Origin of the sequence: Alkalicoccus chagannorensis DSM 18086, from assembly GCF_000429725.1 — a bacterium.
Lineage (GTDB): Bacteria > Bacillota > Bacilli > Bacillales > Salisediminibacteriaceae > Alkalicoccus > Alkalicoccus chagannorensis.
Window position 1 is genome coordinate 1 of record NZ_AUCK01000017.1, and the last position, 90,900, is coordinate 90,900.

The 90,900-nt window shown below is 52.1% G+C and carries 82 protein-coding genes, 10 tRNA genes, 1 rRNA gene and 1 riboswitch; of the genes, 28 read left to right on the forward strand and 65 right to left on the reverse strand.

Annotation, left to right across the window (positions count from 1 at the left end; genetic code table 11):
- From G477_RS0110260 to acpS, 25 genes are all read right to left on the reverse strand, one after another.
- A 16S ribosomal RNA gene (locus G477_RS0110260) occupies nt 1–184 on the reverse strand; the annotation flags it as partial.
- 159 nt (nt 185–343) lie between these two features.
- Nucleotides 344–420: transfer RNA gene (locus G477_RS0110265), tRNA-Ile, on the reverse strand.
- Between the two features lie 18 nt (nt 421–438).
- Nucleotides 439–512, reverse strand: a tRNA-Gly gene (locus G477_RS0110270).
- Between the two features lie 35 nt (nt 513–547).
- Nucleotides 548–624: transfer RNA gene (locus G477_RS0110275), tRNA-Pro, on the reverse strand.
- A 25-nt stretch (nt 625–649) separates the two neighbouring features.
- Nucleotides 650–736 (reverse strand) — tRNA-Leu (locus G477_RS0110280).
- Between the two features lie 20 nt (nt 737–756).
- Nucleotides 757–841, reverse strand: a tRNA-Leu gene (locus G477_RS0110285).
- Nucleotides 842–872: 31 nt separating this feature from the next.
- A tRNA-Asp gene (locus tag G477_RS0110290) sits at nt 873–948 on the reverse strand.
- 7 nt (nt 949–955) lie between these two features.
- Nucleotides 956–1,031: transfer RNA gene (locus G477_RS0110295), tRNA-Val, on the reverse strand.
- 73 nt (nt 1,032–1,104) lie between these two features.
- A tRNA-Glu gene (locus G477_RS0110300) sits at nt 1,105–1,179 on the reverse strand.
- A 10-nt stretch (nt 1,180–1,189) separates the two neighbouring features.
- A tRNA-Ser gene (locus tag G477_RS0110305) sits at nt 1,190–1,280 on the reverse strand.
- 4 nt (nt 1,281–1,284) lie between these two features.
- Nucleotides 1,285–1,359, reverse strand: a tRNA-Asn gene (locus G477_RS0110310).
- Nucleotides 1,360–1,498: 139 nt separating this feature from the next.
- Nucleotides 1,499–1,984, reverse strand: a complete 486-nt coding sequence (locus tag G477_RS0110315; RefSeq protein WP_026697878.1) for a SprT family protein — start codon at nt 1,982–1,984, stop codon at nt 1,499–1,501.
- 177 nt (nt 1,985–2,161) lie between these two features.
- Nucleotides 2,162–4,309, reverse strand: coding sequence for a Tex family protein (locus G477_RS0110320; RefSeq protein ID WP_035211816.1), 2,148 nt, complete (start codon nt 4,307–4,309; stop codon nt 2,162–2,164).
- Nucleotides 4,310–4,940: 631 nt separating this feature from the next.
- Nucleotides 4,941–5,546 carry a SpoIIE family protein phosphatase gene (locus G477_RS20550; RefSeq protein ID WP_051287922.1) on the reverse strand — a complete coding sequence of 202 codons (606 nt, stop codon included), beginning with the start codon at nt 5,544–5,546 and terminating at the stop codon, nt 4,941–4,943.
- A 2-nt stretch (nt 5,547–5,548) separates the two neighbouring features.
- Complete coding sequence (sigB, locus tag G477_RS0110330; RefSeq protein WP_415783277.1) at nt 5,549–6,292, reverse strand: RNA polymerase sigma factor SigB; 744 nt, start codon at nt 6,290–6,292, stop codon at nt 5,549–5,551.
- 16 nt (nt 6,293–6,308) lie between these two features.
- A complete protein-coding gene (gene rsbW / locus G477_RS0110335) occupies nt 6,309–6,797 on the reverse strand; it encodes an anti-sigma B factor RsbW (RefSeq protein ID WP_026697881.1) in 489 nt (162 codons plus the stop codon).
- A gap of 2 nt (nt 6,798–6,799) precedes the next feature.
- The gene (locus G477_RS0110340) at nt 6,800–7,126 is read right to left on the reverse strand and encodes an STAS domain-containing protein (protein WP_026697882.1); all 327 of its coding nucleotides are present in this window, start codon (nt 7,124–7,126) and stop codon (nt 6,800–6,802) included.
- 60 nt (nt 7,127–7,186) lie between these two features.
- Entirely contained in the window at nt 7,187–8,191 is a 1,005-nt protein-coding gene (locus G477_RS0110345; RefSeq protein ID WP_156897333.1) for a SpoIIE family protein phosphatase, read from the reverse strand.
- Nucleotides 8,192–8,214: 23 nt separating this feature from the next.
- Nucleotides 8,215–8,616: an anti-sigma regulatory factor gene (locus tag G477_RS0110350; protein ID WP_026697884.1), complete on the reverse strand. Its 402-nt coding sequence runs from the start codon at nt 8,614–8,616 to the stop codon at nt 8,215–8,217.
- Nucleotides 8,617–8,619: 3 nt separating this feature from the next.
- Entirely contained in the window at nt 8,620–8,976 is a 357-nt protein-coding gene (locus G477_RS0110355) for an STAS domain-containing protein (protein ID WP_026697885.1), read from the reverse strand.
- Complete coding sequence (locus G477_RS0110360; RefSeq protein WP_026697886.1) at nt 8,973–9,809, reverse strand: RsbT co-antagonist protein RsbRA; 837 nt, start codon at nt 9,807–9,809, stop codon at nt 8,973–8,975. The genes G477_RS0110355 and G477_RS0110360 overlap by 4 nt, the downstream gene beginning before the upstream one ends.
- Before the next feature lie 208 nt (nt 9,810–10,017).
- Entirely contained in the window at nt 10,018–10,368 is a 351-nt protein-coding gene (locus G477_RS0110365) for a type II toxin-antitoxin system PemK/MazF family toxin (RefSeq protein WP_026697887.1), read from the reverse strand.
- Nucleotides 10,369–10,372: 4 nt separating this feature from the next.
- Complete coding sequence (locus G477_RS0110370) at nt 10,373–10,648, reverse strand: hypothetical protein (protein ID WP_026697888.1); 276 nt, start codon at nt 10,646–10,648, stop codon at nt 10,373–10,375.
- 281 nt (nt 10,649–10,929) lie between these two features.
- Nucleotides 10,930–12,102 carry an alanine racemase gene (gene alr, locus G477_RS0110375; protein ID WP_415783276.1) on the reverse strand — a complete coding sequence of 391 codons (1,173 nt, stop codon included), beginning with the start codon at nt 12,100–12,102 and terminating at the stop codon, nt 10,930–10,932.
- Nucleotides 12,102–12,452, reverse strand: coding sequence for a holo-ACP synthase (gene acpS, locus G477_RS0110380; RefSeq protein ID WP_026697890.1), 351 nt, complete (start codon nt 12,450–12,452; stop codon nt 12,102–12,104). Before acpS ends, alr begins: the two co-directional genes overlap by 1 nt.
- Before the next feature lie 129 nt (nt 12,453–12,581).
- On the opposite strand from acpS, the gene G477_RS0110385 reads away from it, so the two are divergent.
- Nucleotides 12,582–13,343 carry a rhomboid family intramembrane serine protease gene (locus G477_RS0110385; protein WP_026697891.1) on the forward strand — a complete coding sequence of 254 codons (762 nt, stop codon included), beginning with the start codon at nt 12,582–12,584 and terminating at the stop codon, nt 13,341–13,343.
- A 216-nt stretch (nt 13,344–13,559) separates the two neighbouring features.
- On the opposite strand, the gene G477_RS0110395 is transcribed toward G477_RS0110385, so the two are convergent.
- From G477_RS0110395 to G477_RS0110440, 5 genes are all read right to left on the reverse strand, one after another.
- Nucleotides 13,560–15,194, reverse strand: a complete 1,635-nt coding sequence (locus tag G477_RS0110395; RefSeq protein WP_026697892.1) for an ABC transporter permease — start codon at nt 15,192–15,194, stop codon at nt 13,560–13,562.
- A 283-nt stretch (nt 15,195–15,477) separates the two neighbouring features.
- The gene (locus G477_RS19355) at nt 15,478–16,719 is read right to left on the reverse strand and encodes an extracellular solute-binding protein (protein WP_084406215.1); all 1,242 of its coding nucleotides are present in this window, start codon (nt 16,717–16,719) and stop codon (nt 15,478–15,480) included.
- A gap of 280 nt (nt 16,720–16,999) precedes the next feature.
- Nucleotides 17,000–18,058 (reverse strand): ABC transporter ATP-binding protein, encoded by a 1,059-nt coding sequence (locus G477_RS0110410; RefSeq protein WP_026697893.1) that lies wholly within the window; start codon nt 18,056–18,058, stop codon nt 17,000–17,002.
- Nucleotides 18,059–19,537: 1,479 nt separating this feature from the next.
- Nucleotides 19,538–20,434: an arginase gene (gene rocF, locus G477_RS0110430; protein WP_026697897.1), complete on the reverse strand. Its 897-nt coding sequence runs from the start codon at nt 20,432–20,434 to the stop codon at nt 19,538–19,540.
- Between the two features lie 489 nt (nt 20,435–20,923).
- Nucleotides 20,924–21,829 carry a proline dehydrogenase family protein gene (locus G477_RS0110440; protein ID WP_026697898.1) on the reverse strand — a complete coding sequence of 302 codons (906 nt, stop codon included), beginning with the start codon at nt 21,827–21,829 and terminating at the stop codon, nt 20,924–20,926.
- A 232-nt stretch (nt 21,830–22,061) separates the two neighbouring features.
- On the opposite strand from G477_RS0110440, the gene G477_RS0110445 reads away from it, so the two are divergent.
- Nucleotides 22,062–23,408: a sigma-54 interaction domain-containing protein gene (locus G477_RS0110445; protein ID WP_026697899.1), complete on the forward strand. Its 1,347-nt coding sequence runs from the start codon at nt 22,062–22,064 to the stop codon at nt 23,406–23,408.
- Between the two features lie 165 nt (nt 23,409–23,573).
- Here the strand turns inward: G477_RS0110445 and G477_RS0110450 are convergent, their stop codons facing one another.
- From G477_RS0110450 to G477_RS0110465, 3 genes are all read right to left on the reverse strand, one after another.
- Nucleotides 23,574–24,875 (reverse strand): hypothetical protein, encoded by a 1,302-nt coding sequence (locus G477_RS0110450; RefSeq protein ID WP_026697900.1) that lies wholly within the window; start codon nt 24,873–24,875, stop codon nt 23,574–23,576.
- On the reverse strand, nt 24,872–25,414 hold the full coding sequence (gene sigX, locus G477_RS0110455; RefSeq protein WP_026697901.1) for an RNA polymerase sigma factor SigX: 543 nt from the start codon (nt 25,412–25,414) through the stop codon (nt 24,872–24,874). Before sigX ends, G477_RS0110450 begins: the two co-directional genes overlap by 4 nt.
- A gap of 461 nt (nt 25,415–25,875) precedes the next feature.
- Nucleotides 25,876–26,439, reverse strand: a complete 564-nt coding sequence (locus G477_RS0110465; RefSeq protein ID WP_026697903.1) for a GbsR/MarR family transcriptional regulator — start codon at nt 26,437–26,439, stop codon at nt 25,876–25,878.
- A gap of 294 nt (nt 26,440–26,733) precedes the next feature.
- Here G477_RS0110465 and G477_RS0110470 point away from each other — a divergent pair, with 294 nt between their 5' ends.
- The 3 genes from G477_RS0110470 (at nt 26,734) to G477_RS0110480 (ending at nt 29,925) form a co-directional block, all read left to right on the forward strand.
- Nucleotides 26,734–27,930 carry a quaternary amine ABC transporter ATP-binding protein gene (locus G477_RS0110470; RefSeq protein WP_026697904.1) on the forward strand — a complete coding sequence of 399 codons (1,197 nt, stop codon included), beginning with the start codon at nt 26,734–26,736 and terminating at the stop codon, nt 27,928–27,930.
- 37 nt (nt 27,931–27,967) lie between these two features.
- Complete coding sequence (locus tag G477_RS0110475; protein ID WP_245575484.1) at nt 27,968–28,813, forward strand: ABC transporter permease; 846 nt, start codon at nt 27,968–27,970, stop codon at nt 28,811–28,813.
- Between the two features lie 74 nt (nt 28,814–28,887).
- Nucleotides 28,888–29,925 carry a glycine betaine ABC transporter substrate-binding protein gene (locus G477_RS0110480; RefSeq protein ID WP_026697906.1) on the forward strand — a complete coding sequence of 346 codons (1,038 nt, stop codon included), beginning with the start codon at nt 28,888–28,890 and terminating at the stop codon, nt 29,923–29,925.
- 473 nt (nt 29,926–30,398) lie between these two features.
- Here the strand turns inward: G477_RS0110480 and G477_RS19360 are convergent, their stop codons facing one another.
- Nucleotides 30,399–31,100 carry a hypothetical protein gene (locus G477_RS19360; protein WP_205622337.1) on the reverse strand — a complete coding sequence of 234 codons (702 nt, stop codon included), beginning with the start codon at nt 31,098–31,100 and terminating at the stop codon, nt 30,399–30,401.
- A gap of 130 nt (nt 31,101–31,230) precedes the next feature.
- Between G477_RS19360 and G477_RS20555 the strand changes: the two genes are divergently transcribed.
- The gene (locus G477_RS20555; RefSeq protein WP_026697907.1) at nt 31,231–32,070 is read left to right on the forward strand and encodes a GerMN domain-containing protein; all 840 of its coding nucleotides are present in this window, start codon (nt 31,231–31,233) and stop codon (nt 32,068–32,070) included.
- Nucleotides 32,071–32,281: 211 nt separating this feature from the next.
- A complete protein-coding gene (locus G477_RS0110495) occupies nt 32,282–32,836 on the forward strand; it encodes a flavin reductase family protein (protein ID WP_026697908.1) in 555 nt (184 codons plus the stop codon).
- Nucleotide 32,837: 1 nt separating this feature from the next.
- On the opposite strand, the gene G477_RS0110500 is transcribed toward G477_RS0110495, so the two are convergent.
- Nucleotides 32,838–33,428 carry a hypothetical protein gene (locus G477_RS0110500; RefSeq protein ID WP_026697909.1) on the reverse strand — a complete coding sequence of 197 codons (591 nt, stop codon included), beginning with the start codon at nt 33,426–33,428 and terminating at the stop codon, nt 32,838–32,840.
- A gap of 348 nt (nt 33,429–33,776) precedes the next feature.
- Between G477_RS0110500 and G477_RS0110505 the strand changes: the two genes are divergently transcribed.
- The gene (locus G477_RS0110505) at nt 33,777–34,610 is read left to right on the forward strand and encodes a hypothetical protein (protein ID WP_026697910.1); all 834 of its coding nucleotides are present in this window, start codon (nt 33,777–33,779) and stop codon (nt 34,608–34,610) included.
- Between the two features lie 104 nt (nt 34,611–34,714).
- Here the strand turns inward: G477_RS0110505 and csaA are convergent, their stop codons facing one another.
- On the reverse strand, nt 34,715–35,047 hold the full coding sequence (gene csaA, locus G477_RS0110510; RefSeq protein WP_026697911.1) for a chaperone CsaA: 333 nt from the start codon (nt 35,045–35,047) through the stop codon (nt 34,715–34,717).
- Nucleotides 35,048–35,846: 799 nt separating this feature from the next.
- Here csaA and G477_RS0110520 point away from each other — a divergent pair.
- Entirely contained in the window at nt 35,847–37,670 is a 1,824-nt protein-coding gene (locus G477_RS0110520; protein WP_026697913.1) for a BCCT family transporter, read from the forward strand.
- Nucleotides 37,671–37,848: 178 nt separating this feature from the next.
- On the opposite strand, the gene G477_RS0110525 is transcribed toward G477_RS0110520, so the two are convergent.
- A complete protein-coding gene (locus G477_RS0110525) occupies nt 37,849–39,219 on the reverse strand; it encodes a sucrose-specific PTS transporter subunit IIBC (RefSeq protein ID WP_026697914.1) in 1,371 nt (456 codons plus the stop codon).
- A gap of 120 nt (nt 39,220–39,339) precedes the next feature.
- A complete protein-coding gene (locus G477_RS0110530; RefSeq protein WP_026697915.1) occupies nt 39,340–40,329 on the reverse strand; it encodes a LacI family DNA-binding transcriptional regulator in 990 nt (329 codons plus the stop codon).
- A 179-nt stretch (nt 40,330–40,508) separates the two neighbouring features.
- Here G477_RS0110530 and G477_RS0110535 point away from each other — a divergent pair, with 179 nt between their 5' ends.
- Together G477_RS0110535 and G477_RS0110540 are read left to right on the forward strand one after the other, a co-directional pair.
- Nucleotides 40,509–41,861: a methyl-accepting chemotaxis protein gene (locus tag G477_RS0110535; protein ID WP_026697916.1), complete on the forward strand. Its 1,353-nt coding sequence runs from the start codon at nt 40,509–40,511 to the stop codon at nt 41,859–41,861.
- A gap of 112 nt (nt 41,862–41,973) precedes the next feature.
- Nucleotides 41,974–42,408, forward strand: a complete 435-nt coding sequence (locus tag G477_RS0110540) for an ATP-binding protein (protein WP_026697917.1) — start codon at nt 41,974–41,976, stop codon at nt 42,406–42,408.
- A gap of 380 nt (nt 42,409–42,788) precedes the next feature.
- Here G477_RS0110540 and G477_RS0110545 read toward each other — a convergent pair whose 3' ends face one another.
- A complete protein-coding gene (locus tag G477_RS0110545; protein ID WP_026697918.1) occupies nt 42,789–43,244 on the reverse strand; it encodes a hypothetical protein in 456 nt (151 codons plus the stop codon).
- A gap of 120 nt (nt 43,245–43,364) precedes the next feature.
- Nucleotides 43,365–44,165: an HAD family hydrolase gene (locus G477_RS0110550; protein ID WP_026697919.1), complete on the reverse strand. Its 801-nt coding sequence runs from the start codon at nt 44,163–44,165 to the stop codon at nt 43,365–43,367.
- A 511-nt stretch (nt 44,166–44,676) separates the two neighbouring features.
- Between G477_RS0110550 and G477_RS0110555 the strand changes: the two genes are divergently transcribed.
- The 3 genes from G477_RS0110555 (at nt 44,677) to G477_RS0110565 (ending at nt 47,295) form a co-directional block, all read left to right on the forward strand.
- Nucleotides 44,677–46,140, forward strand: a complete 1,464-nt coding sequence (locus G477_RS0110555; protein ID WP_026697920.1) for a SulP family inorganic anion transporter — start codon at nt 44,677–44,679, stop codon at nt 46,138–46,140.
- Between the two features lie 10 nt (nt 46,141–46,150).
- Nucleotides 46,151–46,576: a universal stress protein gene (locus G477_RS0110560; RefSeq protein ID WP_026697921.1), complete on the forward strand. Its 426-nt coding sequence runs from the start codon at nt 46,151–46,153 to the stop codon at nt 46,574–46,576.
- A gap of 86 nt (nt 46,577–46,662) precedes the next feature.
- Nucleotides 46,663–47,295 (forward strand): class I SAM-dependent methyltransferase, encoded by a 633-nt coding sequence (locus G477_RS0110565; RefSeq protein WP_026697922.1) that lies wholly within the window; start codon nt 46,663–46,665, stop codon nt 47,293–47,295.
- Between the two features lie 405 nt (nt 47,296–47,700).
- Here the strand turns inward: G477_RS0110565 and G477_RS0110575 are convergent, their stop codons facing one another.
- Nucleotides 47,701–49,107, reverse strand: a complete 1,407-nt coding sequence (locus tag G477_RS0110575) for an MATE family efflux transporter (protein ID WP_026697924.1) — start codon at nt 49,105–49,107, stop codon at nt 47,701–47,703.
- Nucleotides 49,108–49,111: 4 nt separating this feature from the next.
- On the reverse strand, nt 49,112–49,546 hold the full coding sequence (locus G477_RS0110580) for a MarR family winged helix-turn-helix transcriptional regulator (protein ID WP_026697925.1): 435 nt from the start codon (nt 49,544–49,546) through the stop codon (nt 49,112–49,114).
- Between the two features lie 125 nt (nt 49,547–49,671).
- Between G477_RS0110580 and G477_RS0110585 the strand changes: the two genes are divergently transcribed.
- Nucleotides 49,672–50,622, forward strand: a complete 951-nt coding sequence (locus G477_RS0110585; protein WP_026697926.1) for a D-2-hydroxyacid dehydrogenase — start codon at nt 49,672–49,674, stop codon at nt 50,620–50,622.
- A gap of 283 nt (nt 50,623–50,905) precedes the next feature.
- Here the strand turns inward: G477_RS0110585 and G477_RS0110590 are convergent, their stop codons facing one another.
- The gene (locus G477_RS0110590) at nt 50,906–52,360 is read right to left on the reverse strand and encodes a catalase (RefSeq protein WP_026697927.1); all 1,455 of its coding nucleotides are present in this window, start codon (nt 52,358–52,360) and stop codon (nt 50,906–50,908) included.
- Nucleotides 52,361–52,628: 268 nt separating this feature from the next.
- Here G477_RS0110590 and G477_RS0110595 point away from each other — a divergent pair, with 268 nt between their 5' ends.
- Complete coding sequence (locus tag G477_RS0110595) at nt 52,629–53,024, forward strand: hypothetical protein (RefSeq protein ID WP_026697928.1); 396 nt, start codon at nt 52,629–52,631, stop codon at nt 53,022–53,024.
- A 191-nt stretch (nt 53,025–53,215) separates the two neighbouring features.
- On the opposite strand, the gene ytvA is transcribed toward G477_RS0110595, so the two are convergent.
- From ytvA to G477_RS0110620, 5 genes are all read right to left on the reverse strand, one after another.
- Nucleotides 53,216–53,989 carry a YtvA family blue-light photoreceptor gene (gene ytvA, locus G477_RS0110600; protein WP_026697929.1) on the reverse strand — a complete coding sequence of 258 codons (774 nt, stop codon included), beginning with the start codon at nt 53,987–53,989 and terminating at the stop codon, nt 53,216–53,218.
- Between the two features lie 77 nt (nt 53,990–54,066).
- Nucleotides 54,067–55,221, reverse strand: coding sequence for an ROK family transcriptional regulator (locus G477_RS0110605; RefSeq protein WP_026697930.1), 1,155 nt, complete (start codon nt 55,219–55,221; stop codon nt 54,067–54,069).
- 12 nt (nt 55,222–55,233) lie between these two features.
- Nucleotides 55,234–56,730, reverse strand: coding sequence for a UDP-glucose--hexose-1-phosphate uridylyltransferase (locus tag G477_RS0110610; protein WP_035211820.1), 1,497 nt, complete (start codon nt 56,728–56,730; stop codon nt 55,234–55,236).
- Nucleotides 56,727–57,731, reverse strand: coding sequence for a UDP-glucose 4-epimerase GalE (galE, locus tag G477_RS0110615; RefSeq protein ID WP_026697932.1), 1,005 nt, complete (start codon nt 57,729–57,731; stop codon nt 56,727–56,729). Before galE ends, G477_RS0110610 begins: the two co-directional genes overlap by 4 nt.
- A 20-nt stretch (nt 57,732–57,751) precedes the next feature.
- Nucleotides 57,752–58,915 carry a galactokinase gene (locus G477_RS0110620; RefSeq protein ID WP_026697933.1) on the reverse strand — a complete coding sequence of 388 codons (1,164 nt, stop codon included), beginning with the start codon at nt 58,913–58,915 and terminating at the stop codon, nt 57,752–57,754.
- Between the two features lie 335 nt (nt 58,916–59,250).
- On the opposite strand from G477_RS0110620, the gene G477_RS0110625 reads away from it, so the two are divergent.
- The 3 genes from G477_RS0110625 to G477_RS0110635 are packed head-to-tail and all read left to right on the forward strand — an operon-like array spanning nt 59,251 to nt 62,809.
- Nucleotides 59,251–60,009: a DeoR/GlpR family DNA-binding transcription regulator gene (locus tag G477_RS0110625; protein WP_035211822.1), complete on the forward strand. Its 759-nt coding sequence runs from the start codon at nt 59,251–59,253 to the stop codon at nt 60,007–60,009.
- A complete protein-coding gene (gene pfkB, locus G477_RS0110630) occupies nt 60,006–60,932 on the forward strand; it encodes a 1-phosphofructokinase (RefSeq protein ID WP_026697935.1) in 927 nt (308 codons plus the stop codon). The genes G477_RS0110625 and pfkB overlap by 4 nt, the downstream gene beginning before the upstream one ends.
- On the forward strand, nt 60,929–62,809 hold the full coding sequence (locus tag G477_RS0110635) for a PTS fructose transporter subunit IIABC (RefSeq protein WP_026697936.1): 1,881 nt from the start codon (nt 60,929–60,931) through the stop codon (nt 62,807–62,809). Before pfkB ends, G477_RS0110635 begins: the two co-directional genes overlap by 4 nt.
- 504 nt (nt 62,810–63,313) lie before the next feature.
- On the opposite strand, the gene G477_RS0110640 is transcribed toward G477_RS0110635, so the two are convergent.
- A complete protein-coding gene (locus G477_RS0110640) occupies nt 63,314–64,363 on the reverse strand; it encodes an acyl-CoA dehydrogenase family protein (protein ID WP_035211824.1) in 1,050 nt (349 codons plus the stop codon).
- A gap of 30 nt (nt 64,364–64,393) precedes the next feature.
- On the reverse strand, nt 64,394–64,918 hold the full coding sequence (locus tag G477_RS0110645) for a DUF4242 domain-containing protein (protein WP_026697938.1): 525 nt from the start codon (nt 64,916–64,918) through the stop codon (nt 64,394–64,396).
- A 153-nt stretch (nt 64,919–65,071) separates the two neighbouring features.
- Here G477_RS0110645 and G477_RS0110650 point away from each other — a divergent pair, with 153 nt between their 5' ends.
- On the forward strand, nt 65,072–65,518 hold the full coding sequence (locus tag G477_RS0110650; RefSeq protein WP_026697939.1) for a winged helix-turn-helix transcriptional regulator: 447 nt from the start codon (nt 65,072–65,074) through the stop codon (nt 65,516–65,518).
- Between the two features lie 437 nt (nt 65,519–65,955).
- Here G477_RS0110650 and G477_RS0110660 read toward each other — a convergent pair whose 3' ends face one another.
- The 3 genes from G477_RS0110660 to G477_RS0110670 are packed head-to-tail and all read right to left on the reverse strand — an operon-like array spanning nt 65,956 to nt 68,493.
- A complete protein-coding gene (locus G477_RS0110660; protein WP_026697941.1) occupies nt 65,956–66,720 on the reverse strand; it encodes an ABC transporter permease in 765 nt (254 codons plus the stop codon).
- On the reverse strand, nt 66,720–67,694 hold the full coding sequence (locus tag G477_RS0110665; RefSeq protein ID WP_026697942.1) for an ABC transporter substrate-binding protein: 975 nt from the start codon (nt 67,692–67,694) through the stop codon (nt 66,720–66,722). Before G477_RS0110665 ends, G477_RS0110660 begins: the two co-directional genes overlap by 1 nt.
- A gap of 16 nt (nt 67,695–67,710) precedes the next feature.
- Nucleotides 67,711–68,493 (reverse strand): ABC transporter ATP-binding protein, encoded by a 783-nt coding sequence (locus G477_RS0110670; protein ID WP_026697943.1) that lies wholly within the window; start codon nt 68,491–68,493, stop codon nt 67,711–67,713.
- 346 nt (nt 68,494–68,839) lie between these two features.
- Between G477_RS0110670 and G477_RS20560 the strand changes: the two genes are divergently transcribed.
- On the forward strand, nt 68,840–69,643 hold the full coding sequence (locus G477_RS20560; RefSeq protein ID WP_051287926.1) for a coiled-coil domain-containing protein: 804 nt from the start codon (nt 68,840–68,842) through the stop codon (nt 69,641–69,643).
- Between the two features lie 811 nt (nt 69,644–70,454).
- On the opposite strand, the gene G477_RS0110685 is transcribed toward G477_RS20560, so the two are convergent.
- From G477_RS0110685 to G477_RS0110710, 6 genes are all read right to left on the reverse strand, one after another.
- The gene (locus tag G477_RS0110685) at nt 70,455–71,423 is read right to left on the reverse strand and encodes a sugar phosphate isomerase/epimerase family protein (RefSeq protein ID WP_026697944.1); all 969 of its coding nucleotides are present in this window, start codon (nt 71,421–71,423) and stop codon (nt 70,455–70,457) included.
- Between the two features lie 20 nt (nt 71,424–71,443).
- Nucleotides 71,444–72,481 (reverse strand): Gfo/Idh/MocA family protein, encoded by a 1,038-nt coding sequence (locus G477_RS0110690; protein ID WP_026697945.1) that lies wholly within the window; start codon nt 72,479–72,481, stop codon nt 71,444–71,446.
- A 12-nt stretch (nt 72,482–72,493) separates the two neighbouring features.
- Entirely contained in the window at nt 72,494–73,522 is a 1,029-nt protein-coding gene (locus G477_RS0110695; RefSeq protein WP_026697946.1) for a Gfo/Idh/MocA family protein, read from the reverse strand.
- Nucleotides 73,523–73,565: 43 nt separating this feature from the next.
- Entirely contained in the window at nt 73,566–74,294 is a 729-nt protein-coding gene (locus tag G477_RS0110700; RefSeq protein ID WP_205622338.1) for a ThuA domain-containing protein, read from the reverse strand.
- A gap of 15 nt (nt 74,295–74,309) precedes the next feature.
- Nucleotides 74,310–75,329 carry a LacI family DNA-binding transcriptional regulator gene (locus G477_RS0110705; RefSeq protein ID WP_026697948.1) on the reverse strand — a complete coding sequence of 340 codons (1,020 nt, stop codon included), beginning with the start codon at nt 75,327–75,329 and terminating at the stop codon, nt 74,310–74,312.
- A 420-nt stretch (nt 75,330–75,749) separates the two neighbouring features.
- On the reverse strand, nt 75,750–76,976 hold the full coding sequence (locus G477_RS0110710) for an MFS transporter (RefSeq protein WP_245575479.1): 1,227 nt from the start codon (nt 76,974–76,976) through the stop codon (nt 75,750–75,752).
- 292 nt (nt 76,977–77,268) lie between these two features.
- Between G477_RS0110710 and G477_RS19375 the strand changes: the two genes are divergently transcribed.
- Nucleotides 77,269–77,784 carry a GNAT family N-acetyltransferase gene (locus G477_RS19375; protein WP_051287930.1) on the forward strand — a complete coding sequence of 172 codons (516 nt, stop codon included), beginning with the start codon at nt 77,269–77,271 and terminating at the stop codon, nt 77,782–77,784.
- A gap of 499 nt (nt 77,785–78,283) precedes the next feature.
- Here the strand turns inward: G477_RS19375 and arsA are convergent, their stop codons facing one another.
- Together arsA and arsD are read right to left on the reverse strand one after the other, a co-directional pair.
- Nucleotides 78,284–80,026, reverse strand: a complete 1,743-nt coding sequence (gene arsA / locus G477_RS0110725) for an arsenical pump-driving ATPase (protein ID WP_051287932.1) — start codon at nt 80,024–80,026, stop codon at nt 78,284–78,286.
- Between the two features lie 18 nt (nt 80,027–80,044).
- The gene (gene arsD, locus G477_RS0110730; protein ID WP_026697952.1) at nt 80,045–80,395 is read right to left on the reverse strand and encodes an arsenite efflux transporter metallochaperone ArsD; all 351 of its coding nucleotides are present in this window, start codon (nt 80,393–80,395) and stop codon (nt 80,045–80,047) included.
- A gap of 176 nt (nt 80,396–80,571) precedes the next feature.
- Here arsD and G477_RS0110735 point away from each other — a divergent pair, with 176 nt between their 5' ends.
- Entirely contained in the window at nt 80,572–82,011 is a 1,440-nt protein-coding gene (locus G477_RS0110735) for an N-acetylmuramoyl-L-alanine amidase (protein WP_026697953.1), read from the forward strand.
- Nucleotides 82,012–82,283: 272 nt separating this feature from the next.
- Here the strand turns inward: G477_RS0110735 and G477_RS21610 are convergent, their stop codons facing one another.
- On the reverse strand, nt 82,284–82,418 hold the full coding sequence (locus tag G477_RS21610; protein ID WP_281171132.1) for a hypothetical protein: 135 nt from the start codon (nt 82,416–82,418) through the stop codon (nt 82,284–82,286).
- 108 nt (nt 82,419–82,526) lie between these two features.
- Here G477_RS21610 and G477_RS19380 point away from each other — a divergent pair, with 108 nt between their 5' ends.
- A complete protein-coding gene (locus G477_RS19380; protein ID WP_051287934.1) occupies nt 82,527–84,032 on the forward strand; it encodes a UDP-N-acetylmuramoyl-L-alanyl-D-glutamate--2,6-diaminopimelate ligase in 1,506 nt (501 codons plus the stop codon).
- Nucleotides 84,033–84,309: 277 nt separating this feature from the next.
- Here G477_RS19380 and mgtE read toward each other — a convergent pair whose 3' ends face one another.
- Together mgtE and G477_RS0110755 are read right to left on the reverse strand one after the other, a co-directional pair.
- Nucleotides 84,310–85,680, reverse strand: coding sequence for a magnesium transporter (gene mgtE / locus G477_RS0110750; protein ID WP_026697955.1), 1,371 nt, complete (start codon nt 85,678–85,680; stop codon nt 84,310–84,312).
- Between the two features lie 200 nt (nt 85,681–85,880).
- A riboswitch (M-box (ykoK) riboswitch) is annotated at nt 85,881–86,046 on the reverse strand.
- 49 nt (nt 86,047–86,095) lie between these two features.
- The gene (locus G477_RS0110755; protein WP_026697956.1) at nt 86,096–86,908 is read right to left on the reverse strand and encodes an undecaprenyl-diphosphate phosphatase; all 813 of its coding nucleotides are present in this window, start codon (nt 86,906–86,908) and stop codon (nt 86,096–86,098) included.
- A gap of 95 nt (nt 86,909–87,003) precedes the next feature.
- Between G477_RS0110755 and G477_RS0110760 the strand changes: the two genes are divergently transcribed.
- Nucleotides 87,004–87,390 carry a fluoride efflux transporter FluC gene (locus G477_RS0110760; protein ID WP_035211830.1) on the forward strand — a complete coding sequence of 129 codons (387 nt, stop codon included), beginning with the start codon at nt 87,004–87,006 and terminating at the stop codon, nt 87,388–87,390.
- Nucleotides 87,387–87,758 (forward strand): fluoride efflux transporter CrcB, encoded by a 372-nt coding sequence (crcB, locus tag G477_RS0110765; protein ID WP_026697958.1) that lies wholly within the window; start codon nt 87,387–87,389, stop codon nt 87,756–87,758. The genes G477_RS0110760 and crcB overlap by 4 nt, the downstream gene beginning before the upstream one ends.
- Before the next feature lie 101 nt (nt 87,759–87,859).
- Here the strand turns inward: crcB and murB are convergent, their stop codons facing one another.
- A complete protein-coding gene (gene murB, locus G477_RS0110770) occupies nt 87,860–88,777 on the reverse strand; it encodes a UDP-N-acetylmuramate dehydrogenase (protein WP_026697959.1) in 918 nt (305 codons plus the stop codon).
- Between the two features lie 179 nt (nt 88,778–88,956).
- Here murB and G477_RS19385 point away from each other — a divergent pair, with 179 nt between their 5' ends.
- Nucleotides 88,957–89,520 (forward strand): L-2-amino-thiazoline-4-carboxylic acid hydrolase, encoded by a 564-nt coding sequence (locus tag G477_RS19385; RefSeq protein WP_245575483.1) that lies wholly within the window; start codon nt 88,957–88,959, stop codon nt 89,518–89,520.
- Between the two features lie 1,141 nt (nt 89,521–90,661).
- On the forward strand, nt 90,662–90,900 hold a 239-nt coding region (locus G477_RS0110785), incomplete at its 3' end, for a hypothetical protein (RefSeq protein ID WP_026697744.1).

Here is a 90,900-nt window from a genome sequence, read left to right on the forward strand (position 1 = left end):
ATTAGCCCCGGTTTCCCGGGGTTATTCCGATCTGGAAGGCAGGTTGCCCACGTGTTACTCACCCGTCCGCCGCTCATTCCACAGGCTTCCCTCCGAAGAGTTCCGCCTGCTTCCTGCGCACGACTTGCATGTATTAGGCACGCCGCCAGCGTTCGTCCTGAGCCAGGATCAAACTCTCCACTAAAATGTGAAGATCGTTGATCTTCCAGCACCGGCATGATAACCGGTCTTTCAAGACGGAATCTGGCTAAAGATTCCTGTAAAAATTGACAGAGAATGATTCATTCTCTTGTTCCTTCTCATCATCTTTTGTTTAGTTTTCAAAGAGCTGTACTGAACCCTATGGTGGGCCTGAGTGGACTCGAACCACCGACCTCACGCTTATCAGGCGTGCGCTCTTACCAACTGAGCTACAGGCCCCGGTTTCAGGCATAAAAATGGAGCGGGTGATGGGAATCGAACCCACGACATCAGCTTGGAAGGCTGAGGTTTTACCACTAAACTACACCCGCTTAGTAAAAACTTATTTTATTTATCAGAGCTGAAATGGTCGGGAAGACAGGATTTGAACCTGCGACCCCTTGGTCCCAAACCAAGTGCTCTACCAAGCTGAGCTACTTCCCGTTTCACTCATCAATGAAAATAAGTATGGTGCGGTTGAGAGGAGTCGAACCTCCACGGGGTGAACCCCCACTAGGCCCTCAACCTAGCGCGTCTGCCATTCCGCCACAACCGCTTGAGCAGTAATAAAATGTATGGTGCGGGTGGAGGGACTTGAACCCCCACGCCCGAAGGCACTAGATCCTAAATCTAGCGCGTCTGCCAATTCCGCCACACCCGCATACGTTTTATTAAGGATATTAAATTGAAAATGGCGGTCCCGACGGGAATCGAACCCGCGATCTCCTGCGTGACAGGCAGGCATGTTAACCGCTACACCACGGGACCTTGTAAATGGTGGAGGATGACAGGCTCGAACTGCCGACCCCCTGCTTGTAAGGCAGGTGCTCTCCCAACTGAGCTAATCCTCCGCTCTTTATGGAGACACAATAACTCATTTTACAATGAAGCTGCTGTTGTGTCAATTGATTTTTTAATGAAAAATGGTGACCCGTACGGGATTCGAACCCGTGTTACCGCCGTGAAAGGGCGGTGTCTTAACCACTTGACCAACGGGCCGGGTATGTACTGGCGGAGAAGGAGGGATTTGAACCCTCGCGCCGCTTGCGCGACCTACACCCTTAGCAGGGGCGCCTCTTCAGCCACTTGAGTACTTCTCCGTGATGGCTCCACCGGTAGGATTCGAACCTACGACCCATCGGTTAACAGCCGATTGCTCTACCACTGAGCTACGGTGGAATATGTTTGCCGCTCAACTGCGACAAAAACTATCTTAACACTCGGTAAATGCTATGTCAATATTGTTTCGAAAAACTTTTTCTGTCGTACTGCGCCATGTCGGTGCCGTTTCGGCGACTTTTATAATGTATCACAGCAGTCAAAAGGGAGTCAATGTTTTCTCGATATTTTTTTCTGCTATTTTTTTCAATGATCCGCTGCATCTGCCGCACATATACTTTTTCGTATTCATCCTTCTCCGTCGCTCGTATTCCTGTCCGCAGGAGAGACACATGTAATAGTGCCGGACAGAGGAAGCAGTCCTTACGCCGGGAACAGAGCGGCAGTGTCTTGCTCCGCCTACTTTCTGCAGAAGCTCCCGGAATTCAGGATCCCTGTGCTGATACCCCCGCCCCTCCAGGTGCAGATGGTAATGGCAGAGTTCATGCTTAATGATCGAGATGAGCTCTTTTCTCCCGTAGTGCTCATAGTGCTTCGGGTTAATCTCGATGTCATGGGAATGAAGAGCATACCTGCCGCCGGTCGTACGGAGGCGACGATTAAAGTAGGCAGTATGCCTGAATGTTTTATTAAAATAACGTTCGGATAGATCTTCAGTCAGCTCCTGCAGCTGCTCGTTGTTCATACGTTCATCCACTCCATCTATAGACTTTCTATATCATAGCACGTCCTGCTCGTGAGAGAAACCCGAGAAACGAGCGTCCGCCTTCCCGCCGCAGGAAGCCAAGATGGGCGGCGGACGCCCGTGGACATAAGCAGGCCGCTCACAGCATCTGCAGGAGCGGCCCATGATAGCACGATATTATCGGGACGGGTTTTTCATCGTCAGTGCAATTCGTCCTTTCGCTGTATCTACCTCTTCAATCCAGACCGTTACTAAATCACCGACGGAGACCACGTCCATCGGGTGCTTGATAAAACGATCAGCAAGCTTGGAAATGTGGACAAGCCCATCCTGCTTCACTCCGATATCGACGAACGCACCGAAATCGACGACATTTCGAACCGTCCCTTCCATTTCCATCCCGCTTTCGAGATCTTCCATAGACAATACATCTTTTTTCAGCAGCGGTTTAGGAACATCGTCGCGGGGATCCCGGGCAGGGCGCTTCAGTGCATCGAGAATGTCCTCCATCGTCGGACGCCCGGTACCGTAACGTTCGGCGAGTATTCCCGGTTTCTCTTTGTTGAGGACCTCCCGTGCTTGTTGAGTACCCGTATCATTCTCCGATAACCCGGCGTCCAGAAGCAGCGACCGGACGGTGTCATAACTTTCCGGGTGGATAGCCGTTTCATCCAGGGGTTCTTCGCCACCGGGAACTCGCAGAAATCCGATGCTTTGTTCATACGTTTTTGCGCCGAGTCTCGGCACCTCTTTCAATGCTTTCCTGCTGGTGTACGCTCCGCTCTCTTCCCGCTGTTTGACTATATTCGCTGCCGTTGTTTTGGTCAGTCCAGCCACATACTGCAGCAGCGCAGAAGAGGCTGTATTAACATTCACGCCGACCTGATTCACTACCGTTTCAACGACGAAGGTGAGACTGGACGCGAGCCGCGTCTGGCTGACATCATGCTGATACTGACCGACTCCGACGGATTGAGGGTCGATCTTCACCAGCTCCGCCAGCGGATCCTGCAGCCTCCGCGCTATGGAAATGGCACTTCGTTCTTCCACTTGTAGATCCGGGAACTCTTTCTTTGCTTCTGGAGAAGCTGAGTACACGCTCGCCCCGGCTTCATTTACGATCAGATAATAGATGTCTTTGTCCATCTCTCCAATGACATCGGCAATAAACTGTTCGCTCTCTCTGGAAGCGGTGCCGTTTCCGATGGCGATCATCGTGATCTGATACTCTTTGATCAGCGTCTTCACGGTGTCAGCTGCTTTTTTCACTTCGTTTCTCGGCGGGGTGGGATAGATTACCCCTGTGTAAAGGTTCTTTCCCGTTTCGTTCACTACGGCTAGTTTACAGCCGGTCCGGTAGGCAGGGTCAACACCAAGCACGACATGGCCCTTCAACGGCGGCTGGAGGAGAAGCTGGCGCAGGTTTTTTGCAAAGAGATCGATGGCCTGCGTTTCGGCCTTTTCGGTCAATGCGCTCCGAATCTCCCTCTCTACTGCCGGCTGGATCAATCGCTTCCAGCTGTCTTCGGCCGCTTCGGCTGTCTGTGCCGCGGCTGCTCTATTCCCATCCGGCACCCAGTGCTTTTGAATAAATGCCAGAATTTCTTCATCCGGCGCCTGAAGCTTTACGCGGAGAATATCTTCTTTTTCGCCCCGATTGACGGCTAGCACCCGGTGAGGAACAAACGAGGAAACCGATTCCTGATAGTCATAGTACATGGCGAACACTTCTTTTTCGTCTTCAGCCTTCGGTTTTTTCACGGAAATCAAAGAACCTTTGTGGAATGACTTCTCTCTGGCAAACGAACGGATGTCCGGATCATCAGCCATTCTTTCCGCGAGAATATCTCTCGCCCCCTGGAGGGCTTCTTCCACGGTTGCTACTTCCTCCTGGAGAAACCTCTCTGCTTCTGCTTCAGGGTCTCCGGTTCCGGTGACCATTAGTTCAGCCAACGGTTCCAGTCCGCGCTCTTTTGCCTTGACCGCCCTAGTACGCCTTTTCTGCTTGTACGGCCTGTATAGATCCTCGACCTCCTGCAGCTTTACGGCCTGCTTCACCGCACGTGCGAGCTCCTCCGTTAATTTATCCTGCTCCTCGATCAGCCGAAGTACTTCCTCTTTCCGTTTTTCCAGCTGCTGCTGATACTGCCACTGCTCGAGGACGGCGCGGATCTGCTCTTCATCGAGACCGCCCGTCTGTTCTTTGCGGTACCTTGCAATAAACGGGACGGTGTTACCTTCTTCTGATAAAGAAATAACCGTCTTAATGTTTTCTGTTTTCAGTCCTGTTTGTGATTGGATATGTTGAATATGTACATTGTCCATGCTGATCCTCCCCTTCCTGTTTTAGTATACGTTCTTCTATCGACACTGCAAATAGGAGAAACCTAACCCGTCAGCATCTGCCTTCTTTTCCGCAGGCGTCTTTTCGTCGGAACAGTGTGCGCAGCAGGTGTTTGAAGGAGAGAACAAGTTTTTCGTTCTTCCGTCCAGCGTGCGGAGCCGCCGCCTTTCCTCATGACATCTTCTTCCTTACGAACCTGAAAGAGAGCCTTCCTGCATAGAAGAAGTCTTTCCCTTTCCATGTCGAAAAGAAGCCGGAGATCCGCTGGCTTTCTGCCTATATTCAGGTTCTCATTCCCTTGTTGGGGTGAATAGACTCAAACCTGCTAAAACGCTTGTCAAATGGCATCGATGTCTCTCCCTGAAAAAACGGACCCTTTCCAGGAGCGAAGCTCGGCGACGCCAGAGGGCTCGATCGCAGTCCTCAGGCAAGCATCCGCCTGATACGGAAGAAAAGATGCCACGGAAATGAACCCCTACCCCAACATGTAGTATAAACCTATTTTCACAGGAGGCATCAGCTCCGAGCACATAAAAAAACCTGCCAGAATATCCCTTCCGACAGGCTCTACCTCTGCTTTTTCACTTCTTCCACGTTACTCCCGCCGTCGATTTACATGGGTGTTTTTCCGATCATCACCGAAGCATCGTCATCCAGATACTGAAAATCTTCGACGAGTCGGTTCATCATGTTCTCCGGCGTTTCCTCATAATGAAAATAAGGATAGGTGAGCGGATTTGCAGGAAATCCGTCCGAATACATAGAAAAGACCATGTCTGCTTCCATCGTCCATCGTTCCACCCGGGGTTTAATCCGGCGGCCGGAAAGGTATCCACGGTTCGGAACCGGGTGTATCACTTCACCATTTTTTTGATAAACATGACAGTTGATATTCCCCACGTTCACATACTCACACTTCCGCTCTTGTGGATAAATACGTAGAATAGACAACACTACTCCACGTGTGCCTCCCATTTGGCTGTTGCATGCCTGCACGATATCGTCCAGTTCATCATCAACTCGGGATGCTACAGCGGAAGTCGCGGTTTTGGCCGCTTCCATGGCAGCCTCGCCGCTGCCAAGTCCATCAACCAGTGCGCAGGTTATCACTCCACGGTGGTTCGTGGCAAAGTAGTCGTCTCCTGTGCACCAGTTGCCGGATTTGGCGGTCTGAAAAATACTGATGTCAGAACCGCCTAAATGAAGGTGCTCAATCAATATTAAAATGCCTCCGTCGGTTCGATCCGTATGGACTCCCGTAACTTCTGCAGGGCACGGCGCTGCAGGCGGGATACATGCATTTGGGAAATACCGAGCTGTTCACCGGTTTCTTTCTGGCTCATGTTATCAAAATAGGTAAGCTGAAGAATCTGCTTTTCTCGTTCGGTCAAAACGGTAAAGGCTTTTTCGAGAAGAAGCTGCTGGTCCGTTTTCTCATAGCCGCCTTCATCCTGTCCAACAAGATCCAGCAGGGTGACGGCACTGCCTTCGTCATCTGCTTCTATCGAGCGGTCAACCGAGAGCGCCTGATAACTTTTACCCATTTCCATCGTTTCCAGTACTTCTTCTTCGGTTACTCCCAGGTGATCCGAAATCTCCTGAACACTCGGGGAACGCTGCAGGGATGTAGTCAGATCTTCGACAGCCCCTTTAATTTTCGGGCCAAGCTCTTTGATCCTCCGTGGAACGTGAACACTCCACGTTTTGTCACGGATAAAGCGCTTGATCTCCCCGACAATGGTCGGGACCGCAAAGGATTCGAAACTTCTCCCATAAGAAGGGTCAAAGCGTCGCAGCGCTGCCAGAAGACCGATCATACCGACCTGGATTAAATCCTCATCATGGCGCTGGCCGCGTGAGAATTTCCGGGCCAACGCATGAACCAGACTCTCGTATTCCTGGACGAGCTCGGTCTGCAGCATGTCGTCGTTCGTTTCCTGGAATTCTGCAATCTTATCCAGCATGGCCTGCTTGGACTCGTTATTGTTGTGGTGATTCTTTTGAGGCTCCTTCTGCATGGGCTTTCACCTCATCTCTCTGCAGGAACTTCGTCATGGTAATAATGACCCCTGCTTCTCCTCTGATATCGACTTCATCCATGAGCGTTTCGATTAGAAAAAGCCCGAGCCCCCCTTCCTTGAGCTCCTCAATCGGCTGATCTTTTGAGACCGGCCCTTTGTTTTTCAGGGTTTCTACGTCTACTGCACCACCTCGGTCAGCCACCATCAGCTCCATCCGGTTCTGGTGAACAGTAAACTCCACGTGCATAGTGTTTTCCTTGGAATCCTGGGCGTATGCGTGATTGACTACGTTCGTGCAGGCTTCTGCTACAGCAATTTTGATATCTTCAATATCATCATAGGAATATCCCAGGCGGTTGGCTACGCCTGATGCGGCCAGACGTACGACGCCGACGTACTCCGGCTTCGCCGGAACTCTCATGTCGATTACTTCGGCATTATTGCTCATAGTTATGCTTCCTCCCTCTTGGCCGCGTCAATGTCAATCACTTCATGGAGCCCAGTGATTTCAAAAAGACGTCGAACACGGTCGTTTAATCCAGTGAGAGTCATGCTGCCTTCTGACTTTTCGGAAGCCTTGAGCGCTCCAATAAAGATGCCGAGCCCGGTACTGTCAATATAATCTACTCCGGACAAATCAATAACGAGATCATGTTCCCCTTCTGCAAGCGGCTGGATGGTCTCTTTCAATTTGGTTGCCGTATATACGTCAACTTCCCCTTCGACAAAAGCTACGTTCTTTCCTTTTTTTTCCTGAACATCAATGTCTAGGTTCATGGTTATCCTCCTCAACGAATAGCACTCTATCCAATATGTTTTTCCCCGGTCGGGAAAAGGTTAAACCTTCCTGCGTAAAATCATCAATGTAAAATCATCACGCAGCTGAAACTCCTGCGCCTTCTCGAGCTGTTGATAAATTTCATCCACAATCTCCTGAGCAGGCAGGTCCAGCCGTTCGCGGATCATGTTCGTAATCTGATCCCGTTCAATGAACTCCCCGTCTACCCGGCTTTCCGTCACACCATCAGACAGGAACACGACCATATCTCCGTCTTCAAGCGGAAAATCGTATTCTTTGTAGGTCATACGCGGAGATACACCGAGGACGAGTCCGCGGCCTTCGAGGTCTGTGAACGTGTCACCGGCGGACTGATAGAAAAATCCGGGCTCGTGTCCCGCACTGGCAAAATAAAAATGACTGTTTTTTGGATGATATACACCGTACATCATCGTAATAAACATGTCATCGTCAATATTACGCTCGACAACCCGGTTCAGACTTTCCAGGACATAGCCCGGCTGCATCTGCTTATCTGTCAGTGTGTCCATCGCGTACTTGATCATGGACATCGACATCGCAGCAGGGACGCCTTTTCCAATCACGTCCGCTACCGCAATCGCCAGGTTCCCTTCATCATCGAGATCGTAGTGATAATAATCTCCACTCATTTTCCCCGCTGGTACACTGACGACGCCGAAATCAACCTCATCAAGATTGATTCCCGCGTCCGGCAGCAGGGTGCGCTGCATCTGGGCAGCGACATTCAATTCTGATTCCAGCTCCTGCTGGCGGTCCCGCAGGCTCTGGTGTTCTCGGTAGGCAAGCCCGTAGCCGATCATGACTTCCAGAAGAAGGTCAAAAGAATCGGTCACTTCTTCCGGAAGTTCATCTGCTATATCCTGAAACACAGAAAGATGGAGACTGACTGTCTCTTCCGGGGACATGTCCTGCTCCATCATCTGCTTGCTGAACTGCTGAGCATGGTAGAGTGCATGTTCGCTTTTGTTCTGCAGGTAGCTGGTCAGCATATTTTTATACAACTGGTACATAGACACTTGCATATCATCCAAAAGCTTTCACCTCTTCACCGCAGCCATTTGATCGCCGTAATAATCGTCCCTTCGTCCATTTCAGAATCAATGATGAACTCATCCATGAGCCGTTTCACACCGGGAAGACCAGCACCGAGTCCACCGGAAGTGGTGAAGCCGTCCTCCATGACGCGGCGGACATCTTTGATTCCCGGCCCTTCATCGGAAGCGATGATTTTCATCCCACGCTTTCCGGAGTCCGCTACTTCCTCAATTTTGATCTGCCCCTGATTGGCATAGAGATAAATATTACGGGCAAGCTCAGATATGGCTGTCGTAATACGGGCCTGGTCAACAGAGCCAAAGCCAATTTCTCTAGCCAGCTTTCGTCCAGCCTGCCGGGCCGCTACAATACCCCATTCACTATTAATATCGACATGGGTTTGAACTTGCATAATTCACCCCTCCAATTCGAGCTGGAGTCGTTCCAACCCTTGTTCAAGGTCCAATGCAGTAGGGACTTCATCAAGTGCAATGCCCATGTCAATAAGCGTGATTGCCACTGCCGGCTGTATACCGGTCAAAACGACTTTCGCGCCCATAAGGTTGGACATGTCTACAACATCACCCAGTACTTTAGCAATAAACGAGTCGATCATTTCAACAGAGGTTAAATCGATGACGACCCCGCGGGATCCTTCTTCATGGATTTTCGCGAGTACATCTTCCTGAAATTGGAGAGCCGTCTGATCATCCAGCTCCACCTGGACGGAAATTAATAGATAGTCATGCAGCTTTAAAATTGGAATTCTCACGCCTGACCCTCCTGCTCATCCAGATCTGTGATTTCCCGCTTGGTCATTTCAAGCGCTGTTTCCACGCCCTTTTTCAGGGTGCTCTTTGTCGGAAAACGACCTAGATCGATACCGAGATTGACGATCGTTTGTGCAATCTCCGGCCGGATGCCGACGAGAATGCAGGTAGCTCCGACCAGACGCACCGCTTCAGAAGCCTGAATAATATGGTGGGCCACCATCGTATCGACTACAGGCACGCCGGTAATATCAATCAGCACCACTTGAGATCGGTGCTCAATCACACCATCCAGGAGGTTCTCCATGATCAGCTTCGCTCTTTCGGTGTCGATTGTTCCGACCAGCGGCATTACGCTGATTTTATCGAAGACTGGAATAAGCGGCGCCGAAAGCTCTTTCAAAGCCATTTTCTGAAGGAAAACTGTGTTCTCCCACGATCCGGAATATTGATCCACCAGGAGATTGACGACATCGTCCACCCAGTTTTCGATTTCCTGAAAGAACTCCAGTTTATCTTCGGGCACATCCGAATTTGCTGCGACAACGCTGACAGAAGCTTTACGGAACTCCTGCAGACCACGGGTGATAAAATTCAGCGGCCACCCCATTTGTATGAGCCGTTCAACAAACTGGTTGAGCTCCTCATCACTGACAGCGTCCTGCTGCAGGGTCGTAAGCAGCTTATGGACAAACTCCCTGCTCGTATTATCAAACATGGAGTCTGTGACGTTCTTCAGTCCGTCTTCTTTACGGAATGCTTCTATTTGATTGAGCCAGGAATCGATGATCTGTTCCTGGTGATTCATTACATCTTCCCGTGCTTTCGCCTTCATGCCAATTACAGCCTCCACTCTTCAAGACAAAGTTATATGTCCATTATTTCACTGATACCCGCTATTTGCAAACGTTCCATCCCGCAGAACTCTGGAGGAATCTATAATTTCCTTGTTCCTGAGTATCCGATTCAGCCTCCGCAGCTGCCATAGACACAAAAAAGACCGAACCTTCCTCGTGAAGTCCGGTCTTTCTCTCAGGATGATATTAAAAGTCAACAAGGCCGATACTAATATTCAGTGCTTCATTCACTTCTACCATCATACGTTCATCCAGCTGCGTGATCTTATCTGTCAGCCGTTGTTTATCAATTGTTCGTATTTGTTCAAGCAGTATGACAGAGTCCCGGTCAAAACCGTATCGCTCCGCATCTATCTCTACATGTGTCGGCAGTTTCGCTTTCTGAATCTGGGCAGTGATCGCTGCTACGATAACGGTCGGGCTGAACCGGTTGCCGATATCATTCTGAATGACGAGCACCGGACGGATACCGCCCTGCTCTGAACCGACTACAGGCGAGAGATCTGCAAAATACACATCTCCCCGCTTTACAATCAAGCCGCTACACCCCGCTTACAAGGCGATCCAGGGTGGTTTCAGCCTCCTCTTCAGCCAAGAAGGATTCCGTCGCAATATTCAGGTTGATTTTCGCCATGTCCATGTATCCCTGCTGCATCTTTCTGCGGATCTGCTCTTTCTTTTGTTCCTGCACGTACTCCATTGTAGCCTTTTGGATCAGGTCATCTCGTTTCATCAGGCCATCTCCTCCAATCAGTTCGTCCAGCTCGTTAACCAGCTGTCCGGGAAGGTTTACAGTAATGCTCTTGCTCGCATCCATTCATCGGCACCCCCATACGTCCGTTCAGCAGATTCAATTCCAACATAATCATATCATTTGACACCCGAAGTTGCCAAACCCTTTTTTGAGATTTTTTCCGAAATCTCGACGAAACGTCCGGCGTTTTCACACAATTCACACGTTTGTGCTGGTGCAGAGGCGCCGAAGCCGGAATCAAACCGCTGTTTTTTAAAAAAATCTATGACCGCAGGCGCGCTATGCCAGCGATCAGGCAGGCGCGCTGCCTTCGTTAAGCATCCATTCGTCATGCCGGAGGTGCGTCAAAAAGTGAAACGGCTCCTCACTTCCACCTGTTCTCCGTTTATCAAAATCACTCTCGGTACCCGGGAAGAGATGATGCAAGGTACTTCATAGCTGATCGTATCCACTCTTCCAGCCACTTCATCCATCGTGATCTCTTCTCCGCCCTGCCTGCCGATCAGCACGACTTCTTCTCCCGTCTCGACCGGCTCCTCCACTTCAATCATCATTTGATCCATACAGATCCGACCGATGATCCGCGCTCGTCTGCCGTTGATGAGCACATCGCCGTCCTGATGGGCCCGGATCCAGCCATCTGCATAGCCGATCGGCACGGTGGCAGTCCACATGTCCCGCTCTGCTTTGTACGACCTGCCATAGCTGACGGTTTCGCCGCGCTGCAGATGCTTGCAGTGGGTAACGCGGCTTTTCAGCGTAAAAGCTCTCTTTAAGGGAAAAGGCAGATCCGATTGAATCTCTGCAGATGGATTTAGGCCGTACATCGAAATACCAAAACGCACCGTGTTCAGTGCCGCTTCGTCCACCCGCATGGCAGCTGCACTGTTCGCCGCATGGATCGAGTCCAGCGTGCCCGTCGTTTCTTCCAGCGTTTTCCTCTGGAACGTGAATTGTTCCAGCTGTTCTCTCGTGAAGCTGAGGTCTTTTTCGTCGCTTGCGGCAAAGTGCGTGAACGCACCAGTGACCCGGACACTGTCGTGTGCTGCTGCTTTCCTTCCGAAAGAACGGATTTCTCCGACTTGTTTGAGGCCGAGGCGGTTCATTCCAGAATCGAGCTTGACGTGTACGTCCACGATGCCATCCAAGGCGAGCGCGTCCAGCCAGGCTTCTGCGTAGGCAGTCAACGTGATGTCGTAAGCGGCAGCCGCTGCTGCATCTTCCGGCCGTGAATACCCCATCACGAGAATCGGTGCGGTCATCCCTGCCTGACGGAGCTCCAGTGCTTCGTCCAGCATGGCCACAGCCAGCTGATCTGCTCCGGCACGAAGGGCAGCCTTCGCTGTGTGCACGGCTCCATGTCCGTATCCGTCCGCCTTCACTACGGCCATGATTCCCGTTTTTTCAGGGAGGTGGCTGCGGAGGGCTGCGACATTCTCCTCTACTGCATCCATGTCAATGTCCGCCCACGTATCCCGGTAAAAGGAGGGGCCTGCTTTCATTGTTGTCATTTTCATCACTCCTCCTCTTCGATCAGCACATGGGCACAGGCATACTCCCTGCTGTGGGAAATGGAAAGATGAACGTTCCCCGTCTCTCCACGGACCCGCATCACCGGCCTGCCTGAAGGATCGTTTTGAATGTCAATATCCTGAAAAGAGAGCTTCTGTCCGATCCCGCACCCTTTTGCTTTTGCGTAGGCTTCTTTTGCCGCAAAACGCCCGGCTGCATAGACTGCCTTCTGGTCTCCGCTTTTTTTCTCCAGCAGCCGACGCTCTTCTTCCGTGAACAGCCGCCGTGCGAGACGTGGCATCGCCTGCCTGATCCGGCTGATTTCTACAATATCGATCCCTGTCCCTACTATCATCTTCCTGCACCTCTCCTGCGTGCGCCGCTGTGATTGTCTATGATAAAATTAATACATCTTCGCACTCTATTATAGAGGAAACTATAGTGGAGTTCACGAAGGAATCCTATGTAGAAATGGGGCTCGTCGATGTTTCTCCGCAATGAAAGCTTTGGTGAATATATACGTTCCTACAAAGTAATCACAGCCATCATTATTGTTAATTTGTTCTTCTTCATCTGGGTGGATCTGTTCACGTTTCTCGGCGGTGCTGAAATCCGCGGGCTCGGCATCGGTTCGAACATCCATATTGCCATGGGGGAATGGTGGCGGTTCATCACGCCGATTTTTCTGCACGGCGGACTCACCCATGTGCTCTTCAATTCCTTTGCGCTCTTTTTATTCGGGCCGGCGTTAGAACAAATGCTCGGAAGGACCCGGTTTATTGCTGCGTACCTCGGCACAGGGATTTTCGCTAATGTCGTCTATTTCTATTTCGGCTCCCCTGACCCGCACCTCGGTGCTTCCGGTGCTGTATTCGGCCTTTTTGGTATCTATCTTTATATGGTCGCACTGCGCAAAGACTTGATATCGAATGTGAACTCCCAGATGATCACCGTCATTATTGTCATAGGTGTCATCATGACGTTTATCAATCCGCAAGTCAACATCATCGCCCACATTTTCGGTCTTTTGTCAGGGGCCCTGATCGCTCCATTGATGCTTGCAGGAGTGCGGTACAGTGATCAATTTACAGAAAGGCATGTCCACGACCCGGATGAAATCGGCTTTGACCCGGACCGTTGGCGCAAAAAAGCGAGGCTGAAACAGCGGATCTGGTTTTACGCTGCAGCCGGACTGGTCGCGATGATTGCCTTCTTCGCTTTCGTCGACTTTTTCCTTCTGCCGTAGTCAGACACAGGGTCTTGTTAGAACAGACACGTCCGTGCTTCTCAACGACACAAGCCGATATCGGAACGGCGTGTGCAGCAGGCTTTCTACCCGTGAAGCGCGCACCACTTCCCTCGATGAGAACGTACACATGCTTATCACAGAAGAAAAAAGGAGCACTCCACTGAAGGGAGTGCTCCTTTTTTTCGTAACAGCAGATATCGACCGTCAGCTTTCTCAGTAACGTTTCAGCAGGTAGTGCAGCGGCAGAATGGAGACGAGCACAATCAAAAGGGCTCCTGGCGCCGCCTGATGGTATAACGCTTCGGAAGCTTCTACATACACGCGGACAGCAAGCGTATCAAACCCGGGCGGGCGCAGCATCAAGGTTGCCGGCAGTTCTTTGATCGAACTGACAAACACCAGGGCCCCGCCGGCAAGGATGCCGGGCATGATGGAAGGCAGCGTCACCTTAAGCATCACCTTCCACGCCGGGTAGCCGAGGCTGCGCGCGGCTTCATCCATGCGCGGAGAGACAAGGCTTAAAGAGGCCTCGCCTGCCTGCATCGCCTGTGGAAGGAAGCGCACAATAAACGCGATTGCAATCATGTACATCGTGTTATACAGCATCGGCAGGTGATTATTGAAGATAAACACCATTCCGAGAGCAACGATCACCCCGGGCAGCGCGTACCCTGTATAGCTCAGTTTATCCACGGTAGATGAAATCACCGAAGGATGGCGCGATTTCAAATAAATGAGCGGCAGAGCCAAGACCATACAGAACAAAGCCGCCATACCGGAAACTTGAATGCTGTTCCACGCATAGGCGAAGAAGTCAGCATCAATTACGCCGACACCGGCACCGATTGCTGTCCAGTAGACGAGAACATAAATCGGGAGAGCCACTGCCATACCGAAGATAGCAGCTACATACAACGTGACGAGCGGCTTCCAGCGCCCGAGCTTCAGAATCTCCGGCGGGCGGTAGGAATTCGACGTCTGATAAAATTTATTCTTTCGCCGTGTATACGATTCGATCCACAGAACAAAGACGGTAATCACAATCAGAACGAGACTCAACACAGAAGCTGCAGGAATATCAAACCCTGCGCGCTGGTAGTAAATCGCGGCCGTGAATGTCACATACCGCATCATGGCAATCGCGCCGAAATCCGACAGCACGTAGAGCGAAATGAGAATGGCACCGGCGCCAATAGCAGGCCGCATGAGCGGGAGGTTGACCTTGCGGAAGATCTGCCCCGTCGTCATACCTTGGGAGCGGGCCACTTCTTCATAGTTCCGGTTCATCTTCCGAAGCGACGCACAGGAGATCAAAAAGACGTAAGGGTACGTGAACATCGTCATCACAAAGAACACACCCCAGAACGAGTACACATCCAGCGGATAGCCTCCCATGAAACCGTCCAATCCCATCTCCCAGAAATCACGCATCCAGCCGCTCGGACCGAAAACGATGATGTAGGTGACTGCACCTACATATGGCGGAATGACGAGCGGAATGGCCAGCAGCCACTGCCACATTTTCCTGCCGGGGACATCGGTCCTTGTAACGAACCAGGCGAGCGAGACCCCGATGACAATCGCAGCTGCTGTCACGGCGACTGTTAATGAGACCGTATTCCAAAGCAGCCCGGGGATCCGTCCGCCGAGCAGCCTCATCCAGCTGTCTACACCCGCCTGCAGGGACTGGACGATCACGTAAAGGAGCGGGACGGACATCAGTACACCCGTCAGGAGTCCAATAATCAAGAGTACCGGTCCCGGAGGGTTCCCGCGCCAAATATCACGCCATAGTCGCATCGTGCTGTATTTGAACTTTTGGATGCTGGATTCTTCTGGTGAAGACATACACACGATTCCTCCGACTTAGAATTGACTGCACGTTTCATTCAATCATATTTTGCTGCACAGCGCTACTGAAACAATATGTAAGGGTGCGTCCCGAAGCAAAGCAAGCAAGGGACCAAACGATCCAACTGCCTTTGACCGGAGACACGCACGCAGTCGCTGCGAAGCAGAGGTCCATCTCCTCGCCGACAGGGAGCTCCAAATGCCTGCTGCGCCCGGGCACGTAACAGGAAAAAGTCTGCGGTTCAGCACCGGCAGACTCTTCCTGCAGCATTCGTTTGTCTTAACGGAGCTCTAAATCGAGTCCGGCATCCTCAATCAGCTGACGTGTGTCTTCGAAGTAGTTTCCGAGCTCACGGATCGGCATATCCTGTACTTCCAGTTCCTCAAACGGGACGGCTTCTTCAAACGGCGGTTCCAGTTCCGGATTGATCGGTACTTCGAGTGATTCACCGACGAAAGCGAGCTGATTCTCTTCCTGGAGTACCCAGTTCAGAAACGCCTTTGCGTTCTCCTCGTTAGGACCGCCTGCAACATTCCCGACACCAGCAGCGTTCACAATGGCTCCCATTTCATCTTCGCCCTGGTCGGCATAAACGAAACCGACATTGTTGTCCTCCGGTTCTTCGAGCTGCTGATGGAAGTAGTAGTTATTCACAAGACCAAAAGCATGCTCACCTGCTCCTACGGCGCGACGGATATCTCCGTGACCTTCGAAGACGCCTGCCGCTTGATCACGAATCGATTCAATCCATTCCTGCGTACGCTCGTCGCCCCACTCGTAGCGGAGAGCTGATACGTTCCCGATCATCCCGCCGTTGCCTCCACGGGTAATCGCATAGCCGTTCTCTACATCTGCATACGATTCGTCAAACAGGTCTTCCATGCTGGAAGGAACATCTTCCTCTTCGATCATGTCCTGATTATAAATGAATCCCCGTGCCCGTGTGGAAAGAGCGAACCAGGCATCATTTTCTGCGCGGAACTGCTCCTCAATGGTGTCGATATTCTCCAGGCTGTCGTTCGCCTCAAGAAAACCTTCATCATTGAGATACTCGAGGGCCCCTACATCATTGGAGATGTAGACATCCGCCTGCACGTTCCCGGCTTCCTCCTGAATCTGCAGAGCTTCTGCTTCATGGAGCGCCTGCACTTCTACGCCTGTTTCCTCTTCAAATTTATCCAGCAGGTCGTTGACGAAGATTTCATTTCGCGCGGAGTAAACAACAAGCTCGCCATCGAGATCTGCAAATGCTTCAGAACCCTCTTCCCCGTTGTTATCCTCATTCTCTTCTCCATTACCATTATTGGCATCATCATCGTTGTTCTCGTTGTCATTCTCATTCAGTTCTTCGCTGTCCTCGCTGGAGTCAGCACCGCCGTTCTCGTTATTATTCTCATTGACGGCATTGCCGCCGGCTTGATTGTTCTCTGCTTCCTGCGCGTTTTCTATGTCATTCCCGCAAGCGGTAAGAAATACTGCTGTAAGTACGGACGCTGTCAGCGCCTTATTCCGGATCTTCATGATTAGTCAAGCACTCCTTTTTTATCAATGAATTAAATGAAAATGATTATCATTTCTACTGATACTCAGGTTATCGCAAATGAGAATCAATGTCAACTGCGTTCATAAAAGAAAGATTTCTTTTCCCGAACCTGCTTCTCCCACATCAAGTGCATCAGAAATGAGGCGCATCGCGCGACGCTGTCTCCATCGAGGATAACTGATGTATGCTCCTCACTGAAAAAGCGCCCGCAGTATAGGCTGCGAACGCTCTTCAACACGTGCATGGGTGACTCGGGAGCTACTCCACAAGCGCAACCAATTCGGGCTTGATATCAAAGGAGACGATGGTTCCAATCTCTACATCCTGTTCCACAGGGGCATAAATCACCATCGGGGCCTGCGTCAGGGCAGAATCATCGTTCAGCTTGACGTGCAGCTCCTGGTATTCACCACCGTACGTCACGCGCTCGACACGGCCGCAGTAATCGCCCTGTTCGGACAGCATGCAGCCTTCTGGACGGATCGACAGCGTAACCTTTTCGAGCTGCTGCTTCGATTCTTCCGGAAGAGACACTTTACCAATGTGCGTGTGAATACTTTTCAGGTCATGATCCATCTGACCGGTCAGAAGGTTTGTCTTCCCGACAAACTGAGCGACAAAGCAGTTCTTCGGACATCGGTACATTTCTTTCGGGGCAGCGATCTGCTGAATAACCCCTTCGTTCATCACGACAACCCGGTCGGAAACAGCAAAGGCATCCTTCTGGTCATGCGTAACAATGATGGCTGTAATATTGGCACGTCGAAGGATGTTCGTGACATCAAAGCGCATTTTTTCGCGCAGGCCGGCATCGAGGTTACTAAACGGTTCATCCATCAGCACGACGTGCGGTTTGGGCGCGAGTGCACGGGCCAGGGCGACACGCTGCTGCTGCCCTCCGGATAGCTCTGTCGGATAGCGGTCTGCATAAGCCTCGAGTTCGACGAGTTCCAACACTTCCGCCGCCCGCTTCTTTTTGTCCCGCTTCTTCCATTTATTCAGTCCGAACATGATGTTCTTTTCGATCGTCATATGAGGAAACAGCGCATAATCCTGAAAGACCATGCCGATTCCACGCTTTTCCGGAGGCAGCACCCGGTTCTCATTGACGACAACCGCGTCGTCAATATGGATCGATCCTGCGCTTGGATTTTCAAAACCTGCAATCATACGGAGTGTGGTCGTTTTACCACAACCGCTTGGACCAAGCAGAGAAAGAATTTCCCCTTCTTTTATTGAGAGACTCAATTTATCAACTGCCGGCTTTCCGGCATCTGAGAACGACTTCGTGATGTGATCAAGCTGTATAAAACTCATGACGTACCCTCCATCGAAGATTTCCCGTGACCGCGTCCCTGCTTCTTATTTAGAATGATTTTAATCTAGTTGAGAATCATTTTCATTTCTAATCCACCGAAAGTATAGCACGTTTACTTTCAAAAGGTCAATGAAATTCCTTCTCATTAAGAGCGCCTCTCTGCATTCCTTCTTTTTTTGTCACATCTGCTCTCCTCTAGTCATCATGACTGCGCTGCCATACGGAGACTGTCGGCCTTGATCGCAGGAAGCCGACGCATGTTCTCCGGCTCTGCTCTGAAGAGAGAACGAGCCGTCACCTTCCCTCAAAAAGACGCACCATTCTTTTTGAAACCGTTGAACTCCCCCTTCTCATCTCCGCAAAGAGGCGGGGAATTCCCACGTCTGTTGATTACCAATATCCTCCAAATGATATCTGTTGTTTTTTCTATAGAAACAACAGAAAGAGCTTCTTATTTGGAATACGGAGAGACGCTCTGCTTCCGCCGGACGCTTTCCGGAGGGGACTCGCTCCGCTGGCCTGGCTCCGGCAGTCGGATCTTCGAATCGTCCTGATCGTCCCGGAGTCGCCGGCTGCGCGCCGCTCTTATTTAATAAGCTACCTTGAAAATAGAACATAGGAGTTTCATCTATCATGGTGCAGCGAGGCTGCATGAGTGTCTCTGTTATCGTTTGTTGTTGATAATGACAGAAAACGCCGCTGCAACTCGGCAGGCTTGCCGTAGAGGAAATTTCCAGCTTCCTCGGTCTTACGCCCTGCGGGATCTTCCGATCTCCTTCTTCCACAGGCGTCCGCCGGTCTTCGCTGCGTCCTTCTGAAAGAAACTTTTATTAAACGGAGCAAGCCCAGGCTATTTTTCGAGACGCCTGCGGATAAAGAAAGCGTGAAGATCCTCCCGGACGTAAGGGAGGGAGGGAGAGCGGAAGGATTTCTCCGCCGCAAGCGAAGAAAAAAGAGCCGCAGGCGTACTTTTGTTATAACAACACTAGGCTTTAACAAAGCCATTTAATAAAAGGCTGCAATGCTTTTTCTCTAAACAAAAGCGCAAAGCGCCTTTTTGGTCGGAATGGCGTGCAGCGCACGATGCAGCTGTCTCCTTGTATGAAAACTTATGCTTTCCTATAATCTGGGAAAAACGAGCCTTTCGTTGAAAGAAAGGAGGATGCTGCATCCTTTCCTCCTTGTCATCGAAAAATGTCGCAGTGGCAAGGTGATCTTTCAAGACGCCTGTGGAAAAAGAAAGCTGGAAGATCTCCCCGGCGTTCTTCGGGGGAAGCTGAAATCTTTCTCCAAGGCAAGCGAAGAAAGAAATACCTCAGCCGCTGCACCCAATACATATATTCTTAATAAATGGGTAATCAACAGACGTGGGGAATTCCATAAGCAGAAGAATAAAAGGACGTCAGCGGCATGATGCCGCTGACGTCCTCTGCCCCGGGATCGTTTCGCTTTTCTCCCGCAGCAAATCTTGCCGTTTTTTAAAGCAGCTTTTCTCCAAACAACGATCCGATCAGTGCCACAGCTGCTTCCGCCGTCTGGTTTTTCACATCAAGAATCGGATTAACCTCTACGAATTCTGCAGAAGTAATGATACCTTTTTCTGCGAGCATTTCCATGGCGAGATGCGTCTCACGATAGGAAGGCCCGCCAATCACCGGCGTACCTACCCCCGGGGCATCATGAGGATCGAGCGCATCGAGGTCAAGACTCAAGTGGACCCCGTCTGTTCCCTGCGAAACGTGCGCCGCCGCTTCCTCCATCACTTTCGTCATCCCGAGCCGGTCAATTTCATGCATCGTGTACACGTTGATCCCGCGGGCTTTGATCAGCTCACGTTCTCCTTTGTCCAGAGACCTCGCTCCGATAACGACCGTATGTTCCGGCTTCACTTTCGGTGAAAAACCGCCGATATCCGTGAGCGCCTTATGACCGAGACCCATCGATGCTGAAAGCGGCATGCCGTGGATATTGCCCGAGGGAGACGTTTCTCCTGTATTGAGGTCACCATGGGCGTCGTACCAGATCACACCGAGATTTCTGCTGCGGGCTGCACCCGCCAGTGTGCCGATAGCAATACTGTGATCGCCTCCCAGGACAAGCGGGAAGTACCCTTCCTCAGCGGCCTTCTTTACAGCGGTCTGCAGATCCTCGCTGGCCTGCACGACCACATCAAGATCCTTTAAATTATCTTCATTCTTTACGTCGTACCGTTCCGGTCGCCCGATATGTATATCCCCACGGTCATCCACCTCATATCCGAGTGCCTCCAGCCGCTCTGTCACACCTGCATAACGAATGACGCTCGGTCCCATATCCACTCCCCGGCGCATCTGGCCGAGATCCATCGGTACACCAATCAATGCAATCTTCTTCATCAGCTTTCCCTCCATTTCTTATGTAACGCAAGGGGGAGATGACTCCCTCTCATATTCGTCCGCAGGCGCTGGGCTTGCGCAAGGCTTGTCTGCATCCTCCCGACCACACAAAGAAGGTTGGCACTCTGCGGGATGATTGTTGATCACTGCGGTCTGTTCACTAAGCTTATCCTTCGTAGAACCAAAGCGCGGAGCGACTTTTGATCGGAACGGCGTGCGGCGTCGCTGCATGCTTTTCAAGGGAAGAAAGGGGTTTGCTTTCTTCCCGCGCAGCGTACGAAGTCGGCGTCACCCTGTATGAAAACTTATACATTCTTACACCTTCAAAAAAGAGCTTCGGCCAACCGGTGGCATTCTTTGTCGCTTACGTCCGTCCTGACGACCGACGTCCAGGCGCAGAAAAACCGCCAAAAGCCGTTCACTTCCGGCGGTTTTGCCTCTATTCGGATATTACCACGGAAGAACAGGGGATTCCTGCCTGTTCTTCACCTATTTTGACAGAAGGCCTCTCACCGCAAAAGTAATGTTCTGAGGACGTTCTGCTAGCCGGCGCATGAAGTAGCCGTACCAGTCCTTGCCGAAAGGAATGTACACCCGCATTTTGTATCCTTCTGAAGCAATCTCTTCCTGCAGTTCATTGCGGAAGCCATACAGCATCTGAAATTCAAATCGGTCTTTTTCAATTCCGTGTTCTTCAGCGAAGGCTTTAATTTCAGCAATGATATGGTGGTCATGTGTTGCCACTGCTGCGTAGGAACCATTGAGCATGTGCTGCTTGATAATGGCGAGATAATTTTTATAGACCTCGTCATTGTCCTGGTACGCCACTTCCGGAGGTTCATTGTAAGCACCCTTGATCAAGCGGATGTTTGTCCCTTTCAACGCTTCGACATCCTGCTCCGCGCGGTACAAATACCCTTGAATCGCCGTTCCGACATTATCGTATTCTTTCCGCAGCTCCTGCAGGACACTCAGTGTCGGCTCCAGATGAGAAGAGTCTTCCATGTCGATCCGGACGAAGTTGTTGTGCTTTTTTGCTTTGTCGAGAATCGCCCGCATATTCTGCATGCAGATGCTTCTGTCAATATCGAGTCCGAGCTGAGTCAGTTTTAATGATAGATTGCAGTCTACGCCGAACGAGGCCATCGCATCCAAAGTCCGGATGCAATAATCTGCCGCATCATCGGCTTCAGCTTTGTTGTATACAAATTCGCCGAGGTGATCCACCGTCGCGCTCAATCCTTTTTCGTTGAGCATCCGCGCTGTCTCCATCGCCTCTTCAATCGTTTCACCAGCAATCACAGATTTGGCACCGAACTTCGGCCCCCATTTTGTTGCTTTATTCTTTATGAACGCATTTTGAGACAAAAAGAGAAAAAAGTTTCGAGTAATCATTGTTATGCCACTCCTTTCTATTGGTAGAAGACAGCCGGGATCGTATATAATGAGTGTTCCCTCTTTTGTTCTGAGCAAACCGACTGGTACTGTTATACAATGCAATATCCATGCCAAAGTTAAAACCTTCTATTGTAAGGGCTTACACGAAACGAACCGCAAAATGATTTTGCACTGACAAAAAATCAACCCGCTTAAGCCAATTTATTTGTCATTCTGAAGGAGCGTCGTTATGACTGCACACATTCTCACTGAACCGGTCCGGCGACTGCTTGACAGCCTCGATACCGGCATTCACATCCTTGACCATACCGGCCACTCGTCTTTTTACAATCAAAAAATGGCTGCTATCGAAGGATTACATCCGGAAGACGTCACCGGCAGATATATTATGGACATTTTCAACTTTTCTTCTGAGGCGGACAGCCGGCTGCTGCAGGCACTCCATCACGGCAGGAGCACCAAAGCGGCACAGCAGACGTACTTTACTTATCAGGGAAAAGCCATCACAACTGTCAATGATACATTCCCACTGTATGAGCATGGATGTATTATTGGTGCTGCCGAAACAGCAAGAGACGTGACCGCACTCAAACAGGCTTCCAGCAGGAGGAGGCAGCGCCCTTTTACATTTCAGGATGTAATCGGAACCAGCCCGGGGATCACCCGCGCAGTGGAGACAGCCCAAAAAGCGGCCGCCACCTCTTCTACTGTGTTGATAGACGGCGAAACCGGGACCGGCAAAGAAGTGTTTGCGCAGAGTATTCATTATGGAAGCAGAAGAGCACCGCATCCGTTTATCAGCCAGAACTGTTCCGCCCTGCCGGAGCAGCTTGTAGAAAGTTTGTTTTTCGGCACAAGACGCGGAGCTTTTACCGAAGCACAGGATCATCCCGGCTTGTTTGAACAGGCTGAAGGAGGAACCTTGTTTCTCGATGAGATTCATACGCTGCCATTCCACCTGCAGGCGAAGCTGCTTCGTGTGCTTCAGGAAAAGACGATCAAACGACTCGGGGATACGAAAGAAAAACCGGTCGATGTCCGCATCATCGCTGCGATGAACCTGGATCCTCAGGAAGCGCTCGAACAGAGGCAGCTTCGCTCGGACCTCTATTACCGGCTGCGGGTCGTGTCTCTTTCGATCCCCCCGCTCCGCGAAAGAAAAGAGGATATCCCTGCCTTTACATCCGCGTTTATCGAGAAATACAATGATGCTTTTCAAATGCAGGTCCCTGGTATCACAGGAGGCGCCGAAGAACTCCTGTACGCTGGTACTTTCCCCGGGAATGTCCGGGAACTCGAACACATGATTGAAGGCGCCATGAACATCAATAACGGCCGGGAGCCGATCGAGGAAGCGCACCTCCCCGTTCCAGGAAGAAGGTACAGCAGCACAGCGCCCCCAGCCGCTCCCATCATGGAGCAGCCGCTGACTGTTTTTCTGGAAGATCAGGAGCAGCAATACGTGGCACAGGCGTTGGAAAGGCATAGCGGCAATATCACGCATACCGCAGAAGCACTGGGATTGAGCCGGCAGAGCCTGCAGTACCGGATGAAAAAACACGGCCTCTCGGGATAGACGACAACCGAAACCGGCGGCGCAGGAGCCTCTTCGGCAGATGCATCAACCTTTACAGCAGAAGAGGGCCGGAACAAACGAAGTTCAAAGACCCCAAGCGCAGAATAAACCACTTTTCTGCACAGATAAAAAGCCGGCAACCATCATCATGATTGCCGGCTCCTTTTATTCTCCCTCGTGAACAGGGGCCTGGATAATCTCTTCGTTCGTATCATCGACAAGCTCAATGGTGTGAAGATCAAAACCGCCTGCGGTCAGTTGAATCGCTCTTGTAAGCTGTTCAATGTCTTCCTGAGGCGCATCTTCTGCTGTGAACTGCACGACACCAGTTCCGTTTTCCGTGAAGACCTCTTCGACTTCAATTGATTCCGGGAGTGCGGATTCAAATCCGTTCTCCGCCTGTTCCATCTCTTCTACTGTCTCTTCAAAGCTGAGAGGGTCACCTGTGCCGTTTGTCGTTGGCTCGCCGGCTTCCCGGGCACTGACATAGGCGCCGCTGTCATCCTGGTAGTACCCTCGGTTTAAAGTGGAGATAGAAAGAGAAGATTCACCACTCTGGCCGAACGAGGCTTCTTCTTCTCCGGCCTGGAAATGAACTTCCGTTATCCGGTGGTACGAGAATATTTCCTGCAGCACATTTTCCGTATGCGTATACTCTGTGCTCGACATCGACTCCAGCAGCGTCCCCTCCGCAAACTGCAGCACTACCTGTCCTTGTTCCGGCTCATTCACCTGGACTTCTTCAAGCTGATTGGAGAACAGTCCGTCCAATGTTGGATCACTCTCCTGAAGGGAGCGCAGAAGCACTTCTTCCAGCGACGCACCGTTTCGTTCATGCGCCGTTATAACAACCTGCTCCTCCTCATTCACTGAGGCTGTCACATAGGCAGCATCCTCTTCGGTCACTGCGTATTCAACAGCAGCGGGCTCGTTGTTCAACGGTTCGTTCCCCCGCTGGTTGCTGTTGTTATTGTCTGCCATGTTGCGATCCGCTTCGTTCTCTCCCTCGTTGTTCGTATTGTTTAACGGAGCTTCATTCGCATATTCGACTTCGTTTTCTTCGTTCGTATCCTCTTCCGCGGAGTCATTCTCACCCGTATTCATGTTGTTGTTTGTGCTGCTGTTGTTTTCATTCAGATCGTTTGTTTCTTCCTGCTCATTCTCTTCTTCCATGTTCACTGCTGTGCCTGCGTCATTCTGGACATCCATCTCGCTTCCCGTCTGCGTGTCACTCGTAAACAGACCGGTGTTCATCAGCGATGGTACCATCAGTAGAACAAGAAGCGCGGCAGCGGCAGTAGCTGCCATAGGGAAAAACCACTGTTTTTTCTTTTTCGGGGCCGGCTCCTGCGCCATTCCCTGTCTAACTGCCTGGAAAATCTCGTCTTTCGACTGTTTATCTTCGATTTTCGGCATATCCGTCAATGTTTGTTCAATGTCTTCTTCGTTCCATTTTTTTCGGCTCAATAGTCACCCTCCTCTCCTTCCGGCAGCGCATCTTCAAGGTGCTTACGGAGCGACTTGACTGCGCGGTGCTGGGTGGTTTTCACTTTACTCTCAGACCATCCGAGGATGTCTGCACATTCGGCTATCGAAAGTGCCTGGATATAGCGAAGCAGGATGACCTGCTTCTGATCGGGCGTTATTTTATCCAGCATCAGGTAGATATGCTGGACCTCCTCCCGCTTCGTTACAATTTCATCCGGAAGCGGCTGCTTGTCTTCAATTTCAAACTCGCGCTCACTCCATTCATACTCCTTCCCTTCTGATTTTCGCTTTTTTCGGGACTGCCGCCGGATCCAGTCGATCGCAACGTGTTTTGCGATGGAATACAGCCAGGTTTTCTCACTGCTTTTCCCCTCGAACGTGTCAAGCGAGTGAAGCACCTTAATGTAAACTTCCTGGACAAGTTCTTCAGCGGTCTCACGCTGGCGGACAAGATAAAAAATATATTGAAACAACTGCTGGTGGTAAGCAGAGTACAAACGTTCGAATTCCTCTTTCACGGAATGACCTCCCTGCTTCATCTATTTTGTCGATTTTTCGTTTATGAACGTTACATTGTTGTCAGGTCGATTTTCTTTTCTCATTGTATCAGAACTCGTTTCTGCAGACACGGTGATTTTGATGCAGTCGTTCCGATTTCCACCCACGTCACTGTTCGCCTGCCTCCTGGATTTTTGTCCGTTTTCAACCTTACAACGGGCAGGCCGCCCGCACTTAAAAATGCCGTCAGCATAGCTGACGGCATTTTTAAGTGCCCGTCTGTTTGAAATGGCATCGAAATCTGCAGGGTGCTTCCTTCTTCTCTTTTTCCCGCCCCGAGCCCGGAAGGACGCTTTTCCATCAGCGACATCCCGGCTGGATCGTCAGGCTGCACCGGATCCTCAGAGAAACGTCTGCCCCTTATGAAAGAATAGAGTAGGAGAGCAGTCATTAGCCGGTGCATCGGTCGACTGCTGCCTTGTCAGGATTCGGACGGCGCCTCCCTGCGTGGGATAATATCAAAGATAGCCTCCGATTCAAAAAGGTCGATTACTTCCTGCATCCATTCATAGTAAGCTTCTGCATCTTCCAGCCGCTGTATGTCGAAAGCAGCTTTCTCACGCACGCGTGCCGATGCTGCCTGCTGCATTAAATGCTGCAGATCTTCCTTGGAGGCTCTCAGTGCCTTCAGATTTTCACTGGAGGACTGGCTCCAACGCTTAATAAAAACATTCGTGAACGATTTGTACCAGTTGGGATCCGTTTGATATAAATCTTTCCGCACCCCTTTTCTCCACGTTTTTTTGATCATATCCGCCTCCGAGAGGGCACGCACCCCAGTGCTCATGCTCGTTTTGCTCATGCAGAGATCTTCACTCATTTCATCCAGCGTCAGCGGTCTCTCCGAAAAAAAGATACTGCCGTATAGCCTTCCGGCTGAGTTTGTTATATCATATAGATGTATATTCTGCGCGACTGCGTTTACAAAGCGTTCTTCCGCCTGAACCAGGCGGTCCCACTCCCGTTCCTCCGGCGTCTTCTTCATGAGATGCCCTCCTTCACATAAATCCTTCATTATCGTAGCAGAGGCTTCATGGAAACCAAACCTTCATATCCTGCAGGAAATCGACGCTATTCGACGTATCCGCACGCAAAAAGAATGTTATGTTTGTACAGTTTTTTCTGTATAAACTTTTTGCGGCGAGAGAACCTGAGACGCCGTTTGAATTCCCCTCTTCAAAGCAGTATAGTATATAAGGTCTGATTTTTTACATTTACCCATAATTCATCGGGATCGTAAAAAACTTGTTCAGTAAAATATGAAAAAGAGGTGACAAGGGTGGCTAAAATTGAAGTCCGCAATTTATCCAAAATCTTTGGTAAGCGGCCGAAGCCGGCACTCGAAATGCTTCGGGAAAAACATTCAAAAGAAGAAATCCTGAAACAGACAGGACTGACTGTCGGGGTTAACCGTGCGACATTCGATGTGCACGAAGCAGAAGTCTTTGTCATTATGGGACTTTCAGGAAGCGGTAAATCAACACTTGTCCGTCTCTTGAACCGATTGATTGATCCAACAGAGGGTCAGATTCAAATCGACGGGGACGACCTGGCAAAAATGGACGATAACTCTCTACGCGAAGTGCGTAGAAAGAAAATGAGCATGGTGTTCCAGAAATTTGGTCTCTTTCCTTTCCGGACGATCCTCGCCAACGTCGAATACGGTCTGGAAGTACAGGGCATCGAAAAAGAAGAACGCCAGAAGAAAGCATTGTCTGCGCTGGAACTCGTAGGCCTGAACGGCTATGAGCATCAGTTTCCGGACCAGCTTTCCGGCGGTATGCAGCAGCGTGTCGGTCTTGCACGGGCACTCGCTAATGATCCGACCGTCCTTCTCATGGACGAAGCATTCTCCGCACTGGACCCGCTGATCCGCAAAGATATGCAGGATGAGCTGCTTGATCTTCAGGCGAAAATGCAGAAAACCATCATCTTCATCACGCATGATCTGGACGAAGCCCTCCGTATCGGGGACCGGATCATGATTATGAAAGATGGCGCGGTTGTGCAGATTGGTACACCAGAAGATATTCTGATGCATCCAGCTGATGACTACGTCCGCCGCTTTGTAGAAGATGTGGACCGCTCGAAAGTATACACAGCTGAACATATTATGGTCCGCCCAGAAACAGTGAATATAGAAAAAGATGGAACCCGCGTCGCCCTGCAGCGTATGCGTGATGCCGGCATTTCCAGTATTTACTGTGTCAACCGCTCGCGCGAGCTGCAGGGGATTGTCCATGCCGCAGATATTGCAGAAGCAGTGAAACGGGACGAACGGGATGTAACACCTTACCTCCATAGAGATGTACCTACCTGCGCTCCGGAAACGTCGATGCACGATCTTTTCCACATGACGTCAACATCGAACGTTCCGATTGCCGTAGTAGGAGAAAACGATAAACTTGTGGGCATTGTGATCCGCAGTAAAATTCTAGCAGCACTTTCAGGGGAAGAGGTGAACACCATTGAGTGATCTCTGGCAGGCGTTTTATGACTGGTTCGATGCGATTCTGGATTTCATGCCGGAACCCAACCTCGGCCAGTGGATTGAAGATTTTGTCGACTGGCTGCAGAATGCAGACTTTGTTTTTGATGGTATCCGAGGTGGTGTTGCAGCCATCACCAATTCGTTTAACTTTACCTTCGGGCTGATACCACCTATATTATTTATATTGATACTAACCGTATTAGGATATATGCTCATCCGCAAATCCGGAAAATACGGACTGCCGATCCTCATTTTCTTTGGACTTCTGTTCATTGAAAGCATCGGCTACTGGGATGACTTGATTCTGACCCTTTCCCTTGTATTGACAGCCACGTTAATCTCTGTCATTCTAGGTATTCCGGTCGGTATCTGGATGGGGAAAAATGACCTAGTTAAAAACATCGTCACCCCTATTCTTGACTTCATGCAGACGATGCCTGCATTCGTTTACCTGATTCCGTCGGTTGCGTTCTTCAGCATCGGTATTGTGCCTGGTGTTATTGCATCCGTTATCTTTGCGATGCCGCCGGTTGTCCGACTGACGAACCTCGGTATCCGTCAGGTACCTGCAGAAATGATCGAAGCATCAGAGGCTTTTGGTTCCACTTCCGGACAGAAGCTCTTCAAAGTACAGCTGCCGATGGCCAAAGTTACCATCATGGCCGGCATCAACCAGACGATCATGCTTGCACTTTCGATGGTTGTTATTGCAGCAATGATCGGTACAGACGGTATCGGACGTCAGGTATACTATGCAGTAGGCCGTAACGATATGGCGATGGGTTTTGAAGCAGGGATCAGTCTTGTTATCCTCGCTATCATTCTCGACCGTATTACACAGGCACTGAATCCGGAAAACCGTAAATAGTTTTTTCCTTCGCCGGGTTACCGGCAGAAGTGAAAAATAAATAGCTTCATCAAATTAAAAGGAGTGGTCAAGTAATGAAGAAATCACACAAGCTCAGTTTAGCAGCAGGTATTTCATTCACGCTTTTCGCTGCCGGCTGCGGCAACGATAACAACGGTGAGGAAAACGCAGGCAACGTCAACGACAACAATAACGTGAACAACGTAAACGTCGGTGATGAGAACAACGATGACAACATGAACAACGACAACAACATGAACAATGACAACAACGACAACATGGATAACAACAACGATGACAACAATGACGGCGGCGCTGCATTCGATGCCGATGAAGTCGACTACACCATCACTGGGATCGATGCTGGCGCAGGTGTCATGTCTGCAGCTGAAGATGCACTCGAAACGTACGACCTCGCCGACTGGGACGTTTCTGCAAGTTCCGATGCTGCGATGACACAGGCACTCGGCGACGCATATGAGAACGAGGAACCTGTTATCGTAACCGGCTGGACTCCACACTGGAAGTTCGCAGAGTTTGACCTGAAATTCCTCGATGATCCAGAAAACGTCTTCGGTGATGCGGAAGACATCCACACATTCGTACGTGACGGCCTGTCTGACGATATGCCGGAAGCTTACGAAGTACTCGACAACTTCCACTGGTCGGAAGAGGACATGGGTGAAGTAATGTCCGCTATCCAGGAGGGTGAAGATGAAGAGGATGCAGCCCGCACATGGATCGATGAGAACGAAGATACCGTTTCCGAGTGGACAGACGGTGTCGACGAAGTAGACGGCGAAGAAATCGAGCTCGTGTTCGTAGCATGGGACTCTGAAATTGCTTCTACGAACGTTGTGTCCCACGTACTCGGCGACCTCGGCTATGAAGTAACGATGAACCCGCTAGAAGCAAACTTTATGTTCCAGGCTGTAGCTGAAGGAGAAGCAGATGCACACGTTGCCGGCTGGCTCCCACTGACACATGATCACCTCGTTGAAGACTACGGGGACGACATGGAAGACCTCGGTGCAAACCTTGAAGGTGCTCAGACTGGCCTTGTTGTACCAGAGTATATGGACATTGAATCCATCGAAGACCTACAGCAGTAAACCATAGCAGCAGGCAGAGGAACAGCTTTCACCAGCGTTCCTTCCTGCAGCGAAAACCCGCGCCGGGAGAATATCTCCAACGCGGGTTTTTTCGTGAAGTCGAGGCTCTAAAATAAATGTAGGGGAAAAGATTCATTTCTTTGACGTTTCTCATTCGCTTCCGGCAGACGCTTACCAAGGGGCTTGTCCTCCACTATTATTTGCGTTGCGGAGAAGGATTTTGGACGGCGCTTCATCCCTCTGACGTCGCCGCCCTTCCCTCCTGAAAAGGATTCGTTTTTGTTTTATCTAAGAGAATCCCAGGTGCCATTTGAAAAGCGTCTGAGCATTCTGAGCCTCTTCACCCCAACATGTGAAGAACAACCTATTTGTTGAGATAGGAGAACGATTCGCAGACCAAAAGCACGCAGGCCCTTTTATCCTTCGTACTGGAGCTGCCAGAAGCAAGGGCTCTGCGTGCATCGTTCTCATTTTCAGCTGTTGTCATCGCGTCTATTGGGCAGTTTCTTCCGGGCCCGCTGTTTTTTCTCTTCCAGCCAGGTGACAGCCCGATCCATCCATCGACGGCCGAGCTTCGTGTTATAAAGCAGAGACAAAATGTACCGGAAGGCCGCCGCATAGAAAATAACGCCCAGCACCGTCAGAAAGGTAATGACAATCGTCCCGGTCGTCGATTCCGGTTCAATGTAGGCGTAACCGAAAAAAGCGAGCGACAACACGCTCCCCACCCAGGCTTCGAGGTACATATCAAACCGTTCCGTCTCCGCCCAGTAAAGCAGGATCGTAGATATAAAGATCGTCAGGAACAACCCGGGAATCAAATGGATGAGTTTTTGTTCAACAAGCAGCTTGATGGCCGGCTTGGCATAATATTTGGTGATCACCTTCAACCGGAAGAAATGCAGAATTCTGGCGATGCGGGCGAATTGAAATATCGCATCAAGGGGGATCACAGCAATCACGATGAACGGATTCGATTTGATAAACCCCCATTTGTCCTTCGTCCGGAACAGCCGGATGACAAAATCCACGAAGAAGATCCCCCACGTTCCCCATACGATCTCACTCTCAAACTGGGTGTCATACCAGATGGTCGAAACGGCGAGAAAGGCAAGACCAACCATGAGCATTTCATATAAATATTCGGGCGTGGACCGGGATTCTTCTTCAGCCATGTTTACACTCCTTATAAGAACGGATCGCAAACTTTCTGCGTAGATATGTAACCTTTCCCCGCAAAGCACGTCTAACAAACGGGAAGCATCAATACTTAGAAAGTATATGAAAGAAAGGATGTTATTGATTATGAAGCGAACAGCATTTGTTTTATTCAGCGCAGCCTCCATCACGGCTCTGACCGCATGTGGACAGGGAGAGGAAGAGAACCTCACGGATAATGCCAATGTCGGCGGAGCAGACGAAGTGGAAGAAGATCCGAGTGAGGACAACAATGAGAACGATGAGAATGAACCAAATAATAATAACGACGACAACGTAAACAACAACGACAACGGCGAAGAGGACAATGAGGAGCTCTCCACCTCCAATACCGAGAATGATGCTGACAACCAAGAGAACAACAACGCCATGAACCTGAACGACAACAACGAGACAGACGAAGCAGACCTGGGCAGTAACAATAATAATAACGTCAACAATACCGAAAACGATACGGATAACAACAATGAAACGAACGAAGGAACAGAAGATCAGGAAGCGGACGTCCTCGACAGTCTGTATCTGTATTTCGCGGATGACCAGCTGCTCGATACGTTCCGGGTAGCATCCGACCATTCCGTCACCATGGATGATGCAGGTGCTGCAGAGGCGATGGAGCTCTGGGAAGCAGGTCCGGAGCAGGATGGACTCTACGGACTTCTGCCAGAAGGCAGCTCGGTACAGTCTGTAGAACTGGACGATTCGCTTGCAACTGTCTCTCTTTCCGGAGAAACAGAGGAAGCCAACCTGGGCTCCAGCGGCGAAGCGATGCTGACGGAACAGATCGCCATGATGATGGAGCAGTTCGGTGCAGATGAAACCATGATCCTGATTGACGGAGAAGAGACCGACAACTTCCTCGGCCATATGGATCTCTCTGAACCGGTCCAGGCTGGTTCACCAGAAGACTACGACCTGTACGAATAAACGACGAAAACGTCCAAGCTGCACCACCATGTATCAGTAGATCCTGAAAAGTGGAGAAGCACTCCTGATCAGGCAGCCATACAGAAAAAACAGGCACAGGGTCGTCTCGAAAGACATAGAGACGGCCCTGGCTTCGTCTGCGGCTCAAATGAATGGTGTGCCTGCTTCGTTCCGTCGACATCCCGCAGCTTTCATGAAAGGATGAGAACCTATGCTGAAAGAAGTACATCACACGGTTATGCACAGCTACCCTGGGCTGGTCGCGCTTATTACGGCTGCTTCCGGAACAAAACGCAGCCTCATGGCTGCCGGATGGCATTCCTGGATTTCCTATGAACCGCCGATCTTTGGAATTTCTGTTGCCCCTGAGCGCTATACACACCACATTATGGAAGAAGCCGGCTCCTTTGCCGTCCAATTTCTCCCTGCCGGCTGCGAAAGTGTGATTCAGACTGCCGGCTCGTTCAGCAGCAGCGAGACAGACAAATTTACGTTAACTGGAGTAGAGACGTTCACCGGCCATCTTGGTCATCCGATCCTCTCCGATGCTTATACAGCCTACGAATGCAGGACCATCCATCAGCATTCTTTCGGAGATCATGACTGGTTCGCTGCGGATATCCTTCATTTTTACCGGAGAGACGCTCAATTTCGTGCCGACGGCCTTCCAGAGTTCAGTCATGCTTCTCTCCCCCTCTATCTCGGCCGTTCCACCTATCTTCGTGCAGGAACCAGTTCCGAAACAGTCCAGCACCGTTTCCGGTGAATCAGGGATCCTGCAGAAAAAGCGACAGCACATTTTCAAACTGCTCCGCTGTTTCCACGTGAGCTTCCTGATAAACAATGAGCTCGTAGTACGTCCCGCCGCGGACCCAGTCCGCGGCCCACTGATGCTGCTGCTCATACACGAGCACATCCACTCCGTCGACTTCCCACTCCTCCGTTTCCTCATATTCCTGAAGAACCACCTGGAATCCATTGCGGTTCATCCGAAAATCTGCATAATGACTGTGATATGTATGATAGTACAGGAGCCTCCTCGTCCGCTCCCCCGCTTCCTGCAGCTCGTTATGTGCCTGCAGGTCTATCTCGGTTACTTCGTTTTCTTCTGCTTCCGCACCAAAAATGAACTCCATCCGGTAAGGCATATCGCCGAACCTCGTCTCCCCACTTTCCTCATCGCGGTAAGAAGGCTGAACATGCTTGGCCGCAGAGACAGTCTCCCACTGTTCCGGAAATTGAAATCCGCTGTAGGAGAAGGAAGGCGGTATGTGCGAATATGGATGCGGTTCTTCCTGATTTTCCCCTGCTGAACACGACACGAGCAGAAGGATGATGAACACCATGATGAGACGCATGACATGCAGCTCCTTTCCTCTAGCTTGAACAGAACTTCGTGAAGAAGAACCGGCTGGCGCTCTGCTCTCCCTCCGGCTTGTGCCCGAAACACGGGAGAAACATAACCGCAGGACGGTCGAAGCTGCCGTCCGCACAAGGACATCTTCTTCCCTATCCGATGTGAACACCTTCTCCGCAGTGACCCTTTTCATGGAGCTGAACAAGCCCGGCTGCATCAATGCTGCTGCTTGCGCGCAGCAATTGTGTCTATTTTAGCAAACTACAGCTCGAATGGCTTCTATCTTTTCCTTCGTCCATGATAAACTATGCGTTGGACGACTGCGAATTTCTGATAGAGGAGCTTTCCCATGCAGAAAACAGATTACGCCGGCCCACGGGCCGATTATTACAAGCGGAAGCTGGACCGCCACCGCAGACCGGAACGATTTGCCGGCTGGAACAGCGCCGCCGCCGCTGCTGCTCCCTTGTGGAGCGCTTCCCGGCACATGTACGGCTGGACAGGCCTTTACTTCCTCTGGCTGCTGCTGCTGCTGACAGTGGAGTCGTTTCTACCGGCAGTGTTGGGACTCACTGCTGACGCTCAGGCGACACCGGTCCTGTTCGTGATCGGCATGATCCCAGCCCACGTGCTTTTTGGCCTTTTCGGCAACGCCTGGTATGCGGCCAAACTCCAGAAAATTCAGGAGCATCAAGCCGGCGAACGCCGACTGGCACCCGTTTTTCAATGGTATGGTTTCAGTGTTCCCGCTGCTTTGCTGACGAACGTGGTGCTCGGCCTCTTCATTCTCTTTCCCGCCGTGCTGATCAGCCAGTGGCAGTTCAACCCCCCTTTGGATCATGGCGTCTATGTCTACATGGAAACGGACATGCCGCCGCAGGGGGCACTGGATGTCCGCGGAGAACCTGTGTTTGAAAAGTATGAAGACGGGCTGAATATCCTCTACTCCGGCGAAGCAGTGGGCGATCAGGAGATTACCGTGGAGCTGTACTACTGGGATGATTTTGCCTGGGATTTGTACGACGAGCGCAGCACCTCCTTTTTCAGCGATGAACGAGTCACAATGGACCTGCTCGACCTGGAAGACCCTGCAGTACCGGCAGGTGAATACGAGGTGCACTTCTACCTCGATGAGGAACTGCATGATACGGTACCTTTTACCGTTACACCTCCAGCATCCTAGAGGAACCTGTTCTATGTATAAGAGGGCCGGAAGTCAACATGCTTCCGGCCCTCGATCTTTCAATGACGAGCTGCACATCCGGTGAACCTGCTCCCGTCCTGCTGTCAACCTATCGGCGTGCCGTTCGGAAGGGCCTCATCCGCCTGCAGCAGAACCACATCCCCCTCCCCCGGCATACCGCCGAGTACGAGCACTTCCGACGTGAACCCGGCTATTTTTCTCGGTGGGAAATTGACGATGCCGATCACTTGTCGTCCTATTAACGTATCGGGGTCATACCGCTTGGTGATTTGAGCACTGGTCTGCTTTACACCGATGTCATCACCGAAATCAATTTCCATCGTGATGGCCGGGACACGTGCCTTCTCCAGTACACCTGCGTGCAGAACCGTCCCTGTCCGTAAATCCAGCTTCTGAAAATCTTCAAATACTGCCATGTGTTATCCCCTCTCTTTCTGTCGATCTCTTTCTCTTTTCGTTGTCATTATCCGGATTTCCTCCTTCTCTTCTCTAAAATTGTAAAAACAAGTAGAAAATGATGGACACCCCTTTTCCTCTCCCGTATAGTCAGTTTACCGGCTCTTTCCAAAAGGCTTTGTTAAAGCCTAGTGTTGTTATAACAAAAGTACGCCTGCGGCTCTTTTTTCTGGTTCTAAAATACATGTTGGGGTAGAGGTTCATTTCCATGGCATCTTTTTTTCCGTTTCAGGCGGACGCTTGCCAAGGGGCTTGCCCTCAACTCTCCTCGCGTTGCGAGGAGGATTTTCGGACGGCGCTTGATCCCTCTGGCGTCGCCGCCCTTCACTCCTGAAAAGGGTTCGTTTTTGTTTTTTCTTTTCAAAGAGAATCATAGGTCCGCCATTTGAAAAGCGTTTGAGCATTCCTAAGCCTAATCAGCCCAACATGTGAATGAGAACCTTTTTTCTTCGCTTGCCGCGGAGACATCCTTCCGCTCTCCCTCCCTTACATCCGGGAGGATCGTCACGCTTTCTTTATCCGCAGGCGTCTCGAAAAATAGCCTGGGCCTGCTCCGTTTCATAAACGTTTCTTTTCTTTCAGAAGGACGCAGCGAAGACCGGCGGACGCCTGTGGAAGAAGGAGATCGGAAGATCCCGCAGGGCGTAAGACCGAGGAAGCTGGAGATGTCCTCCACGGCAAGCCTGCCGAGCTGCAGCGGAGTTTTCTGTCATTATCAACAATAAACGATAACAAAGCCTTCCAAAAAGGAGGAATTGGATGGGGAAATTCGAATACGAAACGAAAAAACCGAATATCGTGTTTTACATTGCTGCACCTATTGTGCTGGCATTTGTTCTCTGGGGGTTCTTCAGCCCGGATTCATTGGAGTCAGCCTCGAATACCGGACTCGGATTTACGCTTAATAACTTCGGCTGGTTCTATATGCTGGCGACAGCTTTTTTTATTGCCTTTATTTTATTCTTAGCTGTCAGTCCATTCGGAAAGTTAAAACTCGGAAAACCGGATGAGAAACCAGAGTACCGCTTCTTCACTTGGCTCGGCATGCTGTTTTCAGCCGGCATCGGTGTCGGTTTTGTGTTCTGGGGCGTTGCCGAACCAGTACTGTACTTTTTTGACCCTCACCCTGACTATGTGGATGCAGGGGAAGGCACGCGTGCAACAGCAGGGCTCCGCTACGGCGTTTTCCACTGGGCACTTCATCCATGGGCTATCTTTTCGCTCGTAGCACTCACGCTGGCATATGTGCAGTTTCGCAAAGATCAGCCTGCTCTGATCAGCTCGGCATTCCAGCCGCTGATTGGAGACAAAGCTTACGGCGCCTTTGGAAAAAGTATCGACACCCTGGCGGTGCTCGCCACCTCCACAGGAGTCGCCACAACATTCGGCCTGAGCGCCTTACAGATTTCAGGCGGGTTATCCTACTTAATCGACGGCGTCAACAACACCCCCGTCACCCAGAGTATCATCATCGCCGTCGTGACGATTTTGTTCATCTTTTCAGCAGCTACCGGCGTTAACAAAGGGATCCGGATTCTCAGTACGATCAACCTCACGATAGCAGCGATCCTCCTGCTGTTTGTGATTATCATCGGGCCCACGCTCTTTATCGCCCAGAATTTCGTCACAACCATCGGCGGGTATATGTCGAACGTGATGACGATGAGCCTCGATCTCGACCCGTTTGGTGACGGCGAATGGCTCGGAAACAATACGATTTTCTTCTGGGCATGGCATATCTCCTGGGCACCGTTCATGGGAATATTTATTGCACGGATCTCCAGGGGACGGACCATCCGCGAATTTGTCGCCGGTGTCCTGCTCGTTCCGTCCGTGCTTGCGGCACTATGGTTTACGACGTTCGGGGGCACCGCTCTCAGCCAGATTCTCGGGGGCAATGAAGTCATTGGGGATCTTGTCATGGAAAACGAGGAGCTCGCCCTGTTTGCCATGCTTGGGGAAATGCCTCTTGCGATGATTACCAGTTCTCTGGCGATTCTGCTGATCGTGATTTTCTTCATCACGTCGGCCGACTCCGCTTCTTACGTGCTCGGGGCCATGACCAGCAGCGGCAGTCTGAATCCGAAGCTGATCGTCAAGATTATCTGGGGATTTCTCATTGCCGGAACGGCCTCGGTTCTCCTTGCTTCCGGCGGTCTGGAGGGACTGCAGACGGCTTCCATTGTCGCTGCCCTGCCGTTTGCGATCATCATGGTCGTCATGCTCTTCTCGCTCCTCATCATGATGGGGAAAGATATCCGTCTGGATAAATTAAAGCAGCGCAAGAAAGAGCGGAACCAGGTGAAGCAGGAAGTATACGGCGGGATGAAGAAAAATGTGTATGATGACGTCCGCGACGACATGCGGGACGACATCCGTGATGACATCAAAGAGGATGTCCGTGCCGAACTGAAAAAGGATATGTACAAAGACCTCCGGGAGGAAGTGTATGAACAGGTCAAAGAAGATATGTACGAGGAAGTGAAAGAAGAAGCGTACGAAGAATTGAAGGACAAGCTTTATGAAGATTTGAAAGAAGATCTCCAGGAAGAAAAGGAGCAGGATCAAGACGAGAAACGCTGATCCCTCCTTCCTTTCCGGAAACACGCGGACAGCAGAACGAGCCGGTGATCACTGCGATCGCCGGCTCGTTCTCATCGTTGTTCAAAAGACTTTTTACGCGGTCTCTATTTGTCTGCTTCGCCCTGCCTTTCCTGCGTGAAGAAAGGCCGGACGTCGTGATGCGGGGAGAGATGATCGTTTACTGCATTTCATCGTTATAGCCGAACATCCACGTCAGAACAAACGCGACGGCAATGGCCGTGATGTTGACGAGAATATAAATGAACAGCTCCATGATCGAGTGCGTGTAGAGGAGAACACCCGGTATTACCGTGATAGCCATACCGGTTGCCTGCAGGTTCGTAATGGCAGCGATAAAACCACCTGCTGCACCACCGACAAGCCCCATCAGGAACGGCTTCACGAAGCGCAGATTGACACCGAAAATGGCCGGCTCGGTAATTCCTAGGAACGCAGAAAGCGAAGAAGGCAGTGCCAGCGTACGCAGCTTTTTGTTCTTCGTCTTCAAACCGACAGCCAGTGCAGCACCACCCTGCGCCGCAATACCAGCTGTGATCAGCGGATTGAACGGGTTGAATCCATCAGCTGCAAGCAGCTGGATCTCAAACAGGTTGAAAATGTGATGCACGCCCGTGATGACGATAACCTGGTGAAGACCACCGACGAGCAGCCCGCTGATACCAAGCGGAAGATCCAGAACGAAATTCGCTCCGCCCATGATGCCGGCTTCGACAGCAGAGAAAATCGGCCCGACAACAAACAGTGCTGCTGTAATCATGATTAAGAGCGTCAGGAACGGCGTCAGAATCAGATCGAGTGCTTCTGGAATACGCTGGCGGAGCCACCGTTCCAGCTTCGCACCAAGGTACCCGGCAATAAAGGCAGGCAGTACTGAACCTTGATACCCAATTACCGGAATGAATCCGAAGAAGAGAATCGGATCGGCTGCGCCTTCCCCGACTTCATAGGCGTTCGGAAGAGCTGGATTGACGAGCATCAACCCGAGCACAATACCGATGACCGGACTTCCTCCGAACACCCGGAAGGCAGACCATGCAATCAGTGCCGGAAGAAACGCAAAGGCCGTATCCGTCAAGACTTCTGTAAACAGGAGGAAGTCATCCGGAATCGGAACGCCGAGCTCGACGAGAAGGCCCCGGAATCCCATGAACAAACCTGTTGCAACGAGGACCGGAATGATCGGAACGAAAATATCTCCGAACGTACGAAGCAGCCGCTGAATGGCGTTGCCCTGTTTCTTCGTTTCCTCTTTCTGTTCCGATTTGGTTGACTCTGATACACCGATGTTCACGAGCTGTTCATGGACACGGTTGACTGTGCCGGTACCGAAAATAATCTGGTACTGACCCGAGTTGTAGAAGGCCCCTTTTACTTTGCTGATCTCTTCGACGCGCTCCTGGTCAATCTTTTCTTTGTCTTTGACCATAAGCCGCAGTCTCGTGGCACAGTGGGCAGCGGAATCAATGTTCTCTTCCCCGCCGACAGCGTCGACGAGCTCTTTGGCAATATCCTGATATTCCTGCGACATCATCGATTCTCCTTTCATGGCATGCGGATGTGTGATCGATTCCACATAGAAAAAAACAAGTGTGCAGCCGGATGTTTGATCCGGCTCACGACGGACTGTAACGTTGTGTAATCGATTCCATTAACATCTTAAACTATCTCTGGATATAAGTCTATACGTCATCTGCGATTTTTCAATTTTTCTATGACCGGACCAGATCTCCCGCAGCAGAATATTGGCAGCGTTTTCTCCAGCTGTTTCATACTGGTAATCTACCGTCGTCAATGCGGGTGTCATGTACGCCGACATCTCGGTTGCCCCCATTCCCGCCGCAGCTACGTCATCCGGGATCTGGTATCGACGGCGGAAGATGTTCACGGCCCCCGCGGCAAGCCGGTCGGTGACAGCGAGGATACCCGTCGGAATATCGTCTCCCTCAAGCATCGCCTCTGCCGCTTTCTCGCCGGACTGGGAATCGAAATCAGCCGTCTGCATCCAGGTGGGGGCAATGATCTGTCCTGCAGCCTCCATCTTATCGAGATACGCCTGCTTGCGCATGACACCGACGGAATAGTCGGATTCCGGAACGCCGATAAAGCCGATTTTACGATAACCGGCACGCATAAAGCAGTCCATCAACGCAGACGCTGCCCCGTAGTCATCATAAAAGACCGAGGACACACCATGTATATCCTGCCCGACGGCAACGACAGGCACACGGAGCCGCTCGATCGTCTCCTGCAGCTTCTCACTTCGGTTTGTCGCCGACAGAATAATACCGTCCACCCGCCTGCTTTCGAGCAGCTCCAGCTGCCGGATTTCTTTTTCCATATCCAGGTTAGAGCTGGTCAAAAGCATTTGATACCCTTCTTCTTCCAGCACGTGATGCAGCCCATCAATGATTCTGCTTGTCGTTTCCGTATTGATCCGGGGAAGCACCACGCCGATGACGTTCGTACGCTGCAGACGAAGGGCTTTCGCCTGTTCACTCGGGCGGTATCCAGTAGACGATACCGCCTCCTGAATCGCTGCTGCAGCTTCCGAGCTGACATACCCTGACTGGTTCAAGTAACGGGAGACCGTCGTACGTGAAACGCCTGCTCTGGCAGCAATGTCGTTGATTGTTACCATCTGCGTATCACCTCCTGCCATATTTTATCACGTATCCGGTTCTACGCACATGAAAGACGTATATCTTTCCGTCTAATTTAGCCCGTACGTTGGATTATAGTCGCAAATGTACCAGCTTTACGTTATGATAGTACATATATCTTTATACCTAAATCTAAAGCATTGCTCTGGAGGGAACTATGAGTAAAAATGGCACAAGTACGAATAAAGTGAATACGATTCGACGAAAAATGACACTTCTGATCATCGGCGCTACCTTATTAAGTCTGCTGCTCGGAGCCCCTATCTCCTACATACAGTTCCTCGTTTTCGACAGCGGCGTTACAGAATTTCTCGGTGACGGCATTAACAGCATCCTTCAGACGTACTTTACGCTTATCATCAATACGCTGATCATCGTGCTGATCCTTTCCTACGGATTGAGACGGATGGTCATTCAGCCTGTCCAGGCCATGAACCAGACCATCCAGTCTATGCAGGAAGAGAACAGAATCCGCCTGGACCAGCGGGTGAAGATTGACAAAAAAGATGAAATCGGACAGCTCGGCGGAGCCTTCAACAAGCTGAATCATTCCCTGGAGGACGTGATCGGCACCGTACGCGAGTCGGCAGGCAGTGTCGCGGAAGCTTCAGAGCGGAATGCTGCCGCCGTTGAAGAGATCAACACCAGCTCTTCGGAAGTGTATCAGAGTGCCGAGATGATGCTGACGCAGGCAAAATCAGGTAATCAGGCGATTGAAGGAGTATCCCAGGCCCTCCTGGAGCTGTCTTCCCTCATCCAGATTGCAAAAGAAAAAGCTGGCGAATCGGAGAAGACCGCTGCTGCGACGCTGGAGGAAGCAGAAAACGGGCGAGCACAGATGAGTACGATCACCGACAGTATCCACCAGATGCGTGAGGAAGCCTCCGAAACGAAAACGTTCGTCTCGTCACTGGACGACTACTCCAAGCAGATTCATTCGATTGTCGATACGATCACCCAGATTTCTGAACAGACAAACCTGCTCGCCCTCAATGCAGCAATCGAAGCAGCCCGTGCGGGAGAATCCGGCAAAGGGTTCGCCGTCGTTGCAGATGAAGTCCGGAAACTTGCGGAACAGACATCCAACGAAGCAGAGCATGTGACTTCCATTATTAATGAAATCACGAAAACGACCACCCTCGCGGTGGAAGCGATGGAGAAAAACGATCATTCCGCCGCTGCCGGCGTAGAAAACATTGAGTTCGCCTCCCGTATATTCGATACGATCTTCGCCTCGGTGCAGCAGACAGCCACAGACATGAGTGACATCCGGGAGGTCACCGCGGAAGAAGTCGCCACATCAGATAAAATCATTTCCCTGATCGACCAGCTTGGCACGTTTGTGGAACAGACCGAAAAACAGGCGGAACACGTGTCTACAGCAGCGTCGGAAACGAACGAAACGTTGGAAACGATTGCTGTCGACACGGAGAAACTAACCCATTTGGCGGGAGATTTAACCACCTCGGTGAAAATTTTTGATACGAGATCGGCTTCCAGAACGAGCTGAACACCCCCGCCTTGATTCCGGAGCGTCTTTGGATCGGAACAGCGTGCGGCACCGTCTCCCTCGATAGCACGTAGACATTCTTACCACCTAACAAGAAAGGCAGGCTTCCAGCATGACAACGACCACATGGCAGCTGTTCAGCAGCGATACTACGGACAGCCGCATCGTCAACAAAGAAATCCGGGATCTTATCAAGCATTATATGGGCGAAGATGCCAGATTGTTTGATGTCGCTGCTGGTGAAGCAGTGCTGAACAGTGTGACGTATCCTCCAGATACGGCAGTGGCAAGCGTCGGTGTCCACATTCGCTTGACCCGCCAGGAAGGGAAACTGACGCTTCGCATCCGCGACCCGGGACCCGGCTTTGATTATAAACCACGACTGTGTGCATTAAAGCAAAGCAAAGAAGAAACCATCGTGGCCGGCCTGCATGAAGAAGGCGGTCGAGGCATTCTGCTCATGTATGAGTGCTCCGACCGACTGTTTTTCAATCGGGACGGGAACGACGTGCTTCTCGTAAAACACTGTCCTTCGGAAAACGACTGACCACCACTGCCGCTTTCCGGAAAGCCTGTACATTCCGGTATGTCCATATACAAGCAGTGAGGCTGGGACAAAAGCACAAAGCGCCTTTTGATCGGAACGGCGCGTACCGCAGGTTCTTTGAGGGAAGCATGGGTTCTTCCTGCTTCCCGAGCAGCCGGCTACGCCTTCAACCTGTATAAGAACGTATACACGCCCGTGATGCCAGAATAGAAAAAAGCCCTTACCATCTTTTGGTGAGGGCTTTCTGTATCAAAAGGATTGATCCTTCCAATGATAATCGCTTGCCTGACTCGAGGCCGACACCCATCGCGGATGAGAACCTTGATGCAGCCTCTTATCAGAGTACGGGAACGCTCTCAAGACCCGACCTCGGTGGACGCCTATCCTCCAGCCTGCACCTCAATCTGCTGCGTGAGCGAATGTTCATAAGGCTGCAGCAGCTCCTGATCTCCGGAGCGGGTCACTACATGGAAAGATGCCTCTGCCTCAATGGTATACTGTCCAGGTTCTGCATCTGCCACCTCGACACTCATGCCTTCCAGCTGGTCCCCTTCCTGCATCACCGTTTCCTGATCCGAGTCTTGTTCTTCTTCTTCTGTGTATACGGTTTCTCCCTCTGCATCGGTGATCGACACAATCGTCGCAATACCACCTTCATAGCGGACCGCAAAGTCATCTTCACCCACGTGCGTAACCAGCGGGGTTACGACGAGAGTATTCCCAGTAAAAACTGGATCCACCGTCAGCTCAGCCTGACCGAATTCATCCGGTTCCCCGCAGTTCTGCAGGGAAAAAAGGGAGAGCGCAATCCATAGCGTGTGCTTCCAATACGTCATGATCAGCAGCTCCTTTCAACACTTCTCCACTATTATACCCGCCCTGAAGCAGACTGGTAAAGTGTGTAAGGAGCAGCTTCATCATGTTTTACGAAAGCATCACCCGTTTATAGATAGAGGTCATGCTTTTTCTGCAGACATCGTCGTGTTCAGCCACATCGTTTCCATATAACGGGCCAGACCATCTTCATCGAACCGCGGGGCGGTGCCATCCGCCGCCTGCTTCACATCCACGGAGGCATTCTCCATGGCCGTTCCTATGCCCACGCCGCGGAGCATCTCGACATCGTTCGGTCCATCCCCGAAGGCCGCTGTCTGACTCCGCCGGAATCCGTAACACTGCATCATATACTGCACCGCAGTCCATTTCGATACTTGTTTCGGCACCAGCTCGAATCCATCTGTCCAGCGGATGAAATCACACCGGTACTTATACATCCGCTGGGGCAGGTGGATGAAGGCATCGGAGCGCAGGCTGTATTTGAGAATACGCGACGGACCATTCAGTACATCCGGACCGGCATACACCGGCGGCCGGCCGCCTTCCCTTGTCCACTCCCGTATCATGTCGTCTTCATGCAGGCAGCGCAGTCCTTCTTCTGCATGGATCACGAGGTTTCTCGGATTCGACTGTAACAGCTTCTCGTGCAGCATCTTGTCAGGCTGGATGGTCCGCATGATCAAAGGGTCGAGCGTCATTGGGTCATACACTGCTGCACCATTCAGGCAGATTAACGGTGTTTTCAATCCAAGTTCTGAATGGTAGGGAAGGGTAATATCCAGATGACGTCCTGTCGCAAGAAAGACGTACACCCCGCTGTCTACGAGCTGACGTACAGCCCGCTTTGCGGATGGACTGATGGTATTATTCTCCTGAAGCAGGGTGCCATCCATATCTAAAAATAGTGCTCGTATCTTCATCGTTCAGCCTCCTTTTTTCCTGTGTTCTATTCTCACTGTAGCAGGTATGTTTGATGAAAAAGTCAAGAAGAGGTAAATATTTTGTAGGGAGTTTGTGAAGACCGTGCACAGTCGGTCACACACGATGCCCGGATCCATCTACCTTTCTTTTCTCTTCTTTAATACTAGCCCTCTTCTTTTCTTCTCACAGCCAGATGCCGAAGCATCGAAAGGCCCAATGACGAAGTATTCTGGAAATGAAAAACATCACACTTCTTTCACAAAAAGAAATGCATGCCTGTAACAGAGAAAAAAAGAGATATGAACAGAATAAAGCGGATGATAGTCGCTTACATGCTGATTTGACTTGTATGTTTATTCTGTTACAATTCGATTGTTCTATACGGACGAGAGACTCACGGAGCCTCTCACTTCTTTTCTGCTTATTCCGCTCTGGGGACCGGACCGACGCCCGGGCCTGCCGGCGGTATGTTGGGGGAGAGATACTAATTTAACGAAAGAGGTGCAACGATTGACAACGTTGGAAAAAGTAAAAACGGAATGGTTTAGTAATGTGAAAGGGGATGTTCTTGCAGGTATTGTAGTGGCGCTTGCGCTCATTCCTGAGGCAATCGCCTTCTCGATCATTGCTGGAGTAGATCCGATGGTTGGTTTGTACGCAAGTTTTTGTATCTCCATTGTGATCGCCTTTATCGGCGGTCGACCTGGTATGATTTCCGGTGCTACGGGGGCGATGGCATTACTGATGGTCACGCTCGTTGCTGAGCACGGCCTGGAGTACCTGCTTGCCGCAACGATTCTGACAGGGGTGCTGCAGATATTATTCGGCGTATTCCGTCTGTCAGTTTTCATGAAGCTCGTACCCAGGTCGGTCATGATCGGCTTTGTTAACGCCCTGGCGATTTTGATCTTCACTTCGCAGCTCCAGCATTTTGTCGGTGAGACATGGGTGATGTATTCCCTCGTTGCGCTTACCTTGGCGATCATTTATATTCTGCCTCGTTTCACGAGAGCTATCCCATCGACGCTCGTCGCGATCGTCGTTGTGACGGCACTCGCTATTTTCATGAATTTCGGTGTGAGAACCGTAGGGGACATGGGCACACTGCCGAGTACACTTCCTATCTTCCTCATTCCTGACATTCCACTGAATCTGGACACGCTTGCGATTATTTTCCCTTATTCTCTCGCGCTGGCAGTCGTCGGTATTCTGGAATCTCTGCTGACTCAAAATATCGTAGACGACATGACCGATACCGAGAGTGATAAAAACAAAGAAAGCCGCGGTCAAGGCATCGCCAACGTAACGACCGGCTTCTTCGGCGGTATGGCCGGGTGTGCCATGATTGGACAGTCCGTCATTAACGTCAAGTCCGGGGCAACCGGCAGACTCTCCTCGCTGACAGCAGGTATTGTTCTGCTAGGCATGATTATCACGCTGCAGGGAGTCGTTGTACAAATACCAATGGCCGCTCTTGCCGGTATCATGATTATGGTCTCGATCGGTACGTTCGACTGGTCTTCGCTGATGAACATCCACCGGATTCCACGATCGGACGCTGCGGTTATGATTACCGTCGTTTCTGTCGTCGTGTACACGCACGACTTGTCGATCGGTGTTTTTGCCGGTATAATCATGAGTGCCCTCTTCTTTGCCTGGAAGATTTCCAAAGTGAAAGTCGAAGAGCACTTTGACATGAAAACCAATGCTATGACGTACGAAGTGCATGGACAGCTGTTCTTCGCTTCCGTGGAAGACTACCTCGATCAAATCAATTTTGATGCTGATGTGCAAAAAGTAACCATCGATTTGTCGAACGCCCACCTCTGGGATGATTCTGCAGTCGGTGCGATAGACAAGACGGAGCATAAGTTTGAGCAGCGCCATATAGAAGTTGCTATCACAGGAATGAATAAAGAGAGTACGAAACTCATGGATAAAATCGGCGGCTTGAGCAAAGCCTCCGGACATTAAGGAGTGCTGTATGTACAAAAATATTCTCCTCGCCATTGATGGATCAGATCACAGCTACCGGGCAACAGAAAAAGCGATTGCCCTTGCTGAGCTGACGCCGGATGCTGCAATCGAAATCCTTTACGTCGTTCCTGGTAATAAGTCTAAATCCGACGTCCTTCATTATGGAGATTCGGATAGTGCATCCAGAAAACGAACGAAGATGCTTCAGGAATACGAAAAAATGATAAAAGAAAAATCGATTCCGGTCGAAACAACCGTCCTTCATGGGAAAGACGGCATTGCGGAAGCCATCATTGCTCATGCCAACGAGGGAGGCTACGATACGCTCGTCCTCGGCAGCCGCGGCCTGAGCGCCGTCCAGACGATGGTTCTCGGCAGTGTCAGCCATAAAGTAATGAAGTATGTAAAAGCCCCTGTCATGATGGTCAAGTAACCATCGGCGTACCAACCCCACCGAACCTGAGTCGGCCGGGGTTGGTTTTTTTCTAAGTTGAAGCGCATGTTCAAAAGGAGGTTACTATGTTAGAGGATAATGGGGAACGCGTCATTCCTGAGAAAATGAAAGATGATAACGGCATGTGGCTCGAACACCTGGCACGCTATTACTTTGCTCTTCCTTTCGCAAAGGGCCGCGTGCTGGATATCGCCTGCGGCTCCGGCTATGGGACAAAACTGGTGGCAAAAGCTCGAAAGAAAGAAGGCGTTACGGCGATCGGAGCCGACATCGATGAGGATGCCCTTCAGTATGCCCGGGGGAAATATTATCACCCTCAGGTGGCGTACCAGTACGGCGATCTGCTGGATCCTGCCCTGCCGGAGACCTTGGGGACGTTTGATACCGTTTTGTCCTTTGAAACCATCGAACACGTGCCGGACGATCAGTTTGCTCTCGAGCAGCTGATGAAGCTGACTGCACCTGGCGGCACGCTGCTTCTCTCTACTCCTTTCGGTGCCGGCAGAGAGGCAGCTTCTCATTCTCCTTTTCATTATTTTCAAATGACGGAAGAAGAATTCCTCCACCTGTTCGATGCGACACATGATACTTGGGATTCTCTCCGCTTTTTTTATCAAAACGGAGTCAGTATTGTAAACGAGAAAATCCCCGGCTTCCGCTACCCGATCGGCATCGCTGCAGCCACCAAGAAAACATAACTCTTCTTTCTCTAAAGTACGCGCCCAGCGTCCCGGTGGAGACCGCCGCGGAGGTGATCAGCTTGCTTTGGTCCCCTGCTTAGCTTCCAGCCTCCTACTAACCCGCATGCCACGGGTTCCGCTTCGGCTTTCCTCGTGAACAAAAGCGCAAGGCGCCTTTTGGTCGGAATGGCGTGCATCGTCGCTGCAAGCTTTTTGAGAGAAGAAAACGTTTTGTTTCTTCCCGTGCAGCGCATGAAGCCGCCGTCCCCCCCTTAATGAAAACTTATACATTCATATACTTCGAAAAGAAGACGCTCCCCATTTGGGAGCGTCTCTTTTTTGATGGCCTGCGTCTCTTAAGCGATGCAGGATGTTGTTACTGAGCAAGGGTTGCAGGCAAAGGAGAATCATCTTTCCCCTGCTCTAAGGAGAGGAAGCAGGATAATCCACTCCCTCCTCTGGCTCCGCCTCATCTTCCCCTGGCTGTCTTCGGAAGAACAACGCGCGATCACGGTACAGGAACCAGCAGGAAAGAGCGAGCGCAAGAACGTCCGCAAGCGGGAATGCCAGCCAGACGCCCCACACGCCGATGAAAGGCGGAAGGATCAATACGAGCGGAATCAGGAATAACACCTGCCGGGCCATCGAAAGCACCAGGGCCGGTTTGGCCTTGCCGAGCGCTTGATACAGTCCCCCGCTGATGACTTGAATGCCGATGACAAACGCAACGGCAAAAATAATTCTCATCGCATCCGTGCCGGCATCAATGACCGCCGGATCCGATGTGAAGACCCGCATCAGCCAGGAAGGGAAAATCATGCAGAGAAGGAAGACGCCTGTAGAAAACACCGTAACGACTTTCAATCCGAGTTTGATCGTTTCGCGCATGCGCGCATACTGACCGGAGCCGTAGTTGTAGCCGACGATCGGCTGCATCCCCTGGAGAATCCCCATCATCGGCATCAATGTAATCATCGCCACGCGCTGGACGATCCCGAACACCCCGACATAGAATTCGCCCCCGTACTGGACCAGCATCGCATTAATGGCGACCATCATGACACTTCCGGATACCTGCCGTACAAAGGCAGGCATCCCGATGGTGAACACTTCCTTGACGATACGCCACTCCGGCATCATCTCAGACAGCCGGATGAACAGCGAACTCCTCCCGGCCAGGAAGTAGTAGAGCACAATAAAGGACACAGAGGCCTGGGAAATGACCGTCGCGATCGACGCTCCCTGCACGCCCATGTCCAGCCAGACAATGAAGACCGGGTCGAGCAGAATATTCATCACGGATGGGATAATCATCGTCATCATCGCAAACCGGGCATTTCCTTCGGAGCGGATGATCGCATTCGTCGTAAACGAAAAGGTGAAAAAGAGCGTTGCCATCGTGATTGGAAAAATATACGAATGAGCGAGGGTGAGAATGCTCTCCTGCGCACCAAAAATGCGCAGTGCCGGTTCAAGCAGCGTGAATGACGCAGCAATCCCGAGCATGCTGAAGACAAGCACCATCGTGATAATGTTGCTGAATACGCGGTTCGCTTCCTGCTGACGCTGTTCCCCGAGCCGGCGGGAAATGACCGAAGCACCCCCCATGCCAAGCGCTGCCGCAAGGGCCATCATGATAATCATGATGGGAAAAGCAAGGGTAACCGCCGCTACACCATCGATGCCGACAAAGATAGAAATAAATATGGTATCCACGACATTATACAGAGACATGACGAGCATCCCGATGATAGCAGGAATCGACAACCGCCGCAGCAGCTTCGGAATCGGTTCGTCCCCCAGTCTGCTGCTTTGTTCTTTCTGCGTCATCGGCCTACCCCTCCTTCAGCTTCTGCTGCATTCGCTGAAGCGCAGACAGCAGCTGCTTTCTTTCTGCATCGTCCAGTCCATCTGTCAAATGCTCCTCCAGCTGCTCGGTTTCTCTCCAGAGCGCGGCCTCTTTCGCACTTCCTTCCCCAGTCAATCGTACCCAGCTGCTTCGTCGATCCTTTTTTCCTGCCTGTTTGATAATAAGTTCCCGCTTCTCTAGAGAAGCAGTCAGCCCGTTCATCGTGGAAGCCTGGATATGCAGCCTTTCCTGCAGCTGCTTCTGCGTCTGTTCCCCGTAGCGCTGCAGCAGGAAAAGCACTCTCAGCTGCGCATTCGTCAATCCGTGCGCAGCCAGTGTTTTATTAACATGGTTTTCCATCAGGTGGGCAGTCATGCCGAGCTGTGCCCCGATTCGGTCATCCAGCGTACGTTCCTCCATGATTATGTCACTCCGTCCTTATTACTTCGCTCCCTAATATTACGCCAATCGAAATATATCGTCAATAGGTTCCTGGTGGTACTTCGCCCCTTCTTTCTTTACACTGAAGAAAAGGAGGCATTTGGATGACCATTATTGTTGCACAGAATATTGATGATTCGTGGAAAAAGACATTGCAGGAAGCAGCCCCGGACCACCGCATTATTACAGGACGGGACCAGGAACACTGGGAGAAAGAGATTCATGAAGCGGAGGTGATTGCCGGTTGGAAGCCGCAGATGGAAGCACTGCTTCCCGAGGATGCCCCTCTTCAGTGGATTCAGACATGGAGTGCCGGGGTCGATCACCTGCCGCTCGACCGGTATGAAGCGAAAGGGTGGATGGTAACCAGCGCCAATGGTGTGCATGCTTATCCCATTTCCGAAACCATTTTCATGTTTCTTCTCGGCTGGACGAGAAAACTCGGCAGCTACGTCCGCCAACAGCAGCTGCAGCAGTGGCATCATGCCGGCCTGAACGATGAACTGCACGGAAAAACGATGATGCTGTTCGGTCTTGGAGCCGTAGGAGAAGAAACGGCCCGGATCGGCGATGCCTTCCGCATGAACGTGATTGGTGTCCGCCGCAGCGGAAAATCCTCCCCCTACGCGTCTGAAGTGTTGACGCTGCAGGAAGCGGCTGAACGAATAGCGGAAGCAGACGTTGTCGTCAACACCCTCCCTCTCACGAACGAGACCATGGATTGGTTCGATAAGAACACGTTCGAACGGATGAAGGCGGATGCTTTTTTTGTCAATATTGGCCGCGGAAGCACCGTCGTGGAAAAGGATTTGATCGAAGCACTCGAAGCAGGGACCATTGCCGGCGCAGGCCTTGATGTGTTTGAACAGGAGCCGCTGCCCGAAGATCATCCGTTCTGGCAGATGGAACAGGTGATGATGACTCCTCACACTGCCGGCTCCACCCGTTACTATCACGACCGGGTGCTGGAACAGATCTTTCTGCCGAACTTGAAAAGCTGGCTCGAGAACAAAGAACCCGGGATCAACCGGGTTTCCTTTGACGCCGGCTATTAAAACGAAGGCTGATGACATCAAAGTAAGCGTGAAAGAATACGTACCGAAATAAGGCGCTGTGCCTGCCGCGCCGGGCTTCCCGCAGGGCTTGTCTTCACGTCCTTCTTCCCCTCTCCCGGGGAAGAAGGGATTTTCAGACGGCGCGGATCCTCTCGGAGTCGTCGCCCTGTATGAGAACGCATACACTCTTATACCTATAAAAAGAGTGGCCCTCTCAGAGAGCCACTCTTTCTATATGAACCGGTCTCGCTTCCCCTTTGACGCGCTGCAGAGACGGTTTTCTTTATTTCATCTCCTGCAGGTACTGTTCAATATCGACATTGAAGTTCGCAGCAAGCCGCTTGCCGAGTTCTTCGCAGCCCCGGTAGAAGTTGCAGATCATCAGAAGCAGAGTCTGTTCGTGAATCCCGTCCATGTTGTTTGTCAGGTTTTTCACGAGTGCGTCCTGTTCTTCTTTCGTGAAATTGTCCCAGACTCTCTGCAGCTGCAGAAATTCCGCCGTTTTCTCAATCGGCTGTCGTCCGGCCTGCCCACCGACCGGATAGCGGAAGTCCTCCTCATCTACTTCGGCCGGATGGTCTTCGTAGCCGTTCGGCTCGTAGTTGATACGGTCTGTCTGCTGGTTGACGGGCATGGCACCGTCCCGCTGATTGTTATCTACTTTCGCGAAAGGGCAGTTGATCGGGAGCTGCAGATAATTGGTGCCGATCCGGTAGCGCTGCGTATCCGAATAGGAGAACAGTCGCCCCTGCAGCATTTTATCCTCAGACGGTTCAATGCCCGGCACGAGAACGCCGGGGTTGAACCCGACAGATTCCGTTTCTGCAAAGACGTTGTCGACGTTTTGATGCAGTGTCATCGTGCCGACGTGATGATAAGGGAAGTCCTCCTCAAACCAGTCCTTCGTTGCATCGAGCGGGTTGAAGTCGAACTCATCCAAGTCTTCCGGCTGCAGAAACTGCACGTAGAGATCCCATTCCGGATAATTGCCTTCTTCAATGGCCTGGTAGGTATCCACCGTTGCATGGTTGAAATCTTTCCCCTGCATCTCGGCAGCTTCTTCCTCCGACAAGTTCTGAATGCCCTCTTTCGGCACCCAGCGCATTTTTACGTACACGTAATTGCCGTGAGCGTTCACCCATTTGAACGCATGCACGCTCGATCCACGGATCGTGCGGTAGCTTCTCGGGATTCCTTCATCGGAAAACAAATGCATGAGCATGTTCGTCGATTCCGGCGAATGCGCCATGAAATCAAACAGGCGGTCCGGGTCCTGAATGTTGGTCCGCGGATCCGGCTTCAGGGAATGAATCACATCCGGGAATTTGATGGTATCTCTAATAAAGAAGACTGGGAGATTGTTGCCGACAAAATCATAGTTGCCCTCTTCCGTATAGAACTTGACTGAAAAGCCGCGCGGATCCCGCAGAGTTTCAGGTGAATGATGCCCGTGGATTACCGTCGAGAAACGGGCAAAAACCGGGGTTTCCCGTCCTTCCTCCTGGAGAAAATGGGCTTTCGTGTACCGCTTCATGCTTTTTGCGGTTTTGAAAGTTCCGTGTGCGCCGAATCCTCGGGCGTGCACCACGCGCTCCGGTACTTTTTCGCGGTCGAAATGAGCCAGTTTTTCGAGCATCTGATAGTCTTCGAGCAGCATTGGTCCGTTTTGACCGGCTGTCCGGGAGTTCTGATTGTCATGAATCGGCACACCTTGATTGGTCGTCAGCTTCCTTTTCATCTATGTACCTCCTTTTAGTAAGGACAGTTTTTCCTGATACTGCCTTTACCACTATTGATAACCATTCTTATCTATATGTAAACCTGTTTTCACCAGATCTTCATTTTTGGTTTCCTGCCTGCTCTGCTATACTGATACTTGGCGGAAGAAACCACAGCGTTACGCGCGGTTGTCCGGAACGGCGCATGTATGGAAGCAGAGCAGACGCCGCCGTCCGAGTTCCATAAGAACGATTGTTTTTCACTCTGTTAAAAAGCGAGGTAATACGATGTCCTACAGTAAACTGCTGCTCGTCAGCGCCGCTGTTTTCGGTCTGGTCGGTACCGTGATGGGCGGTCATATGGCAGGTGCGGGCTCTCCCGCGCTCCGTCCGATCCACGCCCATATTCTCGTCGCCGGCTGGCTCTCCCTCTTTGCCTGGTCCATCTTTTATAAAGTGTATCAGCCTCCCCGTTCCATCATGACGGCGGTGCAAGTCTGGACCGGGCTGATTGGTACCATCGGCCTCTGTGCCGGGATGTACTTTTTCTTTCTTGAGCCGTTCCCGACGCCGGAACTGTTCAACCTTTTGTTTTACATCATCAGCGGTACGGTGTTGATCGTCAGCTATCTGCTTTTTGTTATTATTACCATCAAAACGCCATCAGAAGACCACGTCGGCTGACCAAAAACGCGGAGCGTCTTTTGATCGGAACGGCGCGTACTACGCGCTTTTCGAGGGAAAACAGGGTTCTTCCTTCTTCCCGCACAGCCGACATAGACGGCGCCATTCTGCAGCAGGAGCCGGTAATACAAAAGCCCCTCACCACAATCCTGGTGAGGGGCTTTTGTTATGAAGCAGATGGTCCTGCCGGGTCATTCGCCATTCTCCAGCGCCTTTACCGCCTGCTTGACGGATCCGTACGTCTGCAGCGAGGACAGATTGATATCGAGTCCGCGTGTTGCCATCGCAATCCGCGGGGTAATTCCCGTGATGATCATGCGGATACCCTTCAGCCGGAGCAGGTCTCCCAGCTGAAAAATGCCGAGGGTCGCCGCCTCGTTGATGTCCTTAAAACCGGATAAATCGACAATCAACGTATCGATTTCATCCTTTTCCAGTTCCGGCAGAATACGCTCAATGATCAGGTTGACCCGCTTCTCGTCAATGGTGCCAATGACCGGGAGAACGGAGACACCGTCTTTGATCGGAACGACCGGCGAGGACAGCAGTTCGATTTCTTTGTTGTACTGATCAATCTGGGCCTGCTGATACTTGAAGGCTGTAATATCTTTTTGGATGCCGACAAAGTAGTACTGCTCCTCCCGCTCCAGATAAATCGGATCAATATGAAGCAGGTTCCAGAACGGCGTACCATCTTTTTTGTAGTTTAGAATCTCCACGGAGACGGCTTCCTTCTTTCTTACCGCTTCCCGGATGTGATCGATCGTTTTCGGATCTGTCTCCCTGCCCTGCAGAAAACGGCAGTTGCGTCCGATCAGCTCTTCGGTTTCATATCCTGTCAGGCTCGTAAAGCCTTGATTGGCATAAATAATCGGGTTGTCTTCCTGTTCTGGATCACTGATGATAAACACCAGCTGTGTTTTTTCCAGCACGCGGTTTTTCAACGCCTGAAGGTCCGTTACCACGTCATCGCTCCTTTCCACTTTCACGACTGCTACCCATATTGTATCGGACCATCAGTGGAATGAAAAGCCAAATCCCCTCATACCGTGAAGAGATCCGCGATAACAAGGGTGCAGGCGCCGATGAGCGAGGCATCTCTGCCCAGTGCTCCGGGCTGCACGGAAATGTTCACCGCGGGTCCGCTCAGCAGCTGACGTTCCAGCCGGCTGCGCAGGGCGGGCAGAAAATAGTCCGAAGCACCTGCCATGCCTCCGCCGAGGAGAACAAGCGGGGGATTGAGAAGATGGATCACGTTCACGAGCCCGATGCCGAGCGTATCTCCGATTTCCTCCCAGCGGCGGATACTCGCTGCGCTCCCATCCCGTGCCGACTCATACAAGCCTTCTGCATCAGCTGCCTCCGCGCCTTCCAGATGAAGCTGCCTGCGGACCGCCCCTCCGGAAACGAAGGCCTGCAGACATCCACGTCCGCCGCAGCTGCAGACCGGTCCGTCTTTGGCGATGACGACATGCCCAGCCTCTCCAGCAAGGTGATCCGCGCCGTGATACAGCTCACCTTGATAAATAAAGCCGCCTCCGATGCCTTCCCCCAGATTCAAACAGAAGAAGCTCTCCGCTGTTCTTCCTGCGCCGAACCAGTGCTCCCCCAGAGCCATCGCTTTTGCATCATTTTCGATAAAGACGGGCATCGCCAGTGCCTCTTCCAATCGTTTCCTTACGGGCATACGGCGGAAACCGAAGGAAGGAGCATGCACCGCCTCCCCATTTTCTGCGTTCACAATGCCGTGCATCGCGACGCCGACCCCGATCACTTTCGTGCGCACTTCCGGGGAAGCAGCTAAAAAGTGCTCGATCGTCTCCTTAAGAAAGGCCATAAACTGCTCTTCGGACAACGAGGGGGGCAGTTCCGATACTTGTTGCTTCAGCAGCCGGCCGTGCATATCAGCGGCTGCTGTCCGTACTTTTTTGACACCGACATCGACGCCGATGATCCGTCTCGAATGCGGATGAACCGTGAGGAGTATCGGTTTTCTCCCTCCCTTGGAATCCCCCGCCCGGCTTTCTTCCACCAGTTCCTCCTGAAGCAGCTCCTGCACGAGATTCGTGACCGTCGGCGGAGTCAGCCCGGTCTGTTTGGCAATATCGGCCCGCGAAATGCCGTCATGACGCCGGATGACCTGAAGCACTCGAGTGCGGTTTTCGGATTTCATGCGTTGAAAGCTGTCTCGTTTCATCCGGCTGTCCTCCTACAGGGTTTCAACAAACTGCTGGAACGCAGCTTTTCCCTCATCGTTCCGTTTAAATACACCTGCATGGTGCAGAATGTCATGAAACACCTGCCCCGTTTCCTCCCGCAGAATCTCCATGACATTGTCTGCATGCAGGCCGGGATGCTGTTCCAGAATCCGACCTGCCCAGGGAGCGTGCTTTTCGGCTTCGGTTCCTTCCAGCACTTCCAGGCTGCCTGAGATGAGAGCCTCCGCGGTCATTTCCAGCTCCCGCTTCAAACGTCCCGGCAGGACAGCAAGTCCCATGACTTCAATCAGCCCGATGTTTTCCTTCTTGATGTGATGGACGTGCTCATGCGGATGGAAGATGCCCGCTGGATGCTGCTCGGACGTCCGGTTGTTCCGCAGGACAAGATCCAGTTCGTACGCGTCCCCTCTCCGTCGGGCGATCGGGGTGATCGTATGGTGAGGCGTTCCATCTGTCTCTGCATACACATCCACGTCCGGCGCACTGAATTGTTTCCATTCGGCCAGAACATGGGCCGCGGCCTGCACGAGCGGCTGTTTACGCTGGCTCCGGAGCCGGAGCACGCTCATCGGCCAGACGAGACGGGCCGCCGTCACATCCGGGAAAGCACGCAGCGAATGCGTCCCCTCTTCTGCAGCACGGGCCATTGGGAATTCATAACGTCCGGCCTGGTAGTGGTCGTGGCTCAGAATCGATCCGCCTACAATCGGCAGGTCTGCATTGGACCCGATGAAGTAATGAGGATAGTCGTGTACGAAGTCGACGAGCCGCTGGAACGACGCTTCGGTAATCTTCATGGGGTCGTGCGTATTTTTCAGTACGATCGCATGCTCATGGTAGTAGACATACGGGGAGAACTGCAGCTGCCATCCTTCCTCATTCAGCTGTACCGGTATCGTCCGGAGGTTCTGCCTTGCGGGATGGTCGAGGCGGCCGGCGTACCCGACATTTTCTCGGCAGAGCAGGCAGAGCGGATAGGACGGCCCTGCATTGGCCTTGGCCGCTTCGATTTCTTTCGGATCTTTCTCCGGTTTGGACAGGTTGATCGTCATATCCAGATCACCATACGAAGTCGCCGTTTTCCACGTCTCGTTTTTCGCGATCCGGTCCCGGCGGATGTAGTGAATATCCTGGTTCCATTCATAAAACCAGGCTGTCGCCGCCTCGATCCCTTGCTTCTCCTGCACCTCCCGGAAGCGGCTGATCGTATTCGACGGCCGCTCGGCAAAGACGCTCATCAGCTTTGTATCAAGCAGATCGCGTTCCGTGGTGGTCCCGCCGATGATGCCTTCCGCTGCCGCCCAGTCCAGAATATCTTCCAGGATCGATGCCGCAGACCTCCCCGATGGAGCACCCGGGAGTTCCAGTGATTCCGCCAGTCCCAGTACATCGAGCAGCTGATTTTTACAATAGATGTCATCTTCTGCCGAAATCAGCTGTTTTCCCCGGGCATAGGCCGTCAGTTCATTCAGGTAACGATCAATCATCCTTGTGCCCCCTTTTCCTGATAACCGCCGGGATAACGTTCGTGCCACTCCCATGCATCCCGGATGATGTCTTCGAGACGATGGTGCTGCGGCTGCCATCCGAGCACGTCGGCTGCTTTCTTCGACGAGGCGACCAGCACAGCCGGATCGCCGGCGCGGCGCGGCGCTTTTTCCTTAGGGATGCTGCGGCCGGTGACCATCTCTGCCGTATCGATGACCTGCTTGACGCTGAAGCCGCTGCCGTTCCCGAGGTTGAAGTAGTCCGGCGTACCGCCGCCGCGCAGATAGTCGAGCGCCTTCGTATGAGCTTGAATCAGGTCCTGCACGTGAATATAGTCGCGGACGCACGTCCCGTCTTCTGTCGGGTAGTCCTCTCCGAAAATCTTGATGCTGTCGCGCTTTCCCTGGGCTGCCTGCAGTACGATAGGAATCAGGTGGGTTTCCGGCTGATGATCCTCTCCGATATCCTTCGTCTGATGCGCACCAGCCACATTGAAGTAACGCAGCACGACATAGCGCAGGTCGTGCGCTTCTGCTGTCCAATGCATCATCTTCTCGATCGCGAGTTTTGTTTCCCCGTACGGGTTGCCTGGTGCTGTCGCCATCTCTTCGGTAATCGGCACGTGTTCCGGTTCGCCGTAAACGGCAGCTGTCGAGGAAAAGACGAGCTGTTCCACTCCGTATTCCTGCATCTTCTGCAGAAGGCAGAGCGCCCCGTAGACGTTGTTATTGTAATAGTCCAGCGGCTTCTCCATACTCACCCCGACGAGGGAATCTGCAGCGAAATGCATCACAGCATCCACGCTGTGGTTTTGGAAAATCCGGTCAAGGACATTCCCGTCCCGGAGGTCTCCTTGATAAAAAACAGCACCCTCGAGTACCGCCCCTGCATGACCCGTCTGCAGGTTATCCAGAACGATGACCTCCTCTCCCTGCTCCAGCAGTGCTGCGGTCCCGTGCGATCCGATATAACCGGCTCCTCCACATACTAATACGGCCATGTTGACCACCTCTCCTCTGCTTATTTGATGCGTTTTGCACCGTCTCCAATACCGACAATATAAAAATCCGGTTTGATTCCTGATGCTTTTTGATAAGCTGCTGCGATGGCATCGAGCGTGTCATCGAGGCCTTTCTTTTCTACGAGGCTGACCGTACACCCGCCAAAGCCGGCACCGGTCATTCTCGAACCGATCACTCCTTCCTGGGCCCAGGCGGCCTCGGCCAGTGCGTCGAGATGTTCCCCTGTCACTTCATAATCATCCCGGAGCGACACATGCGATGCGTTCATCAGCTGGCCGAATCCTTCCAAGTCTCCTCGGCTCAGCAGCTTTTGTGCTTCGATCGTCCGGGCATTCTCCGTCACGGCATGCCTGGCGCGCCGCAGCTGGGTGTCATCGGACAGCTGTTTTTCTGCTTCTTCCCATTCTTCGAGCGTCAACTCACAGAGATGCTGAATGTCTTTTGTCTTCTGTATTTCCTGGAGCGCCTGCTCGCACTCCTCTCTCCGTTCATTATACTTGGAATCTGCCAGCCCCCGCCGTTTGTTCGTGTTGGCGATAACGAGTTTTTTCTCACGAAGTTCGACAGGGGCATAGCTGTAATCCAGGGTGGCGCAGTCCAGCAGCATCGCCGCATCCCGCCTGCCCATCCCAATAGCAAACTGATCCATGATGCCGCAGTTCACCCCGATGAACTCGTTCTCTGCCTTCTGGGCCAGCCGGACGAGCTCCAGCATGTCGATATCAAGGCCATGGAGGTCTTTCCACGCTGCTCCCGTAACGAGCTCAATAGAAGCTGAGGAAGAGAGGCCCGCTCCGTTTGGAATATTGCCATGAACAAACGCATCAAATCCGTGTGCTCCTCCCCATCCTGCCTCAGCGAGCACGGCCAGCATGCCTTTCGGGTAGTTAGCCCAGTCATCGGCTGTGTCATAGACGAGACGATCGAGATCCACTATCACCGTTCCCCGATCCGGGAAATTGTCCGAATAGAGACGAATCTGCCGGTCTTCCCTCGGTCGAACCGCCATGTAGGTACCGACGGTCAGCGCACATGGAAACACATAGCCTCCATTGTAATCTGTATGTTCCCCGATCAGGTTCACCCGGCCCGGTGCAAAGTAAACCGCCTCCGGCTTCATTCCGTAATGAGCTTCAAATCCTTTTGATGTATGTTCTTCCATAATGAGCCCTCCCTGCGTCGTTGGCGTTGCAGTGACTTTCTTAATTAATTTATTTAATTAAGTACATTGTAACGAATCACCACCGTTTTGAAAAGGGGGTTCTTGCATCTAAAGGATTGCGGTCCCCTGCAGATTCAACGACCGGCGGCAGGATAAAAGCCCGCCACGCCGGCAATAACCGTATCGATGCCGCAGGAAAACTAGAAGCTCCTTTCAGCAGCAGACAGGGAAGTCAGCTGAATTTGATTGTTTGTGATTGATTTTGAAAAAATATGATTGACTTTGCGTTGTTTTGACGTTATGATAGCGTTAACATCGAAAGAAGGTGACTGAATATGCTTACTTTTGAACGACAGGAAGCCATTCTCCAGCTGCTCGAACTCCAGAAAGTAGCAAAGCTTTCCGAATTGACGCAGGCAACCGGCGCTTCAGAGTCAACGATCCGCCGGGATTTAAGCGAACTCGAAAAACAGAAAAAGATCAAACGCATACACGGCGGCGCCTCGCTTCCTACTCGTAAAACGGACGAACCTTCCCTCCAGGATAAAGAGTTCTCTTTTACGGAAGCCAAACAGGCAATCGGCAGACTGGCAGCAGGACTGATTAAAGATGGCGATTCGATTTTCGTCGATGCCGGATCATCAACCGCTGCGATCCTTCCATGGATTCAGGCACGTCGGATCACGATTGTGACGAACGGGCTGAATATAGCAGCCGCTGCTGCGGACAATGACTTTACAACCTATGTCCTCGGTGGGTACGTCAAAAGCGGAACGAGAGCCTTTATCGGCCGCGCTGCGGTGGAAGCCCTGGAGCAGTACCGCTTTGATAAAGCCTTTCTCGGCACGAACGGAGTGGACGCCGATTTCGGCTACTCTACACCGGATCCGGAGGAAGCAAGCATCAAACAGCTCGCCCTTCGTCAAGCACAGGAAGGGTACGTCCTCGCAGATGCATCCAAGCTGGACCAGACGTCTTTCAGTCATATTGCCCGGCTCGAGGAAGCCGTGCTGCTGACGGAAATGTCCGCTGAACACGAAAGCCTGCTTCACCGCATGCGGGACTATACGATCGTAAAGGCGGTGGAGCTATGATCTGGACCCTGACATTGAATCCTTCCATTGATCACTTCACAGAATTGGAAGATCTTCAGCCGGGGACGACCAACCGCGCGCAGCGACAGCGGTATCTGCCAGGCGGCAAAGGCATTAACGTCTCTACGGTGCTCAAAAACGCGGGCATCCCCGTGAGAACAATCGTCTGTCTCGGCGGTTTCACCGGTGACTATATCCAGAGCTATCTGGAGAACGAAGGCTATCAGCCGGTCGTTATCCCCCTCGATGATACGACGAGGATCAACATGAAAATTCACGCAGCAGAAGAAACGGAAGTTAATGGAGCAGCTCCGGCCTTTACAGAAGCCGACGCCGCAGCTGTATTAAACACTGTGGAACAAATCCCAGCAGGCGATGTCCTGGTTTTATCCGGAAGTCTACCGGATACGCTTTCCACCGATTTCTATGCAGGCATCATTGCGAGAGCGCGGAACAAAGGGATCCAGACGGTGCTTGATACGAGTGGCGAAGCCCTCCGCAAAGGCATGGAAGCCGGTCCTTATTTGATCAAGCCGAATGAAGAGGAACTGGCAGCTATATATGGCGAGTCGATCGATGGCATGACCGAAGCTGTCCGGCTTGCCCAGCGAGCGGCTGCAGACGGCGCTTCCCACGTCCTGCTTTCCAGAGGAGGCGATCCTTCCGTTTTCACTGACGGCAGCAGCACCTGGACTGCTGTTCCTCCCGAAGGCACCGTCGTGAACACCGTCGGAGCCGGGGATTCCACGGCTGCAGGATTCCTTGCAGCATCAGCGGCAGGTCTTCCACCGGAAGAAGCGTTTCTGTCAGGCATTGCCTACGGCTCCGCTACCGCCTTCACCGAAGGGTTCGGCAGTCCGGAAGCCGCGGCTGCTATTCAAAAAAACCTGATTATGACGAAATTAGAGGAGGAAATAGGATGAAAATAACGGAACTGCTCAAAAAAGACCTGATGATCCTCGATCTGCAGGGCCGCAGTAAGCCAGACGTCATCCGCGAGCTTTCCGGCTCGCTGGACCAGGCCGGACTGCTCCGCAGCAAAGAGGAATTTATCGAAGCGATTGAACACCGCGAATCACAGAGTTCCACTGGTATTGGAGAAGGGGTGGCGATCCCTCATGCGAAAACCGCCGCGGTGCTGGAGCCGGCGATTGTATTCGGACGATCCGTAGAAGGCGTCGAGTACGAGGCGCTGGACGGCGCGCCGAGCCATTTGTTCTTCATGATCGCAGCCAGTGAAGGCGCCAATGAAACACACCTTCAGGCCCTCTCGCGGCTGTCGACGCTGTTGATGGATGAAGATTTCCGTCAGACATTATTGCAAGCGCATTCGACAGATGAAGTCATTGACGCGGTGAACGCGAAAGAGAAAGAAAAGCTGGCAGAAGAGGATGCCCCGCAGGAAGCTGCGGAACAATCCGGCACAGAGGATCGGCCTTTCTTCATCGCTGTTACCGGATGTCCTACAGGGATCGCACACACGTATATGGCCGCAGACGGTTTGAAAGACGCCGCCAAAGAATTAGGTTATGAAATAAAGGTGGAGACGAACGGATCGGACGGCGTGAAAAACCGCCTGAGCAATGACGATATTGCCCGGGCAGATGCTGTCATTATCGCAGCCGATACGAAGATTGAAACAGACCGTTTCTCCGGCAAGCCAATGCTCCAGGAGCCGGTCACAGCCGGGATCCGCCGGCCGAAGGAACTGCTCAAGCACGCAGCTGCCGGCAAAGCACCTGTTCATCAGGGGAGCGGGCAGGCGGCTTCTTCTGAGGGCGGTGCATCGAAAAAAGGCAGCGGTTTCTATAAGCACTTGATGAGCGGTGTTTCCAACATGCTTCCTTTCGTTGTCGGTGGTGGTATTCTTATCGCCCTCTCGTTCTTCTTTGAAGATCCAGTTAACGAAGAAATCACACCATTCGGAGCCATTCTCTCGTCCATTGGTGGAGATGCGTTCTTCTTCCTGGTACCGATCCTCGCCGGCTTTATCGCCTACAGCATCGCGGACCGTCCTGGTTTCGCAGCTGGTGCTGTCGGCGGCTTAATGGCCCATAACGGCGACGCTGGTTTCCTTGGCGGCATCATTGCCGGTTTCCTTGCAGGTTATCTCGTCCTGCTCATTCGGAAAGCCTTCTCGTTCATGCCTTCATCTCTGGAAGGAATCAAAACGATTTTGGTACTTCCTCTGTTCGGTATCTTTACAACCGGGTTCATTATGTACTTTCTCGTCGTACCGCTCGCAGCGGTTCAAACCGGTCTCGTCGACTGGCTCGGCGGCATGAGTGCCGGAAACATCGTCTTCCTCGGCATTCTGCTCGGCGCGATGATGGCGGTGGATATGGGTGGACCGATCAATAAATCCGCCTTTACGTTCGGTATTGCGATGATTGAGGCAGGCAACTTCGGACCGCACGCTGCCATCATGGCCGGCGGTATGGTACCACCACTAGGTATTGCACTGGCGACGACGTTCTTCAAGCGCAAATTCACGAAGGAAGAACAGGATTCCGGACGCACCAACTATGTGCTCGGTGCCTCCTTTATCACGGAAGGAGCGATTCCGTTCGCTGCAGCCGATCCGGCCCGGGTCATCCCGGCGATCATCGCAGGTTCTGCCGTTGCCGGCGGGCTCTCCATGATCTTCGGTGCAGCAACAGAGGCCCCTCACGGCGGCGCTTTCGTCATCCTTCTCGTGGAGAACTGGCCCCTGTATATCGTTGCCATTCTCGCCGGCGCTGCCGTCACTGCTCTGCTGCTGGCCGTATTGAAGAAAGACATCAAACCAGTTACTTCCTAATCAGCAAAAACGTACAGCAGAACAAAAGCGCGGAGCGCCTTTTGATCGGAACGGCGTGCGGAAGCGCTGCAAGCCTTTTGAGGGAAGAAGACGTTTTTGTTTCTTCCCGCGCAGCGCATGAAGCCGCCGTCTCCCTGTATGCGAACTTATGCTTTCTTATACTTGAACAAGCCGACGCGCTTCCACCTCCCCGGTGTGAAGCGCGTTTTTTGATTGGACATACCTGCTGCTGAACCATTTTGCACAGACTCCTGTCCGTTCTTTGCCCGCCGTCATCAATTTGAACAGCTTCTCGTTTTAGAGCGGGAAGGTGCTGCCTCACGCTGACGACTGCTCCTGCCTTGGTGAGCTTGATAGATAGGGTACGGTTGTAAACCGTTCAAGCTAAAAAGGAGCAAAAGTCTACTCTGCTTCGCTGAACGTTCTTTTTTGAACATAAATAAACACGCGCTTCTGTCCTGATGACTGGAAGCGCGTGTTTTCGATTTTAGCCGGATCCACCTATTAGGCCTGCAGCATTTTCTCCAGATGCTTCGCTGTCGGCGTCAGGTTCAGGAAGAAGAATGCTTCCCGCAGCCTGCGGCCATCCGGACTGGCCTGCAGATAAGCTGGCCCTCCGGTGTGCATCATAGCTGCATTTACAGCATCCAGGGTTAAATACACCGCTTTACGTCTAACCTCGAGCATGCCTTTCCAGGTGACGCCCTGATCCAGCTGCTGTGTGAAGTCGGCAGTCACCTGATCCAGTCGTTCCTGCAGATCTTCCGGCTGCACCGGAAGCAGCTGATTGGCGCCATGCTGCCGGCTGCGGCATTTGTTCATGGAAGCAATGGCAGCTTCCGTTACGCCGAGACCGAGCGGAACTTGATACGTCACAAAGTACGGGCGAATCGCCGGCACGAAGGTATCGGCATCTTCGGAGAGAATTTCCTCATCTGGTACGAACACGTCCTGCAAGCGGCAGGCGTATGTCGCACTCCCATTCAGGCCGAGGTAGGCGGTTTTTTCTTTCAACGACACCCCTTCTGCGTCACAGGATACAAATGCCATGATCCGCTGGTCATCTCCCGCTGCCGCAATCGCACCGAACCAGTGTCCTTTCCCTAGGTTGGACACCGCCGGCAGAGCACCATTCAGCACGTAGCCTCCACTCACCCGCTCTGCATTCAAGTGAAGCTTCTCCAGTCCAGCGTAATATTTCATCGGATTCGACAGCCCTGTCGCTCCGAGCAGTTCCCCGTTCTCCAGGGCTGGCAGAAAACGCGCCCGCAGTGCTTCGTTCTCGGTATGGCGGACGTACGTAAGTGCTGCCAGGTGGCACCAAAGGTTGAATCCGGTCGTCATGCAGTTGGCAGAAACGGCATGCACTACCTGCACTTCACGGGCAGCGGCTTCTCCGACGGTCAGTCCTTCCGAGGAAAGCCACCCATCGCGGCCGAGCTGAAGCAGAAATGATTCTGCATAGTATGCTTCTTCATCCACTTTTCGTACGAGCGGCTTCAGTTCCTGCTGCAGCAGTTCATCCAGTGTTCTCTCCTGTTGTAAAGTCTGCATAACCCGGATCCTCCCTTTTTTTATCTACGCTTATTTTTTGTCGGAAAGCTGCGTGATGCTGTCGATCGGCGCCTTGACTGCTTCCCTTGCACGAACAACAGATTCGTCATCCGGCGCATCATAGAAGCAGAGGCACTTCGTCATGTCTTCACAGACATACGTTCTGGAGAATTCCACTTCCGGAACTTCCGCATAATGAACCGAATTCTTCTTCTTCCGCTCGAGATAAGCATCCATCGTCAGATCTTCCGGAAGATTCCATTCGACGAGGTAGTTGATTTTATCCGTCTGTTTCTTCGCCTCTTCCAGCTCCTGGCCGACGATGCGCACTTCTTTTTTCAAGTCGACCGGCAGGCCTTCTGCCGTCAGGTTCATTTCCAGAATGGTGTCATCCTCTGCTTCAAAAATAAAGAAAGCACGGTTGAAGTCGGCAGCTACCTGCACTTCAATGAGCTCTTCGGATAATTTCCCCTGAATCGTGCTTACTTTCTCTTCGAAAGCTTCCTTCGTCTGGATGCTGTCGTTCAGTGATGATTCCATAAGATATAGTGTCATACGTGAGATCCTCCTCAAAATTATAATTCCTATCTGCTTTATATGGATAATTGTAAACGAGACGGTTAGAAAAAACAACCCATAAGGTCTTTTTTAATTCCGAGTTATTTGATATACTAAATGAACATTAAATTGGAAAGAGAGGGATTCCGCATGCCGAAGCACCGCTATCCGCTTGAATGCAACATCGCCCAGACTTTAAATCTCGTCGGGGACCGCTGGACGATGCTCGTTCTTCACGAAGTATTAGCTGGCCGGCAGACGTTCAATGCCATCAAAAAAGAGCTGACAACCATCTCAGCCAACGTCCTTTCCGACCGGCTGAAACACTTGGAAGAACTATCGCTGATTGAAAGCTCCTTATATTCCGACCACCCCCCTCGGCATTCTTATCAGCCGACCGAAAGCGGACAGGCTTTTTCCGTCGTCTTTGATGCGATGCTCCTCTGGGGACGCGACCATTTAAATGAGTGCTATAAAAAGCTCGTGCACCAGCCTTGCGATGCGGAAGTGGAAATCGGCTACTACTGCCCCTCCTGTGATACGAAAGTTCCTTCCGAGGAAACCAAGCCGGTCTTCCTGGAACCGCAGCACACGTAGGATACGCCGAGCGGTTTTCGCCTGATCAGCCTGTGCGGCAGATTCTTCGTGCTTCACGCTGAGTGGATGATGGCGTCGAATTCATTCATAGAAAGGCTGTTTTCATCCTGCAGGACGAGATGAGGACGAAAAAATGCGGAATACGTAAAAAACGCTTCCAATGATCCTCGCCCGGATCGTCGGAAGCGTTTTGTATGTAACAGAAGGAACGTCATTGGCGCATGACGGTGAACGAGAAGCCATTCCCCGCCATGCTGCGTCACTTGTTCTCCGGTTCTGCTGAGGTCAATGAAGACGGGATTGCTGCCAATCCAAGCACACCTTCGCACCCCAACCACGTTTCACATGTAATGCTTTTCTATCCTGAAAAAAAGACGTCGTTTCCTCTGCTCTTCTGTCTCTTCTCCCTAATCCGGCAGAAAAGCAGCGTGATCGGGTTACGAAGTGCCTGCACCCCACTGACGTCCAATCCATCGTTCAAACAGACCGAGCGATTTATCGAGCAGCAGGCCGAGCACACCGATAAAGAAAATCCCGGAAAGGACGAGGTCGAGATCGAGGGCATTTCGCGAGTCGACAATCAGATAGCCGAGCCCGGACTGCGCCCCGATCATTTCGCCGGCGACTAGGAAAATCCAGGCTGTCCCGACGGCAATGTGAAGCCCGTTGGCAATGTAGGGGAAAGAGGCAGGGAAAATGATTTTCCAGAGCAGCGATCCGCGGCTCAGCTCCATGTTCTCCGCCAGCTTCAAATACGTAGGATCAATTTTCTTCACCGACGAGACGGTCGACAATAGAACAGGGAAGAAGGCAGCGATGAAAATAATGACGATCGCAGGCATGTTCCCGATGCCGAACCAGAGCACGATAAATGGCGACCAGGCCACCGGCGCTACCGGCCGTACGACCTGAATGATCGGATCGACAATTCTCCAGATATGCTTCGACTGCGAAAGGAGCAGCCCCAGGATCACCGCTGCAACCACGGCGCTTATGTAGCCGACAAAAAAGCGGAACAAGCTGATCTGCACATGTTCGGCCAGGGTGCCGTCCTGAATGATCGTTACCGTTCCCAAGAACACAGCCATCGGAGAAGGCAGCAGGGCTTCAGGATAGTCCCCCAGCCAGATGACACTCTGCCACACAGCAAGCACCAGCACGAAAGCTATCGCTGCATAGCCGATCGATTTTAAAAATGACATTATCCATCCCTGCCTTCCAGATACTGACGGTTCACCATCTCTTCATATGGAGGGGGCGCATCGACCAGCTCCATTTCCACCAGTTTTCTTCTTAGATAGTCGAATTCTTCTTCCGCGATGTCCAGATTGCCGTACGAGATCCATTCCAGCGACAGCTCCAGTGCTTCTTCCTCCACCGGAAGATACGAGGCATGAATGCTTCTCGATTCGTCACTGCCGTCGCCTGCTCGTTCACTTGCCTCAAAGTAGCCGGCCATGAATTCATCCGTTTCGTCGGGGAATTCATCCATGAAATCTTCTCTTAAGACCAGTGCACAGCAGAGGCAGTTATCCGGGCAGAATTCATTGGATTGATACATGACTTCGCCGACTTCATTCTGTACACCGAGCGCGCCGAACGGCTCGGCTACGACGTAGCTGGCGACCCGTCCTTCAGAAAGAGCTGCCGGCATTTCCGGCGGCGGCATTTCGACGACATTCACGTCCTCATAGACCATCCCTGCTCCTGCGAGCATTTCGTCCAACAGAAGGTTATGCGCCGACAGCGTATGAGGAATGGCTACCGTCTCTCCCTCAAGATCTCTCGGGCTTTCTACTTCAGGGTCGACGATAATCGGGTTTCCTTCGCGGTGGCCGAGTGCAACGGCTTCCACATCAATACCCAGCTCCCGCGTCTTCATCGCCAGTTCGAAAAGAACCGAAGCACCGTCGATCCGTCCTGTATTCAACGCATCCATCAATTCAATCCAGCTGCTGAAGCGGATCAGCTCCACTTCCACCCCATCCAGTAATTCATCCTGATAGTGATCCAGAAAGTAGGCAGGAGCCGCATGGGTGATCGGCAGATGTCCGATGCGGATTACCTGCTCGCCGTCCTCTGTCTGCCCACCCTCTCCGGGCTGAGCGCAGCCAGCCAGAAAAAGCGAGGAGACGAGGCCGAGGTTGACAGTGAAACGCTTTCTCTTTTGATTCAACAAAAACACCTGCTCTCTATATGTTGTATTCGATGGATTCTTCTTCCCGGCTGAAGTTGAACTCATCCAGGATCAATTTCCTGTAATACTGAAAATCCCGGTGGCTACGATCCCTTGGCTTCGGAAGTTCAATCGGCACCGTGCGTCGGATGCGCCCCGGCGCTGCATCCATGATGAAAACCCGGTCGGCAAGATAGACGGCTTCATCAATATCGTGCGTCACCAGCACGATGTTGGTTGCCTCCCGCTCCTGAATTTTCAATAATTCATCCTGCAGATAATAGCGGGTGAAGGTATCCAAGGCTGCAAACGGCTCATCCATGAGGATCATCTCCGGACGGATGGCCAGCGCGCGGGCGATCGCCACACGCTGCTGCATCCCTCCGGATAATTCGGATGGAAACTGCTGCAGGCTTTTTCCGAGGCCGACCAGATCGAGGTAATATTCCGCACGGGAGCGTCTCTCTGAAGCACTCAATCCTTCCGGCTCCAGTGCCAGTTCCACATTAGCCAGGACCGACTTCCACGGCAGCAGGGCGTAATGCTGAAACAGCATGATCGCCCGGCGGGACGGTCCGCTCACCGCTTCTCCATCAAACAGCACGCGCCCGTTCGTCGGGAAGTGAAAGCCGCCGATCATATTCAGCAGGGTGCTTTTTCCACAGCCGCTTTTACCGAGAACGGCGACTGTTTCTCCCTGGGTGATTTCGAGATTAATATTGCGGAGCACGTTCAGTTCCTCTTTTTTCTTATGAAAGCTCTTATCGACGTTCTCCAGTTGAACGAGCGCTTCAGCCATGAGCATATCCCTCCATTTATATAATACCTACCTGTTTACTTTACTTTAAGTTATCATAATATACTTCCTCCTAAAAAACAACCCTGCCTATCGGAATAAGGAGCAGCAGAAACAAGGCAGGCAGGTTCTCACGACACTGTGCCTGAACACCCTCCAGCCATCCCGCTGCCGCCCTGTTCATCCTGCTCATGTCTTGTGCTGACGATCCGCTTCAGCTGCTGGACGAAGATTCCCCGACCGCATAAACCTGCCGCGAATTTTGCAGAAAAGTCAGATTATTATATAGAAAGGAATCTGTCTATCGGGTACACTAATCATACGAGGAGAAACGAAAGGAGATCCAACCATGAAACGAGCAGTCTGTCTGGCGATGGGGATGCTGCTGACAGCCGGCTGCAGTAACGCTGCAGAAGAAACGGAGGGACAGGAAACGTCGGCATTGGAGGAGCTGGAGGCAGAATTGGATCACATGACCGCAGCAGCTGCCAGTCTGGAGGAGGATTGGGAGCAGTCAGAGGAGCAGCGGCTGCAGCAGGAGGAAGAAATCCAGGAGCTTCAAGAAGCGCTGCGGGAAGCCAGCGCAGATACAAGTGGAGATCTGGAAGAGGAGCTGGAGGAAACACTCGATCAGCTGTCGTCATTGGAAGAAGACTATGAAGAGGCAGAAGAAGCGCTTGCCAGTCGGACGTCCGAATCCGAGAAAGAGCTGGATGAACAAAAGGAAACCATTGCATCACTGGAGGAAGAGATAGAGAGTCTGACATCCGAGAACAGTCGTCTGCAAGAACAACTCGATGCAGCTCCCGTTTCCGCCGAAGGAGAAGCTTCAGACGAGAAGGCCTCTGAAGAACCTGCGGACAGCTCCGACAGCAGCGGTGCAGCCGCTAATATCATCGCCGGGCTGTCTGCTGCTGAAGTAGAAGCGGAGATCCGCAGCAACGCAGAAGCAGATTGGCCGGACGACTACATCATGCAGGAATTTGTCATCGATGAACAGACGGCAGCCTACGAAACGCTGAAAAGCCTCTCCCTGTCGTCGGAAGTGGAAGCGGACCAGCTCGAGCGGGCCTATCGTGACTGGGGTTATGACTTCATCATGGTGGAGTTTGTCTATCAGGAGCAGATGAATTCGCACGGCAATCTGCATTAACCCGTGCTTCCCTCGACCGCCCCCCACCTTCTCACGCCTGCAGTGGAGATGCTCCTGCTTGAGATGGGCTCAGCCGGTACCTATCCGACGTGCGGAAGAGCAGCGGCTCGAAAACGCGCTCAGGATCCGCCGCAGAAGCAGACAGCACCGCTGGCATACCTTCAGAAACAAAAGCGCAAAGCGCCTTTTGGTCGGAACGGCGTGCGGAAGCGCTGCAAGCCTTTTGAGGGAAGAAGACGTTTTTGTTTTTTCCCGCGCAGCGCACGACTCCGCCGTCTCCTTGTATGAGAACTCATACATTCTTATAATTGAACGGAAAACGGCGCCGGAAGCATCCAAGCTTTCGGCGCCGCTGTTTTATTGGAAAGCTGCCTTAAAAATAGAACATAGCAGTCTATTCTCATCTATCATGGTGCAGCTAGGCTGCATGAGTGTCTCTGTTATCGTTTGTTGTAGATAATGACAGAAAACGCCGCTGCAACTCGGCAGGCTTGCCGTAGAGGAAATCTCCAGCTTCCTCGATCTTACGCCCTGCGGGATCTTCCCATCTCCTTCTTCCACAGGCGTCCGCCGGTCTTCGCTGCGTCCTTCTGAAAGAAAAGAAACTTTTATGAAACGGAGCAGGCCCAGGCTCTTTTTCGAGACGCCTGCGGATAAAGAAAGCGTGACGATCCTCCCGGACGTAAGGGAGGGAGAGGGTAAGGATGTCTCCGCGGCAAGCGAAGAAAAAAGAGCCGCAGGCGTACTCTTGTCATAACAACACTAGGCTTCAACAAAGCCTAGTGGAAAGAACCGCTCCCTTACGAGACGGTTACGCCCACCACATGTCGGCCGGCTGTTCCCGGATCAGGACGGCATTGACGTTATCCGCCGCGCGTTGAAAGCCTTCGTCAATCGACATAATCGGGTCCTCATGTTCAATACTGACCACGTAGTCATATCCGTAAGTCCGGAGGGCGCTGATCATGTCTGACCACTCTTGCATGCTGTGGCCGCAGCCGACCGAGCGGAACGACCAGGCACGCGTCTGGACTTCACTGTAGGGCTGCATGTCAAGAAGGCCGTGCATGTTGACGTTATCCTGGTCAATGTACGTATCCTTCGCATGAAAATGGTGCAGTGCCTCTGCTTTACCGAGAATTTTGATGGCTGCTACGGGGTCAATGCCCTGCCACCAGAGATGGCTCGGATCCAGGTTGGCACCAATCGCAGGAGATGTTGCTTCCCGGAGCTTGAGCATCGTATACGGCGAATGGACGAGAAACCCGCCGTGGAGTTCAATGCCGATCTTCACGTCGTGCTTGTCCGCCTCTGCAGCGATCTTTTTCCAGCACGGGATGAGTTTTTCTTCCCACTGCCAGTTCAGAATGTCCGTATATTCAGCAGGCCACGGTGCTGTCGGCCAGTTCGGGTGTACCGCCCCTTCGTGATCCCCGGCTGTTCCGGAAAAGCCGTTGACGACCGGAACATCCATCAGCGCAGCCAGCTGGATCGTCTTGATCATGACGTCGTAAGATTCCTGCGCAAAAGCCTGGTCCGGAGAAATCGGATTTCCGTGGCAGCTGAAGGAGCTGATCTTCAGTCCACGGTCCTCTACTTTCTTCTTATACTCCCTGCGTGCCTCTTCGTCCTGCAGCAGTGTATCGATGTCGCAGTGGGCATTTCCAGGGTATCCGCCGGTCCCGATTTCCACAGCTTCAAGCCCCGCTGCCTTGACGTAGTCCAGCATGTCTTCAAATGATTTATCCTGCAGCAGAACGGTAAATACTCCCGATATCATATGGATTCCTCCTTCGTTGATTACAAGCGAACAGCCTCACCTGTGACGCTGCTTTCATAAATGGCATCAATGAGCTGCTGTGTCTTTAATGAATCGATCGGCGGTACGTACACCGGTGCTTCTCCACGGACAGCGGCAAAAAAGCGCTGCATCTGGAAGAGGCCCGGATCATCGCTTCCGGGTACCCAGTTGGCCGTACTGTCCAGAAGCATCCCGTGTTTCGCCTGATTGACTTCCAGCGGAAAGAGATCGACGCCTCCTGTACTGCCGGAAATACTGCAGTATTCCTTGTCTTCTTTCACGTTGGCCGCCCAGGAAGTTTCAAACAGCAGCGTCGCCCCGTTGTCAAAGCGGACGTAGGCAGTAACGTGATCATCCACTTCGAATGATTCCTGATCCACGTCTCCCCATTGGTTAATCTGACCGGGCATACGACTCAATCGATCGTACGTCTGCCCAACGACCTCGACCGGCTCCGGACTTCCGAGCAGCCAGAGCGCCAGGTCCAGAAAGTGACAGCCGAAATCAATCAGGCTCCCGCCGCCCTGAAGTTCCTTGTTCGTAAAAACACCCCAGCCGGGAACTTTCCTGCGGCGCAGTGCCTGGACACGAGCAACCATTGGTGTTCCGATTTCCCCGGCATCAATCAAGGTTTTGGCTGCCTGTGCTTCCCGCATCGAGCGGTAATGGTAGCCGATCATGAGCGTTTTTCCTGTTTTGTCGGCGGCCGCTGTCATTGCCTGGGCTTCTCCTGCCGACATCGCCATCGGCTTTTCGCAAAGGACGTGCACGCCGGCCTCCAGTGCGGCAATCGTAATTTGGGAGTGGAATTTATTCGGAGTGGAGATAATCACCGCATCCACCCGGGAGAAAACTTCATGTACATGAGTCGTGACGTACGGACGGGAAAAGGACACCCCGGCCTGACGCGCGGTTTCTTCATTTACGTCGCATACCGCCGTGACTTCTGCTTCCTGCTGCAGCTGCAGCAGGACAGGGATATGCCTCCCCTGAGCAATGCCGCCGGCGCCGATGATCCCGATGCGCAGCTTTTCCATATCAACAGCCTCCTACGTGAGTTCCACCATCGTTTTCTCTTCATCTGCCTGCAGCGCTGCGAGAATCACTTCCAGCGACCGCTTTCCTTCTTCTCCTGATACAGGCGGTTCCTCGTCGTCGATCAATGCCTTTACAAACGCATCGATCACACCCGTGCTCGTCTGTCCATTCCCCTCATTCGTCTGAATCCCGCCCAGCTCATACTTGACGACCGAGCCGTCTTTGTACTGGACCACGAGGTTGTTTACCGGATCGTCTTCGAGGTGCATAATCGCATGTTCCGCATAAATGACCGTCGCATTATCTTCACCGGATACATAGGACCAGCTCGCTGCGAGCGTCCCGATGATTCCGCTGGCACTTTTCAGAATACAGACAGCTGTATCGTCGACGGTACTGTGGTCTTTGGCACTTGTTTCAATAAACGCGCCGACATGGGTGAACTCCTCTCCAAGCAGGTAGCGGAGGAGATCCGTTTTGTGAACACCGAGGTCCCCCATTGCTCCAATAAATGCTTCATCTTTCTTGAAAAACCAGCTGTCCTCTCCATCTGCGCTCCAGCCTTCCGGTCCCCCGTGGCCGAACGCGGTACGAAAGCTGTAAATCTTTCCGACGCTGCCGCTGTCAATCAGCTCACGCGCCTTCACGTGCGAAGGAACAAAGCGCTGATTGTGTGCAATCATCAGCCAGCGGCGGTTGTTTTTTGCTGCCTCGATCATCGCTTCTGCTTCTTCCGAGGACGTGGCCATCGGCTTTTCGCAGAGAACGTGCAGTCCTGCTTCGAGCGCTGCAATAGAAATCGGCGCGTGCAGATAGTTCGGCGTACAGACGCTGACTGCATCGAGTTCTTCTTTCTCAAACATCTCCCGGAAATCCGTATACGTCATCGCCTGATAGACGCTTCCAAGATCTTCTGCACGTTCCTGGACGATGTCGCAGACGGCTGTGATTGTCACTTCTGGATGCGCTGCGTATTCCTGAAGATGACGGTGCCTCGCAATACTTCCGCAACCTACTACCCCAATATTCATCATCAATATAAGCCTCCTAGCATATAGTGGTATCTCCTGCTGCGCAGTACGTTCAGCTGTTGCGTGGTGCGATCTTTTCAATCGGATCCGGATGATGCCCGTAAACGGGACGCTTACGTCCACCGTCTGCCGCCCATGCTGCGGCATTTTTCAACACCTGCTGGATTTCGTTGTTGTGATACGTCGCGTAGGTTTCATGCCCCGGACGGAAGTAGACGATTTTTCCGTTTCCGCGGTGGTACGTGTTCAGACTGCGGAAGACTTCGCCCCCTTCGAACCAGCTGAGCATAACGACTTCGTCCGGTGCAGGGACATCAAAGTGCTCACCGTACATCTCTTCCCGCTCCAGTTCGATGTATTCTCCAATACCGTGTACGAGAGGGTGAGAAGGATCGATGACCCAGAGGCGCTCCGTTTCATCGGCCTCCCGCCATTTCAAATCACATGAGGTTCCCATCAGCTTTTTGAAAATCTTGGAGAAGTGGCCGGAATGCAGAACGACGAGCCCCATCCCCTCGAGAACGCGTTCATGCACGCGGTCGACGATGTGCTCTTCTACTTCCTCATGGGCAATGTGGCCCCACCAGAAAAGAACATCCGTCTGGTCGAGTACTTCTTCGGACAGACCATGCTCTGGTTCATCCAGCGTCGCCGTCCGGACTTCGGTTCCTTCCTGCTGAAGCACTTCTTGCAATGCACCATGGATTCCTTCCGGATACACTTTTGTCACTTCGGGATTTTTCTTCTCATGACGGTTCTCATTCCAGATCGTTATTTTCATTATACGTGCCTCCTCTTATTGTTCAACCGGGATGCCGGTTGTTGATTCCCTTGTCACCAGATGGACCGGCATGACTTCAGATGCTGAAGGTTCTCCACGGATCCGCTGCAGCAGCATCGTGCAGGCCCGCCTGCCTTTATCAGCAATGTTCTGGCGGACCGTCGTCAGCGACGGATACATATAGCGGGATACGGCCAGATCATCAAATCCGGTGACCGCGATATCATCCGGTATACGGATCCGCCGGTCATGCAGGGCGCGGATCAGCCCAAAAGCCATAATATCGGACGTACACACGACGGCTGTGCAGCCGGACTGCAGCAGCGGATCTGCCAGCCGGTAGCCGCCCTCCAGCGTATGCGTGCTCCCTGCATGCATTGGCGAGGGAAGCACTGTCCCTTGCTCCTGAAGCACCTCGGAAAACCCATGCCACCGCTCTGCCTCAACGGGGTTGCTGCCCCCGGCGGCAGCAAAAGCCAGCCATTCGTGCCCGAGTTCAAGCAGATGGGCCGCCGCCAGGGCTCCTCCACGCCGGTCGTCCATGTTGATAGACGGGTAGTCGCGTGTGTGGGATTCGTACGTATCAATCAACACCGCAGGCACGTCCATATCTTCCATTGCCTTATAAATCGGCTCCGGGAACAAACCTAGAAAAAGAAGCCCGTCCAGCCTGCGTTTCTGAACCCAGGCTTTATAAGCGGAAGGTTCCGATAACCCTGCCAGGACAATATCAAACCCGTTGTCCCTCGCTTCCTTTTCGACGGCGCTGATCATCTCGCTGTAGTACGAATTTTCCTGCATGACAGCGGATATGGATTCATCAATAAGCGGCATGATGATACCGATCAGCTGCGACCGCCGTTTTGTCAGGCTGATTGCCGTAAAGTCGGGTTCATAGGACAGCTCTTCCATCGCTTCCAGCACACGCCGGCGCGTTTCCTCCGATACTTTTTTTACATCATTGAGCACATAGGAAACAGCAGCCTTGGATACGCCTGCTTTTTCAGCTACATCTCGAATCGTCGGGCGCTTCATGTCAAGGACTCCTTTGCCGGTTTCAAGAAACTGCATGTTTCCCGTTCCAGCTATTAGTGAACCGGTTCACCTTTAATACATGTAGATCGTACGATAATTTGAAAGCGTTGTCAACCCAGCTGAAGACCAAAAGCGCAAAGCGCTTTATGGCCGGCACGGCGTGTACGGCAGGTTCTTTGAGGGAAGCATGAGTTCTTCCTGCTTCCCGAGCAGCCGGCTGCGCCGTCACCTTGTATGAACACTTATCCATTCTTATACTTTGAAAAAAACCGAACGATCTTTTGAAGCTCTCGTGAGAGCTTCATGATCGTTCGGTTTATTTGTTTGCGTCGTGTTTGCAGCCATTTTCTTCTTCAGCTTTGGACGACGAAATGATCGTTCTCTCCCATCCCCCCAAGGCTGCAGAAGAAGTCCTAACCGTCAATCGATCCGGCGGAATCCGGGACTGCGCCAGATGAGCAGCAGCCCGAGCAGCAGCCCTGCCGCAGCAGTCCCGGTTAAGATCGTTTGAATCGGCAGAGCAAACGCGACGAGAAAAGAAATCAGTCCGAAGGCAATCGGTTCAAATCCACTCGCCGCAAGCGTAATAATACTCATCACCCGGCCGAGCTTATCTTTGTCTGTCTTCTCCTGCACCATCGTCACCGTCGGCAGGTATACGAACATAGCCATGAAGCCGGTAAGAGCAGTAAGCACCACAAGCAGCGGCAGTACTTCTGCAAAGCTGAACAGCAGAAACAGCACGAAACTTGTAATCAGCGAGAAGAACACCATGCGACCGCGGCGTAGTTTGATGTTCCAGATGATCAGCACAATACTAGCCAGAAACGTTCCAGCTGCAAGACCTCCTTCAAACAAACTCAACTCGAAAGGCGTTCCTCCGAGTGTCTGCACGAGAATGGGAAAGCTGATGATCAGCGGTCCGATCATGAACAGGTTGATAATGACAATCGTCAAAGTGCCTGTCCGGTGCAGGTCGGAATCACGCACGTACTTCAACCCTTCTTTCAGATCTGCCAATGCCGTTCCCGGGGCTTTCCGGTCCGGCTTCGGATCTTGAATAAACGGCGGGAAAACCAGAATGGTGGATAGGGCAATCAAGGCTGCAGAAGCAGAGAACGTCAAGGTGAAATCGCCGATCGTGAGCAGCACACCCGCCACCAGCGGTCCGATAATGAACATCATTTCCGTCGATCCCTGGAACAGCGAATTCGCCCGCTGCAGTTCAGCATCGCGCACGACAATCGGGATCATCGAGGACACTGCAGGAAAAAAGAAGGCGTCCAGAAAACCGAAAACAAAAGCAATCAGTATCAATGTCACGGCCGTCAGCTGATCCGTCGTGAACAGGACGATCATCGCCACCATGACGAGCACCTGACCGAAGTTTGTCACAAACATAATCAGGGATTTTCGTATTTTATCAGCAAGGACCCCGCCATAAATCATCATCGCTACCCGTGGAATCGACACAGCCATCATGACGATACCCAGGAGGGCTTCCTGCTCCAGTTCATCGACGACAAACCAGGAGACAGAAAGAAAAAACATGGCAAAACCGAGCATGATGGCCAGTCCGGAGAACCAGACGAGCAGGAAAGGACGATTCTTCATCAGCGTCGGGGGCATCTCTCTATCGTTATTCATCACGGCTCCTCCTTCTTCACGAGCCAAATCATAGCATATGTGACGGCGGAAGGCACGTTGTTCCGGCAAAGTGGGAACCCAGGAGCTGCTGTCAAGATTTTCTTCTTGACTAATTCCTTGTTTAAAGCTGGCTGAGAAGGGAATGGGAAGAGGGAGGCCATAGATTTCTGCTGTAAGCATTTTAACGTAGTGAGGATAATCTCCATGTTCACTATGTACCTGCACCTGAAGAGGATCCGGCATTTTCATTATCTCTACTGGAGATATGGCTTACGGAAAGGAGTCCTGCTCCATGGACATCACCTGTCAAACACCACGACTCGAGCTTCACGCATTGACAGATAAGATTTACACGCAGCTGCAGCAGTCCGGATATTTTCCTCCTCATATAGAAACACACCTCCATTACCTTCATCTCGATGATTCCCTGAAAGGCTGGGGACCCTGGATTATTTTCCTCCGGGAGACCGGCAGCATTATCGGAGACATCGGATTCAAAGGATCCCCTGATTCCTGGAATACAGTGGAGATCGGCTATGGAATCCGTCCAGAATATCAAAATACAGGGTATGCGACAGAAGCGCTTCAGGAAATGATCCGCTACTGTTTTGAAGATCAGCATATTTCCAGAATTACGGCGGAATGCCGCCACGACAATAAAGAGTCTCTTCGTGTCCTGGAGAAAGTACAGATGTTCCGGGAAATGGAACACCTGCAGATGGTGCACTGGCACCTTTCCCGGGAACAATACCAGTACCGGAAAACGCACACGAAAAAACGTCAGCCGCGCTTAATATTAGAAGACTGACGACTGACACCGTCGTTTCTACAAGACTCCCATGTATCCATCGCTGCGCTCATGCCGCTTCCGGATGGAGAAGAGCCTCGGGCAAAAGCCGACGAAAGCAAAAGCGCGAAGCGCCTTTTGGTCGGAATGGCGTGCAGAAGCGCTGCAAGCTTTTTGAGGGAAGAAAACGTGTTGTTTCTTCCCGTGCAGCGCAGGAAGCCGCCGTCACCCTGTACTAGAAACTTATGCAATCTTATACTTTGATAAAAAAACGCTTCCGATGATCCAAAATGGATCGTCGGAAGCGTTTCGTTTCCATCGTTTTACTCCGGTCTTGCAACCATCACTTGAGGTGTTGGTCCTCTATGTGGAAAGCGAGCGCCAACGAATCCGCACCTTTTGACCGAGGTGCCTTTTTCAATAAAGGATAGGCTTCGAGACAGGAAGCCCGGCCGACGAGCACCTGTTCTTTCGGTCCACAAGACCGGGCTGAGGGACGGCGGCCACGCGGTCTCCTTTGTTAGAGGCCCGCACCTGATCCGGCTTGAGACAACGTTCTCCTGTCCGCTGTTTTCCACGGTTCGACTACCACGTTCGCCGCCAGAGCTGTCACCCGCTCGATCCACGGCTGTTCGGCGGCCGCACGGAGGACGAGCATCGGATCTGTCACTGCTGCCTTCGAAAAACTCTGGTTCACCACCCACCATGCTGGATACATGCCGGCGCGGTGCAGGTCCTGCTGCAGCCTTGCCGCCTCTTCGACCGGTGTTGCTTCCGGCAGCGTAACGACTGCGGTCATCGTATACGCTGGATCCCGAAGTCTCGGAAGCAGCTTTTCCACTGCATCCGCCTGAGGACTGTGCCGGCGGAGTAGTTCTCTATGGTAGGAATCCGCCGCATCAAGCAGGAGAAGCGTATGGCCTGTCGGTGCCGTATCGAGTATCGTCAGCTCGTCTTCTGCTTCTTCCGCAAGTGCTGCGAACGCCTGAAAAACGGCAATCTCTTCCGTGCACGGGGAATCAAGTTCCTCCCGCATAAATGCCAGCTCGCTCTCTTCGAGGGAGCCCTCCGCTTCCCGCAGCACTTTTTCTTTATACGTTTCAAAGGCTTCCTGCGGATCGACCACACTGATACGGAGATTCTCGGACTGGAGCGCTTCAAACTGGGAAAGATCGGCAGCGGGATCCGTTGTCGTCAGATGCACCTGCTTGCCGGATGCTGCCAGCGCAGCGGCCGTTTCTGCTGCGACCGCCGTCTTGCCGACGCCGCCTTTGCCCATCGTCATGAACAATCCTCTCTCCCTTGTCTGCAGCACATCCACCATGTCCTGCAATCCGCCTGCCGCCGTACTTTTTTCTATTTCCGGCGCCGGCGGCTGCTCCTGATCCTGAAAGAACGCCCGCAGCGCTTCCAGACCAGTCACATTCCATGGAGCCAGCTTGATATAGCTGAATGCGGTGTCCGCAAGCAGTTCAAGCGCTTCTTCCTGCTCCTTCTGCCAGGCCTGGGCCAGCGGGTCTTCTGAGGATGCCTGAAACAGGCCGTTCACGATCACCTGCTGGTTTCTGATTCCAAGCGTGTCGAGCTCCCTCCCTGCGCGGAACGCTTCTCTGGCAGCTGCCTGTTCCGGGCGGGTGACAAGAAAGAGCATGGTTTTCGCTCCATCCTGCAGAGCTCCGAGCGCATGATCATACTGCTCCTTTTTGGAAGCCAGGCCGGATACCGGACCCAGGCAGGACGCTCCATGCTCATTTTCCTCGAGGAACGTACTCCATGCCTGCGGCAGCTGCAGGAGGCGCAGCGTATGTCCTGTCGGAGCCGTATCAAATAGAATATGGTCGTACTGGGACGTGAGTGAGTCATCTGTCAGCAGTTGAGTGAATTCATCAAATGCCGCTACTTCGACAGTGCATGCGCCGGCCATCTGTTCTTCCATAGAAGCAACGGCCGATGCAGGCAGCAGCTGCCGATATGGGCCGACCACCCGCTCCCGGTAACGTCCGGCAGCCTCTTCTGGATCTAGATTTACAGTGAAGAGTCCCGGTACATCAGGAACTTCCGCAGGGTCGCTGCCGACCTCCAAACCGAACACATCCTGGAGGTTGGATGCGGGATCGGTACTGACAAGCAGCACCTGCTTTCCCTCATCTGCCAGCGCCACGGCGGCGGCCGATGCCGTGGACGTTTTACCGACACCGCCTTTGCCGGTAAAGAACATATACGTATGGTGAAAATCCGATGGTTCCAGCTGTCTGTGATTCATGTATGCACCCTCCCGATTCTAGTTGAGTGAAATTTGATTTTTCGGTTCTTTCGGTGTGAGGTCTTCCTCGCTTCTGCCAGTCCATGCTGCAGCATCCTGCTTCGTCGGATACCTTCCTTCCAGGCGCTGTTCACCATCTACGAGGACCACGGGCAGAGCGTCAGCTCCTTTTTCCTCCAGAAACTGCTGGACGGTTTTGTTTTCGACAAAGGCACCTGGTTCCTGGGCCAGGTTATACCTGTTGACATCGACACCTGACTTCTGCAGGTCTGTATGCAGTTTCGCCATTTTCGTCAGTGCCGGATCCACATCGGTTCCGCAAACACCTGTCGAACAGCAGAGCGCAGGGTCAAAAATTTCAATTTTCATATCTGTTGCCTCCTACATAATAAAGTGATTATATACTCATCATACATAATAAAGTGATTATATGCAAACACAGCCTGATTTATAGATTTTTTTACACGCTCGGCTGTGTTTCGAGTTCACCGGCTGTGTTACGCTCGCTGTACATTTATGTGAATTTCGACTCACAGGAGAGGTTGATGCAGATGAAGCGCGCAGTACTGGCAGCAGGCGCAGGAGCAGCCGTTCTATTCGGCAGCACAGCAGAGACACATGCCATGTTCACGGATACCGGGGAAGAAGAAGTGGAAGTACTCGCAGAAAGAGACATCGTTTCTGGGTACGAGGATGGCTCTTTCCTTCCTGATCATGATGTGACGAGAGCAGAAGCTGCCACGATGATTGGACGTTCGTTAGGCATGGATGAATCAGCTGGAGACGCCCCGTTTACCGACGTGCCGGAGGATCATTTCGCTGAAGGGTACATAGCCGCAGCAGCGGCAGCAGACATTATTAATGGATACGATGATGGTACTTTTCAGCCCGATGAAACGTTGAGCCGGGGGGAAATGGCGGCCATCCTTCATCGAAGTTATCAGCTGGACGACTGGGATGATTTATCCTTTTCCGATGTACCGGCGGACCATCCTTTTTATGAAGACATCACCAGCCTGGCAGACTCTGGCATTACCGATGGCTACACGGACGGAACCTTTCGTCCGGACAACGATATTACCCGCCTTGAATTTTCTCTCATGGTTACGAGAGCCATGTTTCCTTTTTACCGGCCGGTAGAGGAGCCTACAGATGATATCGAGGAGCCTGACTTGGAGGATCCGGACTATGATCCTGATACTGGCAGTGTGGACACCGAAGAGGCTATTGGGGCCGGCGAAGTTGTGAATAACAGCACGCTCAACGTCCGGGCGGAAGACTCTGCTGATGGAGAACAGGTCGGTCAGCTGACAGAAGGCGAAGAAGTAGCGGTACATGAACGCATAGGCAACTGGGCCCGTGTCTCTACCGAAGATGTAGAGGGATATGTCTCCCATGCTTACCTGATGGTCGACTACCATGACCATGACAGTCCACTACTGGGTGAGACGATTGTCGTAGATCCGGGCCACGGAGGTGAAGACGGGGGCGCCGAGGCCAATGGACTGGTTGAAAAAGATCTCGTCCTCGATGTGAGTTTGCTGCTCGAGTTGAATCTCCAGGAAGCAGGCGCCAACGTCATCATGACCCGCCGTTCCGACTGGTACCCTTCTCTGAGCGAAAGGGTGAACCAGGCGAATAATGCGGATGCAGATGCCTTCATCAGCGTTCACTCCAACGCAGCAGAAGCAGAGACGGCGAGAGGAACCGAAACGTTCTATGATTCCACGTATTGGGCTGGAGACAGCGAAGCCTTTGCCGATACCCTTCAGGAGGAAATGCTTGAGGAGTTCGGTACGGTGGACCGCGGCGTACAGGAACGAGCTTTTCAAGTCATCCGTGACACGGAAATGCCCGGTACTCTCGTGGAATTTGGCTTCAAAACGAACAGCGAGGATGCGGAAATGATGCGGGATGAAGCATTCCCATCTGATGCAGCAGAGGCGCTTTATCGCGGCACAGTCGACTTTATGGAGAGCAGATAGAAGCCGCAAAACGGAATGAACTTTTTACACAGTACCTATCAAGAAAAGCCGGCGATTGTCCAATGGACCGCCGGCTCTTTTTTATAGGTTAAGAAAATTCGAATGGGATTCCGTGCAGGTGCATCAGGCGTTATCGCATGTCCGTCGTCGTTCACCTGAGCCGTCATCTCTCAAGAGCGAGACCGGCGAACCGGCAGCCCAGCAGTGGAAGGACATGGAACATGCTATCGATGGTGCTTCCAGGCTGTTCAGAGAAGCATTTATTACTGGAATTAATGCTCCTGAACCTGTATCATGCTAGATACTCCACGATGATCGGCACGCATGGAACTCTCATCGATACCAAGGAACAAAAGCGCCTTTTGGTCGGAACGGCGTGCGGCGGCGATCTCTCCCTCGATGATCACGTGTACCACCTCAATCACCCGACGAAAAGGTGTTCACTTTCGAACCAGTTTCTTTTTTTATTTAACAGGGTAAAGTAATAGGAATACCAGCATGAATGGAGTTGCATCATGAACCCATATTTAATTCTCAAAGAACAAACAATCGCATTCACCGGCTCAATCCCCGAAAGGGTCACCCATGTCCACTACGACTCGCGTCACATCGGACAAGACGGCTGTTTTGTCTGCATCAAAGGGGTACAGACAGACGGACACTTATTTATCGATGCAGCCGCTTCGCAGGGGGCTGTTCAGATCATCGGTGATAACAAAGAGCTCCTGGACAGCTATGCGACCCGCTATCCCTACATACAATTCATCCTGGTCTACAACGCGAAACAGGCATTGGCGCACTATGCAGCAGTGCTCGAAGACAATCCGCATCATTCTCTGTCCCTTGTCGGTGTTACCGGCACGCAGGGAAAGACAACCATCACAGCCTACACGCGCTTTCTACTAAACGCAGCCGGCATCAGGACCGGTTCGATCGGCACGGCCGGCGTATGGGATGACAGCAGTATGCTGCCTCTCCCGAAAAGCACCCCGACGACACCGGAGTCTTCCGACTTATATGCCTACCTGCGCCGCATGAAAGACACTGGCCTGAGTACAGTCGTGATGGAGGCTACCTCTATTGGACTGGATCAGGAGAGATTGTACGGCCTGCACTTCGATACAGCGGTGCATTCCAATTTTTCACCGGAGCACCTGGACTACCATAAGACGATGGAGCATTACCGTCAGTCCAAGCTCCGCTTGTTTGACCATGCCGAGAAAGCCGTCGTCAACCGGGACGATGACGGTATGGCAGAAGAGATCCTCTCCTCTTTTGAAGGAGAGCTCTGGACATACGGCCTCCACGCGGACGTGGACATTTCCGCACACCATATCCAAGTCGACGAGCGGGGCAGCCGACTGAATCTGAAAGTGAAAGACAGAACGTTTGCCGTAGCGCTTCCGATCTTCGGAATGCACAATATTTACAATTTTCTTGCTGCCGTCGGTGTCTGCATGACGAAAGGATTAGCGGTCGAAGATATACTCTCTTCCTTCTCCGACCTCGAAGGGCCTCCAGGCAGGCTGCAGCTGATTCCCGAGCTCGAGGACCGAATTGTGCTGTTTGATTTCGCACACACGCCAAAAACATTAGAGAACTTGATCGAGACCGTGAGCCCGCTACCTTCCCGCCGCATTATCATGATGGTAAGCGGCATTGGTATCCGCGAAAAAATCCTCCGTGCACCCATTGCCACATCGGTCGAGGGCCGGGCGGATGAGATTGTCGTCACCGCGGACCACCCGGGGGAGGAAGAACCTGAGGATGTGGTCGCCGATGTACTGGAAGGATTCCACTCGACAGAGTCTGTGCACGCCGTCCCGGACCGGGGCCTCGCGGTCAAAAAGGCCCTGTCCCTCTCCCAGCCAGGGGATCTTGTGCTCTTAACCGGTATATGCATGGAAGATTTTCGTATCGTAAAAGGCAGAAAAGAACCTTATTATGACTACGACCACGTGATGGAATATGTAAACAGTTCGGCCTGTTGTGACGATGCTCTCTCCGGCCGTCAGAAATAGAACGGTCTCCAGAACAGACAAGGCGTATGGAAGCTGCACACTCAACAACAAGGAGTCGGCCGACACGTTACGCGGCAAGGTCGCTCTTCTGCTTTTCCAGGAGAATTCCGCTGACCGCCCCGCGGCGGTCAAGACAAAGTAAAAAACGCTTCCGATGATCCAGAATGGACCATCGGAAGCGTTTTTTCGTTGATAAAAATATAGAAGTCTTCCTCCCGGCCTGTTCAGCCTCCCTTTCCACGCGGAAAGAGATGGCTGCGGCACGTCCCTGCATGTCTTACTGTGTCGGCAGATAAGCCAGCATCGAGGTCGCAATCGTAAAGTAGATCATGAGACCAATGACATCATTCAACGTCGTAATAAACGGACCGGATGCTACGGCCGGGTCAATTTTCAGCTTGTTGATGATCAGCGGGATGACCGCGCCGACAATCGTCGCCACACTCAGCGTGAAGAAGAGCGACGCACCGACTACTGCTGCAAGAACCCAGCTCCCGTACAGGAGCGGAATCAGGATCATGATCGTCACGGCACAAAAGAAACCTAGAAAGATCCCCGTTCCGAATTCCCGCCTGATCATGCCGCCGAGCTGTCCTTTTTCCACATCTCCAGTTGCAAGGCGGCGGACGACAACCGCCAGCGCCTGTGTCCCCGTGTTACCAGCGGAGTCCATGATGAGCGGAATGAATGCGGCCAGTACGACCACGGCTTCCAGCGTCTCTTCAAATTGATCGATGACGTTCGCGGTAATCAATCCTAGAAACATCAGCAGCACAATCCACGGCGCCCGCTTCTTTGCTGCGCCGAACGAAGAAATTTTGGCATCCAGTGACCCTCGGACAGCCGAAATTTCACCGAAGTCTTCTTCCGCCTCTTCTTCGACAACGTCTAGAATATCATCGACCGTAATAATCCCGACGAGCGTATTCTGCTTTGTTACGACAGGCACTGCCAGAAAGTCATATTTCTTGATCAGACGGGCAACGTCTTCCTGGTCTTCTTCGGCATCGACGGAAACAACCCGGGTGCTCATCGCTTCGGCCACCATGTTAGCCGGATCGGTTGTAATCAGATCACGCAGCGAGACAACGCCGGCCAGTTTATCTTTGTTATCAACAACATACAGGTAATAAATCGTTTCCGCATCTGGACCTTCCTCACGCAGACGCTCCATGACACTGCTGATCGTATCATCCGCCCGCAGTGCGATAAATTCCTTCGTCATGATCGCACCGGCGGTTTCTTCTTCGTACTGCATCAGTTCCCGGACTTCTTCCGCTTCTTCCTGCTGCATGATACTTAAGATTTCTGTCGCCTTGTCATCATCCATTTCGGCGAGGAAATCCGCGGCGTCATCGGCATTAAGGTCATCGAACATGTTCGCTGCGTACAATTCATCTACGGCATTGATAAATGCTTCCTGCTCTTCTGTATCCAGCTGCTCAAAAATCTCCGCCATTTCTTTCGGGCTGAGTACTTTATGCAGAAAGGCCTGCTGTGCCTCTGACAGCTCCCGATAAATCTCCGCCTGGTCGGTCGGATGCAGATCGATGACCGTCTCATGCACTTTCAATGTATTTTCTTTATCGATTTCCTGAATAATATATTTTTTATACTCTTCTCTCGTGTATTCATTTAGTTTTACCACGGCGCAGCCTCCTTTATTCAGGAGGAGGTTCCAGGAATGGGAACGCTCCCCCTGTGCCTTACATGACTAGTACCCTTCGTGCTTATCTGTGAATCGGGATCCATGCGCCCCACCACCTTTCCTGCTTTCTCCATAGTAAAAAACACCCTCCACAAATAGAGGGTGCTGGAATGCACGCACATTCATGACGCACACCTGCGTCCTGCCTCCATTCGTAGAGCTTTAGCACTGTGCGGCATAGGGTACGACCCAGCTGCGTTAAGAACCACCTTATGTCGATAGTTCCTGTTGACCCATTGGCGTCTTTGGACGTTTTTGGGCAGCAGCATATCTCCTGCACAGGAGCCTCACCTAACGAGGATACGGTTATATTGCTCGTTTAAGGTAACACTAACGTGCCGCAGCCGTCAATGTCTTACCCGAAAATAAAAAGGAAAATAGAGACACTGAAACAGTACATGGCAAAATACCCCATGTTCCCGCTTGCCGCGAGGTTGATGAACAATTTGATCGCGAAAATGGAAACGACGACCGACACGAAAAAGGAAACAATGTACGGGATCGTCAGTCCTGGCGTCGTCAGCGCCTGCGTTACTTCCGGGATCATAAATACGAGGCTTCCGATACTGACGGGAATCGAGAGGAAAAACGAGAATTTCAACGCTGTTTCCGGCTCGACTTTCCGGGCGAGCGCTGCGACGACCGTGGCACCAGAACGACTGATACCCGGGGCGAGCGCCAGCGTCTGGGCGAAACCGACAACGAGGGAATCTGCTACCGTGATCTCTCCATCTGTTTTGGAACCACGCAGGTTACGGATCAGCCAGAGGGCCAGACCGGTGATCAACAAGGCACCTGCCACAAAGTGAATCGCCGTCAGCTCTCCACCGATTACATCAGCAAACAAGCCCCCGATAATCACGGCCGGAATCGTACCGATAATCACCAGCCAGGCAAAGCGGTACTGGGTGTAGTAATTTTTATCTTTCTTCATGACATACTGCAGCGTCCCATGCATCATGTCCGTCAAGTCCTTCCGATAAACGAGAAAAACCGCCACGAGGGAAGCTGCGTTTAAAAACACTTCCAAGTGAAGGTCTGGTGCGGTGATGCCGAAAAAATGTGAGAAGATGCGCAGGTGGCCGCTCGACGATACCGGAAGCGGCTCCGTCAGCCCCTGGATCAATCCTAAAAAGATATACTGCAGTAGTGAAACGACTTCTTCCATCAATATGGCTCCTTCCCATGGTACCAGTGTCCTGTGTTAAACTTGAACACGATATTCGCTTATGTCAGGTTGTTGAAAGGAGATGTCTGCCCCTTATGTATGTGAAACAATGCCTTGCTGTTGCTGCAGGCGGCGCCCTCGGCACTCTACTGCGCTATGGGATTAATCTCCTGCTGCTCCCTACCGGGATGCCTGTCGGCACGGTGATGGAGAATACAGCCGGAAGTTTTCTCCTTGGTTTATTAACGGGATGGCTCCTGACCAGATCCGTCCCTTCCTGGGTGAAAGCAGGCGCCGGTGCCGGCTTCTGCGGCGGCTTTACGACGATGTCTACACTGGCGTCTGACACCATTCTTCTCTCCGCAGAAAGTGCCGCAGCACCGCTCCTGTATGTAACGGTTTCGTTGTTCGGCGGACTTTGTGCCGCAGCTGCCGGTATGCTCACCGGATGGAAACTCAGCTCCCGGGAGGTGACGTCATGATCGTACTTTTGACCGCACTCGCAGGTGCCGCTGGGGCCTCTCTGCGCTGGGGGCTCGGATTGTTCTTCAGCAGATGGTGGCAGCAGTCCTCAATCCCGCTCCCGATGCTGATCGTTAATCTGCTCGGCTCTTTTGGCCTCGGTCTCTTTTTGAGCAGCTGGGCCGGCACTATTCCCTTTGATGCTTATGACGATCCTGTTTTCAGTGCAGTAGGAGTCGGCTTTTTTGGTGCCTTCACCACCTTCTCCACGTTTTCTGTAGAAGCAGTAACGCTGCTGCAGGAAAAGAAGGTCATGCCGTTCCTCTGGTACACCGCGTTGAGCCTGATCGGTTCCCTCGGCGCTTTCATTCTCGGCTATTTGATGTAGCCGGCACCGAGCGCCTCCTATCACATGAAGAAAAGCAACGCACTCCTCAGAGCCGGCCACAGCGGGTACGCCATGGCCGGCTCTTCAACGTGCAAGGAGGATTATCTGGCTTCTTCTCCTACAATTTTCGCTTCAAGCTCCAGCTCTACCCCGAATTCTTTTTTTACCTCAGCACGGACCATTTCAATCGTGCGAAGGTAATCTGTCGCTGTTGCACTGCCTTTGTTGACGATAAAACCTGCGTGCTTCGTGGAGACCTCTGCATCACCGAAGCCTTTTCCCTGCAGGCCGGAATCCTGAATCAGCTTCCCTGCAAAATAGCCGGGCGGGCGTTTGAATACACTGCCGACAGAAGGGTATTCCAGCGGCTGCCGCGACTCCCGTTGATACGTCAGGTCATCCATTTTTTCTTTAATCGCTTCCGGATCACCCGGGGCGAGTTCAAACACGGCTTCGAGGACAATGTAACCTTTGCGTCCGATGATGCTCTTTCGATAATCAAGCTCCAGCTCCCCGCTGTGGAGAGTAATGATGTCTGCTTCCGGGGTAACGACGGTTACGTAGTCGATGACGTCTTTGACTTCTCCACCGTAAGCACCTGCATTCATCACCATGGCGCCGCCGATCGTACCGGGAATGCCACAGGCGAATTCAAGTCCGGTCAATGAGTAGGCGAGTGCTTCCCGGGAGGCTTCTTTAATATCTGCGCCGCCCTGCGCATGCAGCCGGGTTCCGTCGACCTTGACCGAGCGGAGCCGGTCGAAGTGCAGAACCAGTCCCCGCACCCCGCCGTCCCGGACAATCAGGTTGGATCCGTTGCCTAGCAGCATAAAGGGTAGTTCGTATTCCTGCTGGATCCGGATAATTTCTGCGGTCTGCTCGAATGTTTCCGGAGTGACGAAAATGTCAGCGGTCCCGCCCATTTTCGTTAATGTATGTCTGCTCATCGGCTCGTCTCGTTTGACAAGCCCGGCTCCACAGACGGCTTGTAGCCGTTCATATGCTGCTTCTATATTCATCTTTGATCCCTCAACTTTTTGATTCTATCTGTTCTATTCTAAACCTTTCTTGCACAATTGGAAACAGGAGAGGCGAAAGATTTGCGGATACTTTGTGACGAATGCCCATCCTGTCGCTGTTTCTTCCTGATTATAATGTGATATGCTCTAGAAAAGATAGTGAAGAAAGGACTGAAACGATGAGCACCATTCGAGCCTATTCCATTGAAGCGATCACGGCCAAGCTGTTCACCCACGTGGAGCACGAAGTACTGCAGGCCTTCCCTGCTGATGGAGGCAGACTCCTCCAGGAAGGGGTTTCCCGCTTTGGGACACCGGTGATGAAAGCCATCGCAGCAAAGGCGGACGCAGAAGGCGAACCTCATACGATGCACGCCTATATTCCATCCAGGACGACAGCAGAGCCCGATCCGGAAAAAGATGTGACGATGTACGCGCAGATGGCCCGCCTCTTTGCAGCTGCCGCCAAAGCTGTCGTCGATGTCCACGGAGATGCCGGCCGCGATGCAGTCCGGGAAGGTGTCCGGACCTTCGGTGAATCGAGAGGCGCCGGTATTGCAGCCCGGGCAGCGGAAAAAGGCCTTCCGAATACGATGGAACATTATCTTGATAACTACGACATGGAGCGCAGCGCGTTATTCGAGGTGGAAACGACGTACCATCAGCAGGACAGGGAAATCGAGCAGCTTTTCACGGTCTGTCCTTTTGGTCAGCAGTGGGCCGATGATGAAACAGGCGAATAAGGCATTCTTTACTGCCAGATGATTGACCCTGCTATTGCGAGAGGATACAACGAAGATACGGAAGTCGAACATGATCAGTATGTGCTTAACGAAGGCGTCTGCCACTTTCGTTTTCAATTTGAACCGAAGGAGTCGTGATGTATGTATACCGTTTTTTCCGCGTTCAATGTTCCTCCGGCGAAATCGGAGGAAGTCATCGGGATTTACGAGGACGACCCTTCCCTTATGTAGCGTTATGGACAACGCGGCGTCGACGCTCAAGGGATAAGCGTCCGCCGAAAGCGGAGGAAATCAACAACGAACGATAACATAGCCAAATAGAAAGAAGCCCTTACCAATTTCGTTGGTGAGGGCTTTCTGCATGAAGAGGTTGATCCTTCCAATGACAATCGCCTGCCGCGGGCAAGGCTTCAGCTAACCGTTGCAAAAACAGCGACGGGGCATCTTCAGCTCTTGCTTTTCAGGATAATAAAAACATGTTGGTCTATTTGCGGTGAATAACCTCATTGAATCGATACTGGAAGAAATTTTTGATGCTTTTTATCACGTCTGTTAATCACCCATTTATTAGGAAAATATGTATTGGGTGCAGCGGCTGCGGTTTTTCTATCTTCGCCTGACGTGAAGAAAGCTTTCAGCTTCCCCCGAAGAACGCCGGGGAGATCTTCCATCTTTCTTTTTCCACAGGCGTCTCGAAAGAACACCTTGCCACTGCGACATGTTTCGATGACAAGGAAGAAAGGATGCAGGATTCTCCTTTCTTACAACGAAAGCCCGTTTTTCCTAAGTAAAAAAGACTTTTAGAGGAGATAATGGATAATAATAGATATGTTTAAGCCGAAAGAAACTACACACTAAAAAGACGCTCTAGAAGGTTGTTTTCAGCTGAACTCCCTCCCTGTGCACGGGGTTCGCATGGAAGAGGTGGCCTCCGGCCGAAACGACATGCGCAGACTTGCAATAGAAGCCTGCGCTTCTTGTCGTAAGAGCAGGGAACGAAGCCGCCGTCTTCCTCGCTGCGATGAAGTGGGACAAAAGGTTATCTGTTTTCTATGCGTAAGCGTCAAAGAATACGTACCTGTCGAGACACGTGCGCTTTATCTATACTGAAAGCAAGCCAGTAGATAAGGAGGCACAAAGTATGAGTAACGTTACTTATGGGCAGGAGGACCGCGCTTCCTGGTGGAGAGCCGAAGGCGCTGCTTACCAGGAAAGCGGGATGAGTCTGGCAGATTGGGTAGAAACGAAAGATTACAGCCAGCGGACGTTTCATCGAAACGTCAGCACCTTCTGCCCGGAAGTCCTGGATGCGTTCAACGGATCGGATGTTACCGGATGGTCTGCGGTCCATCTGGACCTGAACACGCCCTCGTTGACCCT

Coding starts and splice junctions, on each gene's coding strand:
- G477_RS0110465 (WP_026697903.1), bottom strand. CDS start 26,439: ATGAAGAAGACGCCGGAGGAACGGGAGTGGGACCGCCTGGTTCAGGCG.
- G477_RS0110625 (WP_035211822.1), top strand. CDS start 59,251: ATGCTTACTTTTGAACGACAGGAAGCCATTCTCCAGCTGCTCGAACTC.
- G477_RS0110530 (WP_026697915.1), bottom strand. CDS start 40,329: ATGGTAACAATCAACGACATTGCTGCCAGAGCAGGCGTTTCACGTACG.
- G477_RS19375 (WP_051287930.1), top strand. CDS start 77,269: ATGGACATCACCTGTCAAACACCACGACTCGAGCTTCACGCATTGACA.
- G477_RS0110545 (WP_026697918.1), bottom strand. CDS start 43,244: ATGACGTATTGGAAGCACACGCTATGGATTGCGCTCTCCCTTTTTTCC.
- G477_RS0110650 (WP_026697939.1), top strand. CDS start 65,072: ATGCCGAAGCACCGCTATCCGCTTGAATGCAACATCGCCCAGACTTTA.
- G477_RS0110440 (WP_026697898.1), bottom strand. CDS start 21,829: ATGATTACTCGAAACTTTTTTCTCTTTTTGTCTCAAAATGCGTTCATA.
- G477_RS0110700 (WP_205622338.1), bottom strand. CDS start 74,294: ATGAAAATAACGATCTGGAATGAGAACCGTCATGAGAAGAAAAATCCC.
- G477_RS0110370 (WP_026697888.1), bottom strand. CDS start 10,648: ATGGATGCGAGCAAGAGCATTACTGTAAACCTTCCCGGACAGCTGGTT.
- G477_RS0110575 (WP_026697924.1), bottom strand. CDS start 49,107: ATGACGCAGAAAGAACAAAGCAGCAGACTGGGGGACGAACCGATTCCG.
- G477_RS0110395 (WP_026697892.1), bottom strand. CDS start 15,194: ATGTCTTCACCAGAAGAATCCAGCATCCAAAAGTTCAAATACAGCACG.
- G477_RS0110705 (WP_026697948.1), bottom strand. CDS start 75,329: ATGAAGCGCCCGACGATTCGAGATGTAGCTGAAAAAGCAGGCGTATCC.
- G477_RS0110645 (WP_026697938.1), bottom strand. CDS start 64,918: ATGACACTATATCTTATGGAATCATCACTGAACGACAGCATCCAGACG.
- rocF (WP_026697897.1), bottom strand. CDS start 20,434: ATGAAGAAGATTGCATTGATTGGTGTACCGATGGATCTCGGCCAGATG.
- G477_RS0110595 (WP_026697928.1), top strand. CDS start 52,629: ATGTCCTACAGTAAACTGCTGCTCGTCAGCGCCGCTGTTTTCGGTCTG.
- G477_RS0110540 (WP_026697917.1), top strand. CDS start 41,974: ATGACAACGACCACATGGCAGCTGTTCAGCAGCGATACTACGGACAGC.
- G477_RS0110560 (WP_026697921.1), top strand. CDS start 46,151: ATGTACAAAAATATTCTCCTCGCCATTGATGGATCAGATCACAGCTAC.
- G477_RS20560 (WP_051287926.1), top strand. CDS start 68,840: ATGAAACGAGCAGTCTGTCTGGCGATGGGGATGCTGCTGACAGCCGGC.
- G477_RS0110480 (WP_026697906.1), top strand. CDS start 28,888: ATGAAGAAATCACACAAGCTCAGTTTAGCAGCAGGTATTTCATTCACG.
- G477_RS0110550 (WP_026697919.1), bottom strand. CDS start 44,165: ATGAAGATACGAGCACTATTTTTAGATATGGATGGCACCCTGCTTCAG.
- G477_RS19380 (WP_051287934.1), top strand. CDS start 82,527: ATGAACCCATATTTAATTCTCAAAGAACAAACAATCGCATTCACCGGC.
- G477_RS0110535 (WP_026697916.1), top strand. CDS start 40,509: ATGAGTAAAAATGGCACAAGTACGAATAAAGTGAATACGATTCGACGA.
- pfkB (WP_026697935.1), top strand. CDS start 60,006: ATGATCTGGACCCTGACATTGAATCCTTCCATTGATCACTTCACAGAA.
- G477_RS0110500 (WP_026697909.1), bottom strand. CDS start 33,428: ATGCGTCTCATCATGGTGTTCATCATCCTTCTGCTCGTGTCGTGTTCA.
- G477_RS0110525 (WP_026697914.1), bottom strand. CDS start 39,219: ATGTCGCAGGAATATCAGGATATTGCCAAAGAGCTCGTCGACGCTGTC.
- G477_RS0110340 (WP_026697882.1), bottom strand. CDS start 7,126: ATGAACCTAGACATTGATGTTCAGGAAAAAAAAGGAAAGAACGTAGCT.
- galE (WP_026697932.1), bottom strand. CDS start 57,731: ATGGCCGTATTAGTATGTGGAGGAGCCGGTTATATCGGATCGCACGGG.
- G477_RS0110585 (WP_026697926.1), top strand. CDS start 49,672: ATGACCATTATTGTTGCACAGAATATTGATGATTCGTGGAAAAAGACA.
- G477_RS0110565 (WP_026697922.1), top strand. CDS start 46,663: ATGTTAGAGGATAATGGGGAACGCGTCATTCCTGAGAAAATGAAAGAT.
- G477_RS0110755 (WP_026697956.1), bottom strand. CDS start 86,908: ATGGAAGAAGTCGTTTCACTACTGCAGTATATCTTTTTAGGATTGATC.
- crcB (WP_026697958.1), top strand. CDS start 87,387: ATGATCGTACTTTTGACCGCACTCGCAGGTGCCGCTGGGGCCTCTCTG.
- G477_RS0110670 (WP_026697943.1), bottom strand. CDS start 68,493: ATGGCTGAAGCGCTCGTTCAACTGGAGAACGTCGATAAGAGCTTTCAT.
- G477_RS0110350 (WP_026697884.1), bottom strand. CDS start 8,616: ATGCAAGTTCAAACCCATGTCGATATTAATAGTGAATGGGGTATTGTA.
- G477_RS0110520 (WP_026697913.1), top strand. CDS start 35,847: ATGGGGAAATTCGAATACGAAACGAAAAAACCGAATATCGTGTTTTAC.
- G477_RS0110710 (WP_245575479.1), bottom strand. CDS start 76,976: ATGAATAACGATAGAGAGATGCCCCCGACGCTGATGAAGAATCGTCCT.
- acpS (WP_026697890.1), bottom strand. CDS start 12,452: ATGATAGTAGGGACAGGGATCGATATTGTAGAAATCAGCCGGATCAGG.
- G477_RS0110315 (WP_026697878.1), bottom strand. CDS start 1,984: ATGAACAACGAGCAGCTGCAGGAGCTGACTGAAGATCTATCCGAACGT.
- G477_RS0110580 (WP_026697925.1), bottom strand. CDS start 49,546: ATGGAGGAACGTACGCTGGATGACCGAATCGGGGCACAGCTCGGCATG.
- G477_RS0110760 (WP_035211830.1), top strand. CDS start 87,004: ATGTATGTGAAACAATGCCTTGCTGTTGCTGCAGGCGGCGCCCTCGGC.
- G477_RS0110495 (WP_026697908.1), top strand. CDS start 32,282: ATGCTGAAAGAAGTACATCACACGGTTATGCACAGCTACCCTGGGCTG.
- rsbW (WP_026697881.1), bottom strand. CDS start 6,797: ATGAGCAATAATGCCGAAGTAATCGACATGAGAGTTCCGGCGAAGCCG.
- G477_RS19360 (WP_205622337.1), bottom strand. CDS start 31,100: ATGGCTGAAGAAGAATCCCGGTCCACGCCCGAATATTTATATGAAATG.
- G477_RS0110635 (WP_026697936.1), top strand. CDS start 60,929: ATGAAAATAACGGAACTGCTCAAAAAAGACCTGATGATCCTCGATCTG.
- csaA (WP_026697911.1), bottom strand. CDS start 35,047: ATGGCAGTATTTGAAGATTTTCAGAAGCTGGATTTACGGACAGGGACG.
- G477_RS0110590 (WP_026697927.1), bottom strand. CDS start 52,360: ATGAAAAGGAAGCTGACGACCAATCAAGGTGTGCCGATTCATGACAAT.
- alr (WP_415783276.1), bottom strand. CDS start 12,102: ATGAAAATGACAACAATGAAAGCAGGCCCCTCCTTTTACCGGGATACG.
- G477_RS0110445 (WP_026697899.1), top strand. CDS start 22,062: ATGACTGCACACATTCTCACTGAACCGGTCCGGCGACTGCTTGACAGC.
- G477_RS19355 (WP_084406215.1), bottom strand. CDS start 16,719: ATGAAGATCCGGAATAAGGCGCTGACAGCGTCCGTACTTACAGCAGTA.
- G477_RS0110360 (WP_026697886.1), bottom strand. CDS start 9,809: ATGAAGGCGAAAGCACGGGAAGATGTAATGAATCACCAGGAACAGATC.
- G477_RS0110660 (WP_026697941.1), bottom strand. CDS start 66,720: ATGTCATTTTTAAAATCGATCGGCTATGCAGCGATAGCTTTCGTGCTG.
- G477_RS0110410 (WP_026697893.1), bottom strand. CDS start 18,058: ATGAGTTTTATACAGCTTGATCACATCACGAAGTCGTTCTCAGATGCC.
- G477_RS0110620 (WP_026697933.1), bottom strand. CDS start 58,915: ATGGAAGAACATACATCAAAAGGATTTGAAGCTCATTACGGAATGAAG.
- G477_RS20555 (WP_026697907.1), top strand. CDS start 31,231: ATGAAGCGAACAGCATTTGTTTTATTCAGCGCAGCCTCCATCACGGCT.
- G477_RS0110690 (WP_026697945.1), bottom strand. CDS start 72,481: ATGGAAAAGCTGCGCATCGGGATCATCGGCGCCGGCGGCATTGCTCAG.
- G477_RS19385 (WP_245575483.1), top strand. CDS start 88,957: ATGAGCACCATTCGAGCCTATTCCATTGAAGCGATCACGGCCAAGCTG.
- G477_RS0110505 (WP_026697910.1), top strand. CDS start 33,777: ATGCAGAAAACAGATTACGCCGGCCCACGGGCCGATTATTACAAGCGG.
- G477_RS0110640 (WP_035211824.1), bottom strand. CDS start 64,363: ATGCAGACTTTACAACAGGAGAGAACACTGGATGAACTGCTGCAGCAG.
- arsD (WP_026697952.1), bottom strand. CDS start 80,395: ATGAAAATTGAAATTTTTGACCCTGCGCTCTGCTGTTCGACAGGTGTT.
- G477_RS0110610 (WP_035211820.1), bottom strand. CDS start 56,730: ATGATTGATCGTTACCTGAATGAACTGACGGCCTATGCCCGGGGAAAA.
- G477_RS0110385 (WP_026697891.1), top strand. CDS start 12,582: ATGTTTCTCCGCAATGAAAGCTTTGGTGAATATATACGTTCCTACAAA.
- murB (WP_026697959.1), bottom strand. CDS start 88,777: ATGAATATAGAAGCAGCATATGAACGGCTACAAGCCGTCTGTGGAGCC.
- G477_RS0110345 (WP_156897333.1), bottom strand. CDS start 8,191: ATGCAAGTGTCTATGTACCAGTTGTATAAAAATATGCTGACCAGCTAC.
- G477_RS0110685 (WP_026697944.1), bottom strand. CDS start 71,423: ATGATATCGGGAGTATTTACCGTTCTGCTGCAGGATAAATCATTTGAA.
- arsA (WP_051287932.1), bottom strand. CDS start 80,026: ATGAATCACAGACAGCTGGAACCATCGGATTTTCACCATACGTATATG.
- G477_RS0110735 (WP_026697953.1), top strand. CDS start 80,572: ATGCAGATGAAGCGCGCAGTACTGGCAGCAGGCGCAGGAGCAGCCGTT.
- G477_RS0110320 (WP_035211816.1), bottom strand. CDS start 4,309: ATGGACAATGTACATATTCAACATATCCAATCACAAACAGGACTGAAA.
- G477_RS0110605 (WP_026697930.1), bottom strand. CDS start 55,221: ATGAAACGAGACAGCTTTCAACGCATGAAATCCGAAAACCGCACTCGA.
- sigB (WP_415783277.1), bottom strand. CDS start 6,292: ATGCTGGATAAGATTGCAGAATTCCAGGAAACGAACGACGACATGCTG.